The following is a 115,343-nucleotide window of genomic DNA, read 5'->3' on the forward strand; positions in this document are numbered from 1 at the left end:
TTTCATCAGCGCGAACATCACTCTGGCGAGCTTGCGTGCCAGGATAACCAAGGCTTGAGTACCTTTTAGGCCTCTGGCCAGGTAGCTCTGGTAGTACGGTTTCCAGACCGGCGAGCGGCTGGCGGCCATGGCACTGTTGTGAAACAGGCGCCGAAACTCAGAGTCCCCTCGCTTGGATAGCCGACGCCTTTGATCCTTTTGTCCTGACTGCCTCACCCGCGGATCCATGCCGAGGAAGGCGACGTACTCGTCGCTGTTTGCAAACTCCCCACGCAAAAACGCCGTGGCCGCTGCGGTGGCCGTCAGCAGCCCGACACCCTCGACGGCCTGGCAGCGCTTCACCTGATCCTGCATCCCGGCGTCCTCGGCAATCTCCTTGAGTGTTTTCTGAATCGTTTTTTCGAACTGGGCAATGGCGACCAGAAGCTGGTTGAACTGCTCTTTGAGCAGGGGCTCGTTTTTCCAGCTCTGCTTGAGTGCGACACAGCCCCGGACCAGTTGGGCCCGGCGACGAAGCAGGCTTTTGAGCTGCGTGTAAGCCTTCGGTGGCGGGTTCCAGATCCTCAGCCTGTCGGACTCCCGGCACAAGTAACGCGCCAGCAGTTCGGCATCCAGGGCGTCTGTTTTCGCCCTCATGCCTATGCCGTCGCGGTATTTGTTGAGGCGACTGCCATCGATGACGTAAACGTCATGGCCCATTTCATGGGCCATTTCCGTTGTATCAAGGTGATAGATATTGGTCGCCTCAAGCGCGATGGCGCTGTTCATTGGCAGCGTCTTGAGCCATTGCTTCAGGCTTGTTCGCTTGTTCGCGACCTTGAGGGGTTTTTGCAGGTCGGATCGATAGACAACGATCTCGTCCTTCGCCACATCCACACCAACGACCACCTGCGAATCAAGGATTGTCATGGCCCACCCTCCGAGCTAGGGTTTAAAGACTTGTCGGGGTTCACCGTTGCGCTGGCTTGTTTCTATCGTCGGTCCGAGCCGATGCATTCCTTATCGGCGCATTAGGTGAAGGGGTGGGACGAAGTCTCCCACGGTCTGTACTGGTCAGAGTCAGATGACGAGCTTTAGTCCCACCCACCCCTTCAAGTCTAAACATACAAGCTGGCTTGCCAGCGAAGAGGCCAGCATGGACGCTGGTGGTAATGGTTCAGAATCAAAAAAGCCCCCGAACCAGTGAAAGTCCGGGGGCTTTTTGTGTCGCGAAAGCTTGCTTACTTCTTCAGGCCGTAATGCTCATCGAGCATACCCGGCGAGTTCGGGGCTTTCGGAGCGTAGTCGCGAGGCGGCTCCTGATCCCGCGGTGGCGTCAGGCGTTCCCGTGGTGCCTGCACTGCGTCGGCGTGCAGGGAGGCCAGCAGACGTTGGCGGGTCTGCTCGTCCAGGGCCAGGCGGTTGGCGCCCTCGGCGAGATGATCCTGCACTTCCTGATAGCTCTGAGTCAGTTTCTTGACCAGTGTGGCCGTGCTGTTGAAGTGGGTCACCACCTCGTTCTGATAACTGTCGAAACGTTCCTGAATATCGTCCAGCTGACGCTGCGTGCGGTTAGGCGCGGCGCTCGGCGCGAGGCGAGCGATCAGGAACCCAATGGCGACACCCACAACCAGGGCAAGAGTCGGTAACAACCAAACTAAGAGCGAGTGTTCCACGAGTCCTTCCTCTATAAACGGCTTTGCTTTACGTTAACGGCTCCAACCTGCGCTGTATACCGCGATTCACTCGCAATAAATTGGCACAGACAATTTGCTAGACGAGTCGACCTGATACGAGGTCACGGAGTTCCTTCCTTGCTTATGCGTGAAACCCCTGTAGTGATTGATGGCCCGGTGGGGCAACTGGAAGCTCTTTACCTGGATAATGAGCAGCCCCGCGGCCTGGCACTGATCTGCCATCCGAACCCGGTGCAGGGCGGCACCATGCTCAATAAAGTGGTCTCGACCCTGCAGCGCACCGCACGCGATGCCGGTTTTATTACCTTGCGTTTCAACTACCGTGGCGTCGGCGCCAGCGAAGGCTCGCACGATATGGGCACAGGTGAGGTCGATGATGCCCAGGCGGTAGCCGAGTGGTTCCGGGCCAGGCATCCGCAATTGCCGCTGACCCTGTTCGGTTTTTCCTTCGGTGGGTTTGTTGCAGCAAGTCTCGGCGGACGCCTGGAAGCTAAGGGTGAGCCGATCAAGCATCTGTTCATGGTCGCGCCGGCGGTCATGCGCCTCGATGCTCAGAACCCGCTGCAACAGCAGGGCGAACTGACCCTGATCCAGCCGGAAACCGACGAAGTGATCGATCCGCAACTGGTTTACGAATGGTCTGACAAGCTCGAACGCCCCCATGAGCTGCTGAAAGTGGCAGAATGCGGGCACTTTTTTCATGGCAAGCTGACCGATCTCAAGGATCTGATCCTGCCGCGCCTTTCGAATTGATTGCAGTCTGACAAGCGATTACCCATGACGACTCGTACCCGTATTCTTACCGGCATCACCACCACCGGCACGCCGCACCTGGGCAACTACGCCGGAGCCATCCGCCCGGCGATCATCGCCAGCCGCGACAGTAACGCTGATTCGTTCTACTTCCTGGCCGACTACCACGCCTTGATCAAGTGCGATGACCCGCTGCGCATACAGCGCTCGCGTCTGGAAATCGCCGCGACCTGGCTTGCAGGTGGCCTGGATGTGGACCGCGTGACGTTCTATCGTCAGTCCGACATTCCCGAAATCCCTGAGCTGACCTGGTTGTTGACCTGCGTCGCCGCCAAGGGCCTGCTCAACCGCGCCCACGCCTACAAGGCCTCGGTGGACAAAAACGTCGAGACCGGCGAAGACCCGGACGCCGGCATCACCATGGGCTTGTACAGCTATCCAGTGTTGATGGCCGCTGACATTCTGATGTTCAACGCGCACAAGGTGCCGGTCGGTCGCGACCAGATTCAGCACGTGGAAATGGCCCGCGACATCGGCCAGCGCTTCAATCACCTGTTTGGCCAAGGCAAAGAGTTCTTCACCATGCCCGAGGCGTTGATCGAAGAGAGCGTCGCCACGTTGCCGGGCCTGGACGGCCGCAAGATGTCGAAGAGCTACGACAACACCATTCCGCTGTTCAGCAGCGCCAAAGAGATGAAGGACGCGATTTCACGGATCGTCACCGACTCCCGCGCGCCGGGTGAAGCGAAAGATCCGGACAACTCGCACCTGTTCACCCTGTTCCAGGCGTTCGCCACGCCGGCGCAAGCCGACGAATTCCGCAGCGAGCTGTTGCAAGGCCTGGGTTGGGGTGAGGCGAAGAACCGACTGTTCCAGTTGCTGGACAACGATCTGGGCGAGTCCCGCGAGCGTTACCACCAACTGATCGAGCGTCCGGCGGATCTGGAGGACATGCTGCAACACGGTGCGAAAAAGGCTCGCGCGGTGGCGACGCCGTTCCTTAACGAGCTGCGTGAAGCAGTCGGCCTGCGTTCCTTTGTTGCCCAGACCCAAGTGGCGGCGACGACCAAAAAGAAAGCCGCGAAATCGGCGCGTTTTGTCAGCTTCCGAGAAGACGACGGCAGTTTCCGTTTCCGTCTGCTGGCGGCCGATGGTGAGCAACTGCTGCTGTCGTGCAACTTTGCCGACGGTAAAACCGCTGGGCAGGTGACCAAGCAGCTGCAAGCGGGCCAGGCTCTGGACGTGCGCAGTGAAGACCTGAGCTTCAGCGTTTGGCTGGAAGGCGAGTGTGTAGCCGATAGCCCGACCTTTGCTGACAGCGCCACTCGCGACGCTGCCATTGAAGCTCTGCGAATTGCCCTGACCCCGGTTCAGGACTAAACAGCGGCGCGGTCCGACCAAGGGCCGATTGCCATTCCTCGGGGCCGTCGCTACAGTGACGGCCCGTTTTTGTTGCCTTGCTAACGAATTATGACGCCCCTAGAACGATATCAAGCTGATCTGAAACGCCCGGAATTCTTTCATGACGCCGCGCAGGAAACGGCCGTGCGTCATTTGCAGCGCCTGTACGATGATCTGGTCGCCGCCGATCAGAATAAACCGGGCCTGCTGGGCAAACTGTTTGGCAAAAAGGATCAGGCGCCTGTCAAGGGCCTGTATTTCTGGGGCGGCGTGGGCCGCGGCAAGACTTACCTGGTCGACACCTTCTTCGAAGCGTTGCCGTTCAAGGAAAAGTCTCGTACGCACTTCCACCGCTTCATGAAACGTGTGCATGAAGAGATGAAGACCCTGGGCGGTGAGAAAAACCCGCTGACCATCATCGCCAAGCGTTTCTCTAACGAAGCCCGGGTCATCTGCTTCGATGAGTTCTTCGTTTCCGACATCACCGACGCCATGATCCTTGGCACCCTGATGGAAGAGCTGTTCAAGAACGGTGTGACCCTGGTCGCGACGTCGAACATCGTGCCGGACGGTCTCTATAAGGACGGCCTGCAACGCGCGCGCTTCCTGCCGGCCATTGCGCTGATCAAGCAGAACACCGAGATCGTCAACGTCGACAGCGGCGTCGATTATCGTCTGCGTCACCTCGAACAAGCCGAGCTGTTCCACTATCCACTCGACGAAGCCGCCAACGAGAGCCTGCGCAAAAGCTTCCGTGCATTGACCCCGGAATGCACGGCGGCGGTCGAAAATGACGTGCTGATGATCGAAAACCGTGAAATTCGTGCCCTGCGCACCTGCGATGACGTGGCCTGGTTCAACTTTCGTGAACTGTGCGACGGCCCACGCAGCCAGAACGATTACATCGAACTGGGCAAGATCTTCCACGCCGTGCTGCTTAGCGATGTCGAGCAGATGAGCGTCACCACCGACGACATCGCCAGACGTTTCATCAACATGGTCGACGAGTTTTACGATCGCAACGTGAAACTGATCATTTCTGCGGAAGTCGAGCTTAAAGATCTCTACACCGGCGGTCGCCTGAATTTCGAATTCCAGCGCACCCTCAGCCGACTGCTGGAAATGCAATCCCACGAATTCCTGGCGCGGGCGCATAAGCCGTAACAGTGTTCGGAAAGTAAAAAAGGCCTGCGCATGCAGGCCTTTTTTGTGGTGCGCCGAAGATCAAAAGATCGCAGGCTTCGCCAGCTCCTACAGATACACACCATCGGTAGGAGCTGCCGTAGGCTGCGAACTTTTAGGCCGCTTGCTGAAACTGCTGCCGATACTGGTTCGGTGACAGTTCCGTATGCTGGCGGAACAGGCGCGCAAAGAAGCTCGCATCGTCGTAGCCTACTTCGTAGCTGATGGTCTTGATGCTCTTGCGGCTGGCGGACAGCAAGCCCTTCGCCGTTTCGATGCGCAGGCGTTGCAGGTAATGCAGCGGCTTGTCGCCGGTGGCGGTCTGGAAACGGCGCATAAAATTGCGAATGCTCATGCCGTGTTCGCGGGCAACGTCTTCGAAGCGAAACTTGTCGGCAAAATGCTCTTCGAGCCAGTGCTGGATCTGCAGGATAATCACGTCTTGATGCAATTTCTGCCCGCCAAAGCCGATCCGCCCTGGTGAATAGCTGCGCTGGACTTCATAGAGAATGTCGCGAGCCACGGCCTGGGAAACGTTGGCGCCACAGAAACGCTCGATCAGATAGATGTACAGATCGCATGCGGAGGTGGTGCCGCCCGCGCAGAAAAGATTGTCGGCGTCGGTCAGGTGCTTGTCCTGATTGAGCTGAACCTGTGGGTAGCGTTCGGCAAAAGCTTCGAAGAAGCGCCAGTAGGTTGTCGCCTCCTTGCCGTCGAGCAGGCCGGCTTCGGCCAGCCAGAACACGCCGGTGGCCTCGCCACACAACACGGCGCCGCGCGCATGTTGCTGGCGCAACCAGGGCAGGACCTGTGGATAACGTTTGCACAGTGAATCGAAGTCGTCCCAGAACGCCGGGAGAACGATGATATCGGCGTTTTCCAATGCGCCGTCTACCGGCATCATTACATCGCTGAAACTGTTCACCGGTTTGCCGTCGGGGCTGACGAGTCGCGTTTCGAACGCCGGAGTCAAGCCATGACCCAGCTGTTTGCCGTAGCGCAGGCTGGCGAGATGGAAGAAATCCTTGGCTGTCATGAGGGTGGTAGCGAAAACCCGGTCGGTTGCCAGGATGCTGACGCGCCGCAAGGGCGTGGAGGCTTGGTTAGACATAATTCAACTTTATTCTTATAGGGGAAAGTGGTCACCAGACGGCTGGATCGTCTTATTTTTTGTCGGATGTGTCCAGTGTCCTGTATCGGACGCGGGGCTTAGTCTCTGAAGGTCTGTTTCTTCTGAAAATAAAAAAAAGGTGCTGCATGATCCCTAGAACACTGTTCAGTTCCGAGCACGAACTTTTTCGCGACAGCGTGCGTACATTCCTCGAAAAAGAAGCGGTGCCGTTCCATGGACAGTGGGAAAAGCAGGGCTATATCGATCGCAAACTCTGGAACAAGGCGGGTGAGGCGGGGATGCTGTGCTCGCATTTGCCCGAAGAGTACGGCGGATTGGGGGCCGACTTTCTTTACAGTGCGGTGGTGATTGAAGAGGTCGGCCGTCTGGGTTTGACCGGCATCGGATTCTCTCTGCATTCAGACATCGTTGCGCCGTATATCCTGCATTACGGCAGTGAAGCGCTGAAACACAAATACCTGCCGAAACTGGTGTCTGGCGAGATGGTGAGCGCCATTGCCATGACCGAGCCGGGTGCCGGTTCCGACCTGCAAGGGGTGAAAACCACCGCAGTGCTCGATGGCGATGAATATGTGATCAACGGCTCGAAGACCTTTATTACCAACGGCTATCTGGCGGACCTGGTGATCGTTGTCGCCAAGACCGATCCCAAGGCCGGCGCGAAAGGCACCAGTCTGTTTCTGGTCGAGACCAGCACGCCGGGCTTCGAAAAGGGCAAGCGCCTGGAGAAGGTCGGCATGAAAGCCCAGGACACCTCGGAATTGTTCTTTCAGGATGTCCGGGTGCCTAAGGAAAACCTGCTCGGCCAAGCCGGAATGGGGTTTGCCTACCTGATGCAGGAGTTGCCGCAGGAGCGGTTGACCGTGGCCATCGGCGGGCTGGCGTCAGCCGAGGCCGGTTTGCAATGGACGCTCGATTACACCCGCGACCGCAAGGCGTTCGGCAAGTCGATCGCCGACTTCCAGAACACCCGCTTCAAGCTGGCGGAAATGGCGACAGAAATCCAGATCGGCCGGGTCTTCGTTGACCGATGCCTGGAGCTGCACCTGCAAGGCAAGCTTGATGTGCCAACGGCTGCGATGGCCAAGTACTGGGGCACCGACCTGCAATGCAAGGTGCTCGACGAGTGCGTGCAGCTGCATGGCGGCTATGGGTTCATGTGGGAATACCCGATTGCCCGGGCGTGGGCGGATGCGCGGGTGCAGCGGATTTATGCCGGGACCAATGAAATCATGAAGGAGATTATTGCGCGATCTCTTTGAATCCATGTGATGGCTGAAAAGATCGCAGCCTGCGGCAGCTCCTAGACAGGATCGGTTTGAGCCCTGTAGGAGCTGCCGAAGGCTGCGATCTTTTTACTTAGGGCGCAGGGTTCGGATGATCCTTGTGAATCGCTTCGATCCCCTCCAGCACTTCTTCCGACAGTTTCAGATCAAAACTGGCAATGTTGCTCTCCAGTTGTTCCATCGTGGTCGCGCCAATGATGTTGCTGGTCACGAATGGCTGTTGAGTGACAAAGGCCAGCGCCATTTGGGCGGGATCCAGGCCGTGCTCCCGTGCCAATGCCACATAGCGGCTGCACGCCGCTTCCGACTGCGGGTTGAAGTAGCGACTGAAGCGGCTATAGAGGCTCAGGCGGCCCTTCGGTGGGCGCGCGCCACCTTCGTATTTACCCGAAAGGAAGCCAAACGCCAACGGCGAGTAAGCCAGCAAACCGCACTGCTCGCGAATGGCGATTTCCGCCAGACCGATTTCAAAGCTGCGGTTGAGCAGGTTGTACGGGTTCTGGATCGACACTGCGCGCGGCCAGCCACGGGCTTCGGCCAGGGCGAGGAAGCGCATGGTGCCCCACGGTGTTTCGTTGGACAGGCCGATGTGGCGAATCTTGCCGGCCTTGACCTGCTCGTCCAGCGCTTCGAGCGTGTCCTCCAGTGGTGTCAGATTCGCTTCGGTTACGTGCTTGTAGCCCAACTGGCCGAAGAAATTGGTGCTGCGCTCCGGCCAGTGCAGTTGGTACAGGTCGATGTAGTCGGTTTGCAGGCGTTTGAGGCTGCCATCGACAGCTTCCGTTATGTGCTGTCGATTGTGCCGAAGGCTCTTGTCGCGAATGTAATCGATGGTATTGCCGGGGCCGGCGATCTTGCTGGCGAGGATCCAGTCGGCGCGATCACCGCGGCTTTTGAAGTAATTGCCGATGTAACGTTCGGTGGTGGCGTAGGTTTCGGCCTTGGGTGGCACCGGGTACATCTCGGCGGTGTCGATGAAATTGATCCCGGCGCTCTTGGCCCGTTCGATCTGTGCGAAGGCGTCTGCCTCGCTGTTTTGCTCGCCCCAGGTCATGGTTCCGAGGCAGAGGGCACTCACGTTCAGATTGGTCCGGCCTAGCTGGCGATATTCCATCGGGGTGCTCCTTGGGCAAAACAATCATAAAAGCAGGTTGAATTATTTTTCGCAATCTGCATAATTGCGCACCTCTTTCTGCAGTGGAAGTGATGCGCCGCCGCCGAAGAATCTTGCCGTTGAACGGACGCGCCGACCCGAGCCCCCGAAAGCGTCTGTATCCGGCTGCCTTTGACTTGTCAAAGTACGCACTATTCAGTAAGATCCGCCGTCTAATTTACAGGGCGGCCCCTGAGGCTATAAAGAATGAAAACTTTTACTGCTAAACCGGAAACAGTACAGCGCGACTGGTTTGTCGTCGACGCTGCAGGTCAGACCCTGGGTCGTCTGGCCACCGAAATCGCGAGCCGTCTGCGTGGCAAGCATAAAGCTGAGTACACTCCTCACGTTGACACCGGCGATTACATCGTCGTTATCAATGCCGAGCAGATTCGTGTAACCGGTGCTAAAACCACCGACAAAATCTACTACTCCCACTCCGGTTTCCCGGGCGGCATCAAGTCGATCAACTTCGAAAAGCTGATCGCTAAAGCCCCTGAGCGCGTGATCGAGACCGCGGTCAAAGGCATGCTGCCTAAGAACCCGCTGGGTCGCGACATGTATCGTAAGCTGAAAGTCTATGCGGGCGCTGTACACCCTCATACTGCTCAGCAGCCCCAAGAACTGAAGTTTTAACGGAATAGTTCATTATGTCGGCGACTCAAAATTACGGCACTGGCCGTCGCAAGACCGCAACCGCACGCGTTTTCCTGCGTCCGGGTACTGGTAACATCTCCATCAACAACCGTTCGCTGGATAATTTCTTCGGCCGCGAAACTGCCCGCATGGTAGTTCGTCAGCCGCTGGAATTGACTGAGACTGTCGAGAAATTCGACATCTACGTCACCGTGATCGGCGGTGGTGTAAGTGGTCAGGCTGGCGCAATCCGCCACGGTATCACTCGCGCTCTGATGGATTACGACGAGACTCTGCGCAGCGCCCTGCGTAAAGCCGGTTTCGTAACCCGCGATGCTCGTGAAGTTGAACGTAAGAAAGTCGGTCTGCGTAAAGCGCGTAAGCGTCCGCAGTACTCGAAGCGTTAATTCGCTTTCACGTTCAAAAAAGAACGCCCAGTTTCCTCGCGGAGCTGGGCGTTTTTTTATGCGTGCGATTTATCAAAGAATTGCGCTGTGACAACTTGCCACATCCGCAGACGCCCTATACTACAAGGCTCGGGGGTGATGGGCTCCGGTAATTACCTTGTCAGAATTGGGGCTTTTCATTACCATTCGGCAAAATTTTTATAAGTACATAGTTTTACTTAGTAGATGCCTGATTTAACAGGCCACAAAGCTGATGGGAGAGGACTGAATGAGCAATGACGGCGTGAATGCAGGCCGGCGTCGCTTCTTGGTAGCAGCCACATCCGTGGTGGGTGCTGCAGGAGCGGTGGGGGCTGCGGTCCCGTTCGTGGGGTCATGGTTTCCCAGTGCCAAGGCGAAAGCCGCAGGTGCACCGGTGAAAGTGAATGTCAGCAAAATCGAGCCAGGCCAGCAGATGATTGCTGAGTGGCGCGGTCAGCCGGTGTTCATCGTCCGCCGTACCGAGGAAATCCTGGGGAATCTGAAAAAGATCGAGGGCCAGCTGTCTGACCCGACCTCCAAGAACTCGACACAACCTACCTATGTTGATCCGGAAACGCGTTCGATCAAGCCCGAGGTTCTGCTGCTGATTGGTATCTGCACGCACCTGGGTTGTTCGCCGACATTCCGTCCCGAAGTGGCACCTGCTGATCTGGGCAAAGACTGGGTAGGCGGTTATTTCTGCCCTTGCCACGGTTCCCATTACGATCTGGCTGGCCGCGTCTACAAGTCGCAACCTGCGCCTTTGAACCTGCCAGTTCCCCCGCATTCCTATGAGACCGATGACATCATTATTGTTGGCGTCGATACGGAGAAAGCGTGATGAGCAAGTTCATGGATTGGGTTGATGCGCGCTTTCCCGCCACCAAGATGTGGGAAGACCATCTCAGCAAGTATTACGCTCCGAAGAACTTCAACTTCTTCTATTTTTTTGGTTCCCTGGCGCTACTCGTTCTGGTCAACCAGATCGTTACCGGTGTCTGGCTGACCATGAGTTACACCCCGTCGGCGGAAGAGGCCTTTGCTTCTGTCGAATACATCATGCGCGACGTCGAGTACGGCTCGATCCTGCGTCTTCTGCACTCCACCGGCGCTTCGGCGTTCTTCATCGTGGTTTATCTGCACATGTTCCGTGGGTTGCTCTACGGGTCGTACCAGAAGCCACGGGAGCTGGTGTGGGTCTTCGGCATGCTGATCTACCTGGCGCTGATGGCTGAAGCGTTCATGGGCTATCTGCTGCCGTGGGGCCAGATGTCCTACTGGGGTGCCCAGGTGATCATCTCGCTGTTCGGCGCGATCCCGGTCATCGGCAACGACCTGACCCAGTGGATCCGTGGTGACTACCTGATTTCCGGTATTACCCTGAACCGCTTCTTCGCCTTGCACGTGGTTGCCTTGCCGATCGTGATTCTCGGTCTGGTGGTGTTGCACATCCTCGCGTTGCACGAAGTGGGGTCGAACAACCCTGACGGCGTGGACATCAAGAAGCACAAGGACGAAAACGGCATCCCGCTGGACGGCATTGCCTTCCACCCTTACTACACCGTGAAAGATATCGTCGGTGTCGTGGTGTTCCTGTTCATCTTTTGCTCGATCGTGTTCTTCTTCCCCGAGATGGGCGGCTATTTCCTCGAGAAGCCGAACTTCGAAGTGGCGAACGCCTTCAAGACCCCAGAGCACATTGCTCCGGTCTGGTACTTCACGCCGTTCTACGCAATTCTGCGGGCGGTTCCGGACAAGCTCCTGGGTGTTATCGCCATGGGCGCGGCCATCGCTGTGCTGTTCGTCCTGCCGTGGCTCGACCGTAGTCCGGTCAAGTCGATGCGCTACAAGGGCTGGATGAGCAAGATCTGGCTATGGGTATTCTGCATCTCGTTCGTGATCCTCGGTGTGCTAGGCGTTCTGGCTCCGACTCCAGGCCGTACGTTGTTATCGCAGGTATGTACCTTCCTGTACTTCGCCTACTTCATTTTGATGCCGTTCTACACCAGGCTCGAGAAGACCAAACCGGTTCCGGAAAGGGTGACTGGCTGATGAAAAAGCTATTTGCTGTATTGATGCTTGCTGCGCTGCCAGTGTTCGCTTTCGCTGCTGAACACGGTGGCCCGGAGCTGGAAAAAGTCGATATCGACGTTTCCGATAAAGCGGCCATGCAGGACGGTGCACGTACGTTCGCCAACTACTGCATGGGCTGCCATAGCGCCAAGTTCCAGCGTTACGAGCGCGTTGCCGACGACTTGGGCATTCCCCATGAATTGATGTTGGAGAAGCTGGTTTTCACTGGCGCCAAGATCGGTGATCACATGAATGTCGGCATGCAGCCGGCGGACGCCAAGGCCTGGTTCGGCGCGGCACCACCGGACCTGACACTCGTCGCCCGTGTTCGTGGCACCGACTGGCTCTACGGATACCTGAAATCGTTCTACGAAGATCCGTCACGCCCTTGGGGCGTGAACAACAAGGTTTTCCCGAACGTGGGCATGCCTAACGTCCTGGTGGGCCTGCAAGGCCGTCAGGTCGTCGGTTGCAAACAGGTTCAGATCGTTGAAGACGGCAAGAAGCAATATGATCCGTTGACCGGTACGCCACTGACCCATGAGGCGTGCGATCAACTGACCATCGTGCCGAAAAGCGGTGCTTTGACCGAAGAGCAGTTCGATGAGAAGGTCAAGAATCTGGTAACCTTCCTGGCTTACTCGGCTAACCCGGTTAAGCTGCAACATCAGCGCATTGGTACTTACGTATTGCTGTACCTGGCGTTCTTCTTCGTATTCGCTTACCTGCTCAAGCGCGAATACTGGAAAGACGTGCACTGATAACGCTTCAAGCAATTGCTGTTAATCGCGCGCGCCCAAGGGCGTCTCAGAGTAGCGAACCTGGTCATCCAGACGTTATTTGAGGCGCCCTCTGGGCGCGCTCGTTTTTCCGCTTCCGATAATTTCTACAAGCGAGGAGGACCGCCATGGGCGTGACCAATCGGTTGGCCTGTTACTCCGACCCCGCCGACCACTATTCCCACCGAGTGCGCATCGTACTGGCAGAGAAGGGTGTCAGCGCAGAGATCATTTATGTGGAGGCAGGCCGCCAGCCACCTAAACTGATTGAAGTGAACCCTTACGGCAGCTTGCCCACCCTGGTCGATCGTGACCTTGCGTTGTGGGAGTCGACCGTGGTGATGGAATACCTGGATGAGCGTTACCCGCATCCGCCACTACTGCCGGTTTATCCCGTGGCGCGTGCCAACAGCCGACTGCTGATTCATCGTATTCAGCGTGACTGGTGTGGCCTGGTGGATCTGATTCTGGATTCGCGGACCAAGGAAGCGGCCCGTGCCGTAGCTCGCAAAGAGTTGCGTGAAAGCCTGACGGGCGTGTCGCCGTTGTTCGCCGACAAGCCGTTTTTCCTTAGTGAGGAACAAAGTCTGGTGGATTGCTGCCTATTGCCAATACTCTGGCGATTGCCGATTCTGGGTATTGAACTGCCGCGGCCAGCCAAGCCGCTGCTTGATTATATGGAGCGCCAGTTTGCGCGTGAGGCTTTCCAGGCGAGTCTGTCTGGTGTCGAACGCGACATGCGCTAAGGCTTAAGGAGCCGCTATGAACTCCAGTCGACCTTATCTGGTCCGTGCGCTCTATGAGTGGATTGTTGACAACGATTGCACCCCGCACATGCTGGTCAATTCCGAGTACCCGTCGGTGCAGGTGCCGCAGGGGTTTGCCAGTGAGGGGCAGATCGTCCTGAACGTGTCGCCACAAGCTGTGCGCCATCTGCATATGGACAACGAGGCTGTGAGCTTCGAAGGTCGCTTCGGGGGTGTGCCGCACACCTTGTATGTGCCGATCGCTTCAATCCTGGGTATCTACGCCAGGGAAAATGGCCAGGGCATGGTGTTCGATCTGGAATCGCCTATGGGTGAGGACGATGACATCGAGCCGGATGATGACATTCCGCCACCCGACAGCGAGCCGCCGCGTCCCAGCGGTCGACCTAGTTTGAAGGTGGTGAAGTAATAAAAAAGGCGATCCGGAAGGGTCGCCTTTTTTATTACGTAGGAGCTGCCGCAGGCTGCGATCTTTTGATTTTGGCTTTCAGGATCAAAAGATCGCAGCCTTCGGCAGTTCCTACACCGCGTGTGGGTCAGTCAGCTCAGTCGATGTACTCGAACAGCTTCACGATCTTCTGCACACCGGAAACGCCTTGAACCAGGCTGGTTGCCTGTGCGGCTTCCTGTTTGGTCAGCAGGCCCAGCAGATAGACAATACCGTTTTCAGTCACGACCTTGATGCGCGACCCGGGGATGTTCGCATCGGTGAGCATCTGGGCCTTGATTTTGGTGGTCAGCCATGTGTCGTTCTGGCGTGCCAGCAGCGAAGAGGGCGCCAGCACCTGCAGCTCGTTGTGGACCTTCTTGACGCGCTGGACGGCGGCAGCGGCCTGTTCGGCCTTGGCCTTGAGGTCTTCGCGTGGTGTTTGTCCGGCGAGCAGCACGACGCCGTTGAAGCTGGTAATAACGATGTGCGAGTCCTTGTCCAGGGCTGGATCAGCCTTGGCAATGTTTACGCCGACCTTGGTGTCGATCAGGGAATCGTCGATTTTGCTGCCCAGTGTGCGCGTGCCGCGGTCATCTTCAATCGGCGCTTCGCGGCTGGCAGTTACCACCGAGGTGCAGCCGCTGATGCCCAGGCACAGGGTCAAGGCCAGTAGGCCAAGGCGATTAGGGGTCATTCTTCACTCCCGAACAATTGGCTGTCGATCAAGTCGCATAGACAGTGGATCGCCAGCAGGTGGACTTCCTGGATACGAGCGGTGACGTTGGCCGGTACGCGGATCTCGACGTCCTCGGGCAACAGCAGTGACGCCATGCCGCCACCGTCACGACCCGTCAAAGCTACGACAATCATTTCGCGATCATGTGCGGCCTGGATCGCTTGAATTATGTTTGCCGAGTTACCGCTGGTGGAGATTGCCAGTAATACGTCGCCCGGCTGGCCGAGTGCGCGGATCTGCTTGGAGAAGATTTCGTTGTAGCTGTAGTCGTTGGCGATCGAGGTGATCGTCGAACTGTCGGTTGTCAGGGCGATGGCTGGCAGACTCGGGCGCTCGCGCTCAAAGCGGTTGAGCAGTTCGGACGAGAAATGCTGGGCATCGCCAGCAGACCCGCCATTGCCGCAGGAAAGCATTTTGCCTTCATTGAGCAGGGCGTTGACCATGACCTGGCTGGCTTGCTCGATGTGCGGTGCAAGTACGTCCATCGCCTGTTGCTTGGTGTCGATACTGGCCTGGAAAAGCTGGCGAATTCGGGATTGCATGTCCATCTGTGTGACCTTAATGAGCGCGGCTGTTCGGCACGTGAATGTGCAGCCCGCAAAGCAAAGAGCAAAAGTGTCGAGTGAAAGTGTCCGGTCTGGAGTGCATGCGATCAGCCATCAAAGGCATTCTGCAGCCAGTTCAACTGATCGAGATTGCTGTCGATGGCAACCACGTCGAAGCGGCAAGGAGAATTGGCCCAGCGCGATTCGTGCTGAAGAAAAGACTGTGCAGCGAAGATCAGTTTCTGCTGTTTGCGCCCGTCAACACTGTCGAGCGCACCACCCCATTGAGTGTTTTTTCTGTAGCGGACTTCAACGAATACTACTGTATCGCCATCTAGCATGACCAGATCAAGCTCGCCGCGTTTGCATAACCAGTTCTGCGCCAGCAGGCGCAGCCCTTGTTGTTGAAGATGCTCGAGCGCATGACGCTCGGCATCTTTTCCGCTTTGCTGACGTGATCTGTCAGGCATCAGCGAGCGGTGTCCGGCAGGCGCTGAACCTGACCGTTGATGAATTCGGCCCATGGCAACTGGCGCACGACGCGCTGGCTCTGAGTCATGCTCAGACTGCCTGACTGGCCTTCGATGCGGCTATCTGGCAGGGCCTTGAGTTGGCCCAGGCGCGGGGCCAGGCGATAAGCATCAACGCCCATGGCGTAAAGACGGCCAAGGCTGCCACTCGCTTGCGGCCACTGAGCAGTGACCTGGCGACGCAGCGGATCATTGGCGTCCAGCAACCATGGGGTTTCGCAGAAGCGAATGCCGTTCATGTCGTTGTACTGGTTCACATCGCCGCTCGCACTGAATACGTGGGAGGTAGCGTAAACCGGAACGTCACCCGCGTACTGGAAATTCAGGGTCGGTTTGATCTGTTGAGCCTGTTGCGGTGTGGCTGCAAGGAAGATGAACTCGATATCCTGACGACGCGACGGCTGGGCGGCGACTTGCGATCCAACCGTGCTTTGCAGGCTCTTGGCGCGACCCTCACTCTGGCGCAGCTGGAACATGTCGGCGATCTGCTGGGCCAGTTGCACCGGCTGATCGACACGCTCGGTGGCGACGATGCTGCCGCCATTGGCTTGCCAGTCCTGGCTGAACGCCTTGAGAACGCGGTCGCCCCATTCACCCTTCGGTACCATGATGGCTGCGCGATGCAGGCCATCGGCGCGTGCGCGACGGGACACTTCGCGGGCTTCATCTTCAGCGGCAAGACCAAACTGGAACAATTGCGCCGGACCTTGATCACCCTCGCTGTAGTTCAGCGCCAGGGTGGTGATCGGCAGTTGCGGGCGAGTGCTGAGTTGTTTGACCAGTGGTTTCTCCAGTGGGCCGACAACCAGTTGCACGCCATCGGCCTGGGCCTTGCGATAGAACTCGTCCATGGAGGTCAGGCGTGAGCTGTCATAGAACTCGATAGCTGGCGGTTTCTGCCCGGCCTGTTGCGCCTGGTAATGAGCGGCCATGAACCCGTCGCGCAGCGCCTTGCCGACGGATGCCAGTGGGCCGTCCTGCGGCAGCAGCAAGGCGATTTTGCTCAGGGGCTGGCTGGCCAGTTCCTTGAGCTTGGTCAGGGCGACGGGCAGCTGAATAGCGGCCGGGTGTTTCGGGTTCTGGGCGCGCCAGTTGTCGATGGCCGCTTGTTGTTGTTCCAGGGTGCCGGCGGTTTTCACGGCCAGGGCCAGGGCCATCCAGCCGCCGAGGTCGTCGGTGGTGGAGGGTTGCAGCTGGTCGGTTGGCAGAGAGGCGATCAGCGTCCAGATGGCTTCATGATTTTTAGCCGCCGCTTCGCCGCTCAGCATCGGAGCGATAAAGATGCGCTCCCGTGCGGCCGCGAGGGTTTGCCCATCGGCTTCAAGAGCGCGGGCGCGCACGGTGCCGGTACGGACCTGTTGCTCCTGCGACAATTCGCCCAGGCGCTGCAGGCTTGGATGGTTCAGCGCCGTCAGTGCGGCTTTCGGCTGGTTGCGGGTCATGGCCAGTTCGGCTGCCAGGGTGCTGGCGAAGACCTGTGGGCCGGGCTTGAGCGACTCGACGGGAACCTGTTGCAGGATTTGCGCGGACTGGCCGGCATTGCCTTGTCGATAGGCGAGGTCAGCCGCACTCAGGCGCAGCAGGGCTGCGTCTTCCGGTGATTTGCTTTGGGCTGCCTTCTCGAGCAGTTGCTCGATACTGGCATCCGGGGTCCGTGGAACTTCGCCAAGGCTGGAGGAGGGCGAGCTGGCGCAAGCCGCCAGCAAGGCAGCAAGGCAGAGGGCAGATAACAGCCGCAGGCAAGCGATCATGTAAGTGTTCCTGATACTCGATCAAATTAGCGTGGAATTGTACCCAAGCACTGGCCGGGGCGCGATGTTACTGGCGTGAATCGATCAATTTAGCTGCTGTAAATGTTGCTGCAGTGCACAAACGGTCTTTAAGGCGGTAACCGCTTGCGCGTATCGCGAGCGGCGCTACGCGCTACAATGGCGACTTTTACCGATCATGAGGTGTGCGCTTTGACTGCTCCAGGTGCTTTGAATTCCGCTGCTGGCTCGCTTTATGTGGTGGCGACGCCCATCGGCAACCTGGATGACATCAGTGCGCGGGCGCTGAAGATTCTGCGCGAAGTGGCGCTGATTGCCGCCGAGGATACCCGTCACTCCCAGCGGTTGATGCAACATTTCGGTATCTCGACGCCGCTCGCGGCCTGTCATGAGCACAACGAGCGGGATGAAGGCAGTCGCTTTATTACCCGTCTGCTCGCCGGTGACAACGTGGCATTGATCTCCGACGCCGGGACGCCGCTGATTTCCGATCCCGGTTACCACTTGGTGCGCCAGGCTCGCGCGGCAGGCATCAACGTGGTGCCGGTGCCTGGCGCCTGTGCCTTGATCGCCGCATTGTCGGCGGCGGGATTGCCCTCCGATCGCTTTATCTTCGAAGGATTCTTGCCGGCCAAGGCGGTAGGGCGCCGGGCACGCCTGGAACTTGTAAAGGAAGAGCCGCGCACACTGATCTTCTACGAAGCACCGCATCGCATTCTTGAATGTTTGCAGGACATGGAACTGGTGTTCGGCGCTGAACGCCCGGCATTGCTGGGTCGTGAGCTGACCAAGACCTTCGAAACGCTCAAGGGCTTGCCGCTGGGAGAGTTGCGTGAGTTCGTCGAGTCAGACAGTAATCAGCAGCGTGGCGAGTGTGTGGTGTTGGTGGCGGGCTGGACGGCGCCTGAGACGGAAGATGCGGTAAGCAGTGAAGCGATGCGCATCCTTGATCTGTTGCTCGAAGAAATGCCGCTCAAGCGCGCGGCGGCTTTGGCCGCGCAAATTACCGGCGAGCGCAAGAACGTGCTTTATCAAGTCGCACTGGAAAAACAGAAGGGCGAGTAAAAAACCGACGTGCAGGCGTGGCCATAGGCGCTTAACGCTTGTTCTTCGGGCGCTCTGCCGGTAACCTGCGCGGCGGAGAGTCGATCGGACAGTCGCTGCCCTCTATGAAAATTAGGGGGGGGAGGAAAGTCCGGGCTCCATAGGGCGAAGTGCCAGGTAATGCCTGGGAGGCGTGAGCCTACGGAAAGTGCCACAGAAAATAACCGCCTAAGCGCTTCGGCGCCGGTAAGGGTGAAAAGGTGCGGTAAGAGCGCACCGCACGTCTGGCAACAGTTCGTGGCTAGGTAAACCCCACTTGGAGCAAGACCAAATAGGGTCCCAAGGCGTGGCCCGCGCTGGGACCGGGTAGGTTGCTAAAGATGTCCAGTGATGGCCATCGTAGACGAATGACTGTTCAAGACAGAACCCGGCTTACAGATCGACTCTCCACCTTTTTTCTCTATTCTGCTTTACTCAATTAGGCAGAAGGTAAGTGATGGCACTTTAGCTCCTTTGCTGGCCGTCAGTAGACAGCTTCTGTGATATCCAGAAGCTGCAGTTTGTAACTCCTCGCCGTACTGATTTCCCTCGTCACACAATCGTCGGCAGAAGCACTTTTGTAATACCAAAAAAATCTTACTCTTAATAAATTACTTTAACTTCCGAGCGCAGCCGTCTGTGTTGCTTCAAGTTGTTGGGCGGATTCATCTGCCAAATTCTCGATACCCCCTCCTTCGTACTCCTAAATCTCAGTTCTGTAAGGGTTTTCCTTTGATCCGCGCCTTGACGGTGTGGTGGGCGCATTCCTATAGTGTGCGCAAGTGGCGGAAAGTGGCATAAAGTGGGTTTTTTAAACTCAAAACGCTAGAATTTGGAGAAACGCTGACGTGTTTCGCGGAGCCAACGCTATCAGTCTCGATGCCAAGGGTCGTCTCGCAATGCCGAGCCGGTACCGTGACGAGCTTGATTCGCGCAGTTCCGGTCAGTTGATCGTCACTATTGATGCCGTTGATCCATGTCTGTGTGTTTATCCCCTCGATGAGTGGGAAATTATTGAAACCAAACTGCGTGCACTGCCTTCGCTTCGCGAAGAGAACCGCCGCCTGCAACGTTTATTGATTGGTAATGCCGTCGACCTCGAGCTCGATGGCAGTGGTCGTTTTCTGGTTCCGCCGCGTCTTCGTGAATATGCCAAGTTGGATAAGCGCGCGATGTTGGTAGGCCAACTGAACAAGTTCCAATTATGGGACGAGGATGCCTGGGACGCGGTTTCTGCCGCTGACCTGGCTGCTATTCAACAACCGGGCGCGATGCCTGATGAACTGCGTGATTTGATCCTGTGACTATTGATAGCGGCTTTAACCACATCACCGTACTGCTTGACGAAGCCGTCGAGGCGCTCGCTGTACGTCCTGATGGCTGCTATCTGGACGGTACGTTCGGACGTGGCGGACACAGTCGGTTGATCCTCAGTCAGCTCGGCCCAGAGGGTCGGTTGCTCGGATTCGACAAGGATCCTCAAGCGATTGCCACCGGGCAGACGCTAGCGGCCGAAGACGGCCGCTTTGTCGTTGTGCAGCGCAGCTTTGCCGAGCTCGGTGCCGAGGTCGCAGCACGCGGGTTACATGGCAAGGTCAGCGGCATTTTGCTCGACCTCGGTGTGTCTTCGCCGCAGCTCGACGACCCTGAGCGTGGCTTCAGTTTTCTCAACGATGGCCCGCTGGACATGCGCATGGACCCGTCCCGCGGCATCAGCGCAGCCGAATTCGTCAACACCGCTCCGGCAGAAGAAATTGCCCGGGTGTTCAAGGAATACGGCGAAGAGCGTTTTTCCGGTCGCATGGCGCGAGCCGTGGCAGAGCGTCGCGACATCAAACCGTTCGAGCGCACCGCCGATCTGGCTGAAGTCCTGAAAGTCGCCAACCCGGCGTGGGAAAAGGGCAAGAACCCGGCCACTCGCGCTTTCCAGGGTTTGCGAATTCACGTCAACAACGAACTGGGTGATCTGGAAACCGGCCTCGAAGCCGCGCTGGATTGCCTGGAAGTGGGCGGACGCCTGGTAGTCATCAGCTTCCATTCGCTGGAAGACCGCATCGTCAAACTGTTCATGCGTAAGCTGGTAAAAGGCGAAGCCGACAACCTGCCGCGCAACCTGCCGGTTCGGCATGTAGCGTTCGAACCCAAAATCAAAGTCCATGGCAAAGCGCAGACGGCCTCCGACGCCGAACTCAAAGCCAATCCACGCTCCCGTAGCGCTGTCATGCGTGTGGCGGAGAAGCTGCGGTGAGCAGGCTTTTCGCCAAGCCACTGCCCGGCGGAAGCTTTTTCATGCTGCTGCTGTTTATCGGCGTGCTCGTGTCGGCCATCGGCGTGTCTTACAGCGCCCACTGGAATCGCCAGTTGTTGAATTCGCTATACAACGAGTTGAGTGTGCGCGACAAGGCGCAGGCCGAATGGGGCCGCTTGATTCTTGAGCAGAGTACCTGGACGGCCCACAGCCGCATCGAAGTGCTGGCTACCGAACAACTGAAAATGCGCATTCCCGGTGCGGCCGAAGTGCAGATGGTGGCGCCATGATGAAACTCGAAGGCGCACTCTTCCCTTGGCGATTCCGCCTGGTGCTGGGCTTGCTCGGCGTCATGGTGGCGGCGATTGCCTGGCGTATCATTGATTTGCAAGTGGTCGACCGTGCCTTCCTTAAGGGGCAGGGCGATGCGCGCAGTGTCCGCCACATTCCAATTCCGGCTCACCGTGGTCTGATCACCGACCGTAACGGCGAGCCTTTGGCCGTCAGTACCCCGGTCACCACGCTTTGGGCCAATGCCAAGGAAATGCAGACCGCCAAAGAGAAGTGGCCAGCACTTGCATCTGCCCTTGGACAGGATCCGAAAGCCCTGGCCGATCGTCTTGAGGCTCAGGCCAACAAAGAATTCATTTATCTGGTGCGAGGGCTGACGCCGGAGCAAGGCCAGGCTGTGCTCGATCTGAAAGTACCGGGTGTCTACGGCATTGAAGAGTTTCGCCGTTTCTATCCGGCCGGTGAAGTTACTGCGCACATGGTCGGATTTACCGATATTGACGATCACGGTCGCGAAGGGGTCGAGCTGGCCTATGACGAATGGCTGGCCGGGGTCCCCGGCAAGCGTCAAGTGATCAAGGACCGGCGCGGCCGGTTGATCAAGGATGTCCAGGTCACCAAAAACGCCAAGGCCGGTAAGCCCTTGGCGTTGTCCATTGACCTGCGCCTGCAATACCTGGCCAACCGCGAACTGCGCAACGCGATCATCGAGAACGGTGCCAAGGCTGGCAGTCTGGTGATCATGGATGTGAAGACCGGCGAGATCCTCGCCATGGTCAACCAGCCAACCTACAACCCGAACAACCGTCGCAACCTGCAACCGGCGATGATGCGTAACCGCGCGATGATCGACGTGTTCGAACCAGGTTCGACCATGAAGGCGATTTCCATGAGCGCCGCGATCGAAAGCGGGCGCTGGAAACCGACCGATACGGTCGAAGTTTATCCGGGCACTTTGCAGTTGGGTAAATACACCATTCGCGACGTATCGAAGACCGAAGGTCCGGTGCTCGACCTGACCGGCATTCTGATCAATTCCAGTAACGTCGGCATGAGCAAGGTCGCGTTCGACATCGGCGGTGAAACCATTTTCCGCCTGGCGCAGAAAGTCGGACTTGGTCAGGACACCGGCCTGGGCTTCCCGGGTGAGCGCGTCGGTAACCTGCCGAACTATCGCGAATGGCGCAAGGCCGAGACCGCCACGCTGTCCTACGGCTACGGTATTTCGGTGACCGCGATCCAACTGGTTCACGCCTTCTCGGCCCTGGCCAACAACGGCCGTCTCGCGCCGCTGACACTGATCAAAACCGACAACGCTCCGCAAACCACCCAGGTGTTGCCTGAAGCCGTCGCGAAAACCATGCAAACCATGCTGCAACAAGTGATCGAAGCGCCTCGCGGTGTATTCCGCGCGCAGGTGCCGGCGTATCACGTAGGTGGCAAGTCCGGTACTGCGCGTAAAACCTCGGTCGGTACCAAAGGCTACGCAGAAAACTCCTACCGCTCGCTGTTTGCCGGTTTCGGCCCGATGAGCGATCCCCGTTACGCCATCGTCGTGGTGATCGATGAACCGACCAAGGCCGGTTACTTCGGCGGCCTGGTATCGGCGCCGGTGTTCAGTCGCGTGATGTCCGGCACCTTGCGCCTGATGAACGTAACCCCCGACAACCTGCCACCTACTCAACAAGCGAACGCAACGCCGGTCGTTCCAGTGAAAGCCAATGGAGGGCGCGGCTGATGTCTTTAAGTCTGAACAAGATTTTCCCCCACGCCGGTCACGATCTGTTGATCCGTGAGTTGGCGCTCGACAGTCGCAATGTGCGCGCGGGTGACCTGTTCCTCGCAGTGCCGGGCGGCAAATTCGATGGTCGTGCACACATTGCCGACGCGCTTGCACGCGGGGCGGCTGCGGTGGCTTATGAAGTGGAAGGCGCCACGGTGCTGCCGATCACTGAGGTTCCGCTGATTCCGGTAAAAGGTCTGGCGGCTCAGCTGTCGGACATCGCCGGACGTTTTTATGGTGAGCCAAGCCATCACTTGAACATGGTTGGCGTGACCGGTACCAACGGCAAGACCAGCGTGACTCAACTGGTTGCCCAGGCACTGGACCTGCTTGGCCAGCACTGCGGCCTCGTCGGCACGTTGGGTTCCGGTTTCCACGGTGCCCTGGAAAGCGGCCTGCACACCACGCCGAATCCGATTGCCGTGCAAGCGACCCTGGCTGACCTGAAAAAGGCCGGCGCCAAAGCCGTCGCCATGGAAGTCTCTTCCCATGGTCTGGATCAGGGGCGAGTGACTGCTCTGGCCTTTGACGTCGCAGTGATGACCAACCTGTCCCGTGATCACCTGGATTATCACGGCACCATGCAGGCTTACGGCGAAGCCAAGGCCAAGCTGTTTGCCTGGAGCGAATTGAAATGCCGGGTGGTTAACCTGGATGACGAATTCGGCAGGCAACTCGCCGCCGACAAACGTGAATCGCGGTTGATCACGTATAGCCTCGAAGACTCCAGCGCCTACCTGTATTGCCGTGCGGCGCAGTTTGACGATGAAGGCGTGCGCGCCACGCTGGTCACGCCACAGGGCGAGCATCTTTTGCGCAGCACCTTGCTCGGTCGTTTCAACCTGAGCAACGTACTCGCTGCCGTCGGTGCCTTGCTCGGCCTGGATTACGCGCTGGACGAAATCCTCAAGGTACTGCCGAAACTCGAAGGCCCGGCCGGACGCATGCAGCGCCTGGGCGGTGGAACGCAACCGTTGGTCGTGGTCGACTACGCCCACACACCGGATGCGTTGGAGAAAGTGTTGCTGGCCTTGCGCCCTCACGCCAAGGGTCGTTTGCTGTGCCTGTTCGGCTGTGGCGGCGACCGGGATCGTGGCAAGCGCCCGCTGATGGCCGAAGTGGTCGAGCGTCTGGCGGATGGCGTACTGGTCACCGACGACAACCCGCGTACCGAAGACCCGGCATTGATCTTCGACGACATCCGCGCCGGTTTTACCGCTGTGGATAAAGTGACATTCGTAGCTGGCCGTGGCCAGGCGATTGCCCAGTTGGTCGCCGGCGCTTCGGCGGATGACGTGATCGTGCTGGCCGGCAAAGGTCACGAGGACTATCAGGAAATCAATGGCGAACGCCACGCTTTCTCCGATCTGGTCGAGGCTGATCATGCCCTGACCGCGTGGGAGGTGGCCCATGCTTAAAGCCTTGAAACTCAGCGAACTGTCTGGCGCGCTGAACGCTCGCCTGGTCGGCAGCGATGCCAGCTTCGACGGCGTCAGCATCGACAGTCGTGCGATCCAGCCGGGCCAGTTGTTCATTGCGCTGACCGGTCCACGCTTCGACGGTCATGACTATCTGAATGATGTCGCAGCCAAAGGCGCCGTGGCGGCATTGGTCGAGCGCGAAGTTGCCGACAGCACGCTGCCACAATTGCTGGTCGGGGACACTCGTGAGGCTTTGGGACAGCTCGGTGCGTTGAACCGTGCCGCATTTACGCAACCTGTTGCAGCCGTCACCGGCTCCAGCGGCAAGACCACGGTCAAGGAAATGCTGGCGAGCGTCCTGCGTACACGCGGAACGGTACTGGCAACCCGTGGCAATCTGAACAACGACCTCGGCGTTCCATTGACCCTGCTCGAACTGGCGCCGCAACACAGCGCTGCCGTGATCGAACTGGGTGCCTCGCGCCTGGGCGAAATTGCCTACACCGTCGGCATGACCAAACCGCACGTGGCCATTCTCAACAATGCCGGGACTGCCCACGTTGGCGAGTTCGGCGGCCCGGAAAAAATTGTTGAAGCCAAGGGCGAGATTATTGAGGGGCTGAGTGCCGATGGCGTCGCCATTCTCAATCTCGACGACAAGGCGTTTGGCATCTGGAAGGCGCGCGCCGGCGAGCGCAAAGTGCTGACCTTTGCGCTGAGCAATGTCAGCGCCGACTTTTACGCCAGTGACCTGGCCACGGATGCTCGTGGCTGCCCGTCATTCAACTTGCACAGCCCTGAAGGTGTGGAGCGTGTTCAATTGAATCTGCTCGGCACCCATAACGTCGCCAACGCCATGGCTGCTGCCGCCGCCGCCCATGCCTTGGGTGTGTCGCTGTTCGGCATCGCCACCGGGCTCGGCGCAGTGCAACCGGTCAAGGGTCGTACCGTCGCGCAGCTGGCCACCAATGGCATGCGCGTGATTGACGACACTTACAACGCGAACCCCACCTCCATGTGCGCCGCCGTTGATATACTGGCCGGCTTTTCCGGTCGCACCGTTCTGGTGCTCGGGGATATTGGCGAGTTGGGCGATTGGGCGCAGCAGGGGCATCGCGACGTGGGCGAGTACGCCCGTGGCAAGGTTTCTGCGCTGTACGCGGTCGGGCCAATGATGGTTCACGCCGTCAACGCTTTCGGTCCACAGGCTTTTCACTTCAGCACACAGGCTGAACTGATCGAGGCCCTTGGCGCCGAGCAAGATACAAACACCACCATTTTGATCAAGGGCTCGCGCAGCGCCGCGATGGAAAACATCGTTGCCGCTTTGTGCGGATCCAGTCTGGAGAAACATTAATGCTGCTGCTGCTAGCGGAGTATCTGCAACAGTTCTACAAAGGCTTCGCGGTCTTCCAGTACCTGACCCTGCGCGGGATTCTCGGTGTACTGACCGCGCTGGTTTTGTCGCTGTGCTATGGCCCGTGGATGATCCGCACCCTGCAGAACCGTCAGATCGGCCAGTCCGTGCGCAATGATGGTCCGCAATCGCACCTGTCCAAATCGGGCACCCCAACCATGGGTGGCGCGCTGATTCTGTCGTCCATCGGTGTCAGCACCCTGCTGTGGGCTGACCTGACCAACCGCTACGTCTGGGTCGTACTGCTGGTGACCTTGCTGTTTGGCGCCATCGGCTGGGTCGACGACTACCGAAAGGTGATCGAGAAGAACTCCCGTGGCCTGCCAAGCCGCTGGAAGTATTTCTGGCAATCGGTATTCGGTTTGGGCGCGGCGATCTTTCTGTATATGACTGCAGCCACACCGGTCGAGACGACGCTGATCCTGCCGATGCTCAAGGACCACAGCATTGCGCTGGGCGCCGGTTTCATCGTCCTGACCTATTTCGTGATTGTCGGTTCGAGCAACGCGGTCAACCTGACCGATGGCCTCGACGGCCTGGCAATCATGCCGACCGTGATGGTCGGTGGTGGCCTGGGCATTTTCTGCTACCTGTCCGGCAACGTGAAGTTCGCCGAGTACCTGTTGATTCCGTACGTGCCGGGCGCCGGCGAATTGATCGTGTTCTGCGGCGCACTGATCGGTGCAGGCCTGGGCTTCCTGTGGTTCAACACCTATCCGGCGCAAGTGTTCATGGGTGACGTCGGCGCACTGGCGCTGGGCGCGGCCCTGGGCACTATCGCGGTAATCGTCCGTCAGGAAATCGTCCTGTTCATCATGGGCGGCGTGTTCGTGATGGAGACCCTGTCAGTCGTCATTCAGGTTGCTTCCTTTAAGCTGACCGGTCGCCGTGTGTTCCGCATGGCACCGATTCACCACCACTTTGAACTCAAGGGCTGGCCTGAGCCGCGCGTGATCGTCCGTTTCTGGATCATCACCGTGATTCTCGTGCTGGTCGGCCTTGCCACCCTGAAGCTGAGGTAGAAACTCGTGTCTCTGATCGCTTCTGACCACTTCCGCATCGTTGTCGGCCTCGGCAAGAGCGGCATGTCCCTGGTTCGCTTCCTGGCGAACCGGGGCGTGGCGTTTGCCGTGGCCGATACGCGGGAGAATCCACCGGAACTGGCCACGCTCAAGCGTGACTATCCGCACGTGGAAGTGCGTTGTGGCGAGCTGGACGTCGAATTCCTGTGCCGTGCCGACGAGCTCTACGTGAGCCCGGGCCTGGCGCTGGCGACCCCGGCCCTGCAGGCCGCCGCCGCCCGTGGCGTGAAATTGTCCGGTGACATCGAGCTGTTCGCGCGTAACGCAAAGGCGCCGATCGTGGCCATCAGCGGTTCCAACGCAAAAAGCACCGTAACCACCCTGGTCGGCGAGATGGCGGCTGCGGCCGGCAAGCGTGTCGCCGTTGGCGGCAACCTCGGCACGCCAGCGCTGGATTTGCTCAGCGATGACATCGAGCTGTACGTGATGGAACTGTCGAGCTTCCAGCTCGAGACTACCGACCAACTCGGCGCTGAAGTGGCGACCGTGCTCAACGTCAGCGAAGACCACATGGATCGCTACAGCGGTCTGCCGGCCTATCACCTGGCCAAGCACCGGATCTTCCGCGGCGCCAAACAGTTCGTGGTCAACCGTCAGGACGCGCTGAGCCGTCCGCTGATGGGCGAGGGCCAGCCATGCTGGACCTTCGGTCTGAGCAAGCCCGATTTCAAGGCTTTCGGCATTCGTGAAGAAGACGGCGAGAAGTACCTGGCCTTCGAATTCGAGACCCTGATGCCGGTGCGCGAACTGAAGATTCGCGGCGCGCATAACCAGTCCAACGCATTGGCAGCCCTGGCCCTGGGCCATGCGGTCGGCCTGCCGTTCGATGCCATGCTGTCGAGCCTGCGCACCTTCGCCGGCCTTGAGCATCGCTGCCAGTGGGTCCGTGACCTCGACGGCGTGAGTTACTACAACGACTCCAAGGCGACCAACGTCGGCGCCGCACTGGCGGCCATCGAAGGCCTGGGCGCGGACATCGACGGCAAGCTCGTGCTGATCGCCGGTGGCGATGGCAAGGGTGCCGAGTTCAAGGACCTGCGTGATCCGGTTGCCGCCAACTGCCGTGCCGTGATCCTGATGGGCCGCGACTCAGACAAGATCGGCGAGGCCATTGGCGATGCCGTGCCGCTGATCCGCGTCGGTTCGCTGGTCGAAGCCGTCGAACAATGCCGTGCCGTTGCCCGGCCGGGCGATTCGGTGCTGCTGTCGCCGGCCTGCGCCAGTTTCGACATGTTCAAGAACTACGAAGACCGTGGTCACCAGTTCGTCCGTGCAGTGGAGGATCTGGCATGAGTCTGAAAAACATCATCAAGCCTTATCCATCGCCACTGATCACCGGGCGCGGTATCGACCTCGACTTCCCGATGCTCGCCGGTTGCCTGACGCTGCTCGGGCTGGGTTTGATCATGATTGCCTCCGCCTCCACTGAAGTGGCTGCGGTGCAATCGGGCAGCGCCCTGTATTACATGATTCGCCACCTTATTTACGTAGTGTTGGGTCTGGGTGCCTGCATCGTCACCATGATGATCCCGATCGCCACCTGGCAACGCCTGGGTTGGCTGATGCTGCTGGGTGCGTTCGGCTTGCTGATCATGGTGATCATTCCGGGGATCGGCCGCGAAGTGAACGGTTCGATGCGCTGGATCGGTTTCAGTTTCTTCAACGTTCAGCCTTCCGAGATCGCCAAGGTGTTCGTGGTGATCTACCTCGCCGGTTATCTGGTGCGTCGCCAGAAAGAAGTACGCGAAAGCTGGATGGGTTTTTTCAAGCCGTTCATCGTGCTGCTGCCCATGGCGGGCCTGTTGTTGATGGAGCCGGACTTCGGTGCCACCGTCGTGATGATGGGGGCTGCCGCGGCGATGCTGTTCCTCGGAGGGGTCGGGCTGTTCCGTTTTTCCCTGATGGTGGTGCTGGCTGTCGGTGCGGTGGTGGCATTGATTCAAATGCAGCCGTATCGAATGGCGCGCCTGACCAACTTTGCCGATCCATGGGCTGACCAGTTTGGCGCGGGCTATCAGTTGTCTCAGGCATTGATTGCGTTCGGTCGCGGCGAGTGGCTGGGCGTTGGCCTGGGCAACAGCGTGCAGAAACAGTTCTACCTGCCGGAAGCCCACACTGACTTCGTTTTCTCGGTATTGGCCGAAGAACTGGGGGCTGTGGGTTCGCTGTGCACCGTCGCGCTGTTCGTCTTTGTTTGTATTCGTGGCATGTACATCGGTCTGTGGGCCGAGAAGGCCAAGCAGTTTTTCGCTGCCTATGTTGCCTACGGTTTGTCGTTCCTGTGGATTGGTCAGTTCCTGATCAATATCGGTGTGAACGTCGGCCTGCTGCCGACTAAAGGTCTGACTCTGCCGTTCCTCAGCTATGGCGGCAGTTCGCTGGTGATTTGCTGTGCCTGTCTCGGCTTGTTACTGCGCATCGAGTGGGAGAGTCGAACCCACTTGGGCAGTGAGGAGATGGAGTTCCATGAGAGCGACTTCGCCGAGGAGCCGAACCATGGGCGCTAACGTCTTGATCATGGCGGGCGGCACCGGTGGCCACGTGTTCCCGGCGCTGGCCTGTGCCCGCGAATTCCAGGCCCGCGGTTACACCGTGCATTGGCTGGGTACACCGCGTGGCATTGAAAATGATCTGGTCCCGGCGGCCGGAATCGAATTGCATCGCATCAACGCCAGCGGCCTGCGTGGCAAGGGCAAGTTGTCCATGCTCAAGGCCCCGTTCATGTTGCTCAAGTCGGTCTGGCAGGCGCGGGCGATCATTCGTCAGCTGAAACCGGCCTGCGTGGTGGGTTTTGGTGGTTATGTGACCGGTCCCGGTGGTGTGGCTGCAAAACTGGCCGGCGTGCCGGTGATCGTTCATGAACAGAACGCCGTGGCCGGTACCGCCAATCGGTTGCTGGTGCCGTTGGCCGCCCGAGTCTGTGAAGCCTTCCCCGACACCTTTACCCTGTCGAACAGCCGCCGGACCACGGGTAATCCGGTGCGTACCGAGCTGTTCCTCGAAACTCCGCGACCTGCCCTGGCCGGTCGCAAGGCGCGTTTGCTGATCCTTGGCGGAAGCCTTGGCGCAGAGCCGTTGAACAAGTTGCTGCCTGAAGCCCTTTCGCAAGTCGCCGTCGACTTGCGCCCGGACGTGTTCCATCAGGCCGGCAAAAATCATGATGAAGTGACTGCAGAGCGCTATCGCGCGGCTGGCGTCGAGGCGCAAGTTCAGCCCTTCATCAAAGACATGGCCCAAGCCTATGGCTGGGCCGACCTGGTGGTATGCCGCGCAGGCGCGCTGACCATCAGTGAACTGGCTGCTGCCGGGCTGCCCTCGATGCTGGTGCCTTTGCCCCACGCGATCGATGATCACCAGACCCGCAACGCCGACTATTTGGCCCGTGAAGGCGCAGCCTTCCTGATGCCGCAAAGAACGACTGGCGCAGCGGATCTTGCCGCTCGCCTGACAGAGGTTTTGATGCAACCACAACGACTCAACGATATGGCGACCGCGGCCCGCCGCCTGGCCAAACCCGATGCCACCCGTAACGTGGTCGATACCTGCCTGGAGGTGGCCAATGGTTGAGAATCAGAAAGCCATGCCACAACCGGAAATGCGCCGCATCCGTCGTATCCACTTCGTCGGTATCGGCGGTGTGGGCATGTGCGGGATTGCCGAAGTGTTGCTCAACCTTGGCTATGAAGTGTCCGGTTCCGACCTGAAGGCTTCGCCGGTCACCGAGCGTCTGGAATCCTTCGGTGCACACATCTTCATCGGCCACCGTGCCGAGAATGCCGCCGCTGCCGATGTGCTGGTAGTGTCGAGCGCTGTGAACACGTCCAACCCGGAAGTTGCCACCGCACTGGAACGCCGTATTCCGGTGGTGCCGCGTGCAGAAATGCTGGCGGAGCTGATGCGCTACCGCCACGGTATTGCCGTCGCCGGCACCCACGGCAAAACCACCACCACCAGCCTGATCGCCTCGGTGTTCGCGGCCGGTGGACTGGACCCGACGTTCGTCATTGGTGGCCGTCTGAATGCAGCAGGCACCAATGCCCAGCTCGGTACCAGCCGTTACCTGATCGCCGAAGCCGACGAAAGTGACGCCAGTTTCCTGCACTTGCAGCCGCTGGTGGCCGTGGTCACCAATATCGACGCCGATCACATGGCGACTTACGACGGTGACTTCAACAAACTGAAGAAAACCTTCGTCGAGTTCCTGCACAACCTGCCGTTCTATGGTCTGGCCGTGGTGTGCCTGGACGATCCGGTCGTTCGTGAAATCCTGCCACTGGTCAAACGCCCGACGGTCACCTATGGCTTCGGTGAAGACTGCGACGTGCGCGCCATCAACGTGCGCCAGCAAGGCATGCAAACGTTCTTCACCGTGCTGCGTCCTGACCGCGAGCCGCTGGATGTATCGGTGAACATGCCGGGCAACCACAACGTGTTGAATTCGCTGGCGACCATCTGCATCGCCACCGACGAAGGCGTCAGCGATGAAGCCATCGTCCAGGGCCTGTCCGGGTTCCAGGGTGTCGGCCGACGCTTCCAGGTTTACGGCGAGCTGCCAGTGGATGGCGGCAGCGTAATGCTGGTCGATGACTACGGTCACCATCCGACCGAAGTCGCCGCCGTAATCAAGGCTGTGCGCGGTGGCTGGCCGGAGCGTCGCCTGGTGATGGTTTACCAGCCGCACCGCTACAGCCGCACCCGCGACCTGTACGACGATTTCGTCAATGTACTGGCCGATGCCAACGTGCTTCTGCTGATGGAAGTCTACCCGGCGGGCGAAGAACCGATTCCGGGCGCCGACAGCCGCAAACTGTGCAACAGCATCCGCCAGCGCGGCCAGCTCGATCCGATCTACATCGAGCGCGGTGTCGACCTCGCGCCAGTGGTCAAGCCGCTGTTGCGTGCCGGTGACATCCTGCTGTGCCAGGGCGCCGGTGATATCGGTGGTCTCGCACCGAAATTGTTGAAGAGTGAGTTGTTCGCCGGTGCAGTGGCTGCGCCGCAGAAGGGGAAGTTGAAATGACCGCAGCCTACGCCAACCTGGCCTCCACGATCGCGCCGAAAGACTTCGGCCGCGTCGCCGTGCTGTTCGGCGGCAAGAGTGCCGAACGCGAAGTGTCCCTGAAGTCGGGCAACGCTGTTCTCGATGCGTTGCAAAGCGCTGGTGTGGACGCATTCGGCCTCGATGTGGGTGATGACCTGCTGCAACGTCTGCTCAACGAAAAGATCGATCGCGCCTTCATTATTCTCCACGGTCGTGGCGGTGAAGACGGCAGCATGCAAGGCCTGCTTGAATGTCTGGGCATTCCCTACACCGGCAGCGGCATCCTCGCGTCGGCCCTGGCCATGGACAAGCTGCGCACCAAGCAGGTCTGGCACAGCCTGGGTATTCCCACGCCACGTCACGCAGTATTGAGCAGCGAGGCCGATTGTATTTCTGCTGCGACGGAACTGGGCTTCCCTTTGATCGTCAAACCGGCCCATGAAGGTTCAAGTATCGGTATGGCCAAAGTGAGTTCCGCGTCCGAATTGATCGACGCATGGAAAGCGGCCAGTACCTACGATTCGCAAGTGTTGGTCGAGCAATGGATCCATGGTCCGGAGTTCACCATCGCCACCCTGCGTGACCAGGTGTTGCCGCCAATCGCCCTGGGCACGACGCACAGTTTCTACGACTACGACGCCAAGTACATCGCCAACGATACCCAGTATCGCATTCCGTGCGGGCTGGACAGCGCCAAGGAAAAGGAACTCATGGACCTCACGGCGAAAGCCTGTGAAGCGTTGGGTATCGCCGGTTGGGGCAGGGCAGACGTGATGCAGGACGCCGACGGGCAGTTCTGGTTTTTGGAAGTCAACACCGCACCGGGCATGACCGATCACAGCCTGGTGCCGATGGCGGCCCGTGCCGCCGGTCTGGATTTCCAGCAACTGGTCCTGGCCATTCTGGCTGCCAGTGTTGCCGGTAACCAAGAGTCGAAAAGAGGTTAAGGCCATGCAAGGCGCTCAGCTCAGACATCAGCCCACCGCACCGACCGGCCGCAAGCCGGTGCCGCGGGGTGCCAGCCGTATGGTGGCTAAAGAGCCGATGTCTGCGCGCCTGCCGAAAGCCAACTTTGGTTTTCTCAAAGCGTTGTTCTGGCCAGTGCTGTTGGTCGCCCTGGGGTTTGGCACTTACGAAGGCGCGCAGCGTTTGCTGCCATACGCCGATCGGCCGATCACCAAGATCAACGTGCAGGGCGATTTGAGTTACATCAGCCAGCAAGCGGTGCAGCAACGAATCGCCCCGTTTGTGGCGTCGAGTTTTTTTACCATCGACCTGGCGAGCATGCGCACCGAGCTGGAAACGATGCCTTGGATTGCCCACGCGGAAGTACGTCGGGTGTGGCCGGATCAAGTAGTGATCCGCCTGGAAGAACAACTGCCGGTGGCCCGTTGGGGCGACGAGTCGCTGTTGAACAACCAGGGTCAGGCCTTCACTCCGCGCGAGCTGGCGAACTATGAACACCTGCCACAGTTGTTTGGCCCACAACGGGCTCAGCAGCAAGTGATGCAGCAATACCAGGTACTGAGCCAGATGCTCAGGCCGCTGGGCTTCTCGATTGCACGCCTTGAACTGCGTGATCGCGGCAGCTGGTTCCTGACTACAGGCCCCGGCAGTGCGGGCCCCGGGATCGAACTGCTGCTGGGACGCGGCAAACAGGTGGAAAAGATGCGCCGTTTCATCGCCATCTATGACAAGACGCTCAAAGAACAGATTACGAACATTGCGCGCATCGATCTGCGCTACGCCAACGGCCTTGCTGTTGGCTGGCGGGAACCTGTAGCGCCCACGGCAGCCCAACCCGCTGTCGCGAAGAATTAAGAAGAGGCAGGACCCATGGCAAACGTGCAAAGCGGCAAAATGATCGTCGGTCTCGATATCGGCACCTCCAAGGTGGTGGCGCTGGTGGGCGAGGTCGCGGACGACGGCACGCTGGAAATCGTCGGGATTGGTACTCATCCGTCCCGTGGCCTGAAAAAAGGCGTGGTGGTGAACATCGAATCCACCGTGCAATCGATCCAGCGCGCCATCGAAGAAGCACAGCTGATGGCGGGTTGCCGCATTCACTCGGCGTTCGTTGGCGTGGCCGGCAATCACATCCGCAGCCTGAACTCCCACGGCATCGTGGCAATTCGTGATCGCGAAGTCAGCTCCGCCGACCTTGAGCGCGTGCTCGACGCCGCCCAGGCCGTAGCGATCCCGGCTGACCAGCGCGTGTTGCACACCCTGCCGCAGGATTACGTGATCGATAACCAGGAAGGTGTCCGCGAGCCGCTGGGCATGTCCGGCGTGCGTCTGGAAGCCAAGGTCCACGTGGTCACCTGCGCCGTCAACGCTGCACAGAACATAGAAAAATGTGTGCGCCGCTGCGGTCTGGAAATCGACGACATCATTCTCGAACAACTGGCGTCCGCGTACTCGGTGCTGACCGATGACGAGAAAGAGCTGGGCGTGTGCCTGGTGGACATCGGCGGCGGCACTACCGACATCGCGATCTTCACCGAAGGCGCAATCCGTCACACCGCGGTGATCCCGATTGCCGGCGATCAGGTGACCAACGACATCGCGATGGCGCTGCGTACCCCAACCCAGTACGCCGAAGAAATCAAGATTCGCTACGCCTGCGCCCTGGCCAAACTGGCGGGTGCCGGTGAAACCATCAAGGTCCCAAGCGTTGGTGATCGTCCTCCGCGCGAGCTGTCCCGTCAGGCCCTGGCTGAAGTGGTCGAACCGCGTTACGACGAACTGTTCACCCTGATTCAGGCCGAGCTGCGTCGCAGCGGCTACGAAGACCTGATCCCGGCCGGCATCGTGCTGACCGGCGGTACCGCGAAGATGGAAGGCGCCACTGAACTGGCCGAAGAAATCTTCCACATGCCGGTCCGCCTGGGCGTGCCTCACGGCGTCAAAGGTCTCGATGACGTGGTTCGTAACCCGATTTACTCCACAGGCGTTGGCCTGTTGATGTATGGCCTGCAAAAACAGTCCGACGGCATTTCGTTCTCGGGCATCGGCAGCCGCGACAGCTACAGCAACGAAGAGCCGCAGGCTCCGCTGCTGGACCGCCTCAAGAAGTGGGTCCAGGGCAATTTCTAATGCTTTACCGCAATACCGTAATACCGAAGCACGCAGTAGGCGAAAAAACTAGAGAACGTAAAGGAGAGGGAAAATGTTCGAACTCGTAGACAACATCCCCGCAAGCCCGGTAATCAAAGTTATCGGTGTCGGCGGTGGCGGCGGCAACGCTGTCAACCATATGGTCAAGAGCAACATTGAAGGCGTCGAATTCATCTGCGCCAACACTGATGCCCAGGCGCTGAAAAGCATCAGCGCACGGACCATCCTGCAACTGGGTACCGGCGTGACCAAAGGTCTGGGCGCTGGCGCCAACCCTGAAGTAGGTCGTCAGGCCGCTCTCGAAGACCGTGAGCGCATTGCCGAAGTCCTGCAGGGCACCAACATGGTGTTCATCACCACGGGCATGGGCGGTGGTACCGGTACCGGTGCTGCGCCGATCATTGCCGAAGTGGCCAAGGAAATGGGGATCCTCACTGTTGCGGTGGTGACCCGTCCGTTCCCGTTCGAAGGTCGCAAGCGCATGCAGCTGGCCGACGAAGGCATCCGCCTGCTGTCTGAAAGCGTTGACTCGTTGATCACTATTCCCAACGAGAAGCTGTTGACCATCCTCGGTAAGGACGCCAGCCTGCTGTCGGCTTTCGCCAAGGCTGACGACGTTCTGGCCGGTGCCGTTCGCGGTATCTCCGACATCATCAAGCGTCCGGGCATGATCAACGTCGACTTTGCCGACGTACGCACCGTGATGAGCGAAATGGGCATGGCAATGATGGGCACTGGCTGCGCCAGCGGTCCGAACCGTGCACGCGAGGCCACCGAAGCGGCCATTCGCAACCCGTTGCTCGAAGACGTGAACCTGCAAGGCGCGCGTGGCATCCTCGTGAACATCACCGCCGGTCCTGACCTGTCCCTGGGTGAGTACTCCGACGTGGGCAGCATCATCGAGGCCTTCGCTTCCGAGCACGCCATGGTCAAGGTCGGTACCGTTATCGATCCGGACATGCGTGACGAACTGCACGTGACTGTCGTTGCGACCGGTCTAGGCGCTAAAATCGAGAAACCTGTGAAGGTCATCGACAACACCGTCCATACCTCGATGGCTTCTCAGCCACAACAACAGGCCCCTGTTCGTCAGGAAGCTCCAGCGGTGAACTATCGTGATCTGGACCGTCCGACCGTCATGCGCAACCAGGCTCAGGCCGGTGCTGCGGCTGCCGCGAAGATGAATCCGCAAGATGATCTGGACTACCTGGACATTCCGGCCTTCCTGCGTCGTCAGGCCGATTAATGAAATGTATCAGGGCTATGAAGGTGATTGGTGTTCAGCAAAGGCGTGGTCTGCTATCATCGCCAGCCTTTGTTGATACCAGTTCGCAATTTGCGCTGAAGCGGCCCAAGCCATGATTAAACAACGCACACTGAAAAATATTATCCGTGCCACAGGTGTAGGTCTGCACTCCGGGGAGAAGGTTTATCTGACTCTCAAGCCTGCGCCGATCGACACCGGCATCGTCTTTCGCCGTAACGATCTCGATCCAGTGGTCGAGATCCCGGCTCGTGCGGCCAATGTCGGCGAGACAACGATGTCGACGACGCTGGTCAACGGTGACGTGAAAGTGGACACGGTGGAGCACTTGCTTTCGGCCATGGCTGGCCTGGGCATCGATAACGCCTACGTCGAGCTCTCCGCGTCCGAAGTTCCGATCATGGATGGCAGCGCTGGACCCTTCGTATTTCTGATTCAGTCGGCTGGCCTGGAAGAACAGGACGCCGCCAAGAAATTCATCCGCATCCTGCGTGAAGTGACAGTGGAAGACGGCGACAAACGCGCCACTTTCGTCCCTTTCGAAGGTTTCAAGGTGAGCTTCGAGATCGATTTCGATCACCCGGTTTTTCGTGACCGCACCCAAAGTGCAAGCGTGGATTTTTCCAGCACTTCGTTCGTAAAAGAAGTCAGTCGCGCCCGTACCTTTGGTTTCATGAGTGACATCGAGTACCTGCGCAAGCACAACCTCGCACTCGGCGGCAGCGTTGAAAACGCTATCGTGGTCGATGCCGATGGCGTACTGAACGAAGACGGCCTTCGCTATGAAGACGAATTCGTGAAGCACAAGATCCTCGATGCAATTGGTGACCTCTACCTGCTGGGCAATAGCCTGATTGGTGAGTTCAAGGGCTTCAAGTCCGGCCACGCACTGAACAACCAGCTGCTGCGCAAGTTGATTGAGCAGACAGATGCCTGGGAAGTCGTGACGTTCGAAGATGCCAGCACTGCACCAATTTCTTACATGCGTCCTGTTGCGGCCGTGTAAGTAAAAAACCTCTCTAGTTTTTAAAGGCTACCTTCGGGTGGCCTTTTTTTATCTCTGCTTTTCAGCTGGCGCACACCACACGATTACGCCCGCCTTCCTTGGCCTCATACAGGGCCTTGTCTGCGCTGAACAGCAATTGTTCCAGGTTGATTTCACTGGCTGTCGTCCAGGTGGCGATGCCGATGCTAACCGTCATCGGTGACTGAACTGCACCAGACAGCGGCAGTTTCTCGACCGCTGCACGGATCTGTTCGGCAATCTTTCGTGCGCCGTCGCTGTCGGTTTCGGCCAGAATCACCGAAAACTCTTCGCCACCGTAGCGGGCCACCAGGTCTGCCGGGCGATGGACATGAGCGCGTATGACCTCGGCCAGCGTCCGTAGCACCTCGTCGCCGGCCTGATGGCCATGGCGATCGTTGAACGCCTTGAAGTGATCGGCATCGATCATCAACAGCGACAACGGCCTCCCGGAGCGTTGCGCGCGAAACCATTCGTGGCGCAGTGCATGATCGAGGGTTCGACGGTTGGCAACGCCGGTCAGCGGATCGGTGGCGGCCAGTTGCGCCAGTTCCTGCTCGGCGTTGTGCCGCAGCCGCAGTTCGCGGCAAAGCAGCCAGCTCAGCCATAAAAGGCCAATGCACAGAACGCCCGTAGCGCCGCTAATCACCCATGCCGTGCGTTGCCAGGTGGCAAAAACCTCGTCAATCGACAGCGCGACGATTACCGTCAGTGGCAGGTTTCCGACCCGGGAGAAAGTGTAGAGGCGCCCTTGTCGATCGTTGCTTGAGACACTTTCGAAGGTGCCGCTGCGCTCCTGCAACATCCGCACAACATTCGGACGGCTGGCGAAGCTTTTGCCGATTGCAGTGTTTTGCCTGAATGGCTTCTGCGCCAAGAGAATGCCGTCGTCGTTGATGATCGCCAGCGTACTGTCGGCGCCGATATCGAGGCTGTTGAATAGCTGGTCGAAATAGCTCATGCGCATCGAGGCCACCGCGACGCCCAGGAATTCCCCCGTGGGTGAGGCAATGCGTCGGCTGAAGCTGATGCGCCATTCGTCCTTTTCTTCGCAGTCGCAGCGAGGTTTGAACGGTCGACTGATGAACATGCCGGTGTCAGGGTTGAAGGCATGGGCCAGGAAATAGTCGCGATCAGCGAAATTGCCCGGTTTTGGTTCGATCAATGACGAGTCGGCCAGGACCTCGCCATGCTTGTCCAGCAACAGAATGTCGCCTTTATAGCGCGCGGTGGTGGAGCGGTCGAACAGCACCAGATGGCGAATCTGCGCCGACACCTGTTTCAGATCGTCCCGTTGTGCGGCGGCGATCAAGCCTTGCAGGGTCAGGTCGTAGAGCTCGACCGTGCGCAGCACATCCGCGTCGATCAGTTGGGCAATGGTTGTAGCACTGCGAGTAGCAACCTGTTGGGCATTGGTGTGTTCGCGAATGAGCAGAAATGTGACGATGCACAGAATCGAGATAACAGTCAGGGCGCTGCCTACGATCACCATGATCTCGGGTCGACCGGTATTGGCAGGCGTGTGCGGAATTTGGCTTGAGGTCATAGGACTGACGTCTGCTGGAGGAACTCTGTAAGCGTAGTTCCAATAACGTAACCCTATAAAAAAAGCCGCTGAAAGCAGCGGCTTGAAGACAACTTCTCAAAGGGAAGAGCCGATGGAAAGTGTCGAGGGAAACTGGAGCGATGCGGGGCAATCAGCTGTCTTTTTCAGTCTGCTGAGTCTGATTGCGCAACGCTTGTGGCGCCTGGGTGGATTCAGGGGCTTTGGCTGTCATCTCGATCTGCTGCGCCTCGAACGCGGCAGCACGTGCGGCGTTTTGCGCGACGAACGTCTGCGACTCCTCCGCGAAGGCCAATGGCGACAGGAACAATGAGGACAAAACAAAAGCGCTGGCAATACCCATACTGTTGGACATCTTTAAAACCTTCTTGCTTGGCAAGTGCTGTTTGGTGCGGGCAAAGATAGGGATGTCGGCGGTTGGGAAAAAGAGTGGATTCATGAAAGGACTGTTACACAAAAGACAAAGATCGCAGCCTTCAGAGGATCAGACAGGCAGATGAATCCCGAACGTATTCATCCCGTGATCACTGCGCACGAATACATCGCCGCCATGCATCAATGCAATCGCCTTGACGATGGCCAACCCAAGTCCGTGGTTATGGCCGCTGTTGCTGCGCGACGCATCGACCCGGTAGAAACGCTCGAACAGGCGCGGCAGATGCTCCCGGTCAATCGGCGATCCGGGGTTGGCCACGCCGATGCTGACTTGATGCTCCTGAACCTCGATCCGCACTTGAATCACCTGTCCGGGCTCAGTGTGCTGCACTGCGTTGTTCAGCAGATTGATCAATGCACGGCGCAAATGGGCGATTTCGATCTGCACTTGCGCATCACCACTCACTTCAACCTGAACCCGGGCATCTTCGAGAATGAAGTCCAGGTATTCCAGAGTCGTCGCCACTTCATCGGCCAGGGACGTGGAGGTCAGTTTGGTCGCTTTGCTGCCCTGATCGGCGCTGGCCAGGAACAGCATGTCATTGATGATCGAACGCAACCGCTCCAGTTCTTCGAGGTTCGATTGCAGCACTTCGAAATAATGCTCGGCGGAGCGTCCGCGGGTGAGTGCGACCTGGGTTTGGCCGATCAGATTGGTCAGCGGTGAGCGCAACTCATGGGCGACGTCAGCGTTGAACGACTCCAGGCGTGAGTAGGCCTGTTCCACCCGCTCCAGCGTCGAGTTGAACGACCTCACGAACTGGTCGAGCTCCGGCGGCAACGGCGACAGCCGCAAGCGTCCGGAGCGCAAGGGCGGCGCGAGGCGTTGGGCTTCCTGGGACAGTTTGATCAACGGCTTGAGACCGATCCGCGCCACCCAGTAACCCAACGCCGAGGCCATCAGCACGCCAATGATCGCCAGGCTGATCAGGGCAATCAGCAACTGGTGTTGCGTGTGGAAAAACGTCTCGGTGTCGATGCCGATCATGAAGCGCAACGGCGGGCGCTGGTCCTTGGCTGGAAACTCGCTGACCAGCACTTTCATCGGGTAGGGCTGATTCGGTAACTGCAGGTCGCGCATGCCCAGAGGCCCATCGGCAAAGGCGCGGATTTGCGGTGTCGGGTTGCCGTATTCGTAGTGCGGATCGTCGCTGGTGATCCAGAAATTGATGCGCTTGTCTTCTTCACCCAGCAGCTTGAGTTTGTTGTTGATCTTCACCCAATGCTCGGGCGTGCCGTAACGGCCGACGGTGGATTCGAGCACGCTGTAGCGCGCATCCAACTCGGCTTCGGGTAGCAAACCGAGGCCTTTGTCGACTTGTTGGTACAGCGCCCAGCCGATCAACAGAAAGACCAATAGCGCCACCAGCGTGAACATCCCGCTCAGGCGCAGCGCAATACTGTTACTGGACACCACGGCTCTCCAGCACATAACCCATGCCGCGGATCGTGTGCAGAAGTTTCTCTTCGAACGGCCCGTCGAGCTTGGCTCGCAAGCGTTTGATCGCGACTTCGACCACATTGGCGTCGCTGTCGAAATTGATGTCCCAGACCATTTCGGCAATGGCGGTTTTCGAGAGGATTTCGCCTTGTCGACGGGCCAGCACGCTGAGCAGCGAAAACTCCTTGGCGGTCAGGTCCAGGCGGGTGCCGGCGCGGGTGGCCTTGCGGCTGATCAAATCTATCCACAGGTCGGCGATGCTCACTTGCACCGGTTCATGACCGCCGCTGCGGCGGGTCAGCGCTTGCAGGCGCGCCACCAGTTCAAGGAAGGAAAACGGTTTGCCCAGGTAATCATCGGCACCGTCGCGCAGGCCTTTGATGCGGTCTTCGACGCGCTCGCGGGCGGTGAGCATGATCACCGGGGTTTGCTTGCGCGCACGCAGGGCGCGCAGTACGCCGAAGCCGTCGAGCCCCGGTAGCATGACGTCGAGGACGATCACCGCATAGTCGCTTTCCAGCGCCAGGTGGAGGCCTTCGACCCCGTCCCGGGCCAGGTCCACGGTGTAGCCCTGTTCCGTCAGGCCGCGATGCAGATAGTCCGCGGTTTTTTCTTCGTCTTCGATAATCAGAACGCGCATGACCCCGCCTCAGTCTGTGGTCGCCAACGCCGCAACCGGCGTAGGTTTGGGCCGATGGAATAACCGCTCAAGCCATAAGTATATGACCGGCGTGGTGAACAGCGTCAGCGCCTGGCTCACCAGCAAGCCGCCAACTACAGCGATCCCCAAGGGTTGGCGCAACTCGGCGCCGGTGCCGAAACCGAGCATCAGCGGCAGGGCGCCGAGCAGCGCGGCGAGGGTGGTCATGATGATCGGCCGGAACCGCGTGATACAGGCCTTGAAGATCGCCTCTTCCGGCGACAATCCACCGTTGCGCTGCGCGTCGAGGGCGAAGTCGATCATCAGGATGCCGTTTTTCTTGACGATACCGATCAGCAGTACCAGCCCGATCAGCGCCATGATCGAAAAATCCTGACCGCAGATCCACAGCATGATCACCGCGCCCAGACCCGCCGAGGGCAAGGTCGAAATGATCGTCAGCGGGTGCACGAAGCTCTCGTAGAGCACGCCAAGAATGATGTAGACCGCCACCAGCGCCGCCAGGATCAGCCACGGCTGGCTGGCCAGCGAGCTCTGGAATGCCTGGGCCGCGCCCTGGAAATTGCCGCTGATCGCCGCCGGCATGCCGATGTCGGCCTTGGCCTGGTTGAGCATGATCACCGCATCGCCCAAGGCCACGCCGGGTGCCAGGTTGAATGACAGGTTGGCGGCCGGGAACATGCCGTCGTGGGCGATGGACAATGGGCCGATGGTCGGCGCATCAAACTTGGCGAGGGCCGACAGCGGCACCATTTCTCCACTCAAGGGGGAGCGCAGGTAGAAATAGTTGAGACTCTCAGCCTTGCCGCGCTGCTTGGTATCCAGTTCAAGAATCACGTTGTACTGGTTGACCTGCGTCTGGAACTCGTTGATCTGCCGCTGGCCGAACGCGTCATACAGCGCTTCGTCGACATCGCTGGCGGTCAGGCCGAAACGGGCAGCCGCGCTGCGGTCGATGTTGATGTGGGTGATGCTGCCGCCCAGTTGCAGGTCGTTGGAAATGTCCCGGAACGCCGGGTTACCGCGCAGTTTTTCCGTCAGGCGCTGGGTCCAGGTGCTGAGGGTCGCGCCGTCGTTGCTCTTGATCACGTACTGGTATTGGGCACGGCTCGGGCCGGAGCTGAGGTTGATGTCCTGACCGGCACGCAGATACAGCACAATGCCCGGGACTTTCATCAGTTGCGGGCGAATCCGGTCGATGAATTCACTGGCCGAGACGTCACGGTCGCCGCGTTTTTTCAAGGCAATCCAGAAACGGCCGTTGGCGATGGTCTGGTTGCTGCCCGAGACGCCGACCGAGTGGGAAAACGCCTGGACAGCAGGATCGGCGGCGACGATTTCGGCCATCGCCAGGTGTTTTTTCACCATGTCACCGTAGGAAATGTCCGCCGCCGCTTCGGTGGTGCCGAGGACAAAACCCGTGTCCTGGATCGGGAAGAAGCCTTTGGGGATGAGGATGTAGCCGACGACCGCCAATGCCAGGGACAAGCCGAACACGCCGATCATCAACTTCTGATGGGCGAGGGCGCGGCGCAGGCCTTTTTCGTACCACCCCAGCAGGCGCTCGCCGAAGCCCGGTTTGTTGTGGGCGTGATGCACCGGTGCACGCATGAACAGCGCGGCCAGGGTGGGTGCCAGCGTCAGGGACACCACCACCGAAATCAGAATGGTCGAAGTGGCGGTCAGGGCGAACTCCTTGAACAGTCGCCCGACCACACCACCCATGAACAGCAGCGGGATGAACGCCGCCACCAGCGAGAAACTGATCGACACCACGGTGAAACCAATTTCGCCGGCGCCTTTGATCGCCGCCTCGCGCATGCCATCGCCGGCTTCGAGATGGCGGTGAATGTTTTCCACCACCACGATCGCATCGTCTACCACAAACCCCACGGCCACCACGATTGCCACCAGCGTCAGGTTGTTCAGGCTGAAGCCCATCACGTACATCAGCGCAAAACTGGCGATCAACGACACCCCGAGCACCGCCGACACAATCAGCGTGGCCGACAGTTGGCGCAGGAACAACGCCATCACCGCGACCACCAGCATCACCGCGATCAGCAGGGTGATTTCTACTTCATGCAGAGAGGCGCGGATGGTCTGGGTTCTGTCGATCAACACTTTTACCTGCACCGAGGCCGGCAGCATCGCTTGCAGCGCCGGCAGCGCGGCCTGGATGCGATCCACGGTTTCGACGATGTTGGCGCCCGGTTGGCGGAAAATCACCAGGTTGACGCCCGGTTGCGAACCCGCCCAGGCCTGAACGTAGGCATCTTCCGAACCGTTGACGACTTTGGCGACATCCTTGAGGTGAACCGGTGCGCCGTCCTTGTAGGAAACGATCAGCTGGCTGTATTCGTCGGGGTGGAACAGTTGATCATTGGTCGAAAGCGTTGAAATGCTCGACTCGCCGTACAGCGCACCTTTGGCCAGGTTTAGGCTGGTTTGCTGGATCGCCAGGCGAATGTCCGCCAGGGTCAGGCCGATGGCAGCGAGTTTGTCGGCGGACACCTGAACACGAATCGCCGGGCGTTGCTGGCCGGTGATGGACACTTGGCCGACACCGTCGACCTGACTGAGTTGGCGGGACAGCAGGGTCTCCGTCAGGTCGCTGAGTTCCGGGCCGGGCATCAGCGACGAGTTGACGCTGAGGATCAGCACCGGGCTGTCGGCCGGGTTGACCTTGCGCCAGGTCGGCAGGTTCGGCATGTCCTTGGGCAGCTTGCCGGCGGCGGTGTTGATCGCGGCCTGCACTTCCTGAGCGGCGGTGTCGATGCTTTTATCGAGGGTGAATTGCAGGGTCAGGTTGGTCGAGCCGAGCGCGCTGCTCGACGTCATCTGGGTCACGCCGGGGATGGCGCTGAATTGCACTTCCAGTGGTGTGGCCACCGACGACGCCATGGTTTCCGGGCTGGCGCCGGGCAGTTGCGCAGCGACCTGGATGGTTGGGAATTCAGCTTCTGGCAGTGGCGCGATGGGCAGTCGCGGGAAGGCAATCGCGCCCAGCAGTACCAAGGCGAAGGTCAGCAGAATGGTCGCAACAGGGTGATCAATGCACCACGCGGAAACCGAGCCGTGGCCCTTCATGGCGTCGTCTCCGATTGCACCACCTGCGGTGGATCGGTCAGCACCTGCACCACCGAACCGGGCTTGAGACGCGACTGGCCATCGCTGACCAATTGATCACCGGCCTGCACGCCTTTGATGATGTTCAAACCGCTGTCTTGATAGACCATCTGCACCGGGACGGCTTCGACCTTGTCGCCCTTGAGGCGGTAAACGAAATGTTGATCGAGGCCGCGCTGTACGACGTTGGGCGGTACGACCAGCGCATCTTTATCCAGCGCTGTCTGAATTTTTACCGTCACCAGCAGGCCCGGCCAGAGTTTCTGCCCGGCATTGTCGAATTCGGCCTTGGCGCGGATGGTGCCGGTGTTGGCGTTGATCTGGTTGTCGATCAGGGTCAGGTGGCCTTCGCCGAGGAGGTTGCCGGTTTCGCCATCGGTGTCGGCACCAATGTAGGCCTTGACCCGGGCGTGCTGTGGGTCGCTGATCAGGCCTTGCAGGGTCGGCAGCATTTGCTGGGGCAGGGAGAATTCCACGGCGATCGGGTCGATCTGGGTCACGGTGAACAGGCCTTGGGTGTCGGTCATGCGCAAGAAGTTGCCTTCATCCACTGTACGAATGCCGACGCGACCGGTGACTGGCGAGCGAATCTGCGTGTAGGACAACTGCACCTGAGCAGCATCGATGGAAGCTTGATTGCCCTGGGCGGTGGCTTTGAGCTGATTGACCAAGGCTTGTTGCTGGTCATAGGTCTGCTTGGAAACGCCGTCGTCGACACTGAGCAGCTTGTAACGCTTGAGGTTGACCAGCGCCACTTGCAGTTGTGCCTGACTTTCGCCCAATTGTGCCTGGGCCTGGTCGAGGCTGGCGCGAATCGAGCGGTCGTCGATGGTGGCCAGCAGGTCGCCTTTTTTCACCAGTTGGCCTTCCTTGACCAGGATTCTGGTGAGGATGCCGTCGATCTGCGGGCGGACCACGACGCTGTGCAGGGACAGGACCGAGCCGATGCCGCTGACGTAGCGCGGCACGTCTTTTTCAGTGACATTCACAACGCGTACCGGGATGGCGGAGGGGGTGGCGAGTTTGGTTTTGCCCGGTTTGCTGGCGTACCACAGGCCCAGCGCTGCCAGGATGATCAGAAGGGCGACGAGCAGGGCGGGTTTTTGCTGGATTCGCATGCGAGTGAGGCGCCGGGTCGGAAGTGTGGGTAGTTTCCTTTATAAACCTGTTTGGGGGTCGGGAAGGTGACGGCTAACTGACGGCGCTGTCAGTTTGGCTTGGGCTTTGCGGCCTTATAGCCGAAGTTTTCTTCGGTAAAGGCAACTTATGGATTCGCAGCGATCCCTGTAGGAACTGGCTTGCCAGCGAATGGGCTCGAAATCGATGCAATATTCAAGGTTGCCTTCGCCAGCAAGCCGGCTCCTACAGGAAATCAGGCCTCTCAGGATCTTTGCAGGCGCTGGCTTGCCACATTAATTCGCCACCCGAACTCCGCCCAGACTCCCGCTCAATTCATACGCCGCCAATTCCGCCTGATGCGCCGCCAACAACTCCGGCAGTGACCCGCGCAAATACTCCACCCACGTCTTGATCTTGGCATCCAGATACTGCCGCGACGGATAGATCGCATACAGATTCAGTTCCTGAGATCGGTACTGGGGCATCACGCGCACCAGCGTGCCGTCGCGCAAGCCGTCGATGGCTGCGTACAACGGTAAAACCCCAACGCCCATGCCGCTGGTGATCGCGGTTTTCATGGCGTCGGCGGAGTTCACCAGGAACGGTGAGCTGTTGATGGTGACCATTTCCTGGCCTTCCGGGCCGTCGAAGGCCCATTTTTCCAGGGGAATCACCGGGCTTACCAGACGCAGGCAGGCGTGGTTGAGCAGGTCGCTGGGTTTCTGCGCGCAGCCGTTGGCTTTGACGTAGGCCGGGGAGGCGCAAACGATGCTGTAGGTGATGCCCAGGCGCTGGGACACAAAGCCCGAGTCTGGCAGTTCGCTGGCGAGGACGATGGACACGTCGTAACCCTCGTCGAGCAGGTCCGGCACGCGGTTGGCCAGGGTCAGGTCGAATGTCACGTCCGGGTGGGTCTTGCGATAGCGGGCGATGGCGTCGATCACGAAGTGCTGGCCGATACCGGTCATGGTGTGCACTTTCAGTTGCCCGGCGGGGCGTGCGTGGGCGTCGCTGGCTTCGGCTTCGGCTTCTTCGACATAAGCCAGGATTTGCTCGCAGCGCAACAAATAGCGTTTGCCGGCTTCGGTCAAGGCGATGCGGCGGGTCGTTCGGTTGAGCAGTCGGGTTTGCAGGTGGGCTTCCAGGTTGGAGACCGCGCGCGAGACGTTGGCCGTGGTGGTGTCCAGTTGCACGGCGGCGGCGGTGAAGCTTCCGGCCTCGGCCACGTAACTGAAGGCGCGCATGTTTTGCAAAGTGTCCATGGGGTGCTCTCTGGGCGAATAGCAAATTGTGACACGAAGTTTCAGGGGCCGTGACCCCCTACATTGGGATTATCTCGTTAACGGTAACAAAGATTCACAAGAATCCCAGCTTATCGCCATCAAAGCCCACCCATAGAATTGCGCGGACTGTAGGAGCCGGCTTGCTGGCGATGGCATCGCTGCTGTCATCCAGATGCAGCGCGGTGTCTGCAACGCCAGCAAGCCGGCTCCACAAGATCTCGTTATCCCCCCTATTTTCAGGAAATCGCAGCAGTGCCGCGTCGCATCAGCAGAGCGCTTCAGCCGCTCAGTGTTTTGGCTTTAACCCTGGCAATCGGCGGCTGTATCGGAACCGCAGGTATTGCCCCACAGGGCGAGGCGCTGCAAGCCAATTCACTGGCCACCGACGACGCCATCCAGAGCGCCGCCCAGGATGCACATTGGCCTACCGCGCAATGGTGGCAGGCCTATGGCGACTCGCAACTGAACAGTTGGATCGATCTCGCTGTACAAGGCAGCCCGAGCCTGGCCATGGCCGCTGCCCGAGTGCGTCAGGCAAGGTCCATGGCCGGTGTCGCCGAAGCCGCGGAGTCGGTGCAGATCAACGGCGACGCCACCCTCAAGCGGCACAACTGGCCGACCGATCAGTTCTACGGCCCCGGTGATCTGGCCAACAGCACCACCTGGGACAACAACGCCGCGCTGGGCTTGAGCTACGCCCTCGACCTGTGGGGTCGCGAAAGCAATGCCAGCGAGCGCGCCGTCGACATGGCGCACATGAAGGTCGCCGAAGCGCGCCAGGCCCGGCTCGAATTGCAGAACAACATCGTGCGCGTCTACATCGAGCTCTCGTTGCATTACGCGCAGCGCGACATCGTTGAAGCGACCCTCAAGCAGCAACAGCAAATCCTCGACCTGGCGCAGAAACGTTTGGACGGTGGCATCGGCACCCATTTCGAAGTCAGTCAGGCCGAAACGCCGCTGCCGGAAACTCATCGCCAGATCGATGCACTGGACGAAGAGATCGCCCTGAGTCGCAATCAACTGGCCGCTCTGGCCGGCAAAGGGCCGGGCGAGGGCGCGCAGTTGCGGCGTCCGACACTGTCGTTAGGTGCGGCACTGAAATTGCCATCGTCGCTACCGGCGCAATTGCTCGGCCAGCGCCCAGACGTGGTCGCCAGTCGCTGGCAGGTGGCGGCGCAGGCGCGAGGGATCGATGTCGCTCACGCCGGTTTCTACCCGAACGTCGATCTGGTGGGCAGCCTCGGCTACATGGCTACCGGCGGCGGGGTGCTGGAGTTCCTGACCGGCAAGAAACTCAATTACACGGTCGGCCCGGCGATTTCCTTGCCGATATTCGACGGCGGACGTCTGCGCGCACAGCTGGGTGAAGCCTCGGCCGGGTATGACCTCGCTGTGGCGCATTACAACCAGACCCTGGTCAACGCGCTGAAAAACATCTCCGACCAGTTGATCCGCCGCGAGTCCATGGACAAGCAGCAGGCCTTCGCCACCGAGTCGGTGGGCGCGGCGCAGAGGACCTACGACATCGCGATGATCGCCTACCAGCGTGGCCTCACCGATTACCTCAACGTGCTCAATGCCCAGACGTTGCTGTTCAAGCAGCAGCAAGTGCAGCAGCAGGTGCAAGCGGCGCGTTTAAGTGCTCATGCCGAACTGGTGACGGCGCTCGGTGGTGGACTGGGTGCGGGCAACGATGTGCCGAAAGTCGAACAAACCCAGCCACCTAAAACCCCGGTTCTGCTGAGGTGAATGTAATTCCTGTGGGCGCTGCCCTGCTGGCTATGAGGTTGGCACTCCAACATTGATGTCGACTGATACTCCGCCATCGCCAGCAGGCTGGCTCCCACAAGTTCCGAACCGTGTTTGAATTTTACTGAGCAGGATTTCATGACTCCCTTGCCCGCACCTTTGCGCTGGCTGTACTCCCTTGAATGGCGCCGGGGTTTCTTTGACTGGGCACGCAGTGACGGCGTGACCTGGGTGTACATATTCAAGGTCCTGATCGCCGCGTTCCTGACGCTGTGGCTGGCCATGCGCCTGGAGCTGCCGCAGCCGCGCACGGCGATGATCACCGTGTTTATTGTCATGCAACCGCAAAGCGGTCAGGTGTTCGCCAAGAGTTTCTACCGTTTTCTCGGCACCTTGGCCGGCTCGACGGTGATGGTCGCGCTGATTGCCTTGTTTGCGCAGAACACCGAACTGTTCCTCGGCTCGCTGGCGATCTGGGTCGGCATCTGTTCGGCCGGCGCGGCGCGTTGCCGTAACTTTCGCGCCTACGGTTTTGTGCTTGCCGGCTACACCGCAGCGATGGTTGGTTTGCCCGCGCTGGCGCATCCCGATGGCGCGTTCATGGCGGCGGTTTGGCGGGTACTGGAAATCTCCCTGGGGATTCTCTGCGCGACCCTGGTCAGTGCCGCGATCCTGCCGCAAACCGCCAGCGCGGCGATGCGCAACGCCTTGTATCAGCGCTTCGGCGTGTTTGCCCTGTTTGTCACCGATGGCTTGCGCGGGCGCAGTCAGCGCGATGCGTTCGAAGCGGGCAACGTGCGCTTTATTGCCGAGGCGGTGGGCCTGGAAGGCTTGCGTAGTGTCACCGTATTCGAGGACCCGCACATGCGTCGGCGCAACGGTCGGCTCAGTCGTTTGAACAGCGAGTTCATGGGCATCACCACGCGCTTCAACGCCTTGCATCAATTGCTTGAACGCCTGCGTAGCAGTGCGGCGGATCAGGTGGTGGCGGCGATCAAACCGGGTTTGCAAGACCTGGCCGAATTGCTCGACGGCTACAGCGGCCGATCCCTGACCAGCGCGGATGCGGCGCGTCTGGTCACGGTATTGACTGCCTACAAAGAAGGCTTGCCAGCGCGAGTGCGCAGCCTGCGGGCGACCTTTCAGGAGAGTGCGCCGAGCGACGCCGAGCAACTGGATTTCCACACCGCGTACGAGCTTCTGTATCGCTTCGTCGACGACCTGCACAGTTATGCACAGACCCACGCCTCATTGGCCGAACACAGCCATGCGCGGGAGCAATGGGATGAACCGTTCACCCCGCAAACCAACTGGATGGCCGCCGCCGCATCGGGGATTCGCGCGGCGTTCATTCTGGTGGTGCTGGGCAGCTACTGGGTCGCCACCGCGTGGCCGAGCGGCGCGACCATGACCCTGATCGCCGCCGCCACCGTAGGCCTGTCCGCCGCCACGCCGAACCCTAAACGCATGGCCTTCCAGATGGCCTGCGGTACGTTTCTCGGTGCGCTGATCGGCTTCGTCGAGATGTTTTTCATCTTCCCATGGATCGACGGTTTTGCACTGTTGTGCGTGATGCTGGCGCCGGTGATCGTACTCGGTTCGTTCCTGACCTCACGCCCGCAATACGCCGGTGTCGGCCTCGGGTTGCTGATCTTTTTCAGCACCGGCTCGGTGCCGGACAACCTGACTGTCTACAACCCGTATACCTTCATCAACGACTACATCGCCATGGTGCTCGGCATGCTGGTGTGCGCGGCGGCCGGGGCGATTATTTTGCCACCGAACAGTCGCTGGTTATGGCGTCGGCTGGAGCAGGATCTGCGTGGTCAGGTGGTGTACGCCATCAGCGGCAAGCTCAAGGGGCTGGCGTCGAGTTTCGAAAGCCGCACCCGCGACCTGCTGCATCAGGCTTACGGCCTGGCTGCAGGGCAGCCGCACGTGCAGCGCGACCTGCTGCGCTGGATGTTCGTGGTGCTGGAAGTCGGCCACGCGATCATCGAGTTGCGCAAGGAACAGGCGATTCTGCCTGTGCATCCGGCCTATGCCGAATCCCAGCCGTGGCGCCAGGCGATCCGGGTGATGGGGCGGGCGCTGGTGCGGCTGTTCCTGCAACCGGGCAGCAACAACCTGGAGCGCGCACTGGTCGCCGTGGATCACGCGATCAGCCGCGTGCAGTCGACTGACGAACCCTTCGCCCCGCACTTCGATACCTCGGCTTTGCGTCGGGTGAAAAGCTATCTGCACTTCATCCGCACCTCGTTGCTGGACCCGCAATCACCGCTCGCCGCTTACGCAATCGCCAAGCCTGAAGGACTTGAACATGCCTCGTGAAATCGCCTTCCACGGCGTCTACATGCCGACCATGACCCTGATGTTCTTTATCGCGGCGGCGTTGGCCTGGGCGCTCGACCGGTTCCTGTCCGGCTTCGATCTGTACCGCTTCTTCTGGCACCCGGCGCTGCTGCGCCTGAGCCTGTTTACCTGTCTGTTCGGTGCGTTGGCGCTGACTGTCTACCGTTGACTCTCACTGAGAATGCCCTGATGAAAAAGCTTTTCAGCCTGCTCGCGACCTTGCTGGTGCTGGCCCTGGCGCTGTGGATCGGCCGCTCCCTGTGGGAGCACTACATGAACACACCCTGGACCCGCGATGGCCGGGTGCGTGCCGATATCATCAACGTCGCCGCCGACGTCACCGGCGAAGTGGTGAACGTGCCGGTGCGTGACAACCAGTTGGTGAAAAAGGGTGACCTGTTGATGCAGATCGACCCTGAGCACTATCGCCTGGCGGTCAAGCAGGCCCAGAGCCTGGTCGCCTCGCGCAAGGCGACGTGGGAGATGCGCAAGGTCAACGCCCATCGTCGCGCCGATCTGGACAACCTGGTGATCTCCCGGGAAAACCGCGACGACGCCAGCAACATAGCCGACTCGGCCCTGGCCGATTACCAGCACGCCCAAGCACAGCTGGAAGCCGCCGAACTCAACCTCAAACGCACCGAAGTGCGTTCCGCGGTGGACGGCTACGTGACCAACCTCAACGTCCATCGCGGCGATTACGCGCGTATCGGCGAAGCGAAAATGGCCGTGGTCGACATGAACTCGTTCTGGGTCTACGGCTTCTTCGAAGAAACCAAACTGCCCCACGTGCGCGTCGGTGACAAAGCCGAGATGCAACTGATGAGCGGCGAAGTGCTCAAGGGCCATGTGGAAAGCATCTCGCGCGGTATCTACGACCGCGACAACCCTGAGAGCCGCGAGCTGATTGCGGATGTGAACCCGACTTTCAACTGGGTGCGCCTGGCGCAGCGGGTGCCGGTGCGGATTCACATCGATGAAGTGCCCGAGGGCGTGCTGTTGGCGGCGGGGATTACCTGTACGGTGGTTGTAACAGGATTGTAGGAGCGAGCTTGCTCGCGATGGATCGCGAGCAAGCTCGCTCCTACAGAGGGTGTTTCAGCAAAACGTCTCCTGCAGGTGGCGCCAGAAAATCCTGCCCTCGGCCTTCTCGAACACCACCGTCGAACGGCGATCCGAATGCTGTCCGGTCGCATCGGTCTGCTGCTCGCGATAACTCACGGTCGCGCCGCCATCGTGCAACGCAATGCCACACAGTTCGCTGAGTTCGATGCGAAAGCCGAGCTTCTTGCCACCCGCGAGCGTGAACAGCTCACTCAGCGCATCAAAATCCAGGACCCGACCCAAGGGCGAGACCATGGAAAACTCAGGCGAAAAACGCGACAACAGGTTTTCGAGTTCGGACGCGGCACGCTCCTCGGCCAGCCATTGTTCGATGGCGACGTGGGCCTGGATGACTTCATCGAAATATTTTGTGTAGTCGGTCATTGTGCTGTTTCCTGCAATTTTGTAAAAAATGTGCCGGCCCCTTCGCGGGGATCCAGGGTTGAAATGCTATCTGAGCTACGCAACAGAACCTTGTAGGAGCAAACTTGCTCGCGATTGCAGGCGACTCGGTTTCAAAGCTGCCCACGCAACCCGAACCGCTTCATCAACCCGGACTCCAGCAAACCCTTGGGCACCAACCCCGCCAGCAACGGCAGCGCTCGACTTCCATTGCCCAGGCGTATCAGCCGTGGTGGCTTTGCTTGTTGCACTGCCTTGAGCAACCCGGCGGCAAACTCGCTGGCCGGGGTCGGGTTGTCTTGCGAGGCTTTGGCTCTGGCACGGATGCCCTCACGCAACGGAAACCACGGCGACTGCTCGCTGATCAGTTGTTCGGCTTCATGACCGGCGTTCTTGGCAAAACTGGAGGCGATGGCGCCCGGCTGGACTTCCATGACCCGTACACCAAAGGGTGCCAACTCCATGCGCAAGGCATCGCTCAAGGCATGGACGGCGGCTTTCGACGCGCAGTAGGCGCCGGCGAACGGTGTGACCAGAATACCCGACACGCTGCCGATGTTGACCACGATCCCTTTGGTCCGACGCAGCACGGGAAACATCGCGCGAGTGACGCCGACGACAGCGAACACATTGGTTTCGAATTGACGCTGCATGGCCGGCACACCGCCATCGAGCAACGGCCCCATGGCACCATACCCGGCGTTGTTGATCAGCACATCGAGGCCGCCGCGTTCGTGGTTGATACGCTCACTCAACGTTTCAAGCGCTGCACCGTCATTAACATCCAGTTGCACAGCCGTGAACCCGTCGGCGTTTAGCGCAGCAACGTCTTCAGCCTTGCGCGCACTGGCCCAGACCTCGAAGCCGGCAGCCTTGAATACATCGGCGAGGGCACGGCCGATGCCACTGGAGCAACCGGTAATCAATGCAACGGGCATGGCGCATTCCTTGTGCAAAAAGTGAGTAGAGAATCAATCGGAAAAACTACCCTGCAATCGCTCGGCACGAAACTCCAGGGTTTCCGGACGGTAGCCGGGACGTAACGGTGGCATGGGTAAACAATCTTCCCAGTTGCCACCGGGCAGCAACTCGCCGGGACCGCGATAGCGTGGGGCGGAGTATTGATTGTCGGCAAGGTTGACCGTGTCGCCTGGCGCATACGCCGCGACTCGCCAGCGCAGTTCGGTCAACGGCACGTCGTTGCTGTTGTTCATGGTCAGCTTCAACGGTCGGTCGGCGGGGCATTGCTGCGGCGCGTAACTGATGCGCAACTCCAGACGTTGCAGCTGCTTGAGCTCGCGGTGGTCCATCCAGATCACCCAGGTGGCGACGATGCCTAGCCCTACGGCAGCGGCAACCGAGACAGGCAAGGCCTTGGTCGGGTAGCGCAGCAACAGGATCAGCCAAGTGATGACCAGCAGGATACCGATGAACATGACGCGCCAGCCTCGAGAGTGGAGAGTGTCATCGTACCTAAGCGTGGAGGTGATTGGCCATGGTGGGGTGGGGCGCTCGAAGAAAGTCAGAAGTTTGATGAAGGCTGTGGGCAATAAAAATGCCCCTCCTCGTGCGAGAAAGGGCATCGTTCGCCTCGAAAATCGGGCAGATAACAGGCTCGCCTTGTCAATTCGACGTTGCTGCACTGATGTCGTCTACGCATGGATAGCGAACTACAAAACTGTTATCTCAAATAGCTCGTAAGTCGTTACCCCTTGATTTTCGTTCGTGATATCCGCCAGTACGTTGTGGTCTCCATCGACGCCTGACGTATGGGTGAACCGGGCCCAACCGTCCGGGTCCGTGGTCGTCGCCTCCCTGGTGAACTCCTCACCTTCGACGCTCCATCTAACCTCTAACCCTCCAACTCCCTGCCCGTTTTCCGTTGATATCACCTGAACCATTAGCTCAACGTTTTCCTCGACGGCGACCGCTGTTTGACTCGTCGGAACGGCCTCGCCGATTTCGTACAGCGTATCGACAACGTGAAAAGTGCGTTGAGCCGTCCATTGCGAAGGGTTATCGCCAATGGTCTGCCTCGCCTGTACGGTGTAAGAGCCGATGGCCCATCGCTCCTCGGCTGTCCAGCGCCAGTTTTTCCGACCTGCAGGCTCAGCGAACGGATGATCGAGGTTGTCCGCGTGACTTATCAATATCAGCCCACCGGTTTCACCTTTACCTCTGATCGTGGGTTTTCGAGCGGTGGAACTGCCTTCTGTCGGCGCTTCAACCACAGGGGGGGGCATTTCTCCTACCGTTACCGTGAAACGATGAGGCTCGCTCCAGTCGGACTCGATTCCCGCATTCTGCTGTTTTACTTCAAGGGCATTCGGCCCAGAAGCCAGGGGCGCGTCGGGTATTAATTCGAGGATGCCTTCCGCGTTTGCAGTGTCCGAACGCAATGTTTCAGAAGCCTCAAGCCGAACGGTGATCAGGGCACCGGGCAGGCCACTCACTCTGATGGTGGGACGCGACGAAGTATTGTCCCCGAACAATGGCAGCTCGAAATGTGGTGCGTACGGTTTTACCCCCGTACTTACGGTGAAGATGCACAGATCGCTGGAATCGGAAATTACATCGTTCACACTCTGTCTGACTTTGACCTCGTTGATATGGGGGGCTGGCCGCCAGATGGTCTCCGGGGTGAATAGGCGTGTTGTTCCGCTACCAGTGAAGTCACCACTGACAAAGTATTCGTGGTTATACATTGACAGAGTGGCTCCGCAAGCAACGCCGGTGATGGTAAGGCTCTGATTTATCCAGATCGGGGGGAGGGGCTGCGTGATTGCCGGTGCCGGTGGTTTAACTTTAACTTCGCTCGTGGGGCCAAATCCGGAATCCAAATCGTCAACGGTCTGTTTGGCTCTGATCCGTATCTTTCCGTGGGGCAAGGCGGGGTCGGGCATGAACGTCCAGGCGTCGTCTGTTTGCGTGAAGGTTCCCGGTACTTGATCACGGTATTCAATCCACATTTGCAGCGTTGCACCCAAGTATGCGCCGGTTCCGCTGATGACTTGGTTTTCTGGTTCAAGTGGGGGTTGCTGAGGGATGACTAACTTCCGTGGTCTGGCTGTGAACGTACATGTAGCGCTTGGATCAGACGACACTCCGTTGGCGGTCTGCACAACCTTGACTTTGTTGGCATTGAGTCCTGTTGCCCAGCTCTCCGTTGGCTCGAAAGTTCGTGTTGTTCCAGCACCGTAGAATCGCCCGGCAACCTCGACGCCGTTGTCAGTGAGCATGCTCGGAGTGACTGCGTTAAGAACGCCGGTGATGGTAAGCCGATTGCGACTCTCGGTCGGGTGGGGCAGTGGTGAGATTGCCGGTGTTGGTGGTTTGACTTTAAACGTGCACCAGTCGCTATGGAGGGACTCGATGCCGTCAACGGTCTGCACAGCTTTGATTGATATTTCTACAATGGGCCAGACAGGCTCGGGCGTGAACGTCCAGTCGTTGCCTGTTTGCTTGAAGACCCCGCTTGTTGGCTGATTGAATCTCAGCATTGTCAGCGTCGCACCCTGATAAGCCATTTTTCCGCTAATGACTTGATTTTGTGGCGCAGGTGAGAACGGCTGAGTGATCACGAGCGCGCCTGGTCTGGCTGTGAACGTGCACAGATCGCTCGGATCAGACGGCACCTCGTTTTTAGTTTGCAGGACCTTGACCTTGGCCTTGTTGGTGCCGGGCGTCCAGTCCATTGTCGGGGTAAACAACCAAGTCGACGAACCCAAAAAGGAGAATGTACCGGTAACTTCATTGTTCGCGTCATCGAGCATCTTCAGAACAGCGTCGCCAGAGGTAATGCCAGTAATGGTAAGAGGCTGTTTTGGAGGAGCCGGATTGAGAGGTTGTGTAATCAGCAGGGTCGATGGTTTCGTCGTGAATTCACAGACGTCGCTGGGTTCTGAAGGTACGCTGCCCACGATTTGCACGACCTTGACCCTGTTGGTACCTAGTATCCAGTCGGCCGTGGGGGTGAAGGTGCGGGTTGTGGCGGTGCCAGTGAAGCTGCCAACTACTTCGTCACCTGCTTCAGTGAGCATTTTCAGGGTAACGGAGCCGGAAAAAACGCCAGTTATTTCCAGCGGCTGTTTTGGAGCGGCCGGATTGGGAGGCTGTGTAATCAGCAGGGTCAATGGTTTCGTCGTAAATGCACAGACGTCACTGGGTTCTGAAACTACGCCACCCACGATTTGCACGACCTTGACCCTGTTGGTACCTGGTATCCAATCGGCCGTGGGGGTGAAGGTGCGGGTTGTCGCGCTGCCAGTGAAGCTGCCGGCTACCTCGTTGCCTGCTTCAGTGAGCATTTTCAGGGTAACGGTGCCGGAAAAAACGCCAGTGATCGCCAACGGCTGTTTTGGGGCGGCCGGATTGGATGGTGGTGTGATCACTGGTTTTGGTGGGTTTACGCCAAACGTACACACATCGCTTGGGTCGGATCTCACCCCGCCCACCGTTTGCACGGCGTAGACGTTGTTAACACCGGGTGTCCAAGTCTCTGTCGGGGTGAAAGTGTGGGATGACGTGTAGCGAGTGAAGGTTCCCGGGACAAGTTTGTTCGCTGTACTAAACATCTCCAGAATGACGGGATCGTCAGCAACCTTGCTGATGACCAGTGTTTGATTGATGGGGACCGGGTTAGAGAGCGGTAAGATTTCCAGTTTCTGCGGGGGCCTAGTAAACGTACACACATTGCTGGCTGCAGATTCCACGCCGTCCACCGTTTGGACAGCCTTGATCTTGTTGGTGCCTGCCCCCCAGTTTTCCCTCGGAGTGAACGTCCAGGAAGAGCCGTTCAGCGTGAATGTCCCGGGTATTTGCTGATTGGCTGAGTTCAGCATTTTTAGCGTTGCACCCGGATGAGCCTGGGTTCCCTGGATGGTCTGTTTTGGTTGCGCTGGTGAGGGCGGCTGATTGATGACCAGCGTCCATGGTTTCGCTGTGAACGTACGCGTATCGCTTGGATCAGAAGTTGCACCGTTGACGGTCTGCACGACCCTGACCTTGTTGGCATTGAGGCCTACCACCCAGTAGTACGTCGGGGTGAATTTGCGTGTTGTTCCGCTACCTTCGAATTTGCCGGCGATCGTGCTGCCCGTGTCAGTGCGCATCGTCAAAGTGACGTCTCCCGACATCACGCCGGTGATGGTCAGCGGCTGTTTTCCTGCGGCGGGATTGGGTGGCTGCGTGATTGCCGGTTTCCCGGGCTTGACGGCGAACTGTTTAACCTCTGAATAGTCGCCTTTGTGCGCGGGGTTTTTTCCTACCTGTCTTGCCTGGATGGAGTGGTTTCCAATACTCCATGGGGTGGTTGAGATAATGGACCAGTTACCGTTCGCACCGACTTTTTCCTCTAACAGGATTGCGCCGTTCTGACGCCAGATCTCGAGTTTTGCGCCGTTCAGTCCGCCAGTTCCGCTGATAGTGGGTTTGCCGTCGGCAGACACGGTTACTGTGGTAATCATCAGTTTTAACAGGACCGTAAAACTGACGGGAATTGCCCAATCAGACACGACACCGTTCAAGGTTTGATGGGCGGTCATGACGAAAGGGTCGGCCTGTCGCAAATCTGCTGCCAATACTACTGACCATTTTCCATCTGCTCTTACGGTTGGGGTTCCGAAATTAACAGTACCGACATTGTGCTCGAGTAATTTGACCGTGGCGCCGCTGATGCCTGTTCCACTTATTGTGGGGCGATTCGTTTTGACAAAATTTGGGTTGGTGATCACGGGCTTGGGTGGCCTGGGGGAGCCTATTTTAAAGTTGTGACTTCGCGCCCAGTGGCTATAAAGAATACTCTGATACTGGATTTTGAAGTAGATGGGTACTTCCACGGGTAGTTCATCGGGTACTACGAATTCGATAAATGCAACTCCCCAACCTCCGCTGTATCTCTTGAGTTGTTGACCGTTGAGAGCGTTAAAAAAATCAAGATTCCATTTGTCGTGAACCGCTGCCGGCACTATTGCATGGACGTTAAAGCGACGAGTGACAGTTCCTGCGGTTGGTGCGGTAATAATGGGTTGGGGTAAAACCTCCATGCTTGGATCAACGTCTTCATTGTTTTGATCAGCGCTGTTGGAGTCCGTCATTTTTTCGCAACCTCGTGGAGTTTTGGATTGCACTTCTCTGTCTCTATTTGGTAATTCACTTCGAAAATGAATGCACCTGACAGAAATGACAGTTCAGACGAATGGTTTTGTTTTTCTCCATGAAAATCGGAAGTTTTTATTCGAGTCGGGGCACAAAGTTGCAGTTTTGCGAACATGCTTGGAAAGGGCTTGAATTTTCAAGCGTCATAGCTTTTTTGGTAATTAATACCCGAACAAATTGTTCTAAATAATCCTGAGCTACCTGTCAGGATTGACAGGTTACACCCGCTTTTTTTATCGCTACTTTGATCCTGCAGGGCAGCCCATCCACGCCCGATCCTTTTTGGCAGGAGAATTTTTTTCATGGATACGACCGGTGAAACCAGATCGCTGCTCAATGCACTCGTCAAGGTTGACGGCTCGTTGAAAAGAGGACGGGTCGATTTCGAGACGGCCATGCAAAAAATGGGCTTCAGCTCGGTGTTTGACATCGTTCGTTTGCCCAAACCGGCATTCACCCGAAAGCTCGCAAAATTCAGTGACGCCAATGCCGACCTGGCCTATGACAACGCCATGAGCTACGCGGCCCTGATCGCACGGCTGTACCGTGAGTACCAGACTTCATCCGGCCGATTTCAGTCACTGGCCGAACGTACCGGTGTGCGTGCCCTGACACCGTCAGGGCCGACGTTCCAGAACCTGTTCAACGAAAAATGGGACGAGTTCTGCAAGGTCGGAGCTTTGGCAGCCGTTGATTCACCTGTGGCCTATTTGAGTGCGTTACGGGTGTTCATACAACAACTGGAGGCCACCAGCGGCGATGCCAAACGCATCCTGCTGGATGAGCGTCGGCCCGACCTTAAAGGCCTGCTGATCACCCGTGAAAGTACACTCACGCCAAGGCCGATGCTGGAGATTGTCAACGGTGTGCTAAGTAGCCAGTTGCGCGCCTACCTGGAGGGCAATCAGGCGGACAAATCCAAGTCCATTCACCAGGTACTGACCGAACGTCGTTATCCGTTCGAGTTGCCGTATAACTTCTACCATCAGCAATGCCAACTGGGTTTGTCCGAGAAAAAACCGTGGCTGGGGGAGTTGAATTACCGGGCAAGTCTCTTATTGCCAATTGTTCAGGCTGGCAAGAATGATTACGGGAAAGTGCAGCAACCCGTTGTTCAGGCGCAACGCTGGTTGACGGGGTTGAGTCCACAGCAGCAAAAACTCCTGACCGAGGCATTCCCCTATAGCGATTTCTATCTTGATCGTAATGATTTGACCGATTTGACCAACGGTTGGCAAGGCCCGGGTAGCTGTCAACTCCGCCCTCACTCTCCAATGAAGGCAGGTTATTTGTTGCCATTGGCTCAAGTGGATATCGGTACTGCAAATCCCACCGCGCATGAGCTGCTCGCTGCTGAGCCGGGCTCAAACAGTGTGCCCATGACCTTTCAAGAGGCAGGGCCAACAGTAACGTTGGCACTAAGCGCCGACGAGGTGGCGGACCCCGTGCCACTGAAACTGAGCTCCGGGGCGCCTACCAATATCAACAAATATTTCCTGAACTCACTTCACAATAATTCAGCGGCAACCATTTGCACGCGCCTCGTTGCCGAGGCTGCGCTTCCCGGTCCTGTTGAGGGCGGTTCCCGCGTCAGCTTTGATCTGCATCTTGTGACCGGAGAGGTGGGCAGCCCGATCAAGCTGATCAAACGACGTTTCACGCTCACGCTCGACGAGCATTACCAGCCAACGGAAGCCGAAAAGAACCACTTTGCACAGGTCTATGGTGTTGGCATTTCAGACGCGGCGCCCACTTTTCTGACCGACCTGAATGAATTTATGAAGTGTACCGGCCTGCATGCAGAGCAAGTCGAAATGTTGTTGTCGCGTCGCACTCATGCCGTGCGCCTGTCGCCCAACTGCCCGAGCAAAAACAGGCAAAGTGCCGAGGGTGTAGTGCCATTCCCTCACGCGAACCATTTCGGCGCGTGCTACGTCAATGGGACCGGTTCCGGCCTTTACGACAGTGTTGTTCCGGCCACTGCCGATTCAATTGTTCGGGATAAATTCGACAACGCCATGGACCTGGTGCAAGTCGAACTGGGCGACAGCAAACACTGGCGCATTTGCAAATCCTCACTCAATCGCTTCGACCGTCTGCAACGCATGATCCGCCTGCAGCGCTGGACCGGCATCCCTTTCGCCAGGCTCGATACGTTGATCATCAGTGCCATCCGCGCTGAAGGTGAGGAAAACCTGGGGATGGACATCAACGAAAACACCCTGCGCGCACTGGGTGTGTATCGCTACCTAAACCACCATCATGGCATCGACGCTCTAGAGTTCGCCGCGTTGATGCACGATGTCAGCCCCTTTGCCACCGGCAAGAGTGAGGTCCCGTTGTTCGATCAGGTTTTCAATCGGGTAAAACTGTTCGACACGCCACTGGTCCTTGATCAGACAGCCCTCGACTTCGACGGCACGGACGCCGTCAACCAAAAAACAATCCTGCAGTTGTGCGCGGGTCTCGGGCTGCAACCGACCGATGACTCCTTTCAGTTGATCGCACGGCAGACGAAACTGTGCATCGTTGCACCCAAGCGTGACCTGGCCACCGTCTCATCACTGTTTCGCCAGGCGCGGATTGCCCGGCTGTTCGGTTGTTCGGTCGCTGAACTGCTGACTCTGGCGAACTTGCTGGGCGGCCAAGCCTACAAAACTGCGATGGCCACGGGGCGACTAAGCCCTCGGACAACGTCCGAAGTCCCGGATATCCTCGATGTGTTGATGCAACTGGACTGGGCGTTCGAATGGCTCAAGGACAGCCAGCAGAGCGTCGCGCAATTGCAGGAGCGATTGGGGCCTGATATCCCTTTACTGCAACTAGAGACATCGCAAGACAAACCTCCAATGAATGTGGCAGAGCCTGAACCGGTGACGGACGCTGCGCGCGCACGGCTGTTCAAGCTTCACAAAGATGCCGGTCAAAGCGTGGTGACCGAGGAGCAGGTTACCGCGTTGGACCTCCCTGCCTCCGATGGCGATGGCAACCCCCTCAATTGGATGGTGTTACTGACGGAGCAGGCTTTGATTGATGACAAAGGCCTGATGCCGGGCCTTGATCGTGATCTGGAGCTGACCGACGAAGCACTTGCCTGGCTCGGTAGCGATCTTGACGAATTGCTCCTGCCTCTGAAGTTGTCAGATCCGGTCAAACAAACCTCTAAGGAAAAACTGATCTCGCTGCTGCTCGATGTCCAAGACAAGCAAACGCAGCTCTTGGAAGCACTCTTCCAGGAAACCGCAAAGCTGCCGTCGGATTGCGCCGTTGCTGTGGTTCATTGGGCGCACTCTTCGGTGTACGGCATTCTTGGCGATGCTCTCTCTTTTACCGAAAATGACTCGCTGCTGATCGAAAACTTTCAACGTGTATCACGGCATGCCGAGATCGTTTTGCAGCTGCGTTTGAGCAATCGCGCACTGCGTTTGTTTGTGATCAACCCAACCTGGTTGGGGAACTATCCCAACGTCAACAGCGAACCGGCGCTTTCGGACCTTTACCTGCTAGAGCGCTTTAGCCACTGGCTGCATGGCCAAACCCGGTCGGAAGACGCCTTGCTGAACTATTTCAGCCTTGCCAACTATCCTGCACCAAAACTCAAAAACAAGGCTCTGCGCAAGGCGGCTGCCGATACCGCCAACGGTGCGCTGTCCCGACTATTGGAGTGGCCAGAAAAAGAGATTCAGGCACTGACCGACACGCTGCAGCATAAGCGTGCCCGTTCGATGGCTGAAGTGGACTGGATACGTCGTTGCCAGGCGAGCTGCCAGGCCAGTGGACTGTCGGCCCGGTCGCTGCTGCAAGCCACGGCGCTCAATGATCAAAGCGTTCTGAATGCCTTGAAAACAGTGGGTGAAGCCGTCATGGCCGCCAGCACTGGATCTGCCTCTTCACCGGTGATTGTTTAAGGAACGAACATGACGACTGCCTTCGACGCCTCACTCAACGAATCTTTCCGGGACGCCATGCTCGCGCTGTATTTGCACGAAGCCATCCCTGAAGACCCCTACTTGATCGCCAAGGGGTTGGTTGACCATATCAAAACCCCCAGCGACCTCTATGAGTACTGGCTGCTGGATGTGCTGGTCAGCCAGAACGTACCCACCAGCCCGGTCGCTTGTGCCATCGCCAGCCTGCAACAACTGATCAACGGCCTGATGCTGAACATGGAGCCGGGATACAGCGACGATAGCCTGACCCCCGAGCAAACCAAGGCCTGGCAAAGTGGGTTGAATCGCTACCCGATCTGGGCGGCCCTACAGCAGCTGCGTTATTTTCCCGATATTTATCTCGATCCGACCTTGCGGTTGACCAAGACCAAGAGTTTCGAGCAGCTGGAAAACGACATCAATCAGGCGCAAATCCAGCCCGATACGGTGCAGGCAGCGGTATTGGCCTACCTTGCGCGCTTCGAGGAAATCGCCAACCTCAAAGTCTGCAATGGGTACATCGATGGTGAGGATTTTGCCAACAGTACCTATTACTTCATCGCCAGGTCCCCGGCAGAAAATGCCTATTACTGGCGAACGCTCGACATGAGCCAGCGGCCTGTCATCAAAGCGATGGAGGTGCCTGCCAAGTTCGACAAACCCCTGCCCAATGCCTGGACGGACTGGAAAAGAGCAAACGTACCCATTTCCGAAAAAGCCCTGGAGCACACCATTCGCCCCTGCTGGTTCAATAATCGTCTGTTCGTGATCTGGGCCGAAGTGGAGTATCAGGATCGGGATATTTTTGGCTCCGCTGCGACAGCAAACAATACCGTCAAGGCACATCCGTTGTTCCGCTTGTATGGTAGCTACAAAAAATACGACGACAGTTGGAGCACGCCAAAGGTCTATATCGAAAACTATTGTCAGACTGAGACCCTGGTTGCCAAAACACCTGAAGAAATCGAGCAGGAAACAGAGACGATAGCGGTCTATGACAACTCGACGTCCCCCGAGTCGATGGTATTGATGGTTTACTCCAACTATCAACCGGATGTCTCGGACACTACAGGTGGTAAGGATAAATACGACTTTCTCAGGACTGTGAGGATCGATAAAAACCATAATGTGATGACGCTCTTTCCGTCGAATGGCGTTGTGCCAAATGTAAAAAAAGTCTCTGCAGCTTCGGAGGATAATGATGGCGAACAAGCGCATGTGTTGTTAATAGGGCATATATTTGCCAATCCGGATGAAAAAGTAAGCCGTTTCCAATATTGGCTCCCTTCGGCTATTCCTGAGTTTGGCAGTGTCAGCCCTTCTAGTCCGAAAGTTGAGAAAAACACTTGGAACTTCAACGATTGGCAATCGAAAATCAAGGATAGCTTGAAAGATATCGATATTGTTTATGACAAGACCCGCTCCAATATCGAGTTAACGGCAAGGTTGAGCGAGGGATTTAACGAGGACCAGACGACTGTCGTTAAAATCTACGATAGAGGGAGCCCTAAAACTGAACTCTTTAAACTGACTCTAGTGTTCAATGAGTCCAGTTTTCACGACAGCCGGTACACCTTGCTTGAAGGCTCAACCATTGAGCCTGTGGGCACCGACTGGCTGAATCAGCAAAATGCCACCTATATGTTCACGACGAACAAAGGTTGGAAAAACCTCATTATAGAGAGCGGGACGAGTGATGACACTTTCCGAGTGCCCGCTACATCACTAGGAGGCTCTGCCTCACTCAGCGGTAAACGCCTGTATAAACATATGCTGGAAGACATAATCGATTCGCCAGTCAATTATCTTACTGAATGCAGACGTTATGCCGGCGGTTGGCAGAGTTTGTTTCTACACAACAAAGTGAACGGTGTGCATTCGGGGGCTTACGGTTACCAGCTATTCATCGCGCATCCCAATGATGTGATATCTACAGAGCCCCCCACAGTATTTGACGAAATGCGCCAGCTTCATACGTCAAGCATCGTCACTAGCCTTGGGAAGGATTCTACCCTCCGGTATTCATTTTCAATTGACCAGACAACCCATCAAGCTGAGGGATGGCCAGTGGATTGGCCTGCGAAATTGGAGGATGTGAAAATTCCTCTTGTTTACGGCGTGTTGATCTATGAACGACATGTGTCTATTTGGCCGCCCTTCGTAAGCTGGACGTTGAAAGGAGGAGCACTCAAGGCTTTGAGCATTGGTTGGGGACAGATCGTCGCCGCAGACATACAAGTTGCGCCAGGTATCAACCGCCTGGAGGATTCCTCCTCAGGGGACAGCCCGTCGCTGGGCAAGGCGCAGTTCATGGACTTCAGGGGTTCAAGCATCGAAAAGAGCGACGGTAACGCCGAGGTGAATCGTGCGCCCATCCGGATGAACACCACGTTCGCCCGGCATCTGATCGATCTTGCCGAATCCGGAATGGACTCATTGCTGAGTTGGGATACCCAGCATATGAAGGAACCGCCGATCCCCAATGACGAAGGTTCCGAGCCAATGGATTTTGCAGGCGGCTACTACCTTTATTTCCTCGAACTGTTCCTGTACTTGCCATGGCTGGTGGCTTACCGCTTGAACGAAGAACAACAGTACGAGGAGGCCAAGCGCTGGTTGGCGTTCCTCTTCGATCCTTCGCGTCAAAGCAACGCCTCTGGCCATCCCGGTTACTGGCAGGCGGTGCCGCTGGAGGAGGCCGTCTGGCCAGGTCAGCCAGACCCGAGCCAAGCGATTCTGTATCCGGACGATCCACACCAGATTGCCCTGAGTTTTCCGGTGCACTTTCGCAAAGCGCTGTATGGACTTTACATCGACATCGAGAGCAATCAGGCCGACGCGGCCTATCGTGAACTGACACCGGACGGGCTGGCGGAAGCCAAGCTGCGTTATGTTCATGTCCTGGATTTGCTGGGTCGACGGCCGGATGTCCGGCAAGTCGATGACTGGACGCCTATCAACCTGCAAACGCTGAGTACCGCGAAGAACATGGAACTGCGCGAGTTCGAGCAAGGGTTGATGGCAGCACAACAGGATCAGCGGCAAAACCCTCCGTTGCGTATCGGCAAAACGCCTGTCTCGGACGTCGCTCCGCTGTTGTGTCTGCGGCCCTATGGGAATGACTCGTCGTTGTCGAGCGTCGATAATCCTTACTTGCGCCGTCCATTCAATCCCGAGTTGATTAAACGCTGGGAGCGGGCCGAGAGTCGGTTGTATAACCTCAGGCACAACCTTGATATGGCGGGAAATGCCTTGAACCTGCCGCTGTTCGCCGCGCGGCTGGACCCGCGTGCCTTGCTCGCGGCCATGGGGCAGGGGTTATCCGGTGCAGCGCTGAGTCGCTTGTTGAGCCCGCAGATTCCTCACTACCGTTTCAGTTTCATGTTCGCCCTTGCGCAGAATGCGGTGGAAAGCGTGATGCAGTTTGGTTCGACCCTGTTGTCGTTGATTGAACGCAAAGAACAGGCGCAGTACCTGGAACTGCAACAACAGCAAGCCTGGAATCTGGCGAAAGTGGCAGTGGATATCCAGGCCCAGGTCGGGAAGATCGATGAAGCCAACAAGAAAGCCTTGTTGGCCAGTCAAGACACTGTGCTTGGACGGGTGAGTTATTACGAAGAGTTGATGAATAACGGTGTGAGTGATGGGGAAATTACGGCTGGATCACTGCACATGACCGCACGGATAGCAGAAGTAAGTATGGGCTTGCTGGGATTCGGCGCCGAAATACTGAAACCGGTACCGAACATTGTCGGGATGGCGGTCGGTGGTCATCGTGCGGAGGGTGCCTTGATGGCCCCGATGCATTTATTGCAAGCCTCGGCAAACGCTCAGCATGGTGCAAGTGAGGCGATCTCTCTCTATGAGCAATACCGCCGCCGCGCCCAGGAGTGGGCCCAGGCCCGTGACCAGGCAAAACTTGAAGCCAGGCAAATCGAGGCGCAACTCGCCGTGTTTGAAGCGCAACACACCGCCACCCAACTGCAATTGCGCCAGGCACAAACTGCTTTGACCCAGGCCAAGGCCACCCATGACTTCCTGCTCAGCAGCGACCGCTTCAGCAAGTCCCAGACCTACAATTGGCTCAACAGCAAATTCGCCAGTTTTTACTACACCGCCTTCAGCACGGCGCAATCGTTGTGCCAGTCGGCTGAAGCCTGCTGGCAGTACGAGTTAGGTGACTTCACCCAAACCTTTATCCGTCCCGGCGCATGGAATGCTACTTACCGCGGTTTCGGGGCTGGGGAAGAGCTGAAGTTGAGCCTGCAGCAGATGTACCGCGAGTATGTGCAGAACAACAAACGCGATCTGGAGATTGTCAAAACCGTGTCCCTGAAAGACCTGAAGGCGAAAGATCCGAAGTCAACGATCAACAAAGCCTGGGTTGATATCCAGACGGATTTGCAGACCAAAGGCCGCTGCTCATTCGAACTGACGCAGAAAATGTTCGACGATGATTACGACGGGCAGAATCATTACCTGCGACGAATCAAGACCATCAGTGTGACCTTGCCTGGCCTCGTGGGGCCTTATCAGGATATCCGCGCTGTTTTGACCCAGAGTTACAGCAAGGTTGAAATGAGTGCCACGGTTGGAGAAAGCGAGAAGGAAAATCTCAGGGCGAGCCAACAGATTGCACTTTCTCGTGGGGTTGATGACAACGGTCAGTTCCAGCTCAACTTCCAGGACGAGCGCTACCTGCCGTTCGAATACACCGGGGCTGTTTCAATCTGGAGCCTGACCTTCCCTAACAACGAGGGCGATCAGGATGCCACTCTCAACTCCTTCAATGACATCATCATTCATGTTTCCTACACCGCCAGACGCAGCGGAGGCTCGCTATGAGCTAGTCAACTCCCACTGAAATCAACGTCCCTTTACCCAAGGGGTGTGGTGCATTCCAAAGCATCCGCCAGGCTCGGGGAAGGGGACACCAACGTGTGGCTCTGGAGTTGCCGCGCTGCTTTTGATTACGCGCGAGCAACGGTAAAACCCATGACCTGGTTGTTACACCCGAGTGTTCATGCCGCAACCCCGAGCGTAGCTGTCATGGACCCACGAAGTCTGGTGGTCCGCTCGGTCGCTTACTGTCGAAGAACCGGCGCTGAGTTGGCTGAAGCACGGATCAACCGTTCGATCCACGACGAGGCCGGTCGTCTGGTCGCTCAGTGTGATGCGCGACTGATCGAAGATGATTCGGCTCCCGCTAACCTGATCTCGATTTTATCCCTCTCAGGCAAGGTGGTCGGTAAAACAAGCGTCGATGCCGGGTGGCGCGTCAGCCTGATGGGTGAAGCGGACCAACATGTAAAGGGATGGGATGGCCGGGCTTACGAGAGACGGACTGAGTACGACAAACTGATCCGGCCGTTGGCGGTGTTCGAAAAAGCGGGTAACGGCGAGTTGTCGTGCACCGAGTATTTTGGTTATGGCACAGCCGACATCGCATTCGCCAAGCGTAATCAGTGCGGGCGATTGATCCGTCATGATGATCCGGCGGGTACGCAATTGTTCATCGCATTTGGATTGAACGGTGGTGTGCAGCAGCAGGCGCGGCATTTTCTGCGAGAGCTGGCAACTCCAGACTGGCCTGAGCTTTTGCCCGCTCGCGATCTACTGTGGGAGCCGGGGGCCGGGGCCATCACGCGCTCGCGCTTCAATGCGTTGGGCGAGGTCATCGAGCAGACCGATGCCAAGGAACATCGGCAGTTTTTTGGCCACACCATCGCTGGCCAGTTGCGCGAAGTTCGCTTGCAGTTGGCGGCCGACACGGCACCGAAAACTCTGCTCAGCGCCATTGCCTACAACGCTCACGGCCAGACCGAACGGGAAGTTGCCGGCAACGGCGTGGTCACCACGCTGGAATACGACGCGCAGAACGGGCGCCTGACTCGCCTGTGGGCGCAGCGTGGCAACGAAGCCCTGCAAGACCTGCGTTACGCCTACGATCCGGTGGGCAATGTGCTGAGCATCGAGGATGGCGCGCAGCCGATTCGCTATTTCGCCAACCAGCGCATCAAACCGGTCAATTGCTACGCCTACGACAGCCTGTCGCAACTGATCAAAGCCACTGGCTGGGAAGCGGGCGGTGCCAATAGAGGCCCACAGTTTTCGACTTTCGATGACCGCGCGCCCTGCGCCAATTACCGCCAGACCTATCGCTACGATACGGGCAGTAATCTGCTGGAGTTGACCCACGAAGGTGCGCAAAGTCATGGCCATCGACTGGTCGCGGCGGCGCACAGCAACCGTTGTCTGCCGGTGCTGGAAGGCGTGGAGCCGGGTGAGGACGACTTCCGCCGAGGCTTCGACTGCAACGGCAACCTGCTCAACCTGCAACCGGGGCAGGCCTTGGCATGGAACCTGCGCAACCAGTTGGGCGAAGTGCGGCCGGTGGTGCGTGATTCGGGCCTTGATGATCGCGAACATTATGTCTACGGTGCCGACGGCATGCGCCTGCGCAAAGTCCGCGAGGCCCACACCAATGCACGGACACTGATCGCTGAAGCCCGTTATCTGCCGAACCTGGAACTGCGTAACCACAGTGGCACGGGCGAAGTGTTACAGGTGATCAGCGTGCAGGCCGGGCGCAGCAGTGTGCGGGTGTTGCATTGGGACTCAGAGCCGCCGAAGGACAGCGCCAATGACCAGTATCGCTACCATCTGAATGATCATCTGGGTTCCTGCGCCCTGGAACTCGACGACGACGGTGAAGTGATCAGCCAGGAACGGTATCACCCGTTTGGCACCACCGCGTGGTTTGCCGGGCGCGGGGAGGTGGAGGCGAGTTACAGAACGGTGCGTTATTCGGGGAAGGAACGGGATGCGACGGGGCTTTATTACTATGGGTTAAGGTATTACGTACCGTGGTTGCAGCGATGGGTTAACCCGGATCCTCTGGGGGCGGTAGATGGCTTGAATTTATTCTGCTTTGTAGCAAACGCACCTCTGAGTTTTGTTGATTTGCAAGGAGGAAACAGATTTCCAGTCGAGTTGATTTCTTCGGATATCATTCGAGGTACAGTCAATGAGGGTAATTACCTTGAAGCTCTGTCCGAAGCTCGTGCTGGATCGATTTCTGATGTTCCAGTTATCAATGAGTGGGTTTTTTCACTTACATCTAAAGTTGATATGCAGTCTATGACGGTGTTTCAGAATAGGCACAACAATACCATTTACCGGGTTGGCTCAGAGGTTGAAGGAGTGGGGTTTCTGGTAAAGAAAATGCAACACCCGGAAGGCCCTCAACGTGAGGAGTTTGCTTATAAAGTTAGTGAAAGACTCGGCCTGCATCTTGTTCCACCCACTAAAGCTAAAGCGAAGTCGATGATTCAACAGGAAATTACCGGTTCAAGAAATAATACCCAGGGAAGAAAGGCATTGCCTGAAGAGGCTAGGCTGTTTTATTACTTGATCAATGAATTTGATGATAACTCTGGCAATCAGTTATGGGACCTTCACGGTAATGTATTTCTGATTGATCATGAGGCAGCATTTTCTGCGAAAAAAAATTCGACCTATAATTTATCAACGATTGATCTTACGAAAGCGTTCAATGCTGAGCGTTGGGATCAGTTCAAAGCAGTCAGCCGTCAGGACTGGAAAACGTTGATATCCGAAAAATACTCAACGTTCTCAAAGAAGGACATGAATGCGTTTTTGGATCGAATAGCAGATACAAAAATTGCGGTACAACGAGAGATTGATCGTGGTGCATTAAACTTCGGGCAAAAACGCAATTTCCTACAACGCGCACTTGGAAATAAAGTTGCTTGAGTCACGAGGGCAGCAGTTCGTTTGTTTTGGATGGAGGGGGTGATTCCCTGTTTGTCTGGGATGGCCGACCACGAGAACCAAAACCCCCACCTACCCTCCTGCTGATAGGGAGCGCAGTCGGCTGGATGGGGGCTTCTGTTCTAGCAGTATTACCAATCAATCACTGCGCGATGGTTTTCACCGACACGCCACGCTCGATCGGCGTCGAGCGACCGTAGATATCCTCAAACCGCTCGATATCGTCTTCACCCAAATAACTGCCCGACTGCACCTCAATAATCTCCAGCGGAATCTTTCCCGGGTTACGCAAGCGATGCACCGAAGCAATCGGAATGTAGGTCGACTGGTTCTCGGTCAACAGGAACACGTTTTCATCACACGTCACTTCGGCTGTGCCGCTCACGACGATCCAGTGTTCGGCGCGGTGGTGGTGCATTTGCAGCGACAGACATGCGCCCGGCTTGACCGAGATGTGCTTGACCTGGAAACGACCGCCCATGTCCACCGAGTCGTAGGAGCCCCACGGACGGTAGACCTCGCAGTGGTTCTGGGTTTCGCTGCGGCCCTGTTCGTTGAGGGTGTTGACCATCTGTTTCACGCCTTGGACCTTGTCCTTGTGGGCGATCATCATGGCGTCCTTGGTTTCGACCACGACGATGTTTTCCAGGCCGATCACCGACACCAGTTTACCGTTGCCGTGGATCATGCAGTTTTTGCTGTCCTGGATCACCACGTCGCCTTTGGTGACGTTGCCGTTGGCGTCTTTGGCATTGACTTCCCACAGCGACGACCAGCAACCGACATCGCTCCAGCCCGCGGTCAGCGGGACTACGCAGGCGCGTTGGGTTTTTTCCATCACCGAGTAGTCGATGGAGTTGTCCGGGCAGCAGGCGAAGGTGGCTTCGTCGATGGTGACGGTATCTGCGTCCTGAGCGCTGCGTTCCAGGGTCAGCAGGCAAGTGTCGTAGATGTCCGGATCGTGCTTTTTCAGCTCTTCAAGGAAACGGCTGGCGCGGAACAGGAACATGCCGCTGTTCCAGAAGTAGCCGCCGGACTGCACGTACTCGGTGGCGCGTTTCACGTCGGGTTTTTCGACGAAGTGCGAAACACGGCTGACGCCTTCAGGCAGCAGCGAATCGTTGGTCGACTTGATGTAGCCGTAACCGGTTTCCGGTTTGGTCGCCGGCACGCCGAACAGCACCATCTCGCCGTTTTCGGCCGCGACGGTGGCCAGGGCCAGGGCGCGTTGCAGGGCTTTCTGGTCTTCCAGCACGTGGTCGGCCGGCAGCACCAGCATCAGCTCGTCGCGACCTTCATTGACCAGCATCATCGCGGTCAGGGCCACGGCCGGCGCCGTGTTGCGACCGAACGGTTCCATCAGGATGCGCTGGGTTTCGAGTTTGCGCGCAGTCAGTTGCTCATTGACGATGAAACGGTGGTCCTTGTTGCAGACCACGATTGGCGTGTCCATGCCGTCGAACACCAGGCGTTCCAGGGTTTGCTGGAACAAAGTGTGCTCGCCGGTCAGGGCCAGGAACTGTTTAGGGAACTGCTTACGCGAAAGCGGCCAAAGACGCGAACCGCTACCACCTGACAAGATCACCGGAATCATGTTGTTACTCCTTGCAAATCGTTTGGTTAGAGCGACGAACGTTGTGTCGTTTCACTCTTGTTTTTGTTCCGTGTCCAAGGCTGACTCGACTCCCTTGTAGGAGCCGGCTTGCTGGCGATGGGAACCTTGAGGACGCCATCGCTGGCAAGCCAGCTCCTACAGGGGCTGTGTTTGCGGTCAGTCCTGGTAAAAATTGTTTAGCGCGTCGAGACCGGGCGTTTTACCCAGACTGGCGACAGGCTGCTGCCGTTACCGGTGACGTACAGCACTGCCGCTTCACCGCGTTCCAGGGCGACGGGTTTCACGTCGCCGACTTTCGTTGCGCCATCGTATAGCGCCAGGCTGACTTTGACCGGGTTGATTTCACGCTCGCCACGACCCTTGGGCGCAACGTTCGGGACCACGTCGGTCTTGCCGTCGGCGGTTTTCAGGGTCAGCGCCTTGTCGCTGAGGTTTTGCACACGCACCAGGGATTTCTGCTTGTTCTTGAACGGCGGCTCTTCAATCAGTTGCGGCGCGCCGCTGGCGTTGTTGACCAGGGTGTAATAGTGATCGCCGGCCAGTTTCACCGGCAGGGTCTGGCTGCCGACCTTGGCGCTGTAGTCGCCGCCCGGCATGAAGCTGAAGTCACTGCTGGCCAACGGCGCGACATCACTCAGGTTGGTGCTGCCGACGGTGGCGCTGACTTCGGCGTTACTGGCGTTGAAGATACGCACGAAGGACGAGCCTTTCGGGGCGGTCGGGCCGTAGAGCGCGGAGTCGCCAGCGGCGAAGGCCTGCATCGAAAGCACACTCATACCAGCAACCAGTGCAAAGGTCTTGGCGAGACGACGAGGAGTAGTCGTGAAAGTCATGGTAGTACCTCTCTCTTTCAGTTTTGCGCCCGGTCGGGCGTCTCGGATTTAGTGTTGATGGCTACGTTTTGTTGGCGGGCGCCGGCTTGTTTAAGCTCTGCGACCCACTGCGGGTCGGCGTCGCCGATTTCGTTGTTCACAGGCAGATATCGTTCAGGGAACTCCCAGATCAGCACTTGGGGCGGGCTGTTCTTGAAAGCGTCGCTTTTGAGGTAGCTGAGCATCGGCAGAATCGGGCCGTGGCCGTCTTCGGCGTAATTGACCACGTCACTGTTGAGCGCTTGCTTGAGCGCACCGACGAAGTTCCAGTTCGGATTGGCGCTGTAGCTGGTGCCGATCAGGGCCACCGGCACTTCAGTGTTGGCGAACAGGGCGTCGTCGCCGGCGGGCTGATCTTGCGCCGCGACCGTATTGCGCTTCTGCAAGGGCTCTTGCTTGGGCATCAGGTTTTCGAACAGCGGGTCCAGTGGCAGGAACAGACGCAGGTCGCCCTTGTGCGTGATGGTTTCCGCAGGCTCGGTGACGAAGCGCTGCGGCTCGCCGCTCAGCGGGTACTTGTCGGCGATGGTCTTGGCCAAACGATTGGCGGCGATCTCGGCACCTTGTGGCGTCCAGTGCGTGTCGGTGCGCAGGAACACTTGCTGGCCGTTCTGCTTTGCCTGCATCAGCGGGCCGAGCAGGTCAGGTGCAGGAATCCGGTCAGCGGCCAGGCGCTGGTGGAAATCCTTGTACAGGTTGGCGTGGATGCTGGCCGGTTTCACCTCACCGAGGTGTTCCGGGTACAGGCGCACCTTGGCCGGCACCACCGCCATCACCAGTTGCACGCCTTTGGCTTTCAGCGTTTGGCGCACGCCTTCGACCAGCGCGTAGTTGCCTTGCAGGTTCAACTCTTCGTTGACGATCGGGTGGAATTCTTCATCGCTGTACAACCACTGATCGCGACCGAGCACCACGCCCGGACGACCTTCGTTGAACAGTTTGAAATCCAGTGCGGCCCAGAGGTTGGTGCCCAGGCGCTTGATCGGAAACTCGTCGTCGTAGTGGGTTTCCACAGCCTTGGTCCAGCGGCCGTTGAGCACCGTCGCATCGGCGTTGGTGCTGAAGCCCAGGAAGCTGCGAACCGACCACACGCCCAGGGCGAGCAGCGTCACCAGGAACAGGGCGATGTAGAAGATGCGTAATGAGCGGGTCATGGTCAGATCCCTCAGAACTGGAAGTAAAGGAACGGCGAGAAGCTTTGCGCCGAGAGTTTGAGAATCGAGGCGATGAACAGCAGCAACACCAGCGCACGCATGGCATAGCGCGACCAGTCAGCGGTCCAGTAGGCCGGTTGCACCTGGGCGTCGACGCCGACGGTGTAGCCAGGCTGGTGGATGCTCGCCGGGTTATCCCCAGGCGCGGCTTTGATCAGGCCTGGTTCGGTGGCGGCCGGGCCGTCGCTGTCGACGTTCACCGCAGGCTTGGTCTTGGCAGGCGGCTGATTGCTGTAGAAGTCACGGATGCCGAAGAACGCCAGGGTCACGTAAGCCACGATCAGTGTTGCCACTTGCAGGCCGGTGAGGCTGGCCTGATTGAGTTCCGACAGCGACCAGTCGCCGAAGCTGAACATCGCGCCGTACATGCGACCGGCAACGTGCAGGTTCTCGGCACGGAAAATCACCCAGCCCATCACCACCAGCAGGAAGGTCAGCGCCCAGCGGATCGGGTTGATGCTGCGCGGCGAGGTGTTCAGGCCAAGGGCTTTTTCAATCGCCAGCCACATGCCGTGCCATGCACCCCAGACGATGTAGGTGATGTTCGCGCCGTGCCACAGACCACCGAGCAGCATGGTCAGGAACAGGTTGCGATAGGTCATCAGCGTGCCTTTGCGATTGCCGCCGAGGGTGATGTACAGATAGTCACGCAACCAGGTCGACAGGCTGATGTGCCAGCGGCGCCAGAACTCGGTGATCGACTGGCTGATGTACGGCTGCTTGAAGTTTTCCATGAAGCGGAAACCCATCATCAAGCCCAGGCCGATGGCCATGTCGCTGTAGCCGGAGAAGTCGAAATACAACTGCGCGGTGTAGGCCAGGGCGCCGAGCCAGGCATCGCCCGTGGTCGGGTTTTGCAGGGCAAAGCAATGGTCGGCCACCACCGCGAGGGTGTCGGCGATGAAGACCTTCTTGATGAAACCCTGCATGAACCGCGTGCAGCCCTCGGAGAATTTGTCGAGGGTGTGGGTGCGGTTGTTGAACTGATCGGCCAGGTCGCGGAAACGCAGCACGGGGCCGGCGATCAGGTGCGGGAAGATCGCCACGAATGCGGCGAAGTCGATCAGGTTACGGGTCGCCGGGGTGTCACCACGGTAGACGTCGATGATGTAGCTGATGGACTCGAAAATGTAGAACGAGATCCCGATCGGCAACAGCACGTGGGTCAGGATGAACGGCTCAAGGCCCACCGACGTCATCATCGCGTTGATGCTGTCGACGCCGAAGTTGGCGTACTTGAAGTAGCCGAGGATGCACAGGTCGACGACCACGCCGAGCAGCAGCCAGCGCTGCGCCGGTTTGGTCCTGACGCCTGCGGCACCGACTTTCAGGCCGATCCAGTAGTTCCACAGCGTGACGGCCGCGAACAGTGCCAAAAAGTCCACACGCCACCAGGCGTAGAACATGTAGCTGGCAATCAGCAGCAGCAAATTGCGATAGCGTTGCCCGCTCAGGTAGTACAAGCCGAGAAAGATCGGCAAGAACAGAAACAGGAACACGTTGGATGAAAATACCATCCCGATCTCTCCATGTTTAACCAACAGTCAAGGGCCAACGGCCCCCCCAAACCCCCCACAGAAATCCGGGGGGATGTATTGCATTCAAGCCACCGCGATCCCTTGTAGGAGCCGGCTTGCTGGCGAAGGCGGCAGATCAGTCGACATCGATGGTGAATGTCATACCGCCATCGCCAGCAAGCCGGCTCCTACAAAGGATTTGCGTTAAGAACCCTTGCCCTTTTCATTGGCCGGGTCGTAGACCTTGGTCAGGTCGCCGCCCAGGCGAAAGGTCTTGAACGGTTGCATGTCATGCTTCTTCTCCAGCACATCCGGCGCGCAGGTGTAGAGCGAGCAGAACGGTTCGAGCCAGGCGAATTTCGAGTCGACCTTCAGGTCGGTCATGTCCTGTTCCTTGCCGTTTTTTTCTTCGAACTCATCCGGGTCTTTCACCCCGGCGAGCACGCGATCACCCAGGCGTTTCAACGCGCCGTTGTTTTCCTGACGCAAGTCCACACCGTTGACCTGAGCGAAACTGGCGATCATCGCCAGCGGCGGCAGGGCGTAGTTGTGGTACGCCAGCGCCCGTTGCTGACGCTTGAGTTCGTTGGGCAGGTAACCGTCGGCGTCGACCTGGTTAGCGCCGACCTTGAATTCCTTCACGGCCCAGTCGAACAGGTCGCGGCGGTTGGTGGCGACGGACGTGGCCATCACCGACCAGGCGGCCCAGTACGAGTGGTTGTTGGTCTTGTCCAGCGGCAGGTTGTCCCAGTCGCTGACCACCTGATCGGCCATCTTGCTGAACCAGGCTTCGATCAGCTGCGACTCTTGCTGATGGTTGGCCAGCGGATGGGAGTCGGAAAACTTCAGGCGAATGTATGAAGACGCCATACTGCCCAACGCCCATTTGCGCATCGACTTGCCGGTGTGGTTGAAGTCCTTGGACATCAACGCATCGGCCTTGGCCCACGCGGTGAGCCAGTTCAACGTGCACTCCAACTGTTCCGGGCGACCGTCACGCATGAATTGCATCACGCGCTTGCTGGTGCCACGTTCCATTTTGGTGATGTCGGCGGTGCTGTCGCGGAAGGCTTTTTCAGACTGTACGTTCAGGGTCGAACGGGCTTTGTCCGAGCCTTCGTACTTGCTGCGAAATTGCAGCGAGCCGGTGTAGGGCGTCGGCAGCGCATCGCAGCCTTCGCTCTTGTCGCCGGTTTTGACTTTCTCGATCGGCGCAAAATAGCCCTGTGGCGGACGCAATGGCGCCGCGGCCTGAGTCGCGCCCGCGAACATCGCCAGGCTCAACAGCGTCGGTGCCAACAGTTTTGCAAGTTTCGGATTTCGCATAGCAGACCTCATTGCCCGGCCGAAGCGGTACGTTGCTCAGCGCTCGGGAATACGTTGCGTTTGCAGATTTTCGCTTCGACTTTCTGTGGCGCGGCGCCCGCTTGTTCCGGGCCCTGGACTTCGACGGCCAGCAGGTTCTGCGAGGCCCAGTCTTCGTCCGTGCGCAACTCGAAGGCGAAACGTCCGTCAGTGTCGGAGGTTTCCGGTTTGTCGATCTTGATGTCCTCGTGGCGACCGTTCATGTACCAGAGGGTGGCTTGCAGGGTTTTCACCGAGGTGTCGGCGAAGCGGATGTCGACCTGGTGACTGCTGTTGCGCAGGTCGAGGTTTTTGCTGTTGACCATCAATTCGTTCTTGCCCGGCTTGAGCGTGGCGCTGCCGGACATCTGTGCATCCTTGCCTTCGCAGCCGTTGTCCAGCAGCGCCATCATCTGGCGGTAGATGGTTTCCTGGTCGAGGCGATAGAGCGGCGAGAATTCCCAGATGAGAATTTTCGGCGGGTTCTTCTGGAATTCGTCGCTGCCCAGGTACTGCAGCATCGAACCTTCCAGGCCACCGCCGGGGAACGCCACGTTGAGAATGTCAGCGCCGATGGCCTCTTCGAGGAAACCGGCGAAGTTGTAATTCTTGCCACTGTGACTGGTGCCGACCAGGGTGATCTGCGGGTTGCCGGAATCGCCGAACAGATCGCCATCGCCCGCTTCGCCCTTGGGCTCGGTGGTGAACTGATCCATGTACTGGATCGCGTAGCTGGTGCCACAGAGTTGACCGGCCATGTTGTGCAATGTTCCGGTCTTGCCCATGCGACCCGACTTTTTGGTCTCGAATTCGCGCTTGGGAATGTCGGCGAATTCAGGCAGCTGCTTGACCTTCTCGGCGACGATTTTCGCCGTGCGTTGGGCGCCATAAGGGGTCCAGTGCTGGTCGCCACGGAAGTAGAAATCGTGGGCGGGCAGGGTGTCGGGCAACGACTCGTTGGTCAGCGGCGACAGGTCTGGCACGACGTAACCCATGGCCGCGAAACGACCGAGCATGGACTTGTAGTTCCTCAACGCCTTGTCGAAATCGAAGCTGGCTTTCTCGGCCGGGTTGAGCTTGTTGCGGTTCACCAGGCCACGGGTCGGCTGGTACACGACAACCAGTTCCACGCCTTTGCTCTTGAACGCATCGTGCAGTTGCTTCATGCGTTTGTAGCCGGCCGGGGTGGTGTCGAATTCGGTGCGCAAGTCTTCTTGCGTACGGAACAGCCAGTCGCCCTGGGCCTGTACCAGCGTGGTGAAGTTCTGCTGATAACGCGTGGTGTAGTTCTTCGCGTCGTGGGCGGCGGGGCACAGGCTGCAGCACGGTTCTGCGCTGAACTTGGGCGCTTGCACCTCATCGGCACGCACGCCGCCGCTGGCCGCGAGAATGCCGGCGGTCAGGGCCGACAGGCTGAGTAATTTGATTAAGTGTGGGTGCATAAAATTATCCTCAGTCCTGCATTTCGGTCTGGCGTTCGACAGGGTCGATCAGCACGGCTTTCTGCTGGCGCACCAGCAAATCGAGAATTTCATCCTGGCGCTCGCCGAGAATCCCCGAGAAGCTGATGCCGCTGGATTTGGTCGGGGCGAGCATGGACACGCGATACAACTCGACGCTCAGTGGCGAGTCGATGGACAGCGGGCCACTGCCGTTGGCCGCCAGCTCACCGCCCACGACGATCAGCGATACCTGCGCATCGAACGGGTCGAGCTTGATGTCACGGTCGGTGTTGCTCAGGTCTTTGATGTGGCCGTACACGCCGGTCAGGCCGTTGGCCATCGCAACGTTTTCGTACAGGCGAATGTTCACACTGTTACGAATGCGGATGCCGTGGCGGCGGTTGCTCACGACTTTGTTGCCCCACAGCAAATTGTCGGCACTCTCGTAGAGGGTGATGCCGTCGGTGTGGTTCTGGTAGATCTCGTTGTGGGCGATCAGGTTGTTGACGCTGTTCCGGTCGATCACCAGACCCGACAACTTGTTGTCGTAGCTGCGGTTGTTGAAGATGAAGCTGTCGTTGACCTCACGGGAAATAATGATCCCGTGCTTCTTTTTGGTCCCGTACACCGTATTGTCGGCAATGATCAGACCGTGGGAACGGTCGTGCGGGTCGATGCCGTAGACGATGTTGTCTTTGTAGGTGTTGCCCTTGACCACGAAGTTGCTGGTTTCGTAGCAGTAGAAGCCGTACCACATGTCCGAGAACTCGGAACCGACGATCCAGCCGGTCGGTTCAGGGCGCTTGAGCACCTTGGCCATGTTCGGCGTGTATTGGGAAATACTCACGCCGTACGACTTACTGTTGGCGTAACCGAAACTGGCCATCTTGCTGTTGGCGATATAGGTCTCGGTGCCACCCCAGGCCAGCAGGAACGGACGGAATTCCTTGGGCGATTTGAATGTCGCCGGGCCGTTGTCCTTTTCGCGCCAGCCAGTGATTTTGGTATCACGCACGAACAGCTGGCCGTCGTTGACCAGGAACGAACCGGCCTCTTGCGACAGGCGCAACTCCTGGGTCTGCTTATCGATTTCGAGAATGCCGTGACGGCCGACCACGATCGGCAGTTTGGCGAGGAACACACCCGGCGAGGTTTCGCTGAAGTACTGCTTGGGCAGTTTCTTCGCCAGGTCCTTGAGGTTCATGTAGCCGTCGTCGACAAAGATCGCCTGGGGGATGCCGTGCTGACGCACCACCCACTCGGCCATCTTGTTGTCGCCGCCGATGAAGTCCTTCAGGGCGTCTTCCTGCATCATCCGGCGCACGCTGATTTTGCCTGCCTTGCTGCGCACGATTTTCGCGGCGATGGCCTCAGCGGTGTAGCCGGACACGTCCGGCAATTTCGGCGTGGCCAGTTCCAGCGGTGCGGTCGGTGCGCTGCTGACGGTGTAGGTCTTGGCCTGTTGCAGTTCCTTGGCCACGGTCGCCGGCTTTGCAACTGGCTCCACATTGGCGAAGGCAGTCGCACTGGCCAGCAGCATCGCGCCGGCCAGCAGGCTGATCGAGCCCTTTATGGCTTGATGATTCATCTGGGAGACTCCCTTCGCAATGTGCATCAGAAGCGCCAGATCACGTCGATGAACGCGCGGTGCATGTACGAATCGACTTCCTTGCCATACGCATCACCCGGCTTGAACACGCCGCCACGCAAGCGCACCAGCGCCGAAGGTTCGTCGATCGCCTGACTCATAGACGCAGGCAGCAGGCCCTGCTTGAAGTACTTGGTCACTACCAGGTCCATCTCCTGACCGAGGTCTTTCTCGCCGTCGTTCAGCGGCAGGGAGGTGCTGGAGAGGATCGCGCCGGTCACGTCGTCAGTGTTGTTCTGCACCGCGTCGATGCCGTTGCTGCCGACCGGCTTATTGCCGTCGACGCGCCAGAATTTGTGGTAGATCAGGCTGGCGTCGTATTCGTCGTTGAGCATCCAGGAACCGAACAGCGTGGCCGATTGCAGGTTGTTCATTTCGCCACGGAAGGCTTCGCCGAAACGGTGCACACGCGAACGTGTACCGGTGTAGTTCGAGCGGTTACTTTCCAGACCGTTCTGTTCATAGTCTTCGCTGGCGCGGGCATAGGCTGCGCCCACTTGCCATTGCGGATCGAGGCGCAAGCGCACACCCAGGTCAGTGGCCCAGCCGTCGACATCGCCACTGCGTTTGGCTTGTGCGGGAGCGCTGCCATCGGCGTTCAGCGGGTTGACCGTGTCGCGGTCACCGCTCATGCCGGTGATGCTGCCCCAGTAGTTGACGGTGTTGGTATTGCGCCAGTTATAAGCGTCGCTGTCGGCGGTGAGACCGAGCCAGCTGATGTCGCCGTTCTGCTTCTTGTCCAGCGAATCGCCCGGCACACCCGGTTGTGCGTAGTCGAGTTTGCCGTCGTCGTGGGTGTGGTGGCCGCGAATGCCGACCCAGTTGCCCGGTGTCCACTGGTATGCCGCATCGGCGTAGGCGTGCAGGCGATCCTTGTCTTGCGGCGCCAGCTCTTTCAGGTCGGTGCGGTACTCGCTGAAGCGTTCGGCGATACCGACGTTGGCGCGCAGCAGAGTGGTGTCGAAGGTCCAGTTCAGGGCTTCGATGTTGGTGTCGCGCCACTGGCCGTCGTCGTTGCGCAGGCGCTGGCGACCGAACTTCAGGATCTCGCCCGGGTAAGGCGTGAAGCCGCTGTAGCCGACCCAGAACTCGCGCATGGCCAGGTAGTTTTTCTTGGTTTCGCGATCACCGTTGTCGGTGTTCTCGGCGCCATCGGATTGTTGCAGGGTGTCGGTCTCGATGATGTCGGTGGACGTCACCGCCTGACCCATGGCGTAGGCGCTCCACGCGCCGCTTTCGCCATAAACCCAAGGACGCAGGTCGAGGCCGAGGCCGTTGACGTCGCCGCCGCCCTGAGTGCCGAGGTCACGGTCGTCTTCGGACTGGCCGGTGATTTTCACGTCCAGGCCATAGTTCTTGGTTTCTTCGGTCATCGCAGCGAGCGTCGGGCAAGACCAGATCAGCGCGAACGTCAGGCCGATACCGGCCTTCATGAATGGATTCAATTTCATAGGGATTCCTCGCCATCTTCTTCTTGCAGGGCGTGCAGTGGCAGCGTGTTCTGGCTCAAGTTGCCGCGAACGGACTGTTCCTGTTTCAACAGGCGTTGGGCCTCGGCCAATTGCGCAGGTGGCAGTTGGGCTTCGAGGGTTTGCGCAAGCTCGGTGGCTTGCGGGGTGTTCTGGGCCTTGGCCAGTTGGCTGAAGACGTATGCGTTGAGCGGGTCAGGCTTGGTGCCTTTGCCTTGGGAGAACAGTTGGGCGATGGCGAAGTCGGCGCTGTTCTGGCCGTTGCGCGCAGCGGTCAGCAGATGGTCGAGCGCTTTCTGCGGATAGACCTTGCCCAGGTAACCACGACGATAGATCTGACCGAGGTAGTAATCGGCGGCGACTTCGCGGCCAACGGCTTTCTGGAAATGCTCCTCGGCAACCTTGGCGTCGGCCGGAACCATCTTGCCTTCGTAGTAGAGCTTGCCCAGCAACAGCTCGGCGCGCGGTTGATCGGCGGCGCGACCGTTGTCCAGGTACTTCATCATCTGATCGACGTCACCCAGTTCGGGGAAATCGTAGAGCAGTTGCGCGAGCGTGACCCACGATGCCGGGTAGCCTGGGGCGATCGGTTCGAGCAGCGATTGCGCGGTCTTTTCGTCGGGCGTGCCCAGGGTCGAATCCGCGAGCACACGGGCGACGCTGTCCACGCGTTGAGCGGATACAGTGCCGCGAGCATGACCGGCTTGCATCTGTTTGATCAGCTCGGCCTGTTGTTCAGGCTGGGCCTTTTTCTGATAGACCGTGGCCAGTTCGACGTAGCAGATGTCGGTGGTGTTGATCGCGGCCTTGCAGATCTTTTCCACGTCATCCAGGTGCTGGTCGTAGGTGCCTTGGGTGCGATACAGCAGCACTTGCGCAAGCCCGGCTTCCGGTTTGCCTTCGGCGCGCCATTGGCTGATCTGCTTCTGTGCATCGACGTTGGGGAAGCTGTGCGGGTATTGCAGGTACAGCATCGCCAACGGGATCAGCGTGTTGCCTTCGCCAGCGGCGGCGGCTTTTTTCAGCAGGGTTTCAGCTTCGTGCTGCTCGGCTTCGGTGGAGCCGGGCTTGGCCACCAGCAGGCGACCGAGGCGAGCCTGGGCACGCGGGGAGACGCTGGCGGCAGCGCGGTAAGTCGCCTCGGCCTGTTTCATCTGCGCCGGGTCGCGGCTGTCGACTTGAAGGTCGGCCAGGCCGACCTGGGCTTCGCTGTAGCCCAGGTCTGCCAGCTGCTGGTAGTTCGCCGCGGCAGTGGTGGTGTCACCGCGCTTGAGCGCTTCGTTGGCCAGGCGTTGGTCGGGCAGGCCGGCGCAACCGGCCAGACTCACAGCCAGCGCCAGCGAGCACACCATATGCCCCCTGTAGGAGCTGGCTTGCCAGCGATTCGCTTGACGCGGTTTTTCAGTTACACCGCAGTGATCCAATCGCTGGCAAGCCAGCTCCCACAGGGAACTCGGTGCTTTCAGGAGGCTGATGATAGTCACAGGTATGTCCTCGACTTAAAGACCGGCAGCCATGGCTTTGTCGATCAGCCAGTTCAGGTTCGGGCCACGGTCGCTGTTCACTTCCACCGGGCGACCGGCGAGGGTGCTGTCCAGGGCTTCGTCGGGCTGGATCAGTACGCGGATATCGGAAGACAGATCGGCGCTTTTCAGGCTGGTGCTGCTGACGATCTTGCCGGTGCGGGTCTTGTCTTCGCCGGCGATCTGGAAGCGCACGGCGGTGCCAGGCAGCACGTCACCGAACTGGCGATAGGAGAAGCGCGCTTCGACGTTGGCTTCGGTATTGCGCGGCACCAGCTGGAAGATCACGTCGCCCTTGCTGGCGTACTGACCGTTGGCGACCATTTGCTGGGCCACGGTGCAATCGCATGGCGAGGTCAGGGTGCCGGTCATTTGCTTGCCGAACAGCTCTTCAACTTTGGCCGGCGACAGTTGATCGTCTTCCAGGTGACCCTTGAGCACGTCGAGCATGCTGGTGCTGAACGTCGCCAGCGGTGCGCCTTTAGCGGCCACGCCGTCGCCTTTCACCAGGCTCTGCACGGTGCCGTCACGGGGCATGGTGATGTTCACGCCCGGCACGCTGACCAGGCCGGCCTGGGCGTGGCTGACGAAGTACATGCCATACACCGATTTGAAAATGAACCCGAACGCTGCCAGTCCCACGACGAAAACGCCGAGGCTGAAAGTCACGGCTTTCATGCGGCCCAGCGCGCTCATGCCGTGGCCGCCGTCTTTGTTCTTGCGCGCCTTGGTGAAGTTGTCGCGCTGCAAGGTTGCCAACATTTCACCGATGCTGACGAGATCGCCGGCCAGGTGCGAGGTGATCAGGTGGCGCAGGGTCGAGATGTCTTGTGGTTCCAGGTTCTGGAACTGGCAACCGGCGCGGCCGGTCTGGCGATCAAACGAGCGGACCTGCAGTTCGACGTCCATGGCCAGGCCAAGGTTGTCGATCACGAATTGCAGGCGAGCCTTGTACACATCACCCACTTTGAGCGGCAACTGACCGGCGCTGAACGCCAGGCCGCCGGCGGACAGGTCGATGACCCGGGCTTCGACCGGCGTGCGGTCGGGGCCGAAGAAACGCAGCTTGGCCGGGATTTTTACGCGGGCGTGTTGGCGCTGGGCTTCGGATTCGTGCACTACGTTGCTGTTGACGGCGGTATTCATATGGGCGATTTCCTGGTTAATTCAAAAAAGGGGCGGTCAGACCATCAGCAGCAGCACGGCGACAAAAATGCTGCCGGCGGAGAAGGTCATGGTCCGAGACGACCAGGTGTTGAACCAACGTTGAAAGCTGGCAAGATCACGGGTCAGGGAAGTGGGTTGGCGAGTCCAGGACTGTTGGTCGAGGCGGAAGAACACGTAGATCTTCACCAGCGCGCCGACGATCTGGTTGTAATAGAGAATCGCCGGGTAGGCCGGGCCGATCCGGTGACCGGAGCACGACAGCAGCAGGGTCAGGATCAGGCGGGTGATGCCGATCCACAGCAGGTACACCAGGATGAACGCAGTGCCGTACTTGAAGCTGGCGATGATCGCGACGGTCAGGCCCAGCAGCGAGGTCCACATCGACACGCGCTGATCGAACAGCACCACCGAGGTGAAGGCACCTAGGCGTTTGACGCCCAGGCCCAAGGCCCGGGAGTTCTGCCGCAGATTGTTGCCGTACCAGCGGAACATCAGCTTGCGACTGGCCTTGATGAAGCTCTTTTCCGGGGGATGCTCGACGGTGTTGATCGCGGCGTCTGGCACGTAGAAGGTGTCATAGCCCAGGCGCATCAGGCTGAACCAGCTCGACTTGTCGTCGCCGGTCAGGAACTTGAAACGACCCAGGCGCCAGTGTTGCAGCGAGTCGCTTTCCACGTCGGCGATGAATTCCGGGTTGGTGACCACGGTGGCACGGAACACCGACATGCGACCGGTCATGGTCAGCACGCGCTTGGACAAAGCCATCGAGCACATGTTGATGTGGCGCTGGGCGAAACGCAGCTTGTGCCATTCGCTCATGATGTAGCCGCCGCGCACTTCGCAAAACTCGTTGGTGGTCAGGCCGCCGACATTGCCGAACAGTTGGAACCACGGCACGGTCTTGCGTACCACACCTTCGCCGAGCACGGTGTCGCCATCGATCACGGCGACCACGGCGCGGTCATCCGGCAGGTGACGGGAGATGGCGCGGAAGCCGTAGGCCAGGCCATCGCGTTTGCCGGTGCCGGGAATGCGCACGAAATCGAGCTTCACATGCGGTGGCGGGTTCATCCGCTTCCACAGGCTTTTCACCAACAGCTCATCGGACATTTCTACGATGGAGCAGACCATGGTGGTCGGCAGGCCGCAGTCGATGGCTTCGCGGATCACCGAGCTGTAGACCTGTGCGGTGGTCAGGGCGTCGATACGGAAACTGGTGACCATCAGGAATACGTGGGACGGGTCCGCCGCCTTACCCAGCTTGCGCACTTTGCGGCGCAGGTACGGGTAGACGATGTATAAAAAAATCATGCCGCGCACAAAGTGTGTAGCACCCATCGAGTAGCGCCAGATACCGACGATACCGATCAGGAAAATAAAGTCCTTCGACTCGGAGTCGAACGTGGACACAGGCAACGCCACGGCGATGCCCATCAGTAAACTTAGATAAAACAGCCAACCGGCGGCCTGAATTAGGCCGTGCTTTAGCCTGTGCATAATCTGCATCCGTCTCGATCTCGGGCGAGGCCCGAATGGGTTAAGGCAGGCGTAGAAAGCAGCCCGTAGGAGCTGCCGCAGGCTGCGATCTGTTGATCTTTTGGCGTCGGTGAAGACGCCAAAAGATCGCAGGCTTCGCCAGCTCCTACGGAACCGTGGTTACCAGCAGATACCTTCGGTCCGGCCAGTCACGCTGGTGGCCTTGGACATGAAACCGACCAGGTCGATCACTTGCTTGCCGTGCGGAACGTTCTGCGCCAGGGCGCGGAATTTCTCGTCACGGTTGCCAAGGATGATCACGTCGGAGTTGTTGATCACCGCGTCGAAATCGGAATTGAGCAAGGACGAGACGTGCGGGATCTTCGACTCGATGTAGTCCTTGTTCGCACCGTGAACACGGGCGTATTCGACGTTGCTGTCGTAGATGCTCAGGTCGTAGCCCTTGCCGATCAGCATTTCCGCCAGGTCCACCAGCGGGCTTTCGCGCAGGTCGTCGGTGCCGGCCTTGAAGCTCAAGCCCAACAGAGCGACTTTGCGTTTGTCGTGGCTGGAAACGATGTCAAAGGCGTTCTGTACCTGGGATTCGTTACTGCGCATCAGCGAATTGAGCAGCGGCGCTTCAACGTCCAGGGAACCGGCGCGGTAGGTCAGGGCGCGCACGTCTTTGGGCAGGCACGAACCGCCGAAGGCGAAGCCTGGGCGCATGTAGTACTGGGACAGGTTGAGGGTCTTGTCCTGGCAGACCACGTCCATCACTTCCCGACCGTCAACGCCGACGGCCTTGGCGATGTTGCCGATCTCGTTGGCGAAGGTCACCTTGGTGGCGTGCCAGACGTTGCAGGTGTACTTGATCATCTCGGCAACGGCGATGTCCTTGCGAATGATCGGCGCGTCGAGTTCCTCGTACAGCGATTGCAGAACGTCACCCGAGGCCTTGTCGAACTCGCCGATGACAGTCATTGGCGGCTGGTCGTAGTCGGCGATGGCGGTGCTTTCACGCAGGAACTCAGGGTTCACGGCGACGCCGAAATCAACGCCGGCCTTCTTGCCGGAGCAGTCTTCGAGAATCGGGATGACCACATTGGCCACGGTGCCCGGCAGCACGGTGCTGCGCACGACGATGGTATGGCGGGTGGTCTTGTCACGCAGGACAAAACCGATTTCGCGGCACACGGCCTCGATGTAGTTCAGTTCCAGATCGCCGTTCTTCTTGCTCGGCGTGCCGACGCAGATCATCGACAGGTCGGTGTCGCGAATCGCCTCGGCGAAGTTGGTGGTGCCACGCAGACGACCGGTCTGGATACCTTGTGCCAGAAGTTCGCCCAGGCCCGGTTCAACAATCGGCGAACGGCCTGCATTGATCATATCGATCTTGTCTTTGGCAACATCGACGCCGACAACGTCATGGCCCCGTGCAGACAGGCAACCGGCGCAGACTGCGCCAACGTAACCCAAACCAAATATGCTGATGCGCATCGCAATTACCTCTCTGTTATCAAGACTGTGTTCAACAAGCCATTAGATGGCCGGAGTTAATGGTGTTCAGCGTTCATAGTGCACTCGCAAGTGCGCCGTTCAGGCGCAACAATGCCGTGTGCGGGCATATAAGTTACGAGTGTCTAAATAAGTGCACTCAAGGTGTGCGTAACAAGGCCTTATTGTTATGACTTGCCCTGTTATGCAGCCGTTCGTCCTTTTTAAAGGTGTCGGTGCACAAGTCGTGCGCGCTTGATGTCAGGCCGAGAGCCCGTAGATCAAGCGGTTGGGTACTCTGGCGAGCACGTTTATAGGGGCGCGGCCATGGCCGTGTAGGGGATATTCAAGTCGCGTATCTCCTCTCAATCCTGTGTTGCCCAAATCAGGGATTAATCAGCGAAAGTTGGTAGTGCAACTTCGCTACATGAATCACTTCTCTGCGTAAGTTATCTCGTACAGAAACGGCGATAATCGTTACCGGTGGTATGAGCGGTGCATTTGGACATAGTTCCAGTCCATCCATCGCGAAAGCTGAAATTTCTTGAAATATTGAGAAAGATGGCACTGCTCTCATATTGATAGCACTTGCCGTTTCGCCCTTTATATATAGGCGGATAATTGGCGAGGATAGTTTTTTGCCATCACTGTTAAAAAAAGTCAGTGCCACTACGGAAAAAAAAGCTTGAAGTCGAGTGAAACTAAAGTCAGAAAACTGATCGATGGTTTTTTGGCGTCAAGTCTTTGTCGACTCGAGGGGGGGATTGTCGGACAATCAATAGGGCTGCACGAGGGTTTTCAAGCCCTCGTGCGACAGGCTTTAGCATTACTCCGGCGCGTGATCGCGCAGGAACACAAAGCTGTCGGGTTTGGACTGTTCAGCGCTGTAGCGATAGCCCTGCACATCGAATTGTTTGAGGGCCGCCGGGTCGTTGATGCGTTCCTCGATGACGAAACGACTCATCAGGCCTCGAGCCTTTTTCGCGTAGAAACTGATGATCTTGTACTGACCGTTTTTCAGGTCCTTGAACTCGGTGTTGATGATGCGTGCGTTGAGGGCGCTGCGTTTGACCGCCGAAAAATATTCGTTGGAGGCCAGGTTAAGCAGTACGTCGTCACCTTGATCGGCGAGGGCTTCATTCAACCATTCGCTGATACGCGTGCCCCAGAACGCATACAGGTCCTTGCCGCGGGCGTTGGCCAGTTTGGTGCCCATTTCCAGTCGATAAGGCTGCATCAGGTCCAGTGGGCGCAGCAAACCGTACAGACCTGAGAGCATGCGCAAATGCTTTTGGGCGTAGTCGAAATCGGCTTCGCCGAGGGTTTGCGCATTCATGCCGGTGTACACGTCGCCCTTGAAGGCCAGCAGTGCCTGCTTGGCGTTTTCCGGGGTGAAGGCCGGCGTCCAGCTGCCGAAGCGCGCGGCATTGAGGCCACCGATCTTGTCGGAGACGTGCATCAGCTCGCTGATCTGCGCCGGGGTCAACTCGCGCAATTGCAGGATCAGTTCCTGGGAATGGTCGAGGTATTGCGGCTGGGTGAAGCGCTGCGTGGCCGGCGGTGTTTCATAGTCGAGGGTCTTGGCGGGTGAAATCACCATCAGCATGAAGTCGTCTCCTTTAATCGTGGCGGCGATTCTAGGGGGTTGTCGGCGTTGACTCCAGCTATGAGCGTGATAGGTGATCGGTGGTGTCATGGGACAAAATCGCAGCCTCGCTTTGCTCGACAGCTCCTACAGGACCGAGTTGGCTCAAAATTGGAACGCGGATCGCGTAGGAGCTGCCGTAGGCTGCGATCTTTTGAGCTTCCCGCGATATAGTGCCGCGCGTGTTTTGTTATGGAGACTTCCTTTGCGCATCGCTTTATTACTCTATGCCTGGCTGTTGAGTTTCGGCGCCCTGGCGGCTTCGGGCGATGTGGCGACGCTTGATCGCAGCACCTGGCCGGAGAAGCTCACCAATCCGACGTTGTTCGACGTGGCATCACGGGCTGAAATCCTCATGTTCGCTCGCGTATTGCTGTCCAGCGAGTCTCTGGATGAGCCAACGTTGGCCTGGCAGCTGGGCTTGCGCACCCTCAACATGGAATCGGTCACCCGGGTTCGCCAGCACCTGTGGCAGCGCTTGCTGAGTAGCTATAACTTCGCCCAGCAAAGCTGCGATCAGGACGCCTCGTTCTGTTTCCTGGTCGAGGATATGCCCACCTTGCGCGAGCAAGCGGCCAAATTTCAGCTCAGCGAAGACAGCTACTACATCAAATGGGCCGAGCCGAGCCGACAGTTCCATACCCGATACCTGGACGAGCAACTGCGCAAGGCGGCGCTGTTTCCACAGACCAGTAGCGAAGTCGATCGTTTTGGCGACTTTGAGCGCAACGGCGACGCGATGCACGACCGGCTGTTTTTACTGACGCTCGACAGTGCCGCCAACGCTGCGCCGGACAACACCGTCTGGGTTGCCGAGTACCTGCGCAAGTCGAACATGAGCGGGACATTTTTTGTCCTCGGCAAGGATGTTCAGGCGCGTTTGAATGAGGGGCCGGTGGCCAGCCTGCAATCCACTTACTCAAAGCAGTGCGTCGGCGTGCAGGGTTGGGAGTTTCGCTCCCACAGCCATTGGCAGGACTGGCAGGACTCGGTCCGGCGCAGCGCTGACCTGGCAAAAAGCAAACTGCCGGAGAACTTCGTGCCGCTGTTTCGCCCGCCCGATGGCCAGCGCCGTTCTGACGCCGAAGGTTTTTTCAACGACCAGGGCTTGCAGGTGGCGCTGTGGGACATCGACGCCCAGGACGGTGCCGGCAAGCTCAAGGGTGATCAGAGCGCGCAACGGGTGCTGACCCTGATGCTGTTGTGGCGTCACGGTGTGATCAATTTCAATGTGAAGCAGGATGGGGTGAGAACAGCGCTGCCCTGGCTGGTCACGCAAACGGCGCCTGTCGGGATCGGTTGGGAGGATTGTCAGGACGGGTTTCGCTGAATTCGACGAAAGCCCGGAAACATTGGGGCAGAGGCGATTTTGGGCGGGAATTCGTTGCAGGTTGATCTCCGACTGTAAACGGGTGATGGCAGTCCGCCAAGTGCTATTGGTCATTCTGAAAAATAAACTTCAAAAAAACGTCAAAGTACTTTTTTCTGTCACACGTTTTGGAGTATTACGAAGACAGACCGCCGAAACCTGCAACACAGGTGGCGTCTTCCAAGACCCCGCATGTAGGCAGAACACTTGAGTCCCCGCAGGTGTATTCGGCAGTCACTTCAAGGCGCAGCACCGTCAAGGTATTGCGTCGAATGGCTCCCACAAAGGTGACCGAGTATGGATGATCACGGACGTAGCTCTTCTTCCAACCAGCCAATCCTTTATGTACTCGATACCAACGTATTGATTCACGATCCAAACGCGCTGCTTAACTTCGAAGAACACCACGTCGCCATCCCGATGACCGTGCTGGAAGAGCTGGACAAGCTCAAGAGCGGGCATCACAGCGTTGCCGCCGAATGCCGCCAGGCCATTCGCCTGATCGACAAGACCCTGGGCGATGCCTCTCCCGAGGACGTCGAGCAAGGTGTGCCGATCCAGCGTGGCAAGAGCGGACCCAAGGGTTTGCTGTCAATTCTGATGAGCAAGCATGCCGAGCCGAACCTGATTCTGCCCGAGCACCTGAACGACAACAAAATCATCAACCAACTGATCGATCTGCACGCACGCGATCCGAAGAAGCCCGTGGTGCTGGTTACCAAAGACATCAACATGCGCCTCAAGGCCCGCGCCTGCGGGATCGCGGCCGAGGATTACAGCACCGACCAACTGGTCGACGACGTTTCGCTGCTGCCTAACGGTTACCACAACATGACCGGCTCCTTTTGGGACCGTGTGAGCAAGGTCGAAACCCGTCAGGACCACGGCCGCACCTGGCATCAGGTGCAGTTGATCGACAATCTGCCGGCGGTGCACATCAACGAGTTCATCATCGACGAGCAGGGGTTTGTCGGCTGGATCAAGGAGATCGAAGAAGACAAGCTGCTGATCCTGGACCTGCACCAGGAGCCGCTGTTGCATCAGGAAGCCTGGGGCCTGAAACCGCGTGACATCTATCAGAGTCTGGCGCTGTACGCCTTGCTCGATCCGGACATTCACCTGGTCAACCTCTCCGGTGCCGCCGGTTCCGGTAAAACCATCCTGGCGCTGGCCGCAGCCATCGAACAGACCATGGTCAGCAAACGTTATCGCCGCATTATCGCCACCCGTAGCGTGCAGGGCCTGGACCAGGAGATCGGTTTCCTGCCCGGCACCGAAGCAGAAAAAATGGAGCCCTGGCTCGGCGCCATCACCGACAACCTCGAAGCCTTGCACATGGATGACGAAAGCACCCATGGCAGCGTCGACTACATCCTCAGCAAAGTGCCCTTGCAGTTCAAATCCCTCAACTACATTCGAGGTCGTAGCTTCCAGCAGAGCCTGATTTTGATCGACGAATGCCAAAACCTCACGCCGCACCAGATGAAAACCATCATCACCCGTGCCGGCGCCGGTTCCAAAGTGGTGTGCCTGGGTAACCTCGCACAGATCGACACCCCTTACCTGTCCGCGACCAGCTCCGGGCTGACCTACCTGACTGAACGCTTCAAGGACTTCCCGAACGGGGTGCACATCACCCTGCAAGGGGTGCCACGTTCGATCCTGGCCGAATACGCCGAAACGCATCTGTAACTGCATCACCAAAACCGGGCGGCCTCAAAGCTGCCCGGTTTTTATCTACCGCATTTATCTAGTCTTAAACTTGATTGTGCGCCTAACGTCCTTCAGGCATTCCTTGTCTATCTTTTCCTAGATGAAATTTACACATCTCCATATTTCCTTAGCCAAGGCAGTAGGATTTAGAGCGAGTTATTTCGGGAGCTATTCTATTCGTTGGAGATGCGAACTGACTCTGAAGAAAAAACATCGCGGTACTTTATATGTAATAGCGCGCCGAAAAATACTGCGCTAGCCCCAGAGACAACAAGTACGCCTCCAATTGAAACGAATGTTGACAGCCATGCTCCAAAAATTGGCCCGCTAATCATAAATGTCAACATTAAACTGCGGGTGGTTGCTGATACTGTTCCTAAATTAGATAAAGGGCAGTATTTTTGAAGGGTTACGCCAAACCCTAAAGATGTCAGGCCATATGCGTAACCTGCAATGGAGAACAGTAGTATGAGTATTGCTAGTGTTGCCAGATTACCTGGTTTAGTTAATAATCCTGCCATTGCTACCATTATGCCGAATGCAAATAGGGAGAGCGTCGAGCAGAGAAAGATTTTTTGGGGGTAAACTAATTTGAAGCTCAGGCCCGCAATAATTCCACCTAGTGCGGTAGAGCTAACGATGACTCCAAATGCGTATGCATCAAGCCCTATGTTTTTTATATGTAGACTGAGTAGCGAATCATAGCATCCCAGTACGGCAGTTTGGATCAAAGCACAGATAAAAAATAGTTGTGTGGATGGGCCGGTTCTTAATAATATTTTCAGGGCTTCTAAACTACCAAAGGATCGTTTCTCAGATTCGTGTATCTTCTTCTGCCGGTTACTCATAGAAAGCAAAATCACACAGAATATCCCTAGCAGTGAAAAAAGTGCAGAAATCAAAAAGCCGTATGCCTTGTCTGACATGCTTGCAACAACACCCGCTGTTAAAGGTGAACAGACCTTAATAAATTGATCCATTACCGTGATCAGTGAAATATTACTGACCAGATCTTTATTTGTAAGCAGCTTTCTCGTCAAGATTATTTCTGCCGCACCAGAGCCAAGGTTCGACATTCCCTTCAGGCAGACTAATGTTAAGAAAATAGATTCAGAGTTTGCTCCAAATAAAAGGCAGGCAATGATAAATTTAAAGGTGAAGCTTATTAATAAAAATTTCACTGGGCTACTATGGTCTGCTAATGCACCGATTATTGGTCCAAAAAAAAGTGTTGGTAATCCATACAGTGCCGCTGCATATCCTAAAGTTTGTGGCGAGGCCTCATATGCAAATGTAAGTACAGTAAAAATTAAAATGAAGTCTACCCAGAGTGTTACAGAACTACTAAGTCGTACTCCACATAAATAGCCGTACCCGTTCACCTGGGGGAAGCTCACTGCTCCGTCCCCTTGGTGTGATACATTACGTTATCTACAACAAATGTGGATATGTTATTGGTCGAGCAAAATAACTCAAGATCTGAAAGTGTGTTTATAAATCCTTTGCCTTTGAAATTTAATGAGGTGTTACAAAGGACGCTGACCCCTGACTGTTTTTTAAACTCTAACAATAGCTCATACATTTTAATGTTGTCTTGGAGGCTGACAGTTTGAACTCTTGCTGTTCCATCAATGTGAGTGATTGCTTTGAGTCGTTTGTCAATTACATGATGAAACGACAGCATGAATTTACTTTGAGTACAGTTCTCGAAGTAAAGCTTAGCATCCTCCTCTATGCAGATAGGAGCTACTGGACGATAGTGCTCTCTTTTTTTTATGGAGTTTAGTTTTTCGGTGGTGTTCACAGAAAATGGTGCCGCTATTATTGATCGATTACCCAGGGCCCTAGGTCCTATTTCACAATTTCCCTGAACCCAACAAATAATCTCTCCAGCAAGAAGCGCTTTGCACACGCGCTCAAGCGCTAATGGATTTGACGAAAATGAGGATTTCTTTGCGTGGTTGAAAATAAAAGGTTGTCCTGAATAAACGGACCATTCAAGTTTGGTTTTGCCAGTTAATAAATTTTGCGCAATGGCAGACGCTCCGATACCGACACCGGTATCATTTGTGCAAGGTGGAACAAAAACTCCGTTGAACAATTCGGAGGTTTCCCATTTCTTGTTCCATTCACAGTTCAAGCCACAGCCGCCTGCTATTAAAAGTGGAAGCTTCTCGGTAATGCTTGCACTGATAAAGTCATAGAACTCGTTAAAGAGTTTATCTGATAGCTTTCTTGCCAAGTCGCAGAATTTCGTTGTGGTTACACCTATGTTGTAATAGCCGCTATCCTTTAGGTCGAGTTTGTTGAGCGTGTCGATTGCTGAGTCGCAGTTTATTATGTAGTCAATAACCTTTGACTCGAATGCGTCTGGCTCACCATTTTTTCCAAATGCAGCCAATGCCATCATTTTTCCCGCGTCACCAAGCCTGCAATAACCTTTTTTTAGATTGAAAGTTGGATCCGCCAAGCCATAGGCAAATGCATAGCGAAGACCTGGTCCTTGCATAATATTGCCTATTGTTTGAATCGTCATATCTGGGTTTATTTTATAAAAGTTTCCTATAAAACCTTCCCAAAGTAATACATAGCAAGATGTTTTGTCCGCGTAGGGGGATAGTGCGTAAGAGGCGAGTATGTGGGATATTTCATGGCTACAGCAAATCCACGCTATATTTTTCCCACCAAAATTGCAGGTTGTTTGTTCGATATTAAGACCAAGATAACCGCCTTCAGTTGGACGGTTTCTGGGGTCTATACCTTCAGCCCATCCGCTTACAGCGATAGCGTCCAGATTTTCTATGTTTTGAACGGCGTGAATTATTGCTGAACTCAGGGAAAGAGGGGCGTATCTATTGCCGCCATTCTTTTCCGATTCATAACTGAAAACTAATTTTCCATTTTCAATTAGACATACGTGGCCGTCATGACCAGTATTAATGCCTAGTATTTTCATCGTTATTTCCTTATGGGTTTTAACCAAAATAGGTACATTTCGCTGAAAAAATTTGGGTTAAGGTTTTCGAACAGCTCCCAGTCGTTAAAGAGAGAATCTATGTTTGAATGTTCGTTGAATCTTCTAAATGCAGGAGATTTTCTTTGTTCTCTATTTTCAAAACCTGCAAACTCACAATTTAATGTTCGTATAAGTGAGTGAATGTCTCGGATTGAGAACGCTTTTTCTAGAGGGTTGAAAAGTAAATCCATACACCCACTTCTACTGAAGAAGTCGTGTGAGTTAACTATTTCCTTTGTCCTTTTGTATTCGTAATTTTGAATTGCCAGGTTTCGTATTCTTTCTAAATTGCTTGGAATGTAGGGGATTTCGTTTTCAGACGCCAGGTTAGCCAAGTCTGCTATAGGAGTTCTAGCGTGTGCGCTATACAGTCCTATTTTTGCAATACCACCGTCTTCGAGGGCGGAAAGGATCGCTTGGCATCCTTTCAAGGGATCTTGTAAGTGATGCAAAACCCCAATGCACTCTATAAGGCTAAATCTCAGATTTAAAGAGAGTATGTTGTTTAAGTCGCCGCGGATGAATTCTAGATTTGGAGTTTTGTATTCGTCTCTCTTGTTTGTGGCATATTGTAAGCTTGCTTGACTAACATCTAGTCCTATGATTTTTGCGTGCGGGTAAGTTAAGGCAAGTTGAATTGCGTGCCGTCCTGTTCCACATCCTGCGACTAATATATTGTCGTTTGGGGGGGCTTGATTTGAGTTTAGCTTCTTGAAAAGTTTATCAAGCGTCGATTCGGAATGTTTGGGTTTGGATGTCCATGTTGGGTACGGATTTGATTCATAAAAATCCTGGATAAGCGTTTTGCTTTTCAATCGGGCGGGCGGTGTGATTTCTTTTTTTTGTTTTTTGGGGATCTGGCCGTCTAATTGGGATGGGTTTTTTAATGACTTTATGATTTCCCCTTCTGAGTAAGACTCCAATATTAATCGAACGTCACTTTTTATTGTTGATGGCTCTTTTAGATTTTTTGATTTTAATTTTTCAACGTTTGACAGTTCATTTTTATCAGTAAAGTAAATGAAGCCATTTAGCTTGCATTGCTTTTTTAAGGCGGTAAGGAACGCTTGGTGTGTTTTGTTGTAGTTGTTGCTGAGTATAGATGCTATAAATTTCTGTCTTGTCGTTATAATGGCTTCCTCTATAATGTGGTTAGAGATTAGGCTGTTGCTCAGAAGGCTTAGTGCAATCTGATCTGATTCGATAATATCCAGCACAAGTGCGGGGTAGTCTTCATTTATATGTGTAGTCTTTGCAGGTTTGAGTGCCAACTGTGAAAAATACACTCTGGCTAGTGCATCATTATCTATTCCTACGGAATTAAAAAGTACCGCTAGGCTGGCGAATGTTGCGGCATCAAATGAGGTAAGGTGGATCGACTGAAGTAGATCAATATAGTTAAAAGCAATGGTGCTTTTTGTGAAGCCTTCTATTTTTGTGGCTGATTGGTATGTCCAGAGTGCTGCATTGATTTTCCCATTTTTTTCTTGAACTGATGCTAGGTTTTGATGAAATTTAAGTTTGTCCGCTGCTGAAGGTTCTGGGAGGTCGCAAGCAAGCTTGTAAAGGTACTCTGCTTTCTTTTTGTCGCCCAGTTCCTCGGATAAAGCTGCCAAATTATTCAACGCTTTTACGTTGTTTGAATTGTTTTTTATACTCAGTTCGTATAGCCGTTCCGCTTCTTGAAGGTCGTTGTTCTTGAAGCTGGAATCTGCCATTCTTCTGGTTATTTCGGAGTATTCTTCTTTTTTCAATGTGTCATCGTGCATATGAGCACCTAATAATAATTTGTTTATGTTGTTGCCTTCAACAGTTTTACGACCCCAGGACTGAGAGGATCTTGCAAGCCATATCCTCCTGCTAAAACAAACAATGAATGCTCTTTGAATCCATCGATCTTTATAAGTTTATTTAGTAAGTCATCTATAAAGTATCCGGTTAACCAAGTGTTAAGATTATGAGCAGTGGCTACAAGGTTAAATGTCTGAGACAAATGTCCAACATCCATTAAAGCTGATCGGTAGGCGCGTGAGTGTGGATATTTCCACCAAAGTTTATCAAAGCGCGAACTCATTACTATCAGGAAGCCTGCATCTACAGCGAAGCTTTGATGGCATAAAATTTGTGATAAGTCAGCATTTATTCCACTATCCAATTTTGTTAATGCATGTTGGTGGGATCTATAGTGATAGATGCCTTGCTCCAGGTTGCTAATGTTTAAAGCAACCAAGTAGGCCTCGGTCGCTTGTAAACATCCTGCACTCGGTGAAGATCTACGATAACCAACGGTCAAAATGCCGCGCTCTGCGAGATTTTTTTTATGCGAGTCGCCGTGGACTTTACCGAATGTAGTGAACAATATGTTAGATACAATTTCCAGTGGGACGGGGCCCCCATTGAAATTTCGACTAGTAATCCTTTCCCATAACGCTTTTTTCAAACTATAAGCGTCAATCGCGTTGCTGTTCCAAGTGGGGAGTTTTACTAATTCTCCTTCTCGCTCAATGTCGAGGTTTGGAGCGCTTTCGGCGATGCTTTCGCAAAAGGTCACATAGCCTGTCTCTTTATTTTCTTCTGTGCTTGCTGAGTCGCTCGGAAAGTTGTGCTTGCTTCCAAGGTGAAATATTTTTGAAACAAGGTCCCAACCCCAAGGGCCATTTGTTTTTTGTATTTTTTGATACTGCTCAGCTTTTTTGCCAATTAGTAATATTCCTGCTTCAATCAGTATTCCATCCTCGGGCTTTGATGTATATGGCATACCACTTGATTCGTTTAGCTCGAAAATTCTGTCAAGATAACGTCGATCGAATATTTCGTACTGTTCACCTGTTTCCAAATTCCATAAGCCGAATATTCCTTCGTTTAAAGTGATTGTCAGGTTTTCATTAACTTTAAACTCACTCATTTTCGCATCCTCCGCGAAAGTTATGCCGAGAGAGTGTGGTGGCTCCCTCGGCATTGGCCGAAATTAATTGACCAGTTTTGATTCCGGTTTCGCAGGTGTAATTAGGATGTTGTAAGCATTATTGGAAAGAGCGGTTAGTTGAGCTTGCAGGTTTGCTTTGCGCATAATAAGAATCTCTTAGTTTGTTTGGGGTAAAGTCATTTGACTTCATTTACGAAGCTATTCGCCTTGTAATTGGTAGTCAATAACTCGACTTGTAGGATGGTTCGTGTTTAATGGGTTGATAGGTCTTACGTTAAAGTCCTACTTGTTGCTGTTTTCTTAAGATAATCAGATTATTGCGGGTATACACTTCAACCCCCAATTTCTCCGATGCAATCTGAGAAGGCCTTAATCAGTAGTATTTAGTTACGTATTAGCCTCTTCGGAGACTTCAGCCAATACCTGGCAGATATCGGCCGCGAAGAGGAGAAGATCCTGATCGATGAATGCCAGAACCTCACCCCGCACCAGATGAAAACCATCATCACCCGTGCCGGCGCCGGTTCCAAAGTGGTGTGCCTGGGTAACCTCGCACAGATCGACACCCCTTACCTGTCCGCGACCAGCTCCGGGCTGACCTACCTGACTGAACGCTTCAAGGACTTCCCGAACGGGGTGCACATCACCCTGCAAGGGGTGCCACGTTCGATCCTGGCCGAATACGCCGAAACGCATCTGTAACTGCATCACCAAAACCGGGCGGCCCTCGCGGGCCGCCCGTTTTTTTTGCCGTACGCAAAACCCTGTAGGAGCTGGCTTGCCAGCGATGGGGCCATGAGCCTTGCGGTAAACTCGAGTCCGCCATCGCCGGCAAGCCAGCTCCTACAGGTTGTGGTACGTCCGATAATCGTGCGTGCGAAAAATTGACCCGCAGGTTTACAATCGACGCTCCTGATCAGGAGTAATCCCGTGCTGACTCATCTCGATTCCCAAGGTCGCGCCAACATGGTCGACGTCACTGAAAAAGCCGTGACGTTCCGTGAGGCGACCGCCCAAGCGCTGGTGCGCATGCTCCCCGAAACCCTGCAGATGATCGTCAGCGGCGGTCATCCCAAGGGCGATGTGTTTGCCGTAGCGCGTATTGCCGGCATTCAGGCAGCGAAAAAAACCAGCGATCTGATTCCTCTGTGCCACCCGTTGATGCTGACCGGCGTGAAAGTCGAACTCAGTGCCGAAGGCGACGACTGCGTGCGCATCGTGGCGCGCTGCAAGCTGTCCGGGCAGACCGGTGTCGAGATGGAAGCCCTGACCGCGGCCAGCGTCGCGGCGCTGACTATCTATGACATGTGCAAGGCCGTGGACCGTGGCATGACCATCGAAAGCGTACGCTTGCTGGAGAAAGTCGGCGGCAAGAGCGGGCATTTCCAGGCGGACCCGTCATGAACATCACCGTGAAGTTTTTTGCTCGTTATCGTGAAGCGCTGGGTGTGGATTCGGTAAAGGTGGAAGGCCAGTTCGCGACCGTCGATGACGTCCGTGCGTTGCTGGCTCAGCGTGATGGTGCGGATGTATTGAGAGAGCAGAATCTGATGTGCGCCCGCAACGAGGATCTGTGTCAGTTAGACGAACCGGTGAGCGACGGTGACGAAGTGGCGTTCTTCCCGACTGTAACCGGAGGCTGAACCATGGCCATTCGCGTGCAGTCCACGCCGTTCGACCCAGGGGCCGAGGTCAACGCCATGCACGATGCCAATGTCGGCGTAGGCGCGGTGGTGAGTTTTGTCGGCTACGTCCGCGACTTCAATGACGGGTTAGACGTTGCGGGGATGTTCCTTGAGCACTACCCGGGCATGACCGAAAAAGCCCTTGGCAAGATCGCCATCGAAGCCGAGCAGCGCTGGCCGTTGCTCAAGCTGGAGGTGCTGCATCGCATCGGTGCCCTGGAGCCGGGCGAGCCGATCGTCTTCGTCGGTGCCGCCAGTGCTCACCGTCAGGCGGCGTTCGATGCCTGCGCCTTTGTCATGGACTACCTGAAAACCCGTGCACCGTTCTGGAAGAAGGAAAACACCAGCGACGGGCCGCGCTGGGTCGAGGGGCGTGACAGCGATCATGCGGCGGCGGATCGCTGGAACAAATAACCTCTGCAGTGCACTTCAATCAGCCATCGCTAGCAGGCTAGCTCCCACAGGTTTTGTGTGCACCGCAAATCCATGTGGGAGCCAGCCTGCTGGCGATGGCGTCATATGCACCTCTAAAAATCTTGATGATTCACCACCCGACCATCGACCGGAACGGGCTGCATTTGCCTCATTGACGATTTATACATAAAAGTCCAGTATGGAATTATAAGTACAACAAAGGTTTCCCCGTTTCAGCTTTTTCTTCTGTCTTGCCAAACCAACAACAACCGCGAGAAAACGAACATGAAGAAGTTTCCCCTCATCACCGGTCTGGCCCTGAGCCTGTTGGCGTGCAGCTCTGTGTTTGCCGCCGAGAAAACCCTGCGCATCGGTATTGAAGCGGCTTATCCGCCGTTCGCATCCAAGAGTGATAAAGGTGAAATCGTCGGTTTTGACTACGACATCGGCAATGCCTTGTGCGCGCAGATGAAGGTCAAGTGTGTGTGGGTCGAAGGTGAGTTCGACGGTCTGATTCCTTCTTTGAAAGTGAAGAAAATCGACATGGCGCTGTCGTCCATGACCATCAACGAAGACCGCAAGAAGTCGGTGGATTTCACCCACAAGTACTATTTCACTTCGTCGCGCCTGGTGATGAAGGACGGCGCCGTCGTTGACGACCAGTACGCCAGCCTTAAAGGCAAGAACATCGGTGTGCAGCGTGCAACCACTACTGACCGTTATGCCACTGAGGTGTTTGAACCCAAGGGTATCAACGTCAAGCGCTACAGCAACAACGAAGAGATCTACATGGACCTGGCCGCCGGTCGCCTTGATGCGATTTTTGCCGACACCATTCCTCTGAACGACTTCCTGCAGATGCCGCGTGGCAAGGGTTACGCCTTTGTCGGGCCGGAGCTGAAAGACCCGAAATACGTGGGTGAGGGCGCCGGGATCGCGGTGCGCAAAGGCAATGGTGAGTTGGTCAGTGAGCTGAACACAGCCATTGATGGTATTCGTGCCAATGGCGAGTATCAGAAGATTTCGGACAAGTATTTCAAGTCCGACATCTACGGCGACTGATCAAACGCCATCGCTAGCAGGCTAGCTCCCACAGGTTTTGTGTACACCGAAAATCCATGTGGGAGCCAGCCTGCTGGCGATGGGGCCGGAACAATCCCTGCAGATGATCAGCCCTTCAATTCCTTCAAATGCTTGTACACCGTCGCCCGCCCCATGTTCAGCACATTGGCCACGTAGTTCGAGGCGCTTTTTCCCTTGAACGCGCCTTCGGCGTGCAGCGCCAACACCAGTTCACGTTTGTGGTCGCGGGTCAGGACGTTCAGGCTCAGCTGGCGTTCGCGCAGCCAGGCGTGCAGGAAGGTGTTGATCCGTTCCTGCCAGTCATCGCGAAACAGTGAATCCGGTTGCGGGATCAACTTGGTCGGCGACAGGAACAGGTCCAGTGCGGCCTTGGCATTTTCGAACAGCGAAATATTCAGGTTGATGCACAACACCGCCAGCGGATGACCTTCGCTGTCGCGCAAAACGGTGCTGAGGCTGCGAATCTTCTGACCATCCCAGTTGAGCTTTTCGTACGGCCCGATGTTTCGTTCGCTGACGTCATCGCTGAGCATGTCTTCCAGCGCCGAGTCATCGCCGATTTCCCGTTTTGACAGGTTGTTGGCGATGTAGTCGACCTTTTGCGTGCGCAGGTCGTGCAGCACCACCTCGGCATGGGGAAAGAACAACGTGGCGATGGCATCGGCGATCGCCCGGAAGTTATCCAGAGAGGTGTTGTTCAGGGCCGTGTCGGTTTCAGGGGCGTTCATACAGTGGAGCTCCAGGCAGCGTCAGCGCCCATGGGAGGGCGCTGAAAGTGTGCCGTAATCGTGTGGGCACGTCACCTGCGGGCAACGATCAACCCAGGCGGGCAGGGGACAACATCTCGGCGCTCAGGCCGAAACGGGTGAGTGGCTCGGGCAGGGCTTCACCGCGCACCAGCGCCGCACTGGCCTGACCCATGGCCGGCGAGGTCTGGATGCCGTAGCCGCCTTGCGCCGCGACCCAGAAAAGACCAGGTACCTGCGGATCGAACCCGGACAGCAAATCGCCGTCACTGACGAAACTGCGCAGACCGGCCCAGGTGCGGGTCGGACGGCGGATGGTCAGGGTCGTGGCTTCTTCGATCTGGTAGATGCCCATGGCGATGTCCAACTCTTCGGGCTGCACGTCGTGAGGATCCACCGGGTCGGCGTTGGCTGGCGAGCCGAGGAACATGCCAGCGTCGGGTTTCATGTAGAAGGATTCGTCGAGGCTGACCAGCATCGGCCAATGGTGGATGTCCACGCCTTCGGGGCCGGCGAAGATGAACGCGGCGCGGCGCTTGGGTTGCAGGCCCAGCGGCTGTGCTCCGGCAAGTGTACCGATCTTGTCGGCCCAGGCGCCGGCGGCGTTGATGATGATCGGCGCGCTGAAGGTCTGGGTGTTGGTCTGAACCTGCCAGACACCTTCGGCGTCTCGGCTCATGCTCTGTACTTCGCAGTCGGTGTGGATTTCACCGCTATTGCGGCGGATACCGCGCAGATAGCCCTGGTGCAGGGCGTCGGTGTCGATGTCACTGGCGGTCGGGTCATAGATCGCGCCATGGACTTTTTCGCGACGCAGGATCGGCACCCGCGCGCAGGCTTCCTCGGCGCTGAGCAATTGCATCTCCGGCACCGTGGTTTTCGCGCTCTGGTATTGCCGGTTCAGCTCATCCGGGTCACCAGTCAAGTCCACGGTCATTTCGCCCCGGGGGGTCAGCAGCGGGTGTTCACAGAAGCCGCTTGGCGGGTTGTCGAAAAAATCCCGGCTGGCCTGGGTCAACGCCCGCACTTGCGGGGTGCCATACGCGGCGGTGTACAGCGCTGCGCTGCGTCCGGTTGAGTGATAAGCCGGATGGGATTCGCGTTCGAGCACGATCACGCGAGCATGCTGCGATAGCCAGAAACCGGTGGAAGCGCCGGCAATTCCGCCGCCGATGATGATGAAGTCTGCCTGGCTCATGAACGTCTCCAGTTGGGGCGCAATTCTCAAAATTGAAGAGATCTCCCTGTAGGAGCGAGCCTGCTCGCGATGGTGTGTCAGTCGACATCAATGTGTCAGATACACCATCGCGAGCAGGCTCGCTCCTACAGGGGTTGTGGTGTTAGTGAGATAGGCGATAGATCGCATTGGCCAGCGCAATGTCTTCCAGGCCCAGGCCGATCGAGCGGAAGAACACATGGCGATCATAATCAGGGCGCTGGACTTTTTTGCTGATCAGGTCAGGCAAGTCACCGACAATCGCGCTGTTGTCCCAACTGTGCTCTTCGGCGGCGATCAGCATTTCACCGGCCGAACCTGGTGTGGTCAGGCGATAGTCGCAGAACACCTGCATATCATTGAGGCTCTGCGGTGGCACTTCGTGGGCACGCGGTGCGTTGGTGCTGATGGAGGTGATCAGCGCGGGTTTGCGCAAAGTTGACGGGTCGATCACAGGTCCGGCGGAAGATGTGCACAGCATGATCACGTCGGCCTCCTGAACAGCGGCTTCTCGACTGTCCGCGATGTTCAGGCGTGGCTCGATGTTTTTCAGCAGGCTCACGGTTTCGGCATCTTCACCCAGGCTCGGCGAATACACGCTGATGCTCTGCCAGTCACGCAATCCCTTCACGTAATGCAGATGTGCCTGGGCAACCTTGCCGCTGCCGATTATCGCCAGGCGAGTGGCGTGCAACGGAGCGAGTGCATCGACCGCAACAGCCGTCGTTGCAGCGGTGCGAGCAGTGGTCAATTCACCGGCATCGCAAAGCAACAGTGGCTGCCCGGTTTGCATCGACATCAGCAGCGTCCACGCCGTCACCAGCGGGCCTTGCTCGCGCACGATATACGGAGAGGTCTTGACCCCATAGACACCGTCTTCCGCCAGCACACCCAGATAGTTGATGAAGTCGCCCGCACCCTGCGGAAACTCAACCAGTTGCTGCGCCGGTTGCACGGCTTGCCTCGACGCCAGGTCATGAAACAGTTTGCGCAGGATCTGCGGAACGTCGACTTGCGCCAGTAACTCGCGAGCCTGGGATTGGTTGATCACATGGGGCGTACTGGACATGGTCGGCTCCGAACACTCGAATTAAACTAATTTGTCCATTATGGACTTTTAGTTGTTGCGAGCAAGCGCCTGTTGAAAAATCCAGACGAAAAAAAAGCGCAGACCGTTTCCGGCTGCGCCTCTTTCTGCAAGGAGTCCGTTAAGGACGCTTGCGCTCAACCGCCCGCAGCAGATGCGTCGGAGGGGTTTCGCAGCTGATTTTCTTGCCCAGCAGCGCCTCGATGGACGGCAACTGGTAGGAATCGTCTTCACCGGCAAAACTGATGGATACACCATCGGCACCGGCGCGACCGGTTCGGCCGATGCGGTGCACGTAGTCGTCCGGAACTTCCGGCAGGGTGAAGTTGATCACGTGGCTGATGCCATCGATGTGGATGCCGCGACCGGCCACGTCGGTGGCGACCAGTACGCGGATCTTGCCTTCGCGGAAACCTTCCAGCGTCTTGATGCGCTTGTGCTGCGGCACGTCGCCGGACAGTTGCGCGGCGTTGATGCCGTCACGCACCAGGCGTTCTTCGATGCGCCGCACTTCATCTTTGCGGTTGGCGAACACGATGACCCGCTCCCAACCGTTGTCGTTGACGAGGTTGTAGAGCAGTTTGTATTTATCTGCGCCGGCCACCGCGTAGATGTGCTGCTCGACGTTTTCGTTGGCCACGTTTTGCGACTCGATCTCGACGATCGACGGGTCGGTGGTCCATTGCTTGGCCAGGTTCATCACGTCTTCGGTGAAGGTCGCGGAGAACAACAGCGTCTGACGCTCGGACTTCGGCGGGGTCTGGCGAATGATCTGGCGTACTTGCGGGATGAAGCCCATGTCGAGCATGCGGTCGGCTTCGTCCAGCACCATGACTTCAACCATATCCAGGTGCACGTCGCCGCGCTGGTTGAAGTCCAGCAAACGGCCCGGCGTAGCGACGAGGATGTCGCAGTGACGGGCTTCGAGGTGCTTGAGCTGCTTGTCGAAGTCCATGCCGCCGACAAACGTCATGACGTTGAGGCCGGTGTACTTGGTCAAGTCAGCCGCGTCCTTGGCGATCTGCACCACCAGCTCACGGGTCGGGGCGATGATCAACGCGCGCGGTTCACCCATGTAGCGCTCTTTCGGCGGCGGGGTTTGCAGCAGCTGGGTGATGATCGAGACCAGGAACGCGGCGGTTTTGCCGGTACCGGTCTGAGCGCGGCCGATAGCGTCTTTGCCGGCGAGGGTGTAGCCCAGCACCTGAGCCTGGATCGGCGTGCAATACGGAAAACCCAGATCCTGGATGGCGTGCATCAGTTCAGGGGCGAGTTTGAAATCGTGGAAGCGGGTTTTGCCTTCCTGGGGTTCGACGACGAAGTCTTCGAGTTTCCACGGGATGACCGGGGCTTTCGGCTTTGGTTCACGCCGTGGCCTGGCGGGTTTTTGCGCTTCAGCGTGCGATTGCTCGGAGGCCATTGGTGCGGCAGGCTCAGTTGCCGGAGCGCTCTGCGGCTCGTGTGTCGGTGCCGCGACTGAGGCGGTCCGGCCAGGCTGATTACCGTCGGTGCGGTGGCTGGGACTGTGAGACGGAGCGCTGGTGACTGGCGCGAGTTGCTCAGTCTCGCTTTTACCGAACATTTTCTTGAGTGCTTTGAGCACGGTCATCTCATCAATTGGTTAAGTGCCGGCCAGTGTAATGCAAGAATCGGGCGCGGCGTAGAGGGATGGATCAAAGGGCGCTTTTAAACGTATTCGATCAACGCAAGCGTTCGGCAAGCCAGGTGCCGATGTCGCGAATCTCCTCGGGTAACACTTCGTGGCCCATTGGGTATTCCTGCCATGTCACGGTGACACCACGCTGCTTCAGGTGCTCGTAGGCGCTGCGTCCCATCGCGTTCTGCACCACATCATCGTATTGACCGTGCAGGCTCAAAACCGGAATGCGCTGCTGGCTGGCGGACAACTCCACTGCATCATTAAAGGTTGGCGCATAAGTGGAGAGGGCAACTACGCCACCCAACGGTCCCTGCCATTTCAGAAACGCGGTGTGAAAGACCACCGCGCCACCCTGGGAAAAACCGGCCAGAAAAATCCGCGAAGGGTCTATTCCGCAGGCGCGCTGTTCTTCGATCAATTCGATGACCCGATTCGCAGATGCTTCAAGTTGCTGCTCGTTAATCGAACGGGCCGGGCTCATGGCCAATATGTCGTACCAGCTCGGCATCTCGTAGCCGCCGTTGATGGTGACGGCGCGGGTCGGTGCCTGGGGCAATACGAAACGGGTGCTCAGCAGGATTTCCTGAAGGGCTTCAGCGACGGGCAGGAAGTCGTAGCGATCGGCACCGAGGCCGTGCAGCCATATAACGCAAGCGTCTGCGGTCTTTACAGGCTGAAGAATCAAGGGCTCGGTCATGTCTGCTCCAAATGTGTGCGCGCGCGCTCAATAAGTGCGTAGCCGGAGTGCGCGTCTGGTTGATCCGTTACGAAGATGTCGCAAGGGTACAAGTTTTCCTATTGACCTGTCCCGTAATGGCTTCGGCAAGCGGTGTGGTACGGGCTTTGCTATGGGGAAGCGGTGCAACCCATCTCGCGTGCGGCGGTAACACTATCAGTCGAATGCCGAGCGTGGGATAGCAAAGAATCCGGTGATGGATGTTCGCCAGTGACCGATACGGGCTTTGCGAACGTGAAAGGGCTACAGCCCGTTCGGCCGATTGGTGAGAAGTGAGTTATCCATGATGTGGATTTTCTCCTACTAGACTCATAGCTAACGTCTTACGTCGGTTGACCCCAAAACAAGCCAACACGGGTCGACTACGCCTCAAAAGGGTGCGACAGGACTCACGCTCCGACACAACAAGAGCAAAACTGGAGGTTTGAATGAAGATGTTGAAATCCACCCTGGCGATCGTGACTGCAGCCGCAGTACTTGGTGTCAGCGGGTTTGCCCAGGCGGGCGCAACCCTGGATGCAGTGATGAAGAAAGGTTTCGTGCAGTGTGGCGTCAGCGATGGTCTGCCAGGCTTCTCGGTTCCGGATTCCACCGGCAAGATCGTCGGTATCGATGCTGACTATTGCCGCGCTGTGGCCGCTGCCGTGTTCGGTGACGCGACCAAGGTCAAGTTCAGTCAGTTGAACGCCAAGGAGCGCTTCACCGCGCTGCAGTCCGGCGAAATCGACATCCTGTCGCGCAACACCACCATGACCAGCTCCCGTGACGCCGGCATGGGCCTGAAATTCCCGGGTTTCATCACCTACTACGACGGCATCGGCTTCCTGGTGAACAACAAGCTCGGCGTGAAAAGCGCCAAAGAGCTGGATGGCGCGACCATCTGCATCCAGGCCGGTACCACCACCGAGCTGAACGTTTCCGACTACTTCCGTGGCAACGGTCTGAAATACACCCCGATCACTTTCGACACCTCCGATGAAAGCGCCAAGTCGCTGGAATCCGGTCGTTGCGACGTGCTGACTTCCGACAAGTCCCAACTGTTCGCCCAGCGCAGCAAGCTGGCCGCGCCGAAGGACTACGTGGTTCTGCCGGAAACCATTTCCAAGGAACCGCTGGGCCCGGTCGTGCGTAATGGCGACGACGAGTGGCTGGCCATCGTGCGCTGGACTGGCTACGCCATGCTCAACGCTGAAGAAGCCGGCATCACTTCGCAGAACGTCGAAGCTGAAGCCAAGGGCACCAAGAACCCGGACGTAGCTCGTCTGCTGGGTACCGACGGTGAATACGGCAAAGACCTGAAAGTGAAGAAAGACTGGGTGGTGCAGATCATCAAACAAGTCGGCAACTACGGCGAAGTGTTCGAGAAAAACCTCGGCAAGAGCACTCCGCTGGAAATCGACCGCGGGCTGAACGCTCTGTGGAACGCTGGCGGCATTCAATACGCACCACCAGTGCGCTGATGGTTCTATCACCCGGTGGGCCAACCACCGGGTGATGTTCTGTTCCATTATTTGCGGGGCACTACATGCAAAATTCAATCGGCGCACCCAAGCAGAGGCTCAGCCTCAGCGATCCGCGAGTGCGTGCGTGGGTATTTCAGATCATCACGATTATCGGGGTGGTCTCGCTGGGCTGGTATCTGTTCGATAACACTCAGACCAATCTGCAACACCGGGGCATTACCTCCGGTTTTGACTTTCTGGAGCGCAGTGCCGGTTTCGGCATCGCTCAACATCTGATCGATTACACCGAAGCGGACAGTTATGCCAGGGTGTTTGTCATCGGCCTGCTCAACACGCTGCTGGTGACCTTCATCGGCGTGATCCTGGCGACGATCCTCGGATTCATCGTCGGTGTGGCAAGGCTGTCGAAGAACTGGATCATCGCCAAGCTGGCGACGGTGTACGTGGAAGTCTTCCGTAACATTCCACCGCTGCTGCAGATTCTGTTCTGGTACTTCGCAGTGTTCCTGACCATGCCGGGACCGCGCAACAGTCACAACTTCGGCGACACTTTCTTCGTCAGCAGCCGTGGCTTGAACATGCCGGCGGCGTTGATGGCGGACGGTTTCTGGCCGTTCGTGGCGAGCGTCGTGGTGGCCATCGTCGCCATCGTGCTGATGAACCGGTGGGCCAACAAGCGCTTCGAAGCGACGGGCGTACCCTTCCACAAGGTCTGGGTCGGCCTGGCGCTGTTCCTGGTGATCCCGACGCTGTGTGCACTGATTTTCGGCGCGCCAGTGCATTGGGAAATGCCCAAGTTGCAAGGCTTCAATTTCGTCGGTGGCTGGGTGTTGATTCCGGAACTGCTGGCGTTGACCCTGGCCCTGACGGTCTACACCGCGGCGTTCATCGCCGAGATTGTGCGTTCGGGCATCAAATCGGTCAGCCACGGCCAGACCGAAGCGGCGCATTCCCTGGGCCTGCGCAACGGTCCGACCCTGCGCAAGGTCATCATCCCGCAAGCCCTGCGCGTCATCATTCCACCGCTGACCAGCCAATACCTGAACCTGGCGAAAAACTCTTCGCTGGCGGCCGGTATCGGCTACCCGGAAATGGTCTCGCTGTTTGCCGGGACCGTGCTCAACCAGACCGGCCAGGCGATCGAGGTGATTGCGATCACCATGAGCGTGTACCTGGCGATCAGTATCAGCATTTCCCTGCTGATGAACTGGTACAACAAGCGCATTGCGCTGATCGAGCGGTAAGGAAAAGCGCATGAGCACTCATACTTTCAAACCTGACATGCCCCCACCGAGCAGCAGCATCGGTGTGGTGGCGTGGATGCGCGCGAACATGTTCTCCAGCTGGCTCAACACCCTGCTGACCCTGTTTGCGTTCTACCTGATCTACCTGGTGGTTCCACCGATTCTTGAATGGGCAATCATCGACGCCAACTGGGTCGGCACTACCCGCGCCGACTGCACGAAGGAGGGCGCCTGCTGGGTGTTCATCCAACAGCGTTTCGGCCAGTTCATGTACGGCTACTACCCGCCGTTACTGCGCTGGCGCGTGGACCTGACCGTGTGGCTGGCGATCGTCGGCGTGGCGCCATTGTTCATCTCGCGCTTTCACCATAAAGCGGTGTACGGGCTGAGTTTTCTGGTGCTGTACCCGATCATTGCCTGGTGCCTGCTGCACGGCGGTGTATTCGGTCTTGACGCCGTGGCGACCAGCCAATGGGGCGGTCTGATGCTGACCCTGGTGATCGCCACCGTCGGCATTGCCGGTGCGTTGCCGCTGGGTATCGTCCTGGCGCTGGGCCGTCGTTCGAACATGCCGGCGATTCGTGTGGTCTGCGTGACCTTCATCGAATTCTGGCGCGGCGTGCCATTGATCACAGTGCTGTTCATGTCCTCGGTGATGCTGCCGTTGTTCCTGCCAGAAGGCATGAACTTCGACAAGCTGCTACGAGCGCTGATCGGCGTGATCCTGTTCCAGTCGGCCTATGTGGCCGAAGTGGTGCGCGGTGGTTTGCAGGCGATCCCCAAGGGTCAGTACGAAGCCGCTGCCGCGATGGGCCTCGGGTACTGGCGCAGCATGGGCCTGGTGATTTTGCCGCAAGCCCTGAAGCTGGTGATCCCCGGGATCGTCAACACCTTCATCGCGCTGTTCAAGGACACGAGCCTGGTGATCATCATCGGCCTGTTTGACCTGCTCAACAGCGTCAAGCAAGCCGCCGCCGACCCGAAATGGCTGGGTATGGCCACTGAAGGCTACGTGTTCGCCGCCCTGGTGTTCTGGATTTTCTGTTTTGGTATGTCGCGCTATTCCATGCATCTGGAACGCAAGCTCGACACTGGCCACAAGCGTTAGGAGTTCTCTGTAAATGAGCGAAGCAATCAAACAGCCTGTGAGCCCTGAAGGCATTATTCAGATGCAGGGCGTGAACAAGTGGTACGGCCAGTTCCATGTACTGAAAGACATCAACCTCAACGTCAAGCAGGGCGAGCGAATCGTGCTGTGCGGCCCGTCGGGTTCCGGCAAGTCCACCACCATCCGCTGCCTCAACCGTCTGGAAGAGCACCAGCAGGGCCGCATCGTGGTCGATGGCGTGGAGCTGACCAACGACCTCAAGCAGATCGAAGCGATCCGCCGCGAAGTCGGCATGGTGTTCCAGCACTTCAACCTGTTCCCGCACCTGACCATCTTGCAGAACTGCACCCTGGCACCGATGTGGGTGCGCAAGATGCCCAAGCGCAAGGCCGAGGAAATCGCCATGCATTACCTGGAACGCGTACGCATTCCGGAGCAGGCGCACAAGTACCCGGGGCAGCTGTCCGGCGGTCAGCAACAGCGTGTGGCGATCGCGCGTGCACTGTGCATGAAACCGAAAATCATGCTGTTCGACGAACCGACTTCGGCGCTCGACCCGGAAATGGTGAAAGAGGTGCTCGACACCATGATCGGCCTGGCTGAAGACGGCATGACCATGCTCTGCGTGACCCACGAAATGGGCTTTGCCCGCACCGTGGCCAATCGCGTGATCTTCATGGACAAGGGGGAGATCGTCGAACAGGCTGCGCCGAACGACTTCTTCGACAACCCGCAGAACGACCGCACCAAGCTGTTCCTGAGCCAGATCCTGCATTGATCGAAGCCAGGCAGTGAAATAAACCCGGACTGAGTTCCGGGTTTATTTTTGTCCTCGATTTTGCCGATGCTGCGTAGGAACTGCCGAAGGCTGCGATCTCTTGATCTTCGCTTCTAACAAAATCAAAAGATCGCAGCCTTCGGCAGCTCCTACATCGGTAACGTTTAAGCCTTCAAGGTTGCCCTCTCGTAGCAAGCTAACTAACATGTCGGAAAATTCATCCTATGATTGGATGAAAGGGCGAATTCCATGTCAGAAACCTCTCCATTAGTTAAACGATCTCTGGTCGATCAGGCTCTGGACCAGTTGCGCCAGCGTATTAACCAAGGCAACTGGGTCGTCGGACAGCGCTTGCCCACCGAACCTGAGTTGTCCGCCGAACTGGGCATCAGTCGTAATACCGTGCGTGAAGCCATGCGGGTGTTGGCATTTTCCGGGCTGATCGAAATCCGTCAGGGTGACGGCAGCTATCTGCGGGCAGTGGTCGATCCACTCGACACCCTGAAGGCCTTGTCCCGTTGCTCCCTTGAACAGGCTCGCGAAACGCGACACATCCTCGAGGTCGAGGCCATCGGCCTGGCGGCACTGCGCCGTACCGAAGAGGACATGGTGGCATTGCGCGAAACGCTGAGCGTCAGTGGCAGCCACTACCACGGTGATCTTGATACCTACATCGCCTGCGATCTGGTGTTCCACCGCCGTCTGATAGACGCCGCGCACAACCCGACCCTCAGCGAGCTGTATCGCTATTTCTCCGGCATCGTCGGCGCACAACTGCGCCAGAGCCTGAACATCGCCCCGCGCCGCCAGGAAGTGTTTGACTTGCACATCGCGTTGCTCGATGCCGTCGAGCAACGCGACCCGGAACGGGCCAAAGCCCTGTCGAGGCAGTTGATCAATGAACCTTGAACCCGAGAAGTCCATGCACCGCAGTGATTTATCCACAGCCCCCAAGCGCTCGACAGAGCTGGAAGAGTTACTGATCGATGCCGAGGCCGATGATGAACAGGTCCAGCAAGCCCATCCGGTTTTGCGCCGGCCATGGCTATTGCTGCTGGGTCTGATCCTGGTCGCTTTGAACCTTCGTCCGGCGTTGTCGAGCATGGCGCCGATGCTCAGCGAGGTGTCGAAGTCTCTTGGTTTGTCTGCCTCCCAGGCTGGCTTGCTGACGACGTTACCGGTGCTGTGCCTTGGCCTGTTTGCGCCATTGGCGCCAGTGCTGGCGCGACGTTTCGGCGCCGAGCGCGTCGTGCTGGGAATTCTGCTGACCCTCGCTGGCGGGATTATCCTGCGCAGTTCCTTTGGTGAGATCGGTTTGTTTGCCGGCAGCGTGCTGGCCGGTGCCAGCATCGGTGTGATCGGTGTATTGCTACCGGGCATCGTCAAGCGTGACTTCCCGAAACAGGCCGGGACCATGACCGGCGTTTACACCATGGCGTTGTGTCTCGGCGCGGCGATGGCGGCGGGAGCAACCGTGCCGTTGAGCGAGCATTTCGACCAGAGCTGGGCGCTTGGCCTGGGCTTCTGGGTGATTCCGGCACTGGCCGCCGCGATTTTCTGGTTGCCGCAAGTCGGCCAGAAACATGGCGCACACAATGTGGCTTATCGCGTTCGGGGATTGCTGCGTGATCCGCTGGCCTGGCAGGTCACTTTTTACATGGGATTGCAATCGTCTCTGGCCTACATCGTGTTTGGCTGGTTGCCTTCGATCCTGATCGGTCGTGGCCTGACCCCGACCCAGGCTGGGCTAGTGTTGTCGGGCTCGGTGATCGTGCAATTGGTCAGCTCGCTTGCGGCCCCTTGGCTGGCGACTCGCGGCAAGGACCAGCGGTTGGCGATTGTGGTCGTCATGGTGCTGACGCTCGGTGGCTTGTTCGGTTGTCTGTATGCGCCGATTGAAGGTCTGTGGGGTTGGGCGATTGTGCTCGGGTTGGGGCAGGGCGCTACATTCAGCCTGGCGCTGACCCTGATCGTGTTGCGCTCGCGGGATTCCCACGTCGCGGCGAACCTGTCGAGCATGGCCCAGGGTTTCGGCTACACCCTGGCGTCGATGGGGCCGTTCGCGGTTGGTATCGTGCATGACTGGACCGGCGGCTGGACAGCGGTGGGCTGGATCTTCGGTGTTATTGGTCTTGGCGCGATCATCGCCGGTCTTGGCGCTGGACGTGCGCTGTATGTGCAGGTCGAAAGCGAGAAAGTCTGACTCGCACACTGTCGGTATTCGGGCCGCGAATGCCGATAGTGTTTCACTCGTTTGCAGACTATCGTGCAGGCAGTCTTTCGACGCCATTTTGCACAACAGGGAGTTTGCTCATGAGTGATGCCCACAGCGCCTTGATCACCCGATTCTACCAAGCGTTCCAGCGCCTTGATGCCGAAGCGATGGCTGCTTGCTACACCGACGATGTGGTGTTCAGCGATCCGGCCTTCGGCGAACTGCGTGGGCGCGATGCCGGTGACATGTGGCGCATGCTCACTACCCGCGCCAAGGATTTCTCTCTCACGTTCGATAACGTGCGCGCTGATGAGCGTACCGGTAGCGCCCATTGGGTGGCGACGTATCTGTTCAGCCAGACCGGCAACACCGTGATCAACGACATTCAGGCGCGCTTCGTTTTTCGCGATGACAAGATTTGCGAACATCACGACAGCTTCGATTTGTGGGCCTGGTCACGTCAGGCGCTGGGGTTCAAAGGCCTGTTGCTGGGTTGGTCGCCCTTGGTGCGCAACGCCGTTCGCGCTCAGGCGTTGAAGGGGCTGAAGGCATTTCAGGCCAGTCGCTGATAAGATCGCCGCTTGTTCCTTTCAAGCCCTGATCGTGACGTGACCACCCTCACTGAAAGCCCTGTCGAAGTCGTCCCGCCTGCGAATAAAACCTGGTTCGTCTACCTCGTGCGCGCCGCCAATGGCTCGCTGTATTGCGGAATCAGCGACGATCCGGCGCGCCGTTTTGCCAAGCATCAAAGCGGCAAGGGCGCGCGGTTTTTTCTCTCAAGCCCTGCCATGGCCCTGGTGTATACCGAACGCTGCCGCGACAAAAGCGATGCGTTGCGTCAGGAGCGGTTGATCAAGAAGCTCAAGAAAAGCGCCAAGGAATGTCTGGTGGCGAGTGCCACTTCAGGCTTATCACTCTGACTGATCAGTTCCCATCAAGCAGATCTGTAGGCTGCTAACCGATTGCGCGCTAAGCTGCGGTCTCCTACTTTTGCGGCGGAGCCGAGCATGTCCGAGTTGATTCTGCATCATTACCCGACGTCCCCCTTCGCCGAAAAAGCCCGCCTGCTGTTGGGCTTCAAGGGGTTGTCCTGGCGCTCGGTGAAAATCTCTCCGGTGATGCCAAAACCCGATCTCACGGCGCTGACCGGTGGTTATCGCAAGACACCGGTGTTGCAGATCGGCGCAGACATCTATTGCGACACTGCGTTGATTGCGCGCCGACTGGAACAGGAAAAAACCTTGCCTGCGTTTTTTCCAGAAGGACAGGAAATGATCGCTGCGTCGTTCGCCGCCTGGGCTGATTCGGTGATCTTCCAGCATGCAGTCAGCCTGGTGTTCCAGCCTGAATCGATCGCCGTGCGTTTCGGCAATTTGCCGCCTGAAGCGATCAAGGCGTTCATCGCCGATCGTGCCGGCTTGTTCAGTGGTGGCAGCGCGTCCAAGTTGTCCGCGGAGCAGGCCAGGCATCAATGGCCGACCATCATGTCGCGGCTGGAGCTGCAATTGCAGCGCGAGCAGGGCGACTTCCTGTTCGGTGAGCCGTCAATTGCCGACTTCGCGCTGGCTCACTGCCTTTGGTTCCTGAAAGCAACACCGGTTACCGCACCGTTGGTGGATGAATACCCAGCGGTTGTCGCCTGGTATGCCCGAGTGCTGGGTTTTGGTCATGGAGCATCCAGCGAAATGGCGTCCGACGAGGCATTGGAGGTTGCGCGCACGTCCCAACCTGCGGCATTGCCGGATGAGCAGTTTGTTGATCCGAACGGGCTCAAGGCGGGTCAGCAGGTGGTGATTGCGGCGACTGACTACGGCGTTGATCCGGTCGTTGGAGAATTGCTTTTTGCGGGTAGCGAGGAGTTGATTGTGCGCCGCGAAGACGAGCGTGGCGGCGTGGTGCATGTACACTTCCCCCGCTTTGGTTTCCGCATAGAAGCGCAGTAAGCCCAGGAACTGTAGGAGCTGGCTTGCCAGCGAAAGCGGTTGTCAGTCAGCATTGTTGTCAACTGACCCCCCGCCTTCGCTGGCAAGCCAGCTCCAATAATGGAAGGGCTACTTCAAGGCTGCCAGAATCGCATCCGGGTCATACCCGCGAATCAGAGTTCCGTTCACATCAATGATCGGAATCCCGCCACCGCCCAGCGCTTCATAGTCCTTGCGCGCCACGGCGTCCTTCTCGATATCGAATTCCTTGTACGGAATGCCTTTCTGATCGAGAAAACGCCGGGTCAGTTTGCAGTAGCCACACCACTCGGTGGCGTAGAGCACGACGTTGGCTTTGGCCTGGGTCT

92 protein-coding genes, 1 other RNA gene and 1 pseudogene (1 of these 94 running past the window's edge) are annotated in these 115,343 nt (G+C 57.5%); 52 read left to right on the forward strand and 42 right to left on the reverse strand.

The annotated features are described in order from the left end of the window. The coding region (locus tag AD668_RS03895) for an IS110 family transposase (RefSeq protein WP_053154918.1) at positions 1-909 on the reverse strand (909 nt) is incomplete at its 3' end. 311 nt (positions 910-1,220) lie between these two features. Beyond that, positions 1,221-1,655 (reverse strand): YhcB family protein, encoded by a 435-nt coding sequence (locus AD668_RS03900; protein WP_053154920.1) that lies wholly within the window; start codon positions 1,653-1,655, stop codon positions 1,221-1,223. A gap of 144 nt (positions 1,656-1,799) precedes the next feature. Here AD668_RS03900 and AD668_RS03905 point away from each other — a divergent pair, with 144 nt between their 5' ends. From AD668_RS03905 to zapE, 3 genes are all read left to right on the forward strand, one after another. Further along, complete coding sequence (locus tag AD668_RS03905; RefSeq protein WP_053154922.1) at positions 1,800-2,429, forward strand: alpha/beta hydrolase; 630 nt, start codon at positions 1,800-1,802, stop codon at positions 2,427-2,429. Positions 2,430-2,453: 24 nt separating this feature from the next. Continuing rightward, the gene (locus AD668_RS03910; protein ID WP_053154924.1) at positions 2,454-3,809 is read left to right on the forward strand and encodes a tryptophan--tRNA ligase; all 1,356 of its coding nucleotides are present in this window, start codon (positions 2,454-2,456) and stop codon (positions 3,807-3,809) included. 90 nt (positions 3,810-3,899) lie between these two features. Continuing rightward, positions 3,900-4,994: a cell division protein ZapE gene (gene zapE / locus AD668_RS03915; protein WP_053154926.1), complete on the forward strand. Its 1,095-nt coding sequence runs from the start codon at positions 3,900-3,902 to the stop codon at positions 4,992-4,994. Positions 4,995-5,127: 133 nt separating this feature from the next. On the opposite strand, the gene AD668_RS03920 is transcribed toward zapE, so the two are convergent. After that, the gene (locus AD668_RS03920; RefSeq protein WP_172681789.1) at positions 5,128-6,048 is read right to left on the reverse strand and encodes a GlxA family transcriptional regulator; all 921 of its coding nucleotides are present in this window, start codon (positions 6,046-6,048) and stop codon (positions 5,128-5,130) included. 221 nt (positions 6,049-6,269) lie between these two features. Here AD668_RS03920 and AD668_RS03925 point away from each other — a divergent pair, with 221 nt between their 5' ends. Beyond that, positions 6,270-7,406 carry an acyl-CoA dehydrogenase family protein gene (locus tag AD668_RS03925; protein ID WP_053154929.1) on the forward strand — a complete coding sequence of 379 codons (1,137 nt, stop codon included), beginning with the start codon at positions 6,270-6,272 and terminating at the stop codon, positions 7,404-7,406. A gap of 97 nt (positions 7,407-7,503) precedes the next feature. Here AD668_RS03925 and AD668_RS03930 read toward each other — a convergent pair whose 3' ends face one another. Further along, the gene (locus AD668_RS03930; RefSeq protein WP_053154931.1) at positions 7,504-8,544 is read right to left on the reverse strand and encodes an NADP(H)-dependent aldo-keto reductase; all 1,041 of its coding nucleotides are present in this window, start codon (positions 8,542-8,544) and stop codon (positions 7,504-7,506) included. Between the two features lie 246 nt (positions 8,545-8,790). On the opposite strand from AD668_RS03930, the gene rplM reads away from it, so the two are divergent. The 7 genes from rplM (at position 8,791) to AD668_RS03965 (ending at position 13,675) form a co-directional block, all read left to right on the forward strand. Next, entirely contained in the window at positions 8,791-9,219 is a 429-nt protein-coding gene (rplM, locus tag AD668_RS03935; protein ID WP_007905295.1) for a 50S ribosomal protein L13, read from the forward strand. 14 nt (positions 9,220-9,233) lie between these two features. Further along, positions 9,234-9,626, forward strand: a complete 393-nt coding sequence (gene rpsI / locus AD668_RS03940; protein WP_003228056.1) for a 30S ribosomal protein S9 — start codon at positions 9,234-9,236, stop codon at positions 9,624-9,626. A 268-nt stretch (positions 9,627-9,894) separates the two neighbouring features. Beyond that, positions 9,895-10,488 (forward strand): ubiquinol-cytochrome c reductase iron-sulfur subunit, encoded by a 594-nt coding sequence (gene petA / locus AD668_RS03945; protein WP_053154933.1) that lies wholly within the window; start codon positions 9,895-9,897, stop codon positions 10,486-10,488. Next, positions 10,488-11,699, forward strand: a complete 1,212-nt coding sequence (locus tag AD668_RS03950; protein ID WP_053154935.1) for a cytochrome bc complex cytochrome b subunit — start codon at positions 10,488-10,490, stop codon at positions 11,697-11,699. Before petA ends, AD668_RS03950 begins: the two co-directional genes overlap by 1 nt. Further along, positions 11,699-12,481 (forward strand): cytochrome c1, encoded by a 783-nt coding sequence (locus AD668_RS03955; protein WP_053154936.1) that lies wholly within the window; start codon positions 11,699-11,701, stop codon positions 12,479-12,481. The genes AD668_RS03950 and AD668_RS03955 overlap by 1 nt, the downstream gene beginning before the upstream one ends. 146 nt (positions 12,482-12,627) lie before the next feature. Next, complete coding sequence (locus AD668_RS03960; protein WP_007972581.1) at positions 12,628-13,245, forward strand: glutathione S-transferase N-terminal domain-containing protein; 618 nt, start codon at positions 12,628-12,630, stop codon at positions 13,243-13,245. A gap of 16 nt (positions 13,246-13,261) precedes the next feature. Then, positions 13,262-13,675: a ClpXP protease specificity-enhancing factor gene (locus tag AD668_RS03965; RefSeq protein ID WP_053154938.1), complete on the forward strand. Its 414-nt coding sequence runs from the start codon at positions 13,262-13,264 to the stop codon at positions 13,673-13,675. A gap of 136 nt (positions 13,676-13,811) precedes the next feature. On the opposite strand, the gene AD668_RS03970 is transcribed toward AD668_RS03965, so the two are convergent. The 4 genes from AD668_RS03970 to AD668_RS03985 all read right to left on the reverse strand — a co-directional run bounded on the left by AD668_RS03970 (position 13,812) and on the right by AD668_RS03985 (position 17,258). Then, positions 13,812-14,390, reverse strand: a complete 579-nt coding sequence (locus tag AD668_RS03970) for a BON domain-containing protein (protein ID WP_053154940.1) — start codon at positions 14,388-14,390, stop codon at positions 13,812-13,814. Next, a complete protein-coding gene (locus AD668_RS03975; protein WP_007904374.1) occupies positions 14,387-14,980 on the reverse strand; it encodes a phosphoheptose isomerase in 594 nt (197 codons plus the stop codon). The genes AD668_RS03970 and AD668_RS03975 overlap by 4 nt, the downstream gene beginning before the upstream one ends. A gap of 104 nt (positions 14,981-15,084) precedes the next feature. Continuing rightward, entirely contained in the window at positions 15,085-15,447 is a 363-nt protein-coding gene (locus AD668_RS03980) for a YraN family protein (RefSeq protein WP_053154942.1), read from the reverse strand. After that, positions 15,447-17,258: a penicillin-binding protein activator gene (locus tag AD668_RS03985; protein ID WP_053154944.1), complete on the reverse strand. Its 1,812-nt coding sequence runs from the start codon at positions 17,256-17,258 to the stop codon at positions 15,447-15,449. Before AD668_RS03985 ends, AD668_RS03980 begins: the two co-directional genes overlap by 1 nt. A gap of 177 nt (positions 17,259-17,435) precedes the next feature. On the opposite strand from AD668_RS03985, the gene rsmI reads away from it, so the two are divergent. From rsmI to lpxC, 18 genes are all read left to right on the forward strand, one after another. Then, entirely contained in the window at positions 17,436-18,341 is a 906-nt protein-coding gene (rsmI, locus tag AD668_RS03990; RefSeq protein ID WP_172681781.1) for a 16S rRNA (cytidine(1402)-2'-O)-methyltransferase, read from the forward strand. A gap of 76 nt (positions 18,342-18,417) precedes the next feature. Continuing rightward, positions 18,418-18,771: RNase P RNA component class A (gene rnpB / locus AD668_RS06795), an RNA gene on the forward strand. Between the two features lie 436 nt (positions 18,772-19,207). Beyond that, positions 19,208-19,663 carry a division/cell wall cluster transcriptional repressor MraZ gene (mraZ, locus tag AD668_RS03995; protein WP_053154948.1) on the forward strand — a complete coding sequence of 152 codons (456 nt, stop codon included), beginning with the start codon at positions 19,208-19,210 and terminating at the stop codon, positions 19,661-19,663. Continuing rightward, on the forward strand, positions 19,660-20,607 hold the full coding sequence (gene rsmH, locus AD668_RS04000) for a 16S rRNA (cytosine(1402)-N(4))-methyltransferase RsmH (RefSeq protein ID WP_053154950.1): 948 nt from the start codon (positions 19,660-19,662) through the stop codon (positions 20,605-20,607). The genes mraZ and rsmH overlap by 4 nt, the downstream gene beginning before the upstream one ends. Beyond that, complete coding sequence (gene ftsL, locus AD668_RS04005) at positions 20,604-20,897, forward strand: cell division protein FtsL (protein WP_053154952.1); 294 nt, start codon at positions 20,604-20,606, stop codon at positions 20,895-20,897. Before rsmH ends, ftsL begins: the two co-directional genes overlap by 4 nt. Then, a complete protein-coding gene (locus tag AD668_RS04010; protein ID WP_172681790.1) occupies positions 20,897-22,636 on the forward strand; it encodes a penicillin-binding protein 2 in 1,740 nt (579 codons plus the stop codon). The genes ftsL and AD668_RS04010 overlap by 1 nt, the downstream gene beginning before the upstream one ends. Further along, the gene (locus tag AD668_RS04015) at positions 22,636-24,099 is read left to right on the forward strand and encodes a UDP-N-acetylmuramoyl-L-alanyl-D-glutamate--2,6-diaminopimelate ligase (RefSeq protein ID WP_053154956.1); all 1,464 of its coding nucleotides are present in this window, start codon (positions 22,636-22,638) and stop codon (positions 24,097-24,099) included. Before AD668_RS04010 ends, AD668_RS04015 begins: the two co-directional genes overlap by 1 nt. After that, on the forward strand, positions 24,092-25,459 hold the full coding sequence (gene murF / locus AD668_RS04020; RefSeq protein WP_053154958.1) for a UDP-N-acetylmuramoyl-tripeptide--D-alanyl-D-alanine ligase: 1,368 nt from the start codon (positions 24,092-24,094) through the stop codon (positions 25,457-25,459). Before AD668_RS04015 ends, murF begins: the two co-directional genes overlap by 8 nt. After that, positions 25,459-26,541 (forward strand): phospho-N-acetylmuramoyl-pentapeptide-transferase, encoded by a 1,083-nt coding sequence (gene mraY / locus AD668_RS04025; RefSeq protein WP_053154960.1) that lies wholly within the window; start codon positions 25,459-25,461, stop codon positions 26,539-26,541. The genes murF and mraY overlap by 1 nt, the downstream gene beginning before the upstream one ends. Positions 26,542-26,547: 6 nt before the next feature. Next, positions 26,548-27,894, forward strand: coding sequence for a UDP-N-acetylmuramoyl-L-alanine--D-glutamate ligase (gene murD, locus AD668_RS04030; protein WP_053154962.1), 1,347 nt, complete (start codon positions 26,548-26,550; stop codon positions 27,892-27,894). Beyond that, positions 27,891-29,108, forward strand: coding sequence for a putative lipid II flippase FtsW (gene ftsW, locus AD668_RS04035; RefSeq protein WP_053154964.1), 1,218 nt, complete (start codon positions 27,891-27,893; stop codon positions 29,106-29,108). Before murD ends, ftsW begins: the two co-directional genes overlap by 4 nt. Then, positions 29,098-30,168, forward strand: coding sequence for an undecaprenyldiphospho-muramoylpentapeptide beta-N-acetylglucosaminyltransferase (murG, locus tag AD668_RS04040; RefSeq protein WP_053154966.1), 1,071 nt, complete (start codon positions 29,098-29,100; stop codon positions 30,166-30,168). Before ftsW ends, murG begins: the two co-directional genes overlap by 11 nt. Beyond that, positions 30,161-31,621, forward strand: coding sequence for a UDP-N-acetylmuramate--L-alanine ligase (gene murC, locus AD668_RS04045; RefSeq protein WP_053154968.1), 1,461 nt, complete (start codon positions 30,161-30,163; stop codon positions 31,619-31,621). Before murG ends, murC begins: the two co-directional genes overlap by 8 nt. Continuing rightward, entirely contained in the window at positions 31,618-32,589 is a 972-nt protein-coding gene (locus AD668_RS04050; RefSeq protein ID WP_053154969.1) for a D-alanine--D-alanine ligase, read from the forward strand. The genes murC and AD668_RS04050 overlap by 4 nt, the downstream gene beginning before the upstream one ends. Before the next feature lie 4 nt (positions 32,590-32,593). Next, on the forward strand, positions 32,594-33,463 hold the full coding sequence (locus AD668_RS04055) for a cell division protein FtsQ/DivIB (protein WP_053154971.1): 870 nt from the start codon (positions 32,594-32,596) through the stop codon (positions 33,461-33,463). A gap of 15 nt (positions 33,464-33,478) precedes the next feature. Next, a complete protein-coding gene (gene ftsA, locus AD668_RS04060; RefSeq protein ID WP_007972611.1) occupies positions 33,479-34,738 on the forward strand; it encodes a cell division protein FtsA in 1,260 nt (419 codons plus the stop codon). Positions 34,739-34,811: 73 nt separating this feature from the next. Continuing rightward, positions 34,812-36,005, forward strand: a complete 1,194-nt coding sequence (ftsZ, locus tag AD668_RS04065; protein WP_053154973.1) for a cell division protein FtsZ — start codon at positions 34,812-34,814, stop codon at positions 36,003-36,005. A 112-nt stretch (positions 36,006-36,117) separates the two neighbouring features. Then, on the forward strand, positions 36,118-37,029 hold the full coding sequence (lpxC, locus tag AD668_RS04070) for a UDP-3-O-acyl-N-acetylglucosamine deacetylase (protein ID WP_053154975.1): 912 nt from the start codon (positions 36,118-36,120) through the stop codon (positions 37,027-37,029). Positions 37,030-37,090: 61 nt separating this feature from the next. Here the strand turns inward: lpxC and AD668_RS04075 are convergent, their stop codons facing one another. The 7 genes from AD668_RS04075 to AD668_RS04105 all read right to left on the reverse strand — a co-directional run bounded on the left by AD668_RS04075 (position 37,091) and on the right by AD668_RS04105 (position 46,658). Then, positions 37,091-38,593: a diguanylate cyclase gene (locus AD668_RS04075; protein ID WP_053154977.1), complete on the reverse strand. Its 1,503-nt coding sequence runs from the start codon at positions 38,591-38,593 to the stop codon at positions 37,091-37,093. Between the two features lie 151 nt (positions 38,594-38,744). Beyond that, complete coding sequence (locus tag AD668_RS04080; RefSeq protein ID WP_053154978.1) at positions 38,745-38,966, reverse strand: hypothetical protein; 222 nt, start codon at positions 38,964-38,966, stop codon at positions 38,745-38,747. A 129-nt stretch (positions 38,967-39,095) separates the two neighbouring features. Continuing rightward, a complete protein-coding gene (locus AD668_RS04085) occupies positions 39,096-40,460 on the reverse strand; it encodes a heavy metal sensor histidine kinase (RefSeq protein ID WP_053154980.1) in 1,365 nt (454 codons plus the stop codon). Continuing rightward, a complete protein-coding gene (locus tag AD668_RS04090; protein ID WP_033056445.1) occupies positions 40,450-41,127 on the reverse strand; it encodes a heavy metal response regulator transcription factor in 678 nt (225 codons plus the stop codon). Before AD668_RS04090 ends, AD668_RS04085 begins: the two co-directional genes overlap by 11 nt. A gap of 9 nt (positions 41,128-41,136) precedes the next feature. Then, entirely contained in the window at positions 41,137-44,238 is a 3,102-nt protein-coding gene (locus AD668_RS04095; protein ID WP_053154982.1) for a multidrug efflux RND transporter permease subunit, read from the reverse strand. Beyond that, positions 44,235-45,395, reverse strand: coding sequence for an efflux RND transporter periplasmic adaptor subunit (locus AD668_RS04100; protein WP_053154984.1), 1,161 nt, complete (start codon positions 45,393-45,395; stop codon positions 44,235-44,237). Before AD668_RS04100 ends, AD668_RS04095 begins: the two co-directional genes overlap by 4 nt. A 294-nt stretch (positions 45,396-45,689) precedes the next feature. Next, the gene (locus AD668_RS04105; protein ID WP_053154986.1) at positions 45,690-46,658 is read right to left on the reverse strand and encodes a LysR family transcriptional regulator; all 969 of its coding nucleotides are present in this window, start codon (positions 46,656-46,658) and stop codon (positions 45,690-45,692) included. Positions 46,659-46,931: 273 nt separating this feature from the next. Here AD668_RS04105 and AD668_RS04110 point away from each other — a divergent pair, with 273 nt between their 5' ends. The 4 genes from AD668_RS04110 to AD668_RS04125 all read left to right on the forward strand — a co-directional run bounded on the left by AD668_RS04110 (position 46,932) and on the right by AD668_RS04125 (position 51,827). Continuing rightward, positions 46,932-48,431, forward strand: a complete 1,500-nt coding sequence (locus tag AD668_RS04110; RefSeq protein WP_053154988.1) for an efflux transporter outer membrane subunit — start codon at positions 46,932-46,934, stop codon at positions 48,429-48,431. A gap of 138 nt (positions 48,432-48,569) precedes the next feature. Next, a complete protein-coding gene (locus AD668_RS04115) occupies positions 48,570-50,762 on the forward strand; it encodes an FUSC family protein (protein ID WP_053154990.1) in 2,193 nt (730 codons plus the stop codon). Further along, positions 50,752-50,952: a DUF1656 domain-containing protein gene (locus tag AD668_RS04120; RefSeq protein ID WP_007896379.1), complete on the forward strand. Its 201-nt coding sequence runs from the start codon at positions 50,752-50,754 to the stop codon at positions 50,950-50,952. The genes AD668_RS04115 and AD668_RS04120 overlap by 11 nt, the downstream gene beginning before the upstream one ends. 20 nt (positions 50,953-50,972) lie before the next feature. Further along, complete coding sequence (locus AD668_RS04125) at positions 50,973-51,827, forward strand: HlyD family secretion protein (protein WP_053154991.1); 855 nt, start codon at positions 50,973-50,975, stop codon at positions 51,825-51,827. Between the two features lie 54 nt (positions 51,828-51,881). Here AD668_RS04125 and AD668_RS04130 read toward each other — a convergent pair whose 3' ends face one another. From AD668_RS04130 to AD668_RS04145, 4 genes are all read right to left on the reverse strand, one after another. After that, entirely contained in the window at positions 51,882-52,271 is a 390-nt protein-coding gene (locus tag AD668_RS04130; RefSeq protein ID WP_053154993.1) for a DUF4440 domain-containing protein, read from the reverse strand. Between the two features lie 131 nt (positions 52,272-52,402). Then, positions 52,403-53,227, reverse strand: a complete 825-nt coding sequence (locus tag AD668_RS04135) for an SDR family oxidoreductase (protein ID WP_053154996.1) — start codon at positions 53,225-53,227, stop codon at positions 52,403-52,405. Between the two features lie 33 nt (positions 53,228-53,260). Then, positions 53,261-53,725 carry a hypothetical protein gene (locus tag AD668_RS04140; protein ID WP_053155000.1) on the reverse strand — a complete coding sequence of 155 codons (465 nt, stop codon included), beginning with the start codon at positions 53,723-53,725 and terminating at the stop codon, positions 53,261-53,263. A 234-nt stretch (positions 53,726-53,959) separates the two neighbouring features. Next, complete coding sequence (locus tag AD668_RS04145) at positions 53,960-58,384, reverse strand: Ig-like domain-containing protein (protein WP_053155002.1); 4,425 nt, start codon at positions 58,382-58,384, stop codon at positions 53,960-53,962. Between the two features lie 363 nt (positions 58,385-58,747). Here AD668_RS04145 and AD668_RS04150 point away from each other — a divergent pair, with 363 nt between their 5' ends. From AD668_RS04150 to AD668_RS04160, 3 genes are all read left to right on the forward strand, one after another. Further along, positions 58,748-62,353, forward strand: coding sequence for a Tc toxin subunit A (locus tag AD668_RS04150; RefSeq protein WP_053155004.1), 3,606 nt, complete (start codon positions 58,748-58,750; stop codon positions 62,351-62,353). Between the two features lie 9 nt (positions 62,354-62,362). Further along, entirely contained in the window at positions 62,363-67,219 is a 4,857-nt protein-coding gene (locus AD668_RS04155) for a neuraminidase-like domain-containing protein (RefSeq protein ID WP_053155006.1), read from the forward strand. 150 nt (positions 67,220-67,369) lie between these two features. Next, the gene (locus tag AD668_RS04160) at positions 67,370-70,150 is read left to right on the forward strand and encodes an RHS repeat domain-containing protein (protein ID WP_082344419.1); all 2,781 of its coding nucleotides are present in this window, start codon (positions 67,370-67,372) and stop codon (positions 70,148-70,150) included. A 160-nt stretch (positions 70,151-70,310) separates the two neighbouring features. On the opposite strand, the gene AD668_RS04165 is transcribed toward AD668_RS04160, so the two are convergent. From AD668_RS04165 to yaaA, 13 genes are all read right to left on the reverse strand, one after another. Then, positions 70,311-71,762, reverse strand: coding sequence for a mannose-1-phosphate guanylyltransferase/mannose-6-phosphate isomerase (locus AD668_RS04165; protein ID WP_053155010.1), 1,452 nt, complete (start codon positions 71,760-71,762; stop codon positions 70,311-70,313). A gap of 197 nt (positions 71,763-71,959) precedes the next feature. After that, positions 71,960-72,616, reverse strand: a complete 657-nt coding sequence (locus AD668_RS04170; protein ID WP_053155012.1) for an alginate O-acetyltransferase AlgF — start codon at positions 72,614-72,616, stop codon at positions 71,960-71,962. Positions 72,617-72,633: 17 nt separating this feature from the next. Next, entirely contained in the window at positions 72,634-73,809 is a 1,176-nt protein-coding gene (locus AD668_RS04175; RefSeq protein ID WP_053155013.1) for an alginate O-acetyltransferase, read from the reverse strand. Between the two features lie 11 nt (positions 73,810-73,820). Continuing rightward, complete coding sequence (locus tag AD668_RS04180; protein WP_053155014.1) at positions 73,821-75,386, reverse strand: MBOAT family protein; 1,566 nt, start codon at positions 75,384-75,386, stop codon at positions 73,821-73,823. Between the two features lie 204 nt (positions 75,387-75,590). Then, positions 75,591-76,712, reverse strand: a complete 1,122-nt coding sequence (locus AD668_RS04185; protein WP_053155015.1) for a mannuronate-specific alginate lyase — start codon at positions 76,710-76,712, stop codon at positions 75,591-75,593. Between the two features lie 8 nt (positions 76,713-76,720). After that, positions 76,721-78,172: an alginate O-acetyltransferase gene (locus AD668_RS04190; RefSeq protein WP_053155019.1), complete on the reverse strand. Its 1,452-nt coding sequence runs from the start codon at positions 78,170-78,172 to the stop codon at positions 76,721-76,723. 10 nt (positions 78,173-78,182) lie between these two features. Continuing rightward, complete coding sequence (algG, locus tag AD668_RS04195) at positions 78,183-79,760, reverse strand: mannuronan 5-epimerase AlgG (protein ID WP_053155021.1); 1,578 nt, start codon at positions 79,758-79,760, stop codon at positions 78,183-78,185. Between the two features lie 26 nt (positions 79,761-79,786). Next, positions 79,787-81,271, reverse strand: coding sequence for an alginate export family protein (locus AD668_RS04200; RefSeq protein WP_053155023.1), 1,485 nt, complete (start codon positions 81,269-81,271; stop codon positions 79,787-79,789). Continuing rightward, positions 81,268-82,641, reverse strand: a complete 1,374-nt coding sequence (gene algK / locus AD668_RS04205; protein WP_053156041.1) for an alginate biosynthesis TPR repeat lipoprotein AlgK — start codon at positions 82,639-82,641, stop codon at positions 81,268-81,270. The genes AD668_RS04200 and algK overlap by 4 nt, the downstream gene beginning before the upstream one ends. A 147-nt stretch (positions 82,642-82,788) precedes the next feature. Continuing rightward, positions 82,789-83,958, reverse strand: coding sequence for an alginate biosynthesis protein Alg44 (locus AD668_RS04210; RefSeq protein WP_053155025.1), 1,170 nt, complete (start codon positions 83,956-83,958; stop codon positions 82,789-82,791). 36 nt (positions 83,959-83,994) lie between these two features. Next, positions 83,995-85,476, reverse strand: coding sequence for a mannuronan synthase (gene alg8, locus AD668_RS04215; protein ID WP_371259753.1), 1,482 nt, complete (start codon positions 85,474-85,476; stop codon positions 83,995-83,997). Between the two features lie 159 nt (positions 85,477-85,635). After that, entirely contained in the window at positions 85,636-86,952 is a 1,317-nt protein-coding gene (locus tag AD668_RS04220) for a nucleotide sugar dehydrogenase (RefSeq protein WP_053155030.1), read from the reverse strand. A gap of 823 nt (positions 86,953-87,775) precedes the next feature. Further along, positions 87,776-88,555, reverse strand: a complete 780-nt coding sequence (gene yaaA, locus AD668_RS04225; RefSeq protein ID WP_053155032.1) for a peroxide stress protein YaaA — start codon at positions 88,553-88,555, stop codon at positions 87,776-87,778. Between the two features lie 244 nt (positions 88,556-88,799). Between yaaA and AD668_RS04230 the strand changes: the two genes are divergently transcribed. After that, a complete protein-coding gene (locus AD668_RS04230) occupies positions 88,800-89,924 on the forward strand; it encodes a polysaccharide deacetylase family protein (RefSeq protein WP_053155033.1) in 1,125 nt (374 codons plus the stop codon). A gap of 336 nt (positions 89,925-90,260) precedes the next feature. Continuing rightward, on the forward strand, positions 90,261-91,655 hold the full coding sequence (locus AD668_RS04235) for a PhoH family protein (RefSeq protein ID WP_053155035.1): 1,395 nt from the start codon (positions 90,261-90,263) through the stop codon (positions 91,653-91,655). Positions 91,656-91,849: 194 nt separating this feature from the next. Here AD668_RS04235 and AD668_RS28555 read toward each other — a convergent pair whose 3' ends face one another. From AD668_RS28555 to AD668_RS28560, 4 genes are read right to left on the reverse strand one after another with little or no spacing between them, the layout of a single operon-like run. Further along, the gene (locus tag AD668_RS28555) at positions 91,850-93,073 is read right to left on the reverse strand and encodes an MFS transporter (protein ID WP_082344420.1); all 1,224 of its coding nucleotides are present in this window, start codon (positions 93,071-93,073) and stop codon (positions 91,850-91,852) included. Further along, the gene (locus AD668_RS04240; RefSeq protein ID WP_053155037.1) at positions 93,070-94,632 is read right to left on the reverse strand and encodes a carbamoyltransferase C-terminal domain-containing protein; all 1,563 of its coding nucleotides are present in this window, start codon (positions 94,630-94,632) and stop codon (positions 93,070-93,072) included. The genes AD668_RS28555 and AD668_RS04240 overlap by 4 nt, the downstream gene beginning before the upstream one ends. Before the next feature lie 2 nt (positions 94,633-94,634). Further along, positions 94,635-96,461, reverse strand: coding sequence for a methyltransferase domain-containing protein (locus AD668_RS04245; RefSeq protein ID WP_053155040.1), 1,827 nt, complete (start codon positions 96,459-96,461; stop codon positions 94,635-94,637). A 23-nt stretch (positions 96,462-96,484) separates the two neighbouring features. Next, complete coding sequence (locus AD668_RS28560; RefSeq protein ID WP_172681783.1) at positions 96,485-97,597, reverse strand: SagB/ThcOx family dehydrogenase; 1,113 nt, start codon at positions 97,595-97,597, stop codon at positions 96,485-96,487. 471 nt (positions 97,598-98,068) lie between these two features. Here AD668_RS28560 and AD668_RS04250 point away from each other — a divergent pair. The 5 genes and pseudogenes from AD668_RS04250 to AD668_RS04270 form a co-directional block, all read left to right on the forward strand. After that, positions 98,069-98,320: pseudogene (locus tag AD668_RS04250) on the forward strand (PhoH family protein); the annotation flags it as partial. Between the two features lie 228 nt (positions 98,321-98,548). Beyond that, positions 98,549-99,022, forward strand: coding sequence for a cyclic pyranopterin monophosphate synthase MoaC (moaC, locus tag AD668_RS04255; protein WP_053155043.1), 474 nt, complete (start codon positions 98,549-98,551; stop codon positions 99,020-99,022). Continuing rightward, positions 99,019-99,261 carry a molybdopterin converting factor subunit 1 gene (moaD, locus tag AD668_RS04260; RefSeq protein WP_053155045.1) on the forward strand — a complete coding sequence of 81 codons (243 nt, stop codon included), beginning with the start codon at positions 99,019-99,021 and terminating at the stop codon, positions 99,259-99,261. The genes moaC and moaD overlap by 4 nt, the downstream gene beginning before the upstream one ends. Before the next feature lie 3 nt (positions 99,262-99,264). After that, positions 99,265-99,717 carry a molybdopterin synthase catalytic subunit MoaE gene (gene moaE / locus AD668_RS04265; RefSeq protein WP_053155047.1) on the forward strand — a complete coding sequence of 151 codons (453 nt, stop codon included), beginning with the start codon at positions 99,265-99,267 and terminating at the stop codon, positions 99,715-99,717. Between the two features lie 285 nt (positions 99,718-100,002). Further along, complete coding sequence (locus AD668_RS04270) at positions 100,003-100,779, forward strand: ABC transporter substrate-binding protein (protein ID WP_053155049.1); 777 nt, start codon at positions 100,003-100,005, stop codon at positions 100,777-100,779. Positions 100,780-100,886: 107 nt separating this feature from the next. Here the strand turns inward: AD668_RS04270 and AD668_RS04275 are convergent, their stop codons facing one another. The 5 genes from AD668_RS04275 to AD668_RS04295 form a co-directional block, all read right to left on the reverse strand. Next, positions 100,887-101,528, reverse strand: coding sequence for a transcriptional regulator (locus AD668_RS04275; RefSeq protein ID WP_053155051.1), 642 nt, complete (start codon positions 101,526-101,528; stop codon positions 100,887-100,889). An 88-nt stretch (positions 101,529-101,616) separates the two neighbouring features. Then, positions 101,617-102,744 carry an FAD-binding oxidoreductase gene (locus AD668_RS04280; protein ID WP_053155053.1) on the reverse strand — a complete coding sequence of 376 codons (1,128 nt, stop codon included), beginning with the start codon at positions 102,742-102,744 and terminating at the stop codon, positions 101,617-101,619. 142 nt (positions 102,745-102,886) lie between these two features. Next, a complete protein-coding gene (locus AD668_RS04285) occupies positions 102,887-103,831 on the reverse strand; it encodes an ornithine cyclodeaminase family protein (protein WP_053155055.1) in 945 nt (314 codons plus the stop codon). 139 nt (positions 103,832-103,970) lie between these two features. After that, positions 103,971-105,458, reverse strand: coding sequence for an ATP-dependent RNA helicase RhlB (gene rhlB / locus AD668_RS04290; RefSeq protein WP_053155058.1), 1,488 nt, complete (start codon positions 105,456-105,458; stop codon positions 103,971-103,973). Positions 105,459-105,549: 91 nt separating this feature from the next. Next, positions 105,550-106,206 carry an alpha/beta hydrolase gene (locus tag AD668_RS04295; RefSeq protein WP_053155059.1) on the reverse strand — a complete coding sequence of 219 codons (657 nt, stop codon included), beginning with the start codon at positions 106,204-106,206 and terminating at the stop codon, positions 105,550-105,552. Positions 106,207-106,673: 467 nt separating this feature from the next. Between AD668_RS04295 and AD668_RS04300 the strand changes: the two genes are divergently transcribed. The 9 genes from AD668_RS04300 to AD668_RS04340 all read left to right on the forward strand — a co-directional run bounded on the left by AD668_RS04300 (position 106,674) and on the right by AD668_RS04340 (position 114,996). Beyond that, the gene (locus AD668_RS04300) at positions 106,674-107,705 is read left to right on the forward strand and encodes an amino acid ABC transporter substrate-binding protein (protein WP_053155060.1); all 1,032 of its coding nucleotides are present in this window, start codon (positions 106,674-106,676) and stop codon (positions 107,703-107,705) included. A gap of 65 nt (positions 107,706-107,770) precedes the next feature. Continuing rightward, positions 107,771-108,952: an amino acid ABC transporter permease gene (locus tag AD668_RS04305; RefSeq protein ID WP_053155061.1), complete on the forward strand. Its 1,182-nt coding sequence runs from the start codon at positions 107,771-107,773 to the stop codon at positions 108,950-108,952. Positions 108,953-108,962: 10 nt separating this feature from the next. After that, positions 108,963-110,060: an amino acid ABC transporter permease gene (locus AD668_RS04310; RefSeq protein ID WP_053155064.1), complete on the forward strand. Its 1,098-nt coding sequence runs from the start codon at positions 108,963-108,965 to the stop codon at positions 110,058-110,060. Between the two features lie 13 nt (positions 110,061-110,073). Then, complete coding sequence (locus AD668_RS04315) at positions 110,074-110,838, forward strand: amino acid ABC transporter ATP-binding protein (protein ID WP_003178331.1); 765 nt, start codon at positions 110,074-110,076, stop codon at positions 110,836-110,838. A 249-nt stretch (positions 110,839-111,087) separates the two neighbouring features. Next, positions 111,088-111,747: a FadR/GntR family transcriptional regulator gene (locus tag AD668_RS04320; RefSeq protein WP_053155066.1), complete on the forward strand. Its 660-nt coding sequence runs from the start codon at positions 111,088-111,090 to the stop codon at positions 111,745-111,747. Then, positions 111,737-113,041, forward strand: a complete 1,305-nt coding sequence (locus AD668_RS04325; protein WP_053155068.1) for a CynX/NimT family MFS transporter — start codon at positions 111,737-111,739, stop codon at positions 113,039-113,041. Before AD668_RS04320 ends, AD668_RS04325 begins: the two co-directional genes overlap by 11 nt. Before the next feature lie 110 nt (positions 113,042-113,151). After that, positions 113,152-113,622 carry a nuclear transport factor 2 family protein gene (locus AD668_RS04330; protein WP_053155070.1) on the forward strand — a complete coding sequence of 157 codons (471 nt, stop codon included), beginning with the start codon at positions 113,152-113,154 and terminating at the stop codon, positions 113,620-113,622. Positions 113,623-113,661: 39 nt separating this feature from the next. Continuing rightward, entirely contained in the window at positions 113,662-113,973 is a 312-nt protein-coding gene (locus tag AD668_RS04335) for a GIY-YIG nuclease family protein (protein ID WP_053155072.1), read from the forward strand. Positions 113,974-114,060: 87 nt separating this feature from the next. Next, the gene (locus AD668_RS04340; RefSeq protein WP_053155074.1) at positions 114,061-114,996 is read left to right on the forward strand and encodes a glutathione S-transferase family protein; all 936 of its coding nucleotides are present in this window, start codon (positions 114,061-114,063) and stop codon (positions 114,994-114,996) included. A gap of 108 nt (positions 114,997-115,104) precedes the next feature. On the opposite strand, the gene AD668_RS04345 is transcribed toward AD668_RS04340, so the two are convergent. Further along, positions 115,105-115,343, reverse strand: partial view of a glutaredoxin family protein gene (locus AD668_RS04345; RefSeq protein ID WP_053155076.1) — the 3' portion only. The gene runs 112 nt beyond the window's last position; only the last 239 of its 351 coding nucleotides appear in the window; its start codon lies beyond the right edge, outside the window — the gene reads right to left on this strand; it ends in the stop codon at positions 115,105-115,107.

The organism is Pseudomonas sp. P1.8, assembly GCF_001269805.1.
Lineage (GTDB): Bacteria > Pseudomonadota > Gammaproteobacteria > Pseudomonadales > Pseudomonadaceae > Aquipseudomonas.

Coding starts and splice junctions, on each gene's coding strand:
- AD668_RS04245 (WP_053155040.1), bottom strand. CDS start 96,461: ATGCACGATGACACATTGAAAAAAGAAGAATACTCCGAAATAACCAGA.
- AD668_RS03925 (WP_053154929.1), top strand. CDS start 6,270: ATGATCCCTAGAACACTGTTCAGTTCCGAGCACGAACTTTTTCGCGAC.
- murC (WP_053154968.1), top strand. CDS start 30,161: ATGGTTGAGAATCAGAAAGCCATGCCACAACCGGAAATGCGCCGCATC.
- AD668_RS03965 (WP_053154938.1), top strand. CDS start 13,262: ATGAACTCCAGTCGACCTTATCTGGTCCGTGCGCTCTATGAGTGGATT.
- zapE (WP_053154926.1), top strand. CDS start 3,900: ATGACGCCCCTAGAACGATATCAAGCTGATCTGAAACGCCCGGAATTC.
- AD668_RS04180 (WP_053155014.1), bottom strand. CDS start 75,386: ATGGTATTTTCATCCAACGTGTTCCTGTTTCTGTTCTTGCCGATCTTT.
- AD668_RS04165 (WP_053155010.1), bottom strand. CDS start 71,762: ATGATTCCGGTGATCTTGTCAGGTGGTAGCGGTTCGCGTCTTTGGCCG.
- ftsA (WP_007972611.1), top strand. CDS start 33,479: ATGGCAAACGTGCAAAGCGGCAAAATGATCGTCGGTCTCGATATCGGC.
- AD668_RS04325 (WP_053155068.1), top strand. CDS start 111,737: ATGAACCTTGAACCCGAGAAGTCCATGCACCGCAGTGATTTATCCACA.
- AD668_RS04185 (WP_053155015.1), bottom strand. CDS start 76,712: ATGCGAAATCCGAAACTTGCAAAACTGTTGGCACCGACGCTGTTGAGC.
- AD668_RS04120 (WP_007896379.1), top strand. CDS start 50,752: ATGCCTCGTGAAATCGCCTTCCACGGCGTCTACATGCCGACCATGACC.
- AD668_RS04300 (WP_053155060.1), top strand. CDS start 106,674: ATGAAGATGTTGAAATCCACCCTGGCGATCGTGACTGCAGCCGCAGTA.
- moaE (WP_053155047.1), top strand. CDS start 99,265: ATGGCCATTCGCGTGCAGTCCACGCCGTTCGACCCAGGGGCCGAGGTC.
- mraY (WP_053154960.1), top strand. CDS start 25,459: ATGCTGCTGCTGCTAGCGGAGTATCTGCAACAGTTCTACAAAGGCTTC.
- AD668_RS04140 (WP_053155000.1), bottom strand. CDS start 53,725: ATGTTCATCGGTATCCTGCTGGTCATCACTTGGCTGATCCTGTTGCTG.
- AD668_RS03975 (WP_007904374.1), bottom strand. CDS start 14,980: ATGGACATGCAATCCCGAATTCGCCAGCTTTTCCAGGCCAGTATCGAC.
- AD668_RS04175 (WP_053155013.1), bottom strand. CDS start 73,809: ATGACCCGCTCATTACGCATCTTCTACATCGCCCTGTTCCTGGTGACG.
- AD668_RS04155 (WP_053155006.1), top strand. CDS start 62,363: ATGACGACTGCCTTCGACGCCTCACTCAACGAATCTTTCCGGGACGCC.
- AD668_RS04100 (WP_053154984.1), bottom strand. CDS start 45,395: ATGCGAATCCAGCAAAAACCCGCCCTGCTCGTCGCCCTTCTGATCATC.
- rsmI (WP_172681781.1), top strand. CDS start 17,436: ATGGCGACTTTTACCGATCATGAGGTGTGCGCTTTGACTGCTCCAGGT.
- AD668_RS04135 (WP_053154996.1), bottom strand. CDS start 53,227: ATGCCCGTTGCATTGATTACCGGTTGCTCCAGTGGCATCGGCCGTGCC.
- AD668_RS04235 (WP_053155035.1), top strand. CDS start 90,261: ATGGATGATCACGGACGTAGCTCTTCTTCCAACCAGCCAATCCTTTAT.
- petA (WP_053154933.1), top strand. CDS start 9,895: ATGAGCAATGACGGCGTGAATGCAGGCCGGCGTCGCTTCTTGGTAGCA.
- ftsW (WP_053154964.1), top strand. CDS start 27,891: ATGAGTCTGAAAAACATCATCAAGCCTTATCCATCGCCACTGATCACC.
- yaaA (WP_053155032.1), bottom strand. CDS start 88,555: ATGCTGATGGTGATTTCACCCGCCAAGACCCTCGACTATGAAACACCG.
- AD668_RS04285 (WP_053155055.1), bottom strand. CDS start 103,831: ATGTCCAGTACGCCCCATGTGATCAACCAATCCCAGGCTCGCGAGTTA.
- AD668_RS04010 (WP_172681790.1), top strand. CDS start 20,897: ATGAAACTCGAAGGCGCACTCTTCCCTTGGCGATTCCGCCTGGTGCTG.
- AD668_RS04240 (WP_053155037.1), bottom strand. CDS start 94,632: ATGAAAATACTAGGCATTAATACTGGTCATGACGGCCACGTATGTCTA.
- moaD (WP_053155045.1), top strand. CDS start 99,019: ATGAACATCACCGTGAAGTTTTTTGCTCGTTATCGTGAAGCGCTGGGT.
- AD668_RS03920 (WP_172681789.1), bottom strand. CDS start 6,048: ATGACAGCCAAGGATTTCTTCCATCTCGCCAGCCTGCGCTACGGCAAA.
- AD668_RS04340 (WP_053155074.1), top strand. CDS start 114,061: ATGTCCGAGTTGATTCTGCATCATTACCCGACGTCCCCCTTCGCCGAA.
- AD668_RS04220 (WP_053155030.1), bottom strand. CDS start 86,952: ATGCGCATCAGCATATTTGGTTTGGGTTACGTTGGCGCAGTCTGCGCC.
- algG (WP_053155021.1), bottom strand. CDS start 79,760: ATGAATCATCAAGCCATAAAGGGCTCGATCAGCCTGCTGGCCGGCGCG.
- AD668_RS04315 (WP_003178331.1), top strand. CDS start 110,074: ATGAGCGAAGCAATCAAACAGCCTGTGAGCCCTGAAGGCATTATTCAG.
- AD668_RS04145 (WP_053155002.1), bottom strand. CDS start 58,384: ATGACGGACTCCAACAGCGCTGATCAAAACAATGAAGACGTTGATCCA.
- AD668_RS04170 (WP_053155012.1), bottom strand. CDS start 72,616: ATGACTTTCACGACTACTCCTCGTCGTCTCGCCAAGACCTTTGCACTG.
- AD668_RS03905 (WP_053154922.1), top strand. CDS start 1,800: ATGCGTGAAACCCCTGTAGTGATTGATGGCCCGGTGGGGCAACTGGAA.
- AD668_RS04075 (WP_053154977.1), bottom strand. CDS start 38,593: ATGACCTCAAGCCAAATTCCGCACACGCCTGCCAATACCGGTCGACCC.
- AD668_RS04275 (WP_053155051.1), bottom strand. CDS start 101,528: ATGAACGCCCCTGAAACCGACACGGCCCTGAACAACACCTCTCTGGAT.
- AD668_RS04200 (WP_053155023.1), bottom strand. CDS start 81,271: ATGAAATTGAATCCATTCATGAAGGCCGGTATCGGCCTGACGTTCGCG.
- AD668_RS04095 (WP_053154982.1), bottom strand. CDS start 44,238: ATGAAGGGCCACGGCTCGGTTTCCGCGTGGTGCATTGATCACCCTGTT.
- AD668_RS04080 (WP_053154978.1), bottom strand. CDS start 38,966: ATGTCCAACAGTATGGGTATTGCCAGCGCTTTTGTTTTGTCCTCATTG.
- murF (WP_053154958.1), top strand. CDS start 24,092: ATGCTTAAAGCCTTGAAACTCAGCGAACTGTCTGGCGCGCTGAACGCT.
- AD668_RS04295 (WP_053155059.1), bottom strand. CDS start 106,206: ATGACCGAGCCCTTGATTCTTCAGCCTGTAAAGACCGCAGACGCTTGC.
- AD668_RS04160 (WP_082344419.1), top strand. CDS start 67,370: ATGACCTGGTTGTTACACCCGAGTGTTCATGCCGCAACCCCGAGCGTA.
- AD668_RS04105 (WP_053154986.1), bottom strand. CDS start 46,658: ATGGACACTTTGCAAAACATGCGCGCCTTCAGTTACGTGGCCGAGGCC.
- AD668_RS03910 (WP_053154924.1), top strand. CDS start 2,454: ATGACGACTCGTACCCGTATTCTTACCGGCATCACCACCACCGGCACG.
- AD668_RS03970 (WP_053154940.1), bottom strand. CDS start 14,390: ATGACCCCTAATCGCCTTGGCCTACTGGCCTTGACCCTGTGCCTGGGC.
- AD668_RS03950 (WP_053154935.1), top strand. CDS start 10,488: ATGAGCAAGTTCATGGATTGGGTTGATGCGCGCTTTCCCGCCACCAAG.
- AD668_RS28560 (WP_172681783.1), bottom strand. CDS start 97,597: ATGAGTGAGTTTAAAGTTAATGAAAACCTGACAATCACTTTAAACGAA.
- AD668_RS03980 (WP_053154942.1), bottom strand. CDS start 15,447: ATGCCTGACAGATCACGTCAGCAAAGCGGAAAAGATGCCGAGCGTCAT.
- AD668_RS04190 (WP_053155019.1), bottom strand. CDS start 78,172: ATGCACCCACACTTAATCAAATTACTCAGCCTGTCGGCCCTGACCGCC.
- AD668_RS03930 (WP_053154931.1), bottom strand. CDS start 8,544: ATGGAATATCGCCAGCTAGGCCGGACCAATCTGAACGTGAGTGCCCTC.
- rpsI (WP_003228056.1), top strand. CDS start 9,234: ATGTCGGCGACTCAAAATTACGGCACTGGCCGTCGCAAGACCGCAACC.
- alg8 (WP_371259753.1), bottom strand. CDS start 85,476: ATGCACAGGCTAAAGCACGGCCTAATTCAGGCCGCCGGTTGGCTGTTT.
- AD668_RS04280 (WP_053155053.1), bottom strand. CDS start 102,744: ATGAGCCAGGCAGACTTCATCATCATCGGCGGCGGAATTGCCGGCGCT.
- AD668_RS04125 (WP_053154991.1), top strand. CDS start 50,973: ATGAAAAAGCTTTTCAGCCTGCTCGCGACCTTGCTGGTGCTGGCCCTG.
- AD668_RS03985 (WP_053154944.1), bottom strand. CDS start 17,258: ATGATCGCTTGCCTGCGGCTGTTATCTGCCCTCTGCCTTGCTGCCTTG.
- ftsZ (WP_053154973.1), top strand. CDS start 34,812: ATGTTCGAACTCGTAGACAACATCCCCGCAAGCCCGGTAATCAAAGTT.
- AD668_RS04320 (WP_053155066.1), top strand. CDS start 111,088: ATGTCAGAAACCTCTCCATTAGTTAAACGATCTCTGGTCGATCAGGCT.
- rplM (WP_007905295.1), top strand. CDS start 8,791: ATGAAAACTTTTACTGCTAAACCGGAAACAGTACAGCGCGACTGGTTT.
- AD668_RS03960 (WP_007972581.1), top strand. CDS start 12,628: ATGGGCGTGACCAATCGGTTGGCCTGTTACTCCGACCCCGCCGACCAC.
- AD668_RS04310 (WP_053155064.1), top strand. CDS start 108,963: ATGAGCACTCATACTTTCAAACCTGACATGCCCCCACCGAGCAGCAGC.
- lpxC (WP_053154975.1), top strand. CDS start 36,118: ATGATTAAACAACGCACACTGAAAAATATTATCCGTGCCACAGGTGTA.
- AD668_RS04115 (WP_053154990.1), top strand. CDS start 48,570: ATGACTCCCTTGCCCGCACCTTTGCGCTGGCTGTACTCCCTTGAATGG.
- AD668_RS04015 (WP_053154956.1), top strand. CDS start 22,636: ATGTCTTTAAGTCTGAACAAGATTTTCCCCCACGCCGGTCACGATCTG.
- AD668_RS04330 (WP_053155070.1), top strand. CDS start 113,152: ATGAGTGATGCCCACAGCGCCTTGATCACCCGATTCTACCAAGCGTTC.
- AD668_RS04305 (WP_053155061.1), top strand. CDS start 107,771: ATGCAAAATTCAATCGGCGCACCCAAGCAGAGGCTCAGCCTCAGCGAT.
- rhlB (WP_053155058.1), bottom strand. CDS start 105,458: ATGACCGTGCTCAAAGCACTCAAGAAAATGTTCGGTAAAAGCGAGACT.
- AD668_RS04130 (WP_053154993.1), bottom strand. CDS start 52,271: ATGACCGACTACACAAAATATTTCGATGAAGTCATCCAGGCCCACGTC.
- AD668_RS04210 (WP_053155025.1), bottom strand. CDS start 83,958: ATGAATACCGCCGTCAACAGCAACGTAGTGCACGAATCCGAAGCCCAG.
- AD668_RS04050 (WP_053154969.1), top strand. CDS start 31,618: ATGACCGCAGCCTACGCCAACCTGGCCTCCACGATCGCGCCGAAAGAC.
- AD668_RS04150 (WP_053155004.1), top strand. CDS start 58,748: ATGGATACGACCGGTGAAACCAGATCGCTGCTCAATGCACTCGTCAAG.
- AD668_RS03955 (WP_053154936.1), top strand. CDS start 11,699: ATGAAAAAGCTATTTGCTGTATTGATGCTTGCTGCGCTGCCAGTGTTC.
- AD668_RS04270 (WP_053155049.1), top strand. CDS start 100,003: ATGAAGAAGTTTCCCCTCATCACCGGTCTGGCCCTGAGCCTGTTGGCG.
- AD668_RS04055 (WP_053154971.1), top strand. CDS start 32,594: ATGCAAGGCGCTCAGCTCAGACATCAGCCCACCGCACCGACCGGCCGC.
- algK (WP_053156041.1), bottom strand. CDS start 82,641: ATGGTGTGCTCGCTGGCGCTGGCTGTGAGTCTGGCCGGTTGCGCCGGC.
- AD668_RS04090 (WP_033056445.1), bottom strand. CDS start 41,127: ATGCGCGTTCTGATTATCGAAGACGAAGAAAAAACCGCGGACTATCTG.
- murG (WP_053154966.1), top strand. CDS start 29,098: ATGGGCGCTAACGTCTTGATCATGGCGGGCGGCACCGGTGGCCACGTG.